At 60.0% G+C, this 95,982-nt stretch carries 89 protein-coding genes, 1 other RNA gene, 1 pseudogene and 1 riboswitch; of the genes and pseudogenes, 34 read left to right on the top strand and 57 right to left on the bottom strand.

Annotation, left to right across the window (positions count from 1 at the left end):
* Positions 1 to 153 precede the first annotated feature (153 nt).
* Positions 154 to 903, bottom strand: coding sequence for a hypothetical protein (locus J5M66_RS19630; RefSeq protein WP_207809309.1), 750 nt, complete (start codon positions 901 to 903; stop codon positions 154 to 156).
* A gap of 115 nt (positions 904 to 1,018) precedes the next feature.
* Between J5M66_RS19630 and J5M66_RS19625 the strand changes: the two genes are divergently transcribed.
* From J5M66_RS19625 to J5M66_RS19610, 4 genes are all read left to right on the top strand, one after another.
* Positions 1,019 to 1,384: a hypothetical protein gene (locus J5M66_RS19625; RefSeq protein ID WP_207809311.1), complete on the top strand. Its 366-nt coding sequence runs from the start codon at positions 1,019 to 1,021 to the stop codon at positions 1,382 to 1,384.
* Positions 1,385 to 1,484: 100 nt separating this feature from the next.
* Complete coding sequence (locus tag J5M66_RS19620; protein WP_071173532.1) at positions 1,485 to 2,219, top strand: hypothetical protein; 735 nt, start codon at positions 1,485 to 1,487, stop codon at positions 2,217 to 2,219.
* 71 nt (positions 2,220 to 2,290) lie between these two features.
* A complete protein-coding gene (locus J5M66_RS19615) occupies positions 2,291 to 4,210 on the top strand; it encodes an alkaline phosphatase D family protein (protein ID WP_207809314.1) in 1,920 nt (639 codons plus the stop codon).
* Between the two features lie 169 nt (positions 4,211 to 4,379).
* The gene (locus J5M66_RS19610; protein WP_016770565.1) at positions 4,380 to 4,571 is read left to right on the top strand and encodes a type II toxin-antitoxin system Phd/YefM family antitoxin; all 192 of its coding nucleotides are present in this window, start codon (positions 4,380 to 4,382) and stop codon (positions 4,569 to 4,571) included.
* On the opposite strand, the gene J5M66_RS19605 is transcribed toward J5M66_RS19610, so the two are convergent.
* A complete protein-coding gene (locus J5M66_RS19605; protein ID WP_207809317.1) occupies positions 4,572 to 5,753 on the bottom strand; it encodes an aspartate aminotransferase family protein in 1,182 nt (393 codons plus the stop codon).
* A 102-nt stretch (positions 5,754 to 5,855) separates the two neighbouring features.
* Between J5M66_RS19605 and J5M66_RS19600 the strand changes: the two genes are divergently transcribed.
* The 3 genes from J5M66_RS19600 to J5M66_RS19590 all read left to right on the top strand — a co-directional run bounded on the left by J5M66_RS19600 (position 5,856) and on the right by J5M66_RS19590 (position 8,037).
* Positions 5,856 to 6,782 (top strand): LysR family transcriptional regulator, encoded by a 927-nt coding sequence (locus J5M66_RS19600; protein WP_207809319.1) that lies wholly within the window; start codon positions 5,856 to 5,858, stop codon positions 6,780 to 6,782.
* Positions 6,783 to 6,797: 15 nt separating this feature from the next.
* Complete coding sequence (locus J5M66_RS19595; RefSeq protein WP_197892117.1) at positions 6,798 to 7,202, top strand: GNAT family N-acetyltransferase; 405 nt, start codon at positions 6,798 to 6,800, stop codon at positions 7,200 to 7,202.
* A gap of 133 nt (positions 7,203 to 7,335) precedes the next feature.
* Positions 7,336 to 8,037: a hypothetical protein gene (locus tag J5M66_RS19590; protein WP_016773307.1), complete on the top strand. Its 702-nt coding sequence runs from the start codon at positions 7,336 to 7,338 to the stop codon at positions 8,035 to 8,037.
* 73 nt (positions 8,038 to 8,110) lie between these two features.
* Here J5M66_RS19590 and J5M66_RS19585 read toward each other — a convergent pair whose 3' ends face one another.
* The 10 genes from J5M66_RS19585 to hmpA form a co-directional block, all read right to left on the bottom strand.
* Complete coding sequence (locus J5M66_RS19585) at positions 8,111 to 8,602, bottom strand: RidA family protein (protein WP_016773306.1); 492 nt, start codon at positions 8,600 to 8,602, stop codon at positions 8,111 to 8,113.
* 186 nt (positions 8,603 to 8,788) lie between these two features.
* Positions 8,789 to 9,103 (bottom strand): helix-turn-helix domain-containing protein, encoded by a 315-nt coding sequence (locus tag J5M66_RS19580; protein ID WP_122611835.1) that lies wholly within the window; start codon positions 9,101 to 9,103, stop codon positions 8,789 to 8,791.
* Entirely contained in the window at positions 9,100 to 9,444 is a 345-nt protein-coding gene (locus J5M66_RS19575; RefSeq protein WP_041479945.1) for a hypothetical protein, read from the bottom strand. Before J5M66_RS19575 ends, J5M66_RS19580 begins: the two co-directional genes overlap by 4 nt.
* 115 nt (positions 9,445 to 9,559) lie before the next feature.
* Positions 9,560 to 10,447 (bottom strand): heme o synthase, encoded by an 888-nt coding sequence (cyoE, locus tag J5M66_RS19570; RefSeq protein ID WP_016773305.1) that lies wholly within the window; start codon positions 10,445 to 10,447, stop codon positions 9,560 to 9,562.
* A 10-nt stretch (positions 10,448 to 10,457) separates the two neighbouring features.
* Positions 10,458 to 10,793 carry a cytochrome o ubiquinol oxidase subunit IV gene (gene cyoD, locus J5M66_RS19565; protein ID WP_011335842.1) on the bottom strand — a complete coding sequence of 112 codons (336 nt, stop codon included), beginning with the start codon at positions 10,791 to 10,793 and terminating at the stop codon, positions 10,458 to 10,460.
* Positions 10,793 to 11,416 (bottom strand): cytochrome o ubiquinol oxidase subunit III, encoded by a 624-nt coding sequence (gene cyoC / locus J5M66_RS19560; protein ID WP_024014230.1) that lies wholly within the window; start codon positions 11,414 to 11,416, stop codon positions 10,793 to 10,795. The genes cyoD and cyoC overlap by 1 nt, the downstream gene beginning before the upstream one ends.
* Before the next feature lie 3 nt (positions 11,417 to 11,419).
* Complete coding sequence (gene cyoB, locus J5M66_RS19555; protein ID WP_016773302.1) at positions 11,420 to 13,450, bottom strand: cytochrome o ubiquinol oxidase subunit I; 2,031 nt, start codon at positions 13,448 to 13,450, stop codon at positions 11,420 to 11,422.
* A gap of 3 nt (positions 13,451 to 13,453) precedes the next feature.
* On the bottom strand, positions 13,454 to 14,395 hold the full coding sequence (cyoA, locus tag J5M66_RS19550) for a ubiquinol oxidase subunit II (protein WP_024014231.1): 942 nt from the start codon (positions 14,393 to 14,395) through the stop codon (positions 13,454 to 13,456).
* A gap of 827 nt (positions 14,396 to 15,222) precedes the next feature.
* Positions 15,223 to 15,732 (bottom strand): disulfide bond formation protein B, encoded by a 510-nt coding sequence (locus J5M66_RS19545; RefSeq protein ID WP_122507825.1) that lies wholly within the window; start codon positions 15,730 to 15,732, stop codon positions 15,223 to 15,225.
* Positions 15,733 to 15,955: 223 nt separating this feature from the next.
* Positions 15,956 to 17,137, bottom strand: coding sequence for an NO-inducible flavohemoprotein (hmpA, locus tag J5M66_RS19540; RefSeq protein ID WP_207809321.1), 1,182 nt, complete (start codon positions 17,135 to 17,137; stop codon positions 15,956 to 15,958).
* Positions 17,138 to 17,300: 163 nt separating this feature from the next.
* Between hmpA and norR the strand changes: the two genes are divergently transcribed.
* The 5 genes from norR to J5M66_RS19515 all read left to right on the top strand — a co-directional run bounded on the left by norR (position 17,301) and on the right by J5M66_RS19515 (position 21,794).
* Complete coding sequence (gene norR, locus J5M66_RS19535; protein ID WP_207809323.1) at positions 17,301 to 18,860, top strand: nitric oxide reductase transcriptional regulator NorR; 1,560 nt, start codon at positions 17,301 to 17,303, stop codon at positions 18,858 to 18,860.
* A gap of 232 nt (positions 18,861 to 19,092) precedes the next feature.
* Entirely contained in the window at positions 19,093 to 19,995 is a 903-nt protein-coding gene (locus tag J5M66_RS19530; protein ID WP_016773296.1) for a chemotaxis protein, read from the top strand.
* A 3-nt stretch (positions 19,996 to 19,998) separates the two neighbouring features.
* Complete coding sequence (locus tag J5M66_RS19525; protein ID WP_123444191.1) at positions 19,999 to 20,481, top strand: GNAT family N-acetyltransferase; 483 nt, start codon at positions 19,999 to 20,001, stop codon at positions 20,479 to 20,481.
* Between the two features lie 153 nt (positions 20,482 to 20,634).
* On the top strand, positions 20,635 to 20,961 hold the full coding sequence (locus J5M66_RS19520; RefSeq protein ID WP_123444190.1) for a hypothetical protein: 327 nt from the start codon (positions 20,635 to 20,637) through the stop codon (positions 20,959 to 20,961).
* An 83-nt stretch (positions 20,962 to 21,044) separates the two neighbouring features.
* Positions 21,045 to 21,794, top strand: a complete 750-nt coding sequence (locus J5M66_RS19515; RefSeq protein ID WP_122693149.1) for a YkgJ family cysteine cluster protein — start codon at positions 21,045 to 21,047, stop codon at positions 21,792 to 21,794.
* Between the two features lie 134 nt (positions 21,795 to 21,928).
* Here the strand turns inward: J5M66_RS19515 and J5M66_RS19510 are convergent, their stop codons facing one another.
* The 3 genes and pseudogenes from J5M66_RS19510 to J5M66_RS19500 all read right to left on the bottom strand — a co-directional run bounded on the left by J5M66_RS19510 (position 21,929) and on the right by J5M66_RS19500 (position 23,319).
* Positions 21,929 to 22,168 carry a hypothetical protein gene (locus J5M66_RS19510; protein ID WP_016773292.1) on the bottom strand — a complete coding sequence of 80 codons (240 nt, stop codon included), beginning with the start codon at positions 22,166 to 22,168 and terminating at the stop codon, positions 21,929 to 21,931.
* A gap of 142 nt (positions 22,169 to 22,310) precedes the next feature.
* Positions 22,311 to 22,727 (bottom strand): annotated as a pseudogene (locus J5M66_RS19505) (hypothetical protein); the annotation flags it as partial.
* Positions 22,690 to 23,319, bottom strand: a complete 630-nt coding sequence (locus J5M66_RS19500; protein WP_123444188.1) for a nucleotidyltransferase domain-containing protein — start codon at positions 23,317 to 23,319, stop codon at positions 22,690 to 22,692. The gene J5M66_RS19500 and the pseudogene J5M66_RS19505, both read right to left, overlap by 38 nt.
* Before the next feature lie 191 nt (positions 23,320 to 23,510).
* Between J5M66_RS19500 and J5M66_RS19495 the strand changes: the two genes are divergently transcribed.
* The 7 genes from J5M66_RS19495 to J5M66_RS19465 all read left to right on the top strand — a co-directional run bounded on the left by J5M66_RS19495 (position 23,511) and on the right by J5M66_RS19465 (position 33,497).
* On the top strand, positions 23,511 to 24,671 hold the full coding sequence (locus J5M66_RS19495; RefSeq protein ID WP_024014238.1) for an efflux RND transporter periplasmic adaptor subunit: 1,161 nt from the start codon (positions 23,511 to 23,513) through the stop codon (positions 24,669 to 24,671).
* Positions 24,668 to 27,781: a multidrug efflux RND transporter permease subunit gene (locus tag J5M66_RS19490; protein WP_130902229.1), complete on the top strand. Its 3,114-nt coding sequence runs from the start codon at positions 24,668 to 24,670 to the stop codon at positions 27,779 to 27,781. Before J5M66_RS19495 ends, J5M66_RS19490 begins: the two co-directional genes overlap by 4 nt.
* Before the next feature lie 7 nt (positions 27,782 to 27,788).
* The gene (locus tag J5M66_RS19485; RefSeq protein ID WP_016773287.1) at positions 27,789 to 28,466 is read left to right on the top strand and encodes a heavy metal response regulator transcription factor; all 678 of its coding nucleotides are present in this window, start codon (positions 27,789 to 27,791) and stop codon (positions 28,464 to 28,466) included.
* The gene (locus J5M66_RS19480; protein WP_207809325.1) at positions 28,456 to 29,820 is read left to right on the top strand and encodes a heavy metal sensor histidine kinase; all 1,365 of its coding nucleotides are present in this window, start codon (positions 28,456 to 28,458) and stop codon (positions 29,818 to 29,820) included. The genes J5M66_RS19485 and J5M66_RS19480 overlap by 11 nt, the downstream gene beginning before the upstream one ends.
* Before the next feature lie 250 nt (positions 29,821 to 30,070).
* Entirely contained in the window at positions 30,071 to 30,292 is a 222-nt protein-coding gene (locus tag J5M66_RS19475; RefSeq protein WP_016773285.1) for a hypothetical protein, read from the top strand.
* A gap of 194 nt (positions 30,293 to 30,486) precedes the next feature.
* A complete protein-coding gene (locus J5M66_RS19470; RefSeq protein ID WP_206421591.1) occupies positions 30,487 to 31,803 on the top strand; it encodes an OprD family porin in 1,317 nt (438 codons plus the stop codon).
* 185 nt (positions 31,804 to 31,988) lie between these two features.
* The gene (locus tag J5M66_RS19465; RefSeq protein ID WP_016773284.1) at positions 31,989 to 33,497 is read left to right on the top strand and encodes a sensor domain-containing diguanylate cyclase; all 1,509 of its coding nucleotides are present in this window, start codon (positions 31,989 to 31,991) and stop codon (positions 33,495 to 33,497) included.
* A gap of 179 nt (positions 33,498 to 33,676) precedes the next feature.
* Here the strand turns inward: J5M66_RS19465 and lpxC are convergent, their stop codons facing one another.
* The 18 genes from lpxC to rsmI all read right to left on the bottom strand — a co-directional run bounded on the left by lpxC (position 33,677) and on the right by rsmI (position 53,267).
* Positions 33,677 to 34,588 carry a UDP-3-O-acyl-N-acetylglucosamine deacetylase gene (gene lpxC, locus J5M66_RS19460; RefSeq protein WP_007916984.1) on the bottom strand — a complete coding sequence of 304 codons (912 nt, stop codon included), beginning with the start codon at positions 34,586 to 34,588 and terminating at the stop codon, positions 33,677 to 33,679.
* Between the two features lie 112 nt (positions 34,589 to 34,700).
* A complete protein-coding gene (gene ftsZ, locus J5M66_RS19455) occupies positions 34,701 to 35,897 on the bottom strand; it encodes a cell division protein FtsZ (RefSeq protein ID WP_016773283.1) in 1,197 nt (398 codons plus the stop codon).
* A 105-nt stretch (positions 35,898 to 36,002) separates the two neighbouring features.
* Complete coding sequence (ftsA, locus tag J5M66_RS19450) at positions 36,003 to 37,262, bottom strand: cell division protein FtsA (RefSeq protein WP_016773282.1); 1,260 nt, start codon at positions 37,260 to 37,262, stop codon at positions 36,003 to 36,005.
* A gap of 15 nt (positions 37,263 to 37,277) precedes the next feature.
* The gene (locus J5M66_RS19445; protein ID WP_207809327.1) at positions 37,278 to 38,144 is read right to left on the bottom strand and encodes a cell division protein FtsQ/DivIB; all 867 of its coding nucleotides are present in this window, start codon (positions 38,142 to 38,144) and stop codon (positions 37,278 to 37,280) included.
* 4 nt (positions 38,145 to 38,148) lie between these two features.
* Positions 38,149 to 39,123 carry a D-alanine--D-alanine ligase gene (locus J5M66_RS19440; protein ID WP_016773280.1) on the bottom strand — a complete coding sequence of 325 codons (975 nt, stop codon included), beginning with the start codon at positions 39,121 to 39,123 and terminating at the stop codon, positions 38,149 to 38,151.
* Positions 39,120 to 40,580, bottom strand: coding sequence for a UDP-N-acetylmuramate--L-alanine ligase (gene murC, locus J5M66_RS19435; RefSeq protein WP_039761387.1), 1,461 nt, complete (start codon positions 40,578 to 40,580; stop codon positions 39,120 to 39,122). Before murC ends, J5M66_RS19440 begins: the two co-directional genes overlap by 4 nt.
* Positions 40,573 to 41,643, bottom strand: coding sequence for an undecaprenyldiphospho-muramoylpentapeptide beta-N-acetylglucosaminyltransferase (gene murG, locus J5M66_RS19430; RefSeq protein WP_207809329.1), 1,071 nt, complete (start codon positions 41,641 to 41,643; stop codon positions 40,573 to 40,575). The genes murC and murG overlap by 8 nt, the downstream gene beginning before the upstream one ends.
* Complete coding sequence (gene ftsW / locus J5M66_RS19425; RefSeq protein WP_172667897.1) at positions 41,633 to 42,844, bottom strand: putative lipid II flippase FtsW; 1,212 nt, start codon at positions 42,842 to 42,844, stop codon at positions 41,633 to 41,635. The genes murG and ftsW overlap by 11 nt, the downstream gene beginning before the upstream one ends.
* 2 nt (positions 42,845 to 42,846) lie before the next feature.
* Positions 42,847 to 44,193 carry a UDP-N-acetylmuramoyl-L-alanine--D-glutamate ligase gene (gene murD, locus J5M66_RS19420; RefSeq protein WP_123444183.1) on the bottom strand — a complete coding sequence of 449 codons (1,347 nt, stop codon included), beginning with the start codon at positions 44,191 to 44,193 and terminating at the stop codon, positions 42,847 to 42,849.
* Between the two features lie 5 nt (positions 44,194 to 44,198).
* A complete protein-coding gene (mraY, locus tag J5M66_RS19415) occupies positions 44,199 to 45,281 on the bottom strand; it encodes a phospho-N-acetylmuramoyl-pentapeptide-transferase (protein ID WP_016773275.1) in 1,083 nt (360 codons plus the stop codon).
* Positions 45,281 to 46,648, bottom strand: a complete 1,368-nt coding sequence (gene murF, locus J5M66_RS19410) for a UDP-N-acetylmuramoyl-tripeptide--D-alanyl-D-alanine ligase (protein ID WP_110603062.1) — start codon at positions 46,646 to 46,648, stop codon at positions 45,281 to 45,283. Before murF ends, mraY begins: the two co-directional genes overlap by 1 nt.
* Positions 46,641 to 48,104 (bottom strand): UDP-N-acetylmuramoyl-L-alanyl-D-glutamate--2,6-diaminopimelate ligase, encoded by a 1,464-nt coding sequence (locus J5M66_RS19405; RefSeq protein WP_016773271.1) that lies wholly within the window; start codon positions 48,102 to 48,104, stop codon positions 46,641 to 46,643. The genes murF and J5M66_RS19405 overlap by 8 nt, the downstream gene beginning before the upstream one ends.
* Positions 48,104 to 49,843, bottom strand: a complete 1,740-nt coding sequence (locus J5M66_RS19400; protein WP_174823877.1) for a penicillin-binding protein 2 — start codon at positions 49,841 to 49,843, stop codon at positions 48,104 to 48,106. The genes J5M66_RS19405 and J5M66_RS19400 overlap by 1 nt, the downstream gene beginning before the upstream one ends.
* On the bottom strand, positions 49,843 to 50,136 hold the full coding sequence (ftsL, locus tag J5M66_RS19395; RefSeq protein WP_016773269.1) for a cell division protein FtsL: 294 nt from the start codon (positions 50,134 to 50,136) through the stop codon (positions 49,843 to 49,845). The genes J5M66_RS19400 and ftsL overlap by 1 nt, the downstream gene beginning before the upstream one ends.
* Positions 50,133 to 51,074: a 16S rRNA (cytosine(1402)-N(4))-methyltransferase RsmH gene (rsmH, locus tag J5M66_RS19390; protein ID WP_110603100.1), complete on the bottom strand. Its 942-nt coding sequence runs from the start codon at positions 51,072 to 51,074 to the stop codon at positions 50,133 to 50,135. The genes ftsL and rsmH overlap by 4 nt, the downstream gene beginning before the upstream one ends.
* 2 nt (positions 51,075 to 51,076) lie before the next feature.
* Positions 51,077 to 51,532 carry a division/cell wall cluster transcriptional repressor MraZ gene (mraZ, locus tag J5M66_RS19385; RefSeq protein WP_007917012.1) on the bottom strand — a complete coding sequence of 152 codons (456 nt, stop codon included), beginning with the start codon at positions 51,530 to 51,532 and terminating at the stop codon, positions 51,077 to 51,079.
* 402 nt (positions 51,533 to 51,934) lie between these two features.
* An RNA gene (rnpB, locus tag J5M66_RS19380) (RNase P RNA component class A) lies at positions 51,935 to 52,288 on the bottom strand.
* Positions 52,289 to 52,361: 73 nt separating this feature from the next.
* Positions 52,362 to 53,267: a 16S rRNA (cytidine(1402)-2'-O)-methyltransferase gene (gene rsmI, locus J5M66_RS19375; protein WP_207809331.1), complete on the bottom strand. Its 906-nt coding sequence runs from the start codon at positions 53,265 to 53,267 to the stop codon at positions 52,362 to 52,364.
* Positions 53,268 to 53,444: 177 nt separating this feature from the next.
* Between rsmI and J5M66_RS19370 the strand changes: the two genes are divergently transcribed.
* The 4 genes from J5M66_RS19370 to J5M66_RS19355 all read left to right on the top strand — a co-directional run bounded on the left by J5M66_RS19370 (position 53,445) and on the right by J5M66_RS19355 (position 56,888).
* Entirely contained in the window at positions 53,445 to 55,256 is a 1,812-nt protein-coding gene (locus J5M66_RS19370) for a penicillin-binding protein activator (RefSeq protein ID WP_110603059.1), read from the top strand.
* A complete protein-coding gene (locus J5M66_RS19365; RefSeq protein ID WP_016773265.1) occupies positions 55,256 to 55,618 on the top strand; it encodes a YraN family protein in 363 nt (120 codons plus the stop codon). Before J5M66_RS19370 ends, J5M66_RS19365 begins: the two co-directional genes overlap by 1 nt.
* Positions 55,619 to 55,719: 101 nt before the next feature.
* Positions 55,720 to 56,313, top strand: a complete 594-nt coding sequence (locus tag J5M66_RS19360; protein WP_008082788.1) for a phosphoheptose isomerase — start codon at positions 55,720 to 55,722, stop codon at positions 56,311 to 56,313.
* On the top strand, positions 56,310 to 56,888 hold the full coding sequence (locus tag J5M66_RS19355; RefSeq protein WP_024014250.1) for a BON domain-containing protein: 579 nt from the start codon (positions 56,310 to 56,312) through the stop codon (positions 56,886 to 56,888). The genes J5M66_RS19360 and J5M66_RS19355 overlap by 4 nt, the downstream gene beginning before the upstream one ends.
* Before the next feature lie 48 nt (positions 56,889 to 56,936).
* Here J5M66_RS19355 and J5M66_RS19350 read toward each other — a convergent pair whose 3' ends face one another.
* The 7 genes from J5M66_RS19350 to rplM all read right to left on the bottom strand — a co-directional run bounded on the left by J5M66_RS19350 (position 56,937) and on the right by rplM (position 61,826).
* Entirely contained in the window at positions 56,937 to 57,350 is a 414-nt protein-coding gene (locus tag J5M66_RS19350; RefSeq protein WP_016773263.1) for a ClpXP protease specificity-enhancing factor, read from the bottom strand.
* Between the two features lie 16 nt (positions 57,351 to 57,366).
* Positions 57,367 to 57,984 carry a glutathione S-transferase N-terminal domain-containing protein gene (locus tag J5M66_RS19345; protein ID WP_007961620.1) on the bottom strand — a complete coding sequence of 206 codons (618 nt, stop codon included), beginning with the start codon at positions 57,982 to 57,984 and terminating at the stop codon, positions 57,367 to 57,369.
* A gap of 146 nt (positions 57,985 to 58,130) precedes the next feature.
* Positions 58,131 to 58,913 (bottom strand): cytochrome c1, encoded by a 783-nt coding sequence (locus J5M66_RS19340; RefSeq protein ID WP_024014251.1) that lies wholly within the window; start codon positions 58,911 to 58,913, stop codon positions 58,131 to 58,133.
* The gene (locus tag J5M66_RS19335) at positions 58,913 to 60,124 is read right to left on the bottom strand and encodes a cytochrome bc complex cytochrome b subunit (RefSeq protein WP_024014252.1); all 1,212 of its coding nucleotides are present in this window, start codon (positions 60,122 to 60,124) and stop codon (positions 58,913 to 58,915) included. The genes J5M66_RS19340 and J5M66_RS19335 overlap by 1 nt, the downstream gene beginning before the upstream one ends.
* Positions 60,124 to 60,717, bottom strand: coding sequence for a ubiquinol-cytochrome c reductase iron-sulfur subunit (gene petA / locus J5M66_RS19330; protein ID WP_007917031.1), 594 nt, complete (start codon positions 60,715 to 60,717; stop codon positions 60,124 to 60,126). Before petA ends, J5M66_RS19335 begins: the two co-directional genes overlap by 1 nt.
* A gap of 273 nt (positions 60,718 to 60,990) precedes the next feature.
* Positions 60,991 to 61,383 (bottom strand): 30S ribosomal protein S9, encoded by a 393-nt coding sequence (gene rpsI, locus J5M66_RS19325; RefSeq protein WP_003228056.1) that lies wholly within the window; start codon positions 61,381 to 61,383, stop codon positions 60,991 to 60,993.
* A 14-nt stretch (positions 61,384 to 61,397) separates the two neighbouring features.
* On the bottom strand, positions 61,398 to 61,826 hold the full coding sequence (gene rplM / locus J5M66_RS19320; protein WP_003228062.1) for a 50S ribosomal protein L13: 429 nt from the start codon (positions 61,824 to 61,826) through the stop codon (positions 61,398 to 61,400).
* Between the two features lie 244 nt (positions 61,827 to 62,070).
* Between rplM and J5M66_RS19315 the strand changes: the two genes are divergently transcribed.
* Entirely contained in the window at positions 62,071 to 63,111 is a 1,041-nt protein-coding gene (locus J5M66_RS19315) for an NADP(H)-dependent aldo-keto reductase (protein ID WP_024014253.1), read from the top strand.
* Between the two features lie 156 nt (positions 63,112 to 63,267).
* On the opposite strand, the gene J5M66_RS19310 is transcribed toward J5M66_RS19315, so the two are convergent.
* Positions 63,268 to 64,404, bottom strand: coding sequence for an acyl-CoA dehydrogenase family protein (locus J5M66_RS19310; protein WP_024014254.1), 1,137 nt, complete (start codon positions 64,402 to 64,404; stop codon positions 63,268 to 63,270).
* 250 nt (positions 64,405 to 64,654) lie between these two features.
* On the opposite strand from J5M66_RS19310, the gene J5M66_RS19305 reads away from it, so the two are divergent.
* Positions 64,655 to 65,551, top strand: coding sequence for a GlxA family transcriptional regulator (locus J5M66_RS19305; RefSeq protein WP_162999820.1), 897 nt, complete (start codon positions 64,655 to 64,657; stop codon positions 65,549 to 65,551).
* 223 nt (positions 65,552 to 65,774) lie between these two features.
* Here the strand turns inward: J5M66_RS19305 and zapE are convergent, their stop codons facing one another.
* The 3 genes from zapE to J5M66_RS19290 all read right to left on the bottom strand — a co-directional run bounded on the left by zapE (position 65,775) and on the right by J5M66_RS19290 (position 68,969).
* A complete protein-coding gene (gene zapE, locus J5M66_RS19300; protein WP_016773254.1) occupies positions 65,775 to 66,869 on the bottom strand; it encodes a cell division protein ZapE in 1,095 nt (364 codons plus the stop codon).
* Between the two features lie 90 nt (positions 66,870 to 66,959).
* The gene (locus J5M66_RS19295; protein ID WP_207809333.1) at positions 66,960 to 68,315 is read right to left on the bottom strand and encodes a tryptophan--tRNA ligase; all 1,356 of its coding nucleotides are present in this window, start codon (positions 68,313 to 68,315) and stop codon (positions 66,960 to 66,962) included.
* A 24-nt stretch (positions 68,316 to 68,339) separates the two neighbouring features.
* A complete protein-coding gene (locus J5M66_RS19290) occupies positions 68,340 to 68,969 on the bottom strand; it encodes an alpha/beta fold hydrolase (protein WP_207809343.1) in 630 nt (209 codons plus the stop codon).
* Positions 68,970 to 69,113: 144 nt separating this feature from the next.
* Here J5M66_RS19290 and J5M66_RS19285 point away from each other — a divergent pair, with 144 nt between their 5' ends.
* Positions 69,114 to 69,548, top strand: a complete 435-nt coding sequence (locus tag J5M66_RS19285; RefSeq protein ID WP_016773251.1) for a DUF1043 family protein — start codon at positions 69,114 to 69,116, stop codon at positions 69,546 to 69,548.
* A gap of 226 nt (positions 69,549 to 69,774) precedes the next feature.
* Here J5M66_RS19285 and J5M66_RS19280 read toward each other — a convergent pair whose 3' ends face one another.
* Together J5M66_RS19280 and J5M66_RS19275 are read right to left on the bottom strand one after the other, a co-directional pair.
* Positions 69,775 to 70,509, bottom strand: coding sequence for an OmpA family protein (locus J5M66_RS19280; protein WP_123444181.1), 735 nt, complete (start codon positions 70,507 to 70,509; stop codon positions 69,775 to 69,777).
* Between the two features lie 117 nt (positions 70,510 to 70,626).
* A complete protein-coding gene (locus J5M66_RS19275; RefSeq protein ID WP_207809336.1) occupies positions 70,627 to 71,271 on the bottom strand; it encodes an MBL fold metallo-hydrolase in 645 nt (214 codons plus the stop codon).
* Positions 71,272 to 71,470: 199 nt separating this feature from the next.
* On the opposite strand from J5M66_RS19275, the gene J5M66_RS19270 reads away from it, so the two are divergent.
* Positions 71,471 to 75,322 (top strand): M10 family metallopeptidase, encoded by a 3,852-nt coding sequence (locus tag J5M66_RS19270; protein WP_207817496.1) that lies wholly within the window; start codon positions 71,471 to 71,473, stop codon positions 75,320 to 75,322.
* A gap of 86 nt (positions 75,323 to 75,408) precedes the next feature.
* Here J5M66_RS19270 and J5M66_RS19265 read toward each other — a convergent pair whose 3' ends face one another.
* The 5 genes from J5M66_RS19265 to J5M66_RS19245 form a co-directional block, all read right to left on the bottom strand.
* Positions 75,409 to 78,144 (bottom strand): LuxR C-terminal-related transcriptional regulator, encoded by a 2,736-nt coding sequence (locus J5M66_RS19265; protein WP_207809706.1) that lies wholly within the window; start codon positions 78,142 to 78,144, stop codon positions 75,409 to 75,411.
* A gap of 176 nt (positions 78,145 to 78,320) precedes the next feature.
* Positions 78,321 to 79,685, bottom strand: coding sequence for a DUF1329 domain-containing protein (locus J5M66_RS19260; RefSeq protein WP_024014265.1), 1,365 nt, complete (start codon positions 79,683 to 79,685; stop codon positions 78,321 to 78,323).
* Between the two features lie 27 nt (positions 79,686 to 79,712).
* A complete protein-coding gene (locus J5M66_RS19255; RefSeq protein WP_207809703.1) occupies positions 79,713 to 81,602 on the bottom strand; it encodes a DUF1302 domain-containing protein in 1,890 nt (629 codons plus the stop codon).
* A 337-nt stretch (positions 81,603 to 81,939) separates the two neighbouring features.
* A complete protein-coding gene (locus tag J5M66_RS19250) occupies positions 81,940 to 83,622 on the bottom strand; it encodes a fatty acid--CoA ligase (protein WP_073473480.1) in 1,683 nt (560 codons plus the stop codon).
* Between the two features lie 266 nt (positions 83,623 to 83,888).
* The gene (locus tag J5M66_RS19245; RefSeq protein WP_207809700.1) at positions 83,889 to 84,518 is read right to left on the bottom strand and encodes a LysE family transporter; all 630 of its coding nucleotides are present in this window, start codon (positions 84,516 to 84,518) and stop codon (positions 83,889 to 83,891) included.
* 286 nt (positions 84,519 to 84,804) lie between these two features.
* Here J5M66_RS19245 and J5M66_RS19240 point away from each other — a divergent pair, with 286 nt between their 5' ends.
* From J5M66_RS19240 to J5M66_RS19230, 3 genes are all read left to right on the top strand, one after another.
* A complete protein-coding gene (locus J5M66_RS19240; protein ID WP_207809698.1) occupies positions 84,805 to 85,770 on the top strand; it encodes a 2-hydroxyacid dehydrogenase in 966 nt (321 codons plus the stop codon).
* Positions 85,771 to 85,802: 32 nt separating this feature from the next.
* A complete protein-coding gene (locus J5M66_RS19235; protein WP_016773244.1) occupies positions 85,803 to 86,801 on the top strand; it encodes a class I SAM-dependent methyltransferase in 999 nt (332 codons plus the stop codon).
* 40 nt (positions 86,802 to 86,841) lie between these two features.
* Positions 86,842 to 86,964: riboswitch (yybP-ykoY riboswitch) on the top strand.
* An 89-nt stretch (positions 86,965 to 87,053) separates the two neighbouring features.
* On the top strand, positions 87,054 to 87,638 hold the full coding sequence (locus J5M66_RS19230; RefSeq protein WP_041479980.1) for a TMEM165/GDT1 family protein: 585 nt from the start codon (positions 87,054 to 87,056) through the stop codon (positions 87,636 to 87,638).
* Between the two features lie 133 nt (positions 87,639 to 87,771).
* Here the strand turns inward: J5M66_RS19230 and J5M66_RS19225 are convergent, their stop codons facing one another.
* Positions 87,772 to 88,590, bottom strand: a complete 819-nt coding sequence (locus J5M66_RS19225; protein ID WP_016773242.1) for a M48 family metallopeptidase — start codon at positions 88,588 to 88,590, stop codon at positions 87,772 to 87,774.
* Between the two features lie 251 nt (positions 88,591 to 88,841).
* Here J5M66_RS19225 and J5M66_RS19220 point away from each other — a divergent pair, with 251 nt between their 5' ends.
* Complete coding sequence (locus tag J5M66_RS19220) at positions 88,842 to 90,983, top strand: methyl-accepting chemotaxis protein (RefSeq protein ID WP_207809696.1); 2,142 nt, start codon at positions 88,842 to 88,844, stop codon at positions 90,981 to 90,983.
* 99 nt (positions 90,984 to 91,082) lie between these two features.
* Here the strand turns inward: J5M66_RS19220 and J5M66_RS19215 are convergent, their stop codons facing one another.
* From J5M66_RS19215 to J5M66_RS19205, 3 genes are read right to left on the bottom strand one after another with little or no spacing between them, the layout of a single operon-like run.
* Complete coding sequence (locus J5M66_RS19215; protein ID WP_016773240.1) at positions 91,083 to 91,706, bottom strand: SOS response-associated peptidase; 624 nt, start codon at positions 91,704 to 91,706, stop codon at positions 91,083 to 91,085.
* A gap of 35 nt (positions 91,707 to 91,741) precedes the next feature.
* The gene (locus J5M66_RS19210; RefSeq protein WP_024014272.1) at positions 91,742 to 92,002 is read right to left on the bottom strand and encodes a DUF2007 domain-containing protein; all 261 of its coding nucleotides are present in this window, start codon (positions 92,000 to 92,002) and stop codon (positions 91,742 to 91,744) included.
* Between the two features lie 9 nt (positions 92,003 to 92,011).
* Positions 92,012 to 92,194 (bottom strand): CPXCG motif-containing cysteine-rich protein, encoded by a 183-nt coding sequence (locus J5M66_RS19205; protein WP_024014273.1) that lies wholly within the window; start codon positions 92,192 to 92,194, stop codon positions 92,012 to 92,014.
* Positions 92,195 to 92,332: 138 nt separating this feature from the next.
* Between J5M66_RS19205 and J5M66_RS19200 the strand changes: the two genes are divergently transcribed.
* A complete protein-coding gene (locus J5M66_RS19200) occupies positions 92,333 to 93,499 on the top strand; it encodes a 1-acyl-sn-glycerol-3-phosphate acyltransferase (protein ID WP_041479984.1) in 1,167 nt (388 codons plus the stop codon).
* Between the two features lie 52 nt (positions 93,500 to 93,551).
* On the opposite strand, the gene J5M66_RS19195 is transcribed toward J5M66_RS19200, so the two are convergent.
* On the bottom strand, positions 93,552 to 93,830 hold the full coding sequence (locus tag J5M66_RS19195; protein ID WP_016770663.1) for a hypothetical protein: 279 nt from the start codon (positions 93,828 to 93,830) through the stop codon (positions 93,552 to 93,554).
* Positions 93,831 to 94,023: 193 nt separating this feature from the next.
* Here J5M66_RS19195 and J5M66_RS19190 point away from each other — a divergent pair, with 193 nt between their 5' ends.
* The gene (locus tag J5M66_RS19190) at positions 94,024 to 94,230 is read left to right on the top strand and encodes a hypothetical protein (protein WP_016770662.1); all 207 of its coding nucleotides are present in this window, start codon (positions 94,024 to 94,026) and stop codon (positions 94,228 to 94,230) included.
* A 190-nt stretch (positions 94,231 to 94,420) separates the two neighbouring features.
* Here J5M66_RS19190 and J5M66_RS19185 read toward each other — a convergent pair whose 3' ends face one another.
* The gene (locus J5M66_RS19185; RefSeq protein WP_024014276.1) at positions 94,421 to 95,005 is read right to left on the bottom strand and encodes a YajG family lipoprotein; all 585 of its coding nucleotides are present in this window, start codon (positions 95,003 to 95,005) and stop codon (positions 94,421 to 94,423) included.
* A 205-nt stretch (positions 95,006 to 95,210) separates the two neighbouring features.
* On the opposite strand from J5M66_RS19185, the gene J5M66_RS19180 reads away from it, so the two are divergent.
* Entirely contained in the window at positions 95,211 to 95,444 is a 234-nt protein-coding gene (locus tag J5M66_RS19180) for a hypothetical protein (RefSeq protein WP_016773235.1), read from the top strand.
* The last annotated feature ends 538 nt before the right edge of the window (positions 95,445 to 95,982 follow it).

The following is a 95,982-nucleotide window of genomic DNA, read 5'->3' as shown; positions in this document are numbered from 1 at the left end:
CGAGAAGCCGTTGGGGCGGGAGTTGCGCAAGTTGTCGGCGGAGTTGGCTCAGGCGCGGTCGGTGGAGCAGCTGGGTCAGCCGCTGCTCGCGCTGAAGGGGTATCTGCGCGACATTCTTTGAGTGCCGCGCTAGAGCCAGGCCGGTATCTCTTGTCAGCGACGCGCCTTCAGCACCCGAATATCCGTTGGGAAGCCGTCAACGCCAACCAGTTTTTTCCAGCCCATGTATTGAAATTCGCCATTGGGATCAATGTAGTCCCCCTTCTCTGGTTGCCCTCCGCCAACTATCGCCACACGCTTCACTTCGCCGCAGCCGCCATCCGATGGTCGAACCGTGTAGATCACATAGGGCTTCACGTATTGCGTGGCGCGGAAGTATTGGCCGCAGATTTCGTCGACAGTAATCAGCATGGTTTTCAGGCGGGCTTCGCCGTCGGTGTCTTCGTGCAGTTTCAAGAAAGAGATGTCGCCGACGTCGCTGTAGCCGAGGGAACGGGCGCGTTGGTAGGCGGGGGAGTTCTGGTGCGCAATACGGCCCTCCTCCACACCCCGTTGCATTTGCGCGGCGAACTCGGCTTTGCCTTGGGCCAGGGTTGCCTCGGCGTGGGCGGCGACGTTTTCGCAGTGGGCGTACTCGCTGGAGTCGAGGTGTTGCGGTAGCAGGTTGAGGCGGCGCTCGTTCATGGAGGCGAGGCTGTCTTGCAGGCCCGACGTGGCTGCATAGGCAGCAGAGACGCGACCGCTCTGGACGTCGGCGATTGTCTCCTGCATCCGCTGGCAATTGGCGAGGTAGTAATTCCAGCTGGCTTGCGGGTGTTCTTTCGCGAAGCAGAAGGCTGGGGTGATGGAGACGGCAAGGGTGAGAGCGCTGAGCAGTTGCAGCAAACGGGTTGTGGAAAACATGGGTAGTCCATTACAGAGAAGGCATGGCGGGACGCTACTATTTTGCTATCGTGCCGTCCACTCTCTACAGGCGAGCAAGTTGCCGCCTCTGTCTCGTAGCCAGGAAAGAAATCCGATGGATGCTGTGTTGTGTTTGGTAGTCATGGCTGCAATGTGGTTCTGGGTGGTGCGACAGCGCGAGCATTGGAATCTGTTGTTGGCAAACCTTGCCGGAGCGGGCAGCGCTGTGGTCGCGGGCATTGTCTTCACGCTGCTTTACGACGGGCTGTTCGGCACCACCATGGCAGCGCCGGGACTGCATAACAGCCTGGTGGTGTTCATGACCAGCGCGGGCGTTCTGGCGGGTGTGTGGTTGTGGATCGCCAAGCGTCGTCAGCCAGCGCATCCGGTTGCACGTCAACTGCTCGCGGGCGCCTGTGGCGTTGCCGCAGGCATGGTCACGTTGATTTTTCTGGCGGCGAATTATTTTCCGCAGCCGTAGCCGGACGGCGCGTCTATTTTGCTATCTTGCCGCGCATCGTCGGGGCTTGCTGATCGTCTCGCGCCGCGCTTGGATTGTTGAAAGGTAAGGAAAGGATCAAATGGAGTTTCTGCGTTTTCTGGCGTTCGTCGCTGTCTGGGGTTTCATGTGGCGCTGGGTGGTGAAGAACCGCGGCAGCTGGAATATTTTCTACGGCAACATCGTTGGCGCGGCGGGTGGGTTCATTGTCGGGCTGGTGATGTTGTCGATCACCTTTTCGCTGTTTCCTTCGTCGTTCGATCACGAGGCGCAGGCGCAAAACACGCCAGTCGTCGAGTCGACCTCTGTACTGCCTGAAGCCGAGGCAGTCACGCCCGCCACCGAGCTGAAAGATGCGCCGGTTTTTGCTGCCATCGAAGCGGATGACAAGCCTTCCCCGCCGGACTCCGCACTGTTGCCGAATAACGTCAGCCGAGCGCCGAAATCAATGGCGGTACAAACGGTGCTGAATCAGAGCGACTACGAGGGTCGCATGGCCCTGGCCGCGCTGAACAAGAAGTTGCGCGGCGACGCACAGGCCGACAAGTCGATGATCGCGTATGTCATGTGCAGCCCGTTTGTCACCAGCACCCTGCGTTATCCCGCTTCGGCGCGTTTTGCCGACAGCAAAGCGCTGGTCAGCCATCGCTACAAGGATCAGGTCTACAGCTTCAGCAACAGCGTCACTGCGCGCAACATGAATGGCGACGATGTCACCTACCGTTTCGATTGCTCCGTGCAGGAATTGCCACGGGTTGATGCGACGGCTGGGGAATGGCGTTTGCTGGCGCTGAAACTGCAAAAAGCCGACTCTTAAGGCTGATTTAAGGGATCAAGGCGCCGGCTGCGCTATCATCGCCGGCCTGTGCGCCTTGAACTTTATCCTCAATGTTTCCAACACCCGATAACCTGATCTCGCTGCCTCCTGTACTGGCCGGCCCGCTGCTGCGGCGGCTGGAGCCGACGCGCGTGGTGCTGTGGCTGGTGGGCTCGCGTGAACTGTCGCTGACCTTGCGCCTGCAGGGTGTAGGAGATATTCCGCTCGACTCGGAGAAATGCACGGTCATTGCCGTAGGCCGTCATGCGTTCGTGCATCTGATAGACGTTCAGCTTGAAGGCGCCCTGCCCTGCGACACGTTTATCGATTACGACCTGCTGATCGATGACGCCATCGGTATGGCTGAGTGGGCGCCTCACCTGCTCTACCCCGGCGCTACCTGCGCGAACCTCGTCGTGCGCTCGCGAATCGATCAATTACTCCACGGTTCCTGCCGCAAGCCGCATCATCCGGCAACCGATGGTTTGCTCTGCGTCGATCAATTGCTGGCCGACGAAGCCGATGCGCAACGGCGCCCGGCGTTGCTGATGATGAGCGGTGATCAGGTCTATGCCGACGACGTCGCCGGTCCTATGCTGCGGGCGATTCACGCCTTGATCGAGCGTCTGGGTCTGTTCGATGAGCACCTTGACGGTGCCGTGGTCAGCGACAGCGCCAAGCTCTATGAGCACCCGGCCAGCTACTACCACCGTGCGGATTTGTTACCGGCGCTGGAGAGCAACGAGACCTTGCGCGAGCGATTTTTCGGTGGCGCGCGTAAGCCGATTTTCACCAGCAGCAGTGCCGACAATCACTTGGTGACGTTCGCCGAAGTCATGGCCATGTACATGCTGGTGTGGTCGCCGACGCCGTGGTCGTTGATCAATCCGAGCGCGCCGACGCTGACGCCTGAACGCCGCAAGCGCTACAACCTCGAGCAGACGCGCATCGATGCTTTCAAGGCGGGCCTGGGCAACGTCGCGCGGGCGCTGGCCCATCTGCCGAGCCTGATGATTTTCGATGATCACGACATCACCGATGACTGGAATCTTTCTGCGCAATGGGAGGAAACCGCCTACGGCCATCCGTTTTCCAAGCGCATTATCGGCAACGCGCTGATTGCTTATCTGTTGTGTCAGGGCTGGGGCAACAATCCGGATGCCTTCAAGGACGTGCTGGAACAGACCGCGCAACTGAGCGCCAGCGGTGATGACGGCTATCTGGACATGCCGGTGCAGGACGATCTGATTGATCAGTTGCTGCGTTTTCAGCAGTGGCATTTTGTGTTGCCGAGCAGTCCGGCACTGGTGGTGATCGACACGCGCACCCGGCGCTGGCGCAGCGAGATGGCCCTCAAGCAACCGTCGGGCCTGCTCGATTGGGAAGCCTTGAGCGAACTGCAACAGGAACTGCTCGATCACCCGTCGGCAATCATCGTGTCGCCGGCGCCGATCTTCGGCGTGAAGCTGATTGAAACCGTGCAAAAGGTGTTCAGCTGGTGCGGTTACCCGCTGCTGGTCGACGCGGAAAACTGGATGGCCCATCGCGGCGCGGCGCAGGTGATCCTGAACATTTTCCGACACTCGCGCACACCGGGGAACTACGTGGTGCTGTCCGGCGATGTGCATTATTCCTTCGTCTACGAAGTCCTGATCCGCCACCGCAAGGCCGGCCCCCGGATCTGGCAGATCACCAGCAGCGGCATCAAGAACGAATTCCCACCGACCCTGCTGGAATGGTTCGACCGCCTCAACCGCTGGCTCTACTCACCGCGCTCGCCATTGAACTGGTTCACCAAACGCCGCTTGATGCGCATCGTCCCGTATACGCCGGAACATGCCGAGGCCGGGGAACGGCTGTGGAATTCGGCGGGGATCGGACAGGTGTTTTTCAATGAACAGGGGCAGCCGAGCGAGATTGTTCAGCACAACTCGAATGGGGCGGAGAAGACGAGGATGCTGGCGCCGGAGTTGGGGGACGGACTGGATTGAGGCCAGACTCTGAGCATTGGTGGAGTACCTGCAATGGGCACTCCACCTGCTGACAATTACCGCTGATAAGGATTACAAGCCTCTCGGAAACGTCTCCGAAGTGCTTGAGTGATACTGGGCGCAATAACAGTCGACCTCACTGTGTACCGACCACTCGCAGGGCTACATCATGCAAACCATCACCTTCAGCAAAACCACAGCTCACCTGGCCTTGTCGATGGACCAAGCAACCAATGATCGCGAACCGTTGCTGATTACCAGGCGCGGTGCCGAACCGGTTGTGATGATAGGTCTGACTGACTATGAGTCACTTTTGCGGACAGTCAATTCGCTGTCCTTACCAGACACTCCGCAGCAGTGATTATGCAGATAGGGCTGACGACAACGCCCGCCCAACCCCTCTGACAATCATCCCCACCTCGCGCTCATCAATCGTCAGCGGCGGCAGCAACCTGATGGTCTTGCCACGAGTCACGTTGATCAACAAGCCGTGATCCCGCGCGGCGATCAGCGTCAGGTCGCGCACCGGTTGTTTCAGCTCGATGCCGATCATCAGTCCCTGCCCCCGGATTGCCAGCACGTTCGGGTTGTCTGCCAATTCGGCGCGCAAGCGTTCCAGCAGCCGTGCGCCCTGCACCCGCGCATTCTCCAGCAGGCCTTGCTCTTCGATGATGTCCAGCACCGTGCAGCCGACCCGGCAGGCCAGTGGATTGCCGCCGAAGGTGCTGCCGTGGCTGCCTGGGGTAAACAGGTCCGCCGCGCGGCCACGGGCCAGGCAGGCGCCGATCGGCACGCCATTGCCGAGGCCTTTGGCCAAGGTCATGACATCGGGCACGATGCCTTCGTGCTGAAAGGCGAACCACTGCCCGGTGCGGCCGATGCCGGTCTGGATTTCATCGAGCATCAGCAGCCACGCGTGGCGATTGCACAGTTCGCGCAGCGCTTTGAGATAACCCGACGGTGCGATTTGTACGCCGCTTTCGCCCTGGATCGGTTCGACCAGAATCGCCACGATGCGCGCGCCGTGTTTGCGCTGTATTTGCTCCAGCGCCGGGAGATCGCCGAACGGCACTTTGACGAAGTCCCCTGGCAGTTCGTTGAATCCCAGGCGCACTGCCGGGCCATCGCTGGCGGACAAGGTGCCAAGGGTGCGGCCATGAAACGCGTTGACCATGACCACCACCAGCGGCTGCTCGATGCCTTTGCGCCAGCCGTACAGACGCGCCAGTTTCAGTGCGGTCTCGTTCGCTTCGGCGCCGGAGTTGTTGAAGAACGCGCGCTCCATCCCCGACAACGCCGTCAGCCGTTTGGCCAGTTGTTGCTGCCAGTCGATGCTGTACAGGTTTGAGGTGTGCAGCAGCAGCCCCGCTTGCTCGCTGATCGCCGCGACGATGCGCGGATGCGAGTGGCCGACATTGGTCACTGCCACACCGGCAACGGCATCCAGATATTCGCGCCCCGCCTGATCCCACAGGCGCGTGCCCAGGCCCTTGGTGAAACTCAGGGCCAGGGGTTGGTAGGTGTTCATCAGGGCGGCGGTCATGACGTGAAACTCCATTGCAGGTCGGTGTTTTTGCAGTATGGTTAGCCACCTGAGCTGGATAAACCCGGAAAAACTTCAATCATTTAAAAGCCGAGCTTGATAATGGATTTGTTTCAGTCGATGGGCGTGTACGTCAAAGTGGTGGAAACCGGCAGCATGACGGCCGCCGCTGCGAAGTGCGAAATGTCGACGACGATGGTGGGCAATCATCTGCGCGCGCTGGAGCAACGGCTCGGCGTGCAACTGCTGCAACGCACCACGCGCCGCCAGCGCCTGACCGAATTCGGCAGCGTCTATTATCAGCGCTGCCTGGAAGTGCTCGGCCTGGTGGCCGACTCCGAACGCCTTGCTGAACAAGCGTCGGACGAGCCGCGCGGCTTGCTGCGTATCACCGCGCCGCTGACCTTCGGCGTCGAACGACTGACCCCGGCTCTCAGCGAATACTCCTTGCTCTATCCGCAAGTGAAGCTCGACGTGGTGCTGACCAACAGCCGTCCGGATCTGCTGGAGAACGGCCTCGATGTCGCATTCCGCCTGGGCAATTTCGACCAATCCAACCTGATCGCCCGGCCCTTGATCGACTACACCCTGACGGTCTGCGCTTCCCCTGATTACATCGCGCGGCGCGGCATGCCGCACACGCCACAGGATTTGCAGCAACACGATTGCCTGTCCTTCGCCTACCCGGCTGGCGATGACTGGCAATCGGTGGAAAAACGCTGGCGTCTGAGCGGCCCGGAAGGCGAAGTCCTCGTCGACGTCAGCGGACCGATGCTGATCAACAGCTCCGCCGGTTTGCACCAGGCAGCGCGCAACGGCATGGGCATCATGATGCTGCCCGACGCGCTGGTGGAACAGGATCTGCGCGACGGCAAACTGGTCAGGGTAATGACGGACTACCAACCGCCGAGCAGGCCGATGCATCTGTTGTATGCGCAGGATCGCTATCGATTGCCGAAGCTGAGACGGTTTGTCGAGTTTGCGATGCGTACGTGGGGCAAATCTGACCCTGGGCGTTCAACAATCTGAAAAGGAGTTCAATCCATGCGAAGCACTCTCAACGTACGTAACCTGCGTCCCGATGAAACAGAGTTGGCACGGCTGTTTCTCGGCAAGCATGGCTGGAGTCATCGCACTGGCGATGCAGAATCGTTCGCTCGCCTGATTCAAAACTCACAGCGCACGGCTGTGGCCATTCAGGGCAAGCAGATTGTCGGTTTCGCCCGTGGCATCACCGACGAATTGTCCAATGGTTACCTGTCGATGGTAGTGGTCGATGATCGCCATCGGCGCAAAGGAATCGGGCGGGCACTGGTGGAGTACGTCATGGGTGACAACCCGGACATCACCTGGGTGCTGCGCGCTGGACGCGAAGGCGCTGAAGCTTTTTTCGCCGGCCTGGGCTTCGAGAAGTCCGTGATTGCCATGGAACGTCAGCGCCGCAAATAGCGCACGGTGGAAAAATCCCGACCACCAGACCGTTGCTCCGTGACAACGCCGCCCCGCTCCCCTAAATTAGTCGGCCTGAAAAAGACCTCGTGCTTTCTCGCCTCAACTCAAGTTAAAAAGTAGTGAAATTTCAATGTCCGATTTCAACACCGCTGAATCCGTAGTCACCCAGTCGTCCAAAGCGGAATACGAAAACTCCATCAATCTTTCACAACACCTGCCTCAAGCCAAAATCATCAGCGAGATGGTCCTGGACGCGTTCCAGTCGACCCGCGAAAGCGACCAGATCCGCGAATTGCGTGCGGCGATCCGTCAGGCGCATGACAGCTTTGATGACGACAAGGCGTACGAGCTGATGGGCGAACTCAAGCGCCTGAAAGACGCCGAGGCAGCCGATATTGCCGCGCTGGAAGACCTGAGCAGCAAGTTCTCGATCGGGCGCATTCTGTCCAGCTTCAAGGACGATCCGGCGTTTCAGGAAATCGTTTATGGTCTGGCGCTGAAAGTGCTGAATCAGACCCATCAGGCGATCAGCAATCCGAGCGGCGGCAAGAGCAAAGCTGCGAAGAAGAAAGAAGTGGAAATCTTCACCATCAGCAAGGACGGCGCCAGCGTGACCCTGCCAATGCGCACGCCGCGTTCGCGTCTGAACGTAGATCGTGAGGCACTGGAGTTCCTCGGTTTCACCTTCGTGGGTGAAGGCGATGAAGCCGAGCTGGAAAGCGAAACCTTCGTCGATAACGCCGGTACGGAACAGGCGGTGAACCGCAAGAACATCATCACCGCGCTGCAGCAGCAGACTGCGTTTGATGGGTACAGCATCGCGGCGCAGTAATCTGCCAAGCGCTTGCCAAAAAGCCCCGCGCTGAGTGATCAGGCGGGGCTTTTTGTTTGAGGCGGGGATAACCTCAAGCCGAAGGATGCAGCGCCGCAATCATGTCCACTTCAATCGCCGCATTCTTCGGCAACTGATACACGCCGATGGTCGTGCGCGTATGCCGTCCGGCATCGCCCAGCACATGGCTGAACACATCCGAAGCGCCGTTGGCCACTTCGCTCAGGTCGACAAAATCAGCGGTCGACTTCACATACACCGTGACCCGCAACAACGCGCGAATCTTGTCCAGCGAACCGACCGCATCGACGATCAGCGCCAGGCAACGCATGGCGCTGATGCTCGCCGCGGCTTGCGCATCCTTGAGGTTCAATTCCAGCCCCACGCGACCGGGATACAGGATCTTGCCATTGACCCGCGGCACCATGCCGCTGATGTAGAGCTCGTCGTGATGACGGATCAGCGGCGCGTAATTGCCACCAGCGGTGTTCTCGCCATAGATGTCGTAGTTGAGTTCTTCAGCCAGGGCGATAAAGCGCTCATCGCAGGTCATCCGTTCGGTCATTGCGCCCAGCCTTTTGATCAATGCACGGGTTAAGACAGTCGACTACCGGAGATGGCTTGGAGCTACTACTGTCGGGGTTGGATCCAAATCTATGGCGTTTGCCTAAGTTGTGCAACCAGCGTAGATGGAACAAAAAGCCCTAAACCTTTCGGATGCCCCGGACCACAAGCTGGTCTTCAGCGGCGCTCAAACAGCGTTCAAGCGCTCAACCATATCTGGAAATTTTTCAACCAGTCGTATCAATAAGGCTGCTTGAGCATTGGGCTTCGACTTTTCCTGCTCCCAATTTCGAAGGGTGTTTGGACTTGTCCTGATTCGACTGGCAAAAACAGCTTGAGACATATGCAGTTTTTCTCGAAGAGCAACAATTTCCTGTGCGCCCACTTCAGGTACAGGCTTGTCCTCAAGCACTGTATTGCGCAGTGTGATCTTGCCCTCGCGTTGAGCCGCCATCTCATCAACGCCCTGCATTAACTCTGCAAACAGGTCGCGTTTTTTCATGGGGTACCTCGTTTTTTCAACTCTTTATCAATGGCTGTCCTGAGTGCCCTCTCTTGCTCGGCAGTCAGCTTCTCAAGCTCATCTTTGTCGTAAATGGCGAACATCCAGAACTGACCATCATTCATAAGCCAATAGTAGAGAACCCGCAAGCCGCCCCGTCTTCCCTTGCCACGGCGAGAATCAGCCCAGCGCAGCTTACGGAAGCCACCCGTTCGAGGCATTACATCGCCCGCAAGCGGATTGCTCTGAAGGTAGTTCTGCAATGTTCGATATTCGTCGTCCGTCAGATAGCGGCCAACGCTTTTGGTAAATATCGTTGTTTCAAAAAAGATTGTTCGCATAGCCAAACTATAAGCAGCTTGACTATAGACAGCCTATCAACAAATCGCTGCTCGAATAAACAAAAAACCCCGCACATCTCTCAACGTGCGGGGTTTTTTCTGAAGCTTGCAAACCTTACGGCGCGTACGTCAGCAACAGCTCTGTCGGCACCTTGAAGTCCAGGGACATCATGACGCTCAACGCAGTGATGGTGAAGATCGAGAACACGAACAGCTTGCGTGCCCAGACCGTGTCATCGACTGCCTTGTAGCCGGTCCAGGCCATGTACAGCCAGTACATGCCCATGGCGGCGGCGACGGCGAGGTAGCTCATGCCGGCGTAGCCGCTGAAGGTCAGCATCAAGGTCGCCACGAGGAACGCCAGGATGTAGAGCAGGATGTGCTTCTTCGCCACTTGAATGCCGCGTTTCACTGGCAGCACCGGAATCGATGCGGCCAGGTAATCGTTGAAACGGAAAATCGCGATGGCGTATGAATGCGGCATCTGCCACAGGCTGAACATCACCAGCAGGGTCAGTGCGGCCATGTCGAAGCTGTTGGTCACGGCAACGTAACCGATCACTGGCGGCATGGCCCCCGACAGACTGCCCACCAGCGTGCCGTGAACCGACTTGCGCTTGAGGTACAGGCTGTAGAAGCCGACGTAGATGATGAAGCCGATTACTGCGAACAAGGCAGCCAACGGGTTGGCCACCTTGTACAACAAGGCAACGCCGAGAACACCCAGAATGGTCGCGTAAACCAGGGCCAGTTTCAGGGAGATGAGGCCCTGGACCAGCACACGGTTCTTGGTGCGTTCCATCTTCAGGTCGATGTCGCGGTCGATGCAGTTGTTGAACACGCAACCGGAGGCCACGACCAGGGAAGTACCGATCATGGCGGCCAGAAACACCGCCAGATCGACATGCCCTTTCGAGGCCAGGAAGAACCCGCCTGCCACAGAAAGCACGTTACCGAAAATGATCCCCGGTTTGGTGATTTGGATAAAGTGCTTGAGCGACATCGGGTCTACCTCACTTCGCCATCATGTACGTGTGGATGCTGAACATGATCCACAGCGACAGGCCAACCAGCAGCACGATCACGATCGCCGTAAAGACGAATGCGATCACGTTGTTACGCTGTGCAATGGAACGGTCCAGGTGCAGGAAGTAATACAGGTGAACGATCACCTGGATCACTGCGAACAGCAGAACGATTGCCAGCGTCGTCGACTTCGGCAGGGTCGGGTACATCACCAGACCGAACGGAATGACGGTCAGGATTACCGACAGGATGAAGCCGATGGCGTACGACTTGACGCTGCCGTGGCCAGCATCGTGGCTGTCATGGGAGTGTGCGTTAGCCATTACAGAGTCCCCATCAGGTAAACAACGGTGAAGACGCAAATCCAGACCACGTCCAGGAAGTGCCAGAACAGGCTCAGGCAGCTCAGACGGGTCTTGTTGGTCGACGTCAGGCCATGCTTGTTGACCTGATACATCATGATGCCCATCCAGATCAGACCGGCCGAAACGTGCAGACCGTGGGTACCGACCAGGGTGAAGAACGCCGACAGGAAGCCCGAACGGCTAGGACCGAAGCCCTCGGAGATCAGCAGGTGGAACTCGTTGATCTCCATGGCGATAAAGCCCGCGCCGAGCAGGAAGGTCATGAACAACCAGCCCAGAACCGCCTGCTTCTTGCCCTTGTACAACGCCAGCATGGCGAAGCCGTAGGTGATCGAACTGAACAACAGCAGAGCGGTTTCGCCCAGCACGTAAGGCAGTTCGAAGATCTCGTGGCCCGACGGGCCACCGGCTACGTTGTTTACCAGTACTGCGTACACCGCGAAGATCGACGCAAACAGAATGCAGTCGGTCATCAGGTAGAGCCAGAAACCGTATACGGTCATCTCGCCCGAGTCGTGGTGATGGTCATCGTGCCCATGGTCACCATGGGCGTGTCCAACATTGGTCACTAAGTTCGACATGGTTTAAGCCTGTTCCAACGAGGTTTCAACACGGGTGGCATTGGCCGGGATTTTCCCTGCCGCGACCAGACGCTTGTGCTGCTCGGCTTCGATACGCTCGATCGTTTCAACCGGAACCATATAGCCCTGGTCGTCACGTGCAGCGTGGATCACGAAGTAAACGACGGTGCCCACCAGGCTCGCGATCGCCAGCCACCAGATGTGCCAGATCATCGCGAAACCGAAGACGGTCAACAGCGCGCCCATCACCACGCCAGTGGCGGTGTTGTTCGGCATGTGGATCGGCTCGTACTTGGCCGGACGCTGGTACGCAGTACCATTTTCCTTGGCTTCGGTGAACGGGTCGATGCAGTCAGCCTTAGGCAGCACAGCGAAGTTGTAGAACGGTGGTGGCGACGAGGTCGACCATTCCAGGGTGTGTGCATTCCACGGGTCACCGTGATCGCAAACGTTCTCTGGCTTGTTGCGGTCACGCACACTGACGTACAGCTGGATCAGTTGGCAGGCGATACCTACAGCAATCATCACCGCACCGAACATGGCAACGTACAGGTACGGTACCCACTCAGGGTTGGTGGTGGCGTTCAGACGACGGGTCATGCCCATGAAGCCCAGTGCATAGAGCGGCATGAACGCGACGAAGAAGCCCGAGATCCAGAACCAGAACGCTGCTTTACCCCAGCCTTCGTGCAGCTTGAAGCCGAACGCTTTCGGGAAGTAGAACGCGAAGCCAGCGATGTAACCGAATACCGCACCGCCGATGATCACGTTGTGGAAGTGCGCGATCACGAACAGGCTGTTGTGCAGCACGAAGTCAGCACCCGGGATGGCCAGCAGTACGCCGGTCATGCCGCCGATGGCGAAGGTCACCATGAAGCCCAGAGTCCACATTACCTGGCTGGTGAAGCGCAGACGGCCCTGGTAGATGGTGAACAGCCAGTTGAACAGCTTCACACCCGTCGGGATGGAAATCAGCATCGTCGCCAGACCGAAGAAGGCGTTGACGCTTGCACCCGAACCCATGGTGAAGAAGTGGTGCAGCCAGACCATGAAGCCCAGTACCGAGATCGCGCCCGAGGCGTAGATCATCGAGTGGTGGCCGAACAGTTTCTTGCCGGTGAAGGCCGAGATCACTTCCGAGAAGATGCCGAAGGCCGGCAGGATCAGGATGTAAACCTCAGGGTGGCCCCACGCCCAGAACAGGTTGACGTACATCATCGGATTGCCACCAAGTTCATTGGTGAAAATGTGGAAATCCATGTAACGGTCAAGGGTCAGCAGTGCCAGGGTAGCGGTCAGGATCGGGAACGAAGCCACGATCAGAACGTTTGCCCAGGTGCAGGTCCAGGTGAAGATCGGCATGTCCATCAGTTTCATGCCAGGGGTACGCATTTTCAGTACGGTCGCGAGGAAGTTGACCCCGGTTAACGTCGTACCCAATCCGGATAGCTGTAGCGCCCAGATGTAGTAATCCATACCCACGCCAGGGCTGTATTGCAGACCCGACAGCGGCGGATACGCAACCCAACCGGTCTTGGCGAATTCACCGATACCCAGCGACAGGTTGATCAGCACAACGCCGGACACCAGCAGCCAGAAGCTCAGGGAGTTCAGGAACGGGAACGCAACGTCACGCGCGCCGATCTGCAGCGGCACTGCAAGGTTCATCAGGCCGGTGAAGAATGGCATCGCCATGAAGATGATCATGATCACACCGTGAGCGGTGAAGATCTGGTCATAGTGTTCAGGTGGCAGGTAGCCAGGCGAACCCTCGGTGGCCATGGCCAGCTGGGTACGCATCATGATCGCATCGGCAAAGCCGCGCAGCAGCATGACCATGGCGACGATGATGTACATCACGCCGATTTTCTTGTGGTCGACCGAAGTCAGCCACTCGGTCCACAGGTACGTCCACTTCTTGAAGTAAGTGATCGCAGCGAACAGCGCCAGACCACCGAGGGCGATCATGGCGATGGTCACCATCACGATCGGCTCGTGGAATGGGACTGCTTCCCAACTTAATTTACCAAACATCGTTTACTCCTCTGCCCCGGCAGCTGAATGCGAACCCGCGTCAATATCCGTGGCCGCCACTTCTTTCTCTTTCTTCTCGTGCTTCAGCGGCTTGCCCGGCTTCATACCTTCGTACTTGTCGACGATGATCTGGAACTGGTTCGGCGTGACCGACGAGTAGAGTTCGACTGGGTTGTTCTGGCTCGGTTTGGCCAGGGCCGCGTATTCAGCCTGATCAAGCTGTTTAGGCGACTTCTTGACTTCACTTACCCAGGCGTCGAAATCTTCCTGAGTGGTGGAGATAGCCTTGAATTTCATACCGGTGAAACCGGCACCGCTGTAGTTGGCGGAGATACCGTCCATTTCAGCGTTGCGGTCAGCGATCAGGTGCAGCTTGGTCTGCATGCCCGCCATCGCGTAGATCTGGCCGCCCAGGCCCGGGATGAAGAACGAGTTCATCACGGCGTCGGAGGTGATCTTGAAGTTGATTGGCGTGTGCGCCGGGAACACGATCTTGTTGACCGTGGCAATGCCTTGTTCCGGGTAGATGAACAGCCACTTCCAGTCCAGCGCGACGACTTCGATGGTCACCGGCTTGACGTCAGACTCGATCGGACGATACGGGTCCAGCTCGTGAGTCGAGATGTAAGTGATGTAGCCCAGGGCGATGATGATCAGCACCGGGATGGTCCATACGGCCACTTCGATCTTGGTCGAGTGCGACCACTTCGGCGTGTAGACCGCGTTCTTGTTCGAAGCGCGGTACTTCCAGGCAAACAGGAAGGTCATGACGATGACCGGCACGACGACCAACAGCATCAGCAGCGTGGCGGTGATGATCAGGTTGCGCTGTTCCAGGCCGACCTGGCCCGTTGGATTGAGCAAGGTCATGTTGCAGCCTCCCAGCAACAACGTGCCGAGCAGCGGCACTAGGCCTAGTAATCTGGGGTACCTGTTTTTACTCATCTCACGACCTCTAAAGCAGCTTGCGCAATGCAGTTGGGTTTTGATCGCCAACACTTCACCCTGCCAAGGGTTGGCATTTTCTTTGGATTGAATAAGGGCCGCCCGTCGCGCGTCTCACGCTCGACAAAACCTTGGGACAGCGTTCAGTTCTTATTCGAATTCGTGGTCAAAGGCCTTGTTACAGACCAATTCCATTTGGTGCGGAAAATTGGAAAGGCACCGACACCAGGGTGTCTCGAAAACCTCGCGGCTCGCTCGACACCCGACCTCCTGATCAGTTCCTTGATAAAGGCTGAACAGCGTCGGGAATTCAGTGCGGGCGATTGTAGATAGGTAGCGCCCTATACACCATGTCTTATCCCGAAATAATTTTTATCACTCAGAGCAACAATCCATCGCCATTTTTGCAAAAGTTGCGCAAGTTATCGAAAGCGTTTCTCAATAAAAGCGGCAAAATCTGCCAGCGTAACCGCCTCAAATCAGACAGCTCTGCACCCGATCTACAAACGCTGGAGCGGCGCAAAGCCTGATGTTCCAAGGGCTTCGCCCATCTGCCGGCGCCTGTTAAAACTGCCTGCTCTGGTACGTCCGTGCTCAAGCCCGAAAACACTAAAACTGGCCAATGTTTTTATGTAACAGGCGGCCAATCCGCCGCATCCCGAGTCCCTGCGACAGCCCCTGTGTGACAACATGTCGCACATTTGCCGCACGCTTCATTGCCGTTCGTCACGGTGTTTTCACAAACGCTCTGAAATGCAAAACGCCCCGATTTTCAGCAGCGAAAATCGGGGCGTTTTGTTTATCGGCAGCTCTGCCGAGAAGTTGACTCAGTGCAGCGCTTTTCGATTACGCGAAGTCAGCAGAGGCACCAGAATGACCACCAGCACGAAGGCCACCAGCGCCCATTGCGCCAGCGACAGACCGAGGATCGGCGGATACGGCGTCGAGCAGAAACCGTCGACCTGGAAGCCCAGCGGGAAGATCTTCGCCAGCGGCAGATCATCGACAATCGGCTGCAGCACATCGACGCCACAGCTCACCGCCGGATAGAACTGCGTATAGACGTGATGCCCGGCCACACCGGCCCCGGCGATCGCACAGATCACCACCAGCGTCTCGAACACGGTGATGCTGCGACGGCTGCGCATGCCCGCACCGATAAAGGCGAACAGTGCAATCAGCAACAATGCATAGCGCTGCAGAATGCACAGTGGGCAAGGTGCTTCGCCGAGCACGACCTGCATGTAAAGTGCGCCGCCGATCAACGCCAGGCAGATGATCCCCAGCAACACCAGATAGCGCCGCTCACGCCCCAACCGCATCGTTTCCTCGCTCATTGCCTTTCCTTTGTAAGTCCATGGTCCAGCCGGCCGGCGGCTGAAATTGTCGCAAGTCTACACCGGGGCAATAAACGATAGAGCGGTTAAGGAATGATTAACCAACATGGCTTTTGCGGCGCGCAGAAGATTCGCGAGCAGGCTCGCTCCCACAATGGATGTGCGTCGAACGCAAATCCGGTGGGAGCGAGCCTGCTCGCGAACGAGACAAGGCGGTCTCGGATCACTCCAGAGCAGCAGCCGGGCCGAAGAACTCGTAACGGCTCTGTTTCTCCGGCACGCCCAACGCTTTCAGATGCCGTTTGATCGCGCCCATGAACCCCTTCGGTCCCAAGAAGTAAGCATCGACATCACGCTGCGCCGGCAGCCACTGGCCGAGCAGTTCTTCGCTGAGCAGGCCAACCTTGTCCGCCGCCGGGCTGACCCCATCTTCTTCGGCGTAGCAATAGAAGCGCTTGAGTTGCGGATGACGCGCCGCCAGCCCATCGACCCAGTCACGGAATGCGTGGACGCTGCCGTTACGCGCGCAGTGGATAAAGTGCACCGGACGTTCGGTGGCCAGCGCTGCTTCCAGCATCGCCAGCGTCGGGGTGATGCCGACGCCGCCACTGATCAGCACCAGTGGTTTGTCGCTGGCCGCCAGGGTGAATTCGCCCGACGGCGGGAACAGTTGAATGCTCGAGCCGACGTGCAGTTGATCATGCAGATAGTTGGACGCGCGACCATTCGGTTCCCGCTTGACGCTGATGCGGTACTGACCGTTATTGGCCAGTGCCGAGAGCGAATAGTTGCGACGGATTTCTTCGCCGTCTAGCATCAGCTTCATGCCGATGTACTGACCCGGTTCGGCCGCAAGAATCGGCCCTTTGTCTGCCGGTTCGAAGTAGAACGAGGTGATTTCGGCGCTCTCTTGCACCTTCGCCGCAACGATGAATTCCCGCGCACCGCGCCAGCCGCCGACGGCTTGTTCCTTCTGGTCGTAGATCGCGGCTTCGGCGCCGATCAGGATGTCGGCCAGTTGCCCGTACGCAGCGCCCCAGGCACTCATCACCTCAGGCGTGGCGATCTCTTCGCCGAGCACTTCGGAAATGGCGCGCAGCAGGCAGCTGCCGACGATCGGGTAATGCTCCGGCAGAATCTGCAGGGCGACGTGTTTGTTGATGATCTTCGCCACCAGATCGCCCAACTGGTCGAGCTGATCGATGTGCCGGGCGTACATCAGCACGCCGTTGGCCAACGCACGCGGCTGATCGCCACTGGCTTGATGCGCCTGGTTGAACAGCGGGCGCACTTGCGGGTATTCGGAGAGCATCATGCGGTAGAAATGTGTGATCAACGCCTCGCCGCCGCTTTCCAGCAGAGGCACGGTGGATTTGATGATGGCACGATCCTGGACGCTAAGCATAAGGTGACTCCTGCGCTTTCTTGAAAGATTGCATTAGGGATATCAGCTTTCGTGCCAACTAATTAATCCTTTGAATTCAACAGCTTGAAAACTTCATAGTCATTTCGACACAAATGAACGTATAGTCATCGCGACTACACCTTGTCTCTTTGACTACATAACCATGACCGCTAAATCCCTGCTTACCGCCCTGCTGCCTCTGGTCGCCGACCTCTCCCGCGAACTGCCCGAAGGTGAGCGCTACCGGCGTTTGCTCGAGGCCATGCGCGCCTTGTTGCCCTGCGATGCCGCCGCGTTGTTGCGTCTGGATGGCGAATCATTGGTGCCGCTGGCGGTGGATGGCTTGAGTACCGACACCCTCGGCCGGCGCTTCAAGGTCAGCGAGCATCCGCGTTTTGAAATCCTGCTGGCCGGCGCCGGGCCGACGCGCTTCGCTGCCGACAGCGACCTGCCCGATCCTTATGACGGATTGGTCGATGGCCTCGACGATCATCTTGAAGTTCACGACTGCCTCGGCTGTCCTTTATTCGTCGATGAAAAACTCTGGGGCCTGATCACCCTCGACGCGCTGGACCCGGAGCGTTTCGAGCCGATCGAACTCGACGCCCTGCAAGCCTTCGCCAGCCTCGCCTCGGCCACGGTCAACGCCGCCGAACGCATCGAACGTCTGGCCACCCGCGCCGAAGACGAGCATCAGCGCGCCGAGGTCTACCGTCAGGCCAGCGGTCAGCAGCACCGCGAAATGATCGGCCAGAGCAAGGCGCATAAACGTTTGGTGGAAGAAATCAATCTGGTCGGCGGCAGTGATCTGACTGTTCTGATCACCGGCGAAACCGGGGTCGGCAAAGAGCTGGTAGCCCAAGCGATCCACGCCGCCTCCGCGCGCGCCGACAAACCGATCATCAGTCTCAACTGCGCCGCCCTCCCCGACACGCTGGTGGAAAGCGAACTGTTCGGCCACGTGCGTGGCGCCTTCACCGGCGCCACCAGCGACCGGCGTGGCAAGTTCGAACTGGCCAATGGCGGCACGCTGTTTCTTGATGAAGTCGGCGAGCTGTCGCTGACGGTCCAGGCCAAGTTGCTGCGCGTATTGCAGAGCGGCCAGTTGCAGCGCCTGGGTTCGGACAAGGAGCACCAGGTCGACGTGCGTCTGATTGCCGCGACCAATCGTGATCTGGCCGAAGAAGTGCGCAGCGGTCACTACCGTGCCGACTTTTATCACCGCTTGAGCGTGTACCCGCTGCGGGTGCCGGCGCTGCGCGATCGCGGGCGCGACGTGTTGCTGCTCAGTGGCTTCTTTCTCGAGCAGAACCGCTCGCGCATGGGCCTCAACAGCCTGCGTTTGAACAGTGATGCTCAGGAAGCGCTGCTCGCCTATACCTGGCCGGGCAATGTCCGGGAGCTGGAGCATTTGATCGGACGCAGTGCGCTGAAGGCGCTGGGTAACTGCAAAGTGCGGCCGAAGATTCTGAGTCTGAGCGCGGCGGATCTGGATTTGCCCCGAGAGGTTGTGGATAACGTGGTTGCGCCTGCCAATGCTGACTTGGTCAACGTGATGCCGATGATCGGTGGTGATTTGCGCAGTGCCACCGATGAGTTTCAGCGGCGCCTGATCAGTGCAGCGCTGGAGCGTCATCAGGATAACTGGGCGAGTGCGGCGCGGGAGTTGGGGGTGGATCGGGCGAATCTGGGGCGGATGGCCAAGCGCTTGGGCATGAAATAACCACGCCATGTAGCTTGCTTGATGACCTGTGGCGAGGGGATTTATCCCCGTTGGACGGCGCAGCAGTCCCGTCTTTTGTGCCCGCTACGCGACCCAACGGGGATAAACCCCCTCGCCACAGATGTTTTTTGTCCAGACGACAACTGAGCTAAAGCCCCACCTTCTGACGCCGATAACACGGCATCAAAGGTTTCTGGCGATTTTCACTCTCGCCCATCCACAGAAGGTTCTTATGTCCTCCACCAAAGCCCGCGCAGATTCACTTTCGCTTCTGCTGTTTACCTTGCGCAGCGGCAAGCTGATGGCGATCAACCTGCTGAAAGTCAGTGAAATCATCCCCTGCCCGCCGCTGACCAAGCTGCCGGAGTCGCACCCGCACGTCAAAGGCATCGCCTCGCTGCGCGGTGCATCGCTGTCGGTGATCGATCTCAGCCGCGCGATCGGCGAGCGGCCTCTGGAAGATCCCAACGGTGGCTGCCTGATCGTCACCGATGTCAGCCGTTCCAAGCAGGGTCTGCATGTGCAGGCGGTGAGCAAGATCGTCCATTGCCTGACCACCGACATCAAGCCGCCACCGTTCGGCTCTGGCGGCTCGCGTGCCTACATCACCGGCGTGACCTCAGTGGACGGCACGCTGGTGCAGGTGCTGGATATCGAAAAAGTCATCCACAGCATCGCCCCGGCGCAGATCGAAATGGCGCCGACCGACCTGACCATGGAAGACGCCGAAGTGCTCGGCAACGCGCGCATTCTGGTGGTCGATGACAGCCAGGTGGCGCTGCAGCAATCGGTGCACACCCTGCGCAACCTCGGCCTGCAATGCCACACCGCGCGCAGTGCCAAGGAAGCCATCGACTGCCTGCTCGACCTGCAAGGCACCGCGCAGCAGATCAATCTGATCGTCTCCGACATCGAAATGTCGGAAATGGACGGCTATGCCTTTACCCGCACCCTGCGTGAAACCCCGGACTTTGCCCACTTGTACGTCTTGCTGCACACCTCCCTCGACAGCGCGATGAACAGTGAAAAGGCGCGACTGGCCGGTGCCAATGCGGTGCTGACCAAGTTCTCCTCGCCGGAGCTGACCCAACGTCTGATCGAAGCGGCCAAGCACGTCGCGGCCAACGGGCACTGAGTCTTGGCCGAGACGTTTTGCTTTCTGCTGCGGCGCGACTTGAGTGAAGCGGTGCCGGATGCGCAGTGGCCGGACGGGATTGAGCTGTCCGTCTACCGCGAGGAGCTGGCGCCGGCGTTGCATCAGTTGATGCAGCTTGGACATCTGGAAGGTGGCGGTCGAGTGCCGTCACTGCACGACTGGCGTCAGCGCTTTGCCAGCGACCCTGAATACGATCCAGCATTGTGTTTCGTGGCCTGCGATGCCGAGGGCGTGGTGGGCGTGGCGCAGTGCTGGACCAGTGCGTATATCAAGAATCTGGTGGTGCACCCGCGAATGCAGGGCCGGGGGCTTGGACGCGCGTTGTTGCTGCATGCCTTCAGCGTCTTTCAACAGCGGCGCGAGGGGTTTGTCGATTTGCGGGTTCTGGAGGACAACCTGCGGGCGCGGCGGTTGTATGAAAGTGTCGGGATGTATGTGGTCCGCCGGGAATTGGTGCCGGACTGATCAAAGTCAAAAGATCGCAGCCTCCGGCAGCTCCTACAGGAAACCGCATATCCATGTAGGAGCTGCCGAAGGCTGCGATCTTTTAGCGGTGCCCCAGGCAACAAAACTCTTCAGGCAGACTCAAACCTTGGCCATAACCAAGGATGCCCAACCATGAAAGCCTTCACCCTGGCCCTGCTCAGCCTCACCGCCCTGGCCTCCCAGGCCCACGCCTCCAGCCCCGACGCCTGGGCCGCTTACGACAAGACCGTGCTCGCCAGTTGCACCAAGGCCAGCGGTCTGAAAAACGTCAAACCTGTCGGCACGCCCGCGCAATTCGACGACCGCGTCGGTTACACCGCCGTTCTGCTGCAAGGCCAATACCCGCAAAAACACATGAAAGGCCAGCAAGGCAGCGAGCTGTGCCTGTACAACAAACAGTCGAAAACCGCGTTCGTCACCGAGTGGGATTCGATTCGCCCGGCCACGAACACCCACTGAGTGGCGCAGTCCTTGCTTCGATCCGGTTCTGTGCGATGGTTTTCCGCCGTCGTTTCACACCCTGATTGAAGAAAGATCGCTCAATGAATACGACGTTTTCCTGCGTAGGCTGCGGCAAATGCTGCACCGACCACCATGTCCCGCTGACGCTCGCCGAAGCCCGCATGTGGGCGGCCGATGGCGGTCAGGTGATCGTGCTGGTCGAGGCATTTCTCGGCAATGGCCTGGGCCTGCCGGCGCAGCAGCGCGAACATGCCGAGCGCCGTTCGGCGGTGGTCCGCAGTGGCACTACTGATGCTCATGTGGCGATCACCTTTGCCGCCTACAACGTCGGCCCCTGCCGGAATCTTGACGACGACAAGCGCTGCCGGATCTACGAGCGGCGCCCGCTGGTGTGCCGGATTTACCCGGCGGAAATCAATCCGCACATTCCGCTCAATCCAGCTGCCAAGGATTGCCCGCCAGAGTCCTGGGAGCAGGGGCCGGAGCTGATCGTGGGCGGTGAGTTGGTTGATCGGGAACTGGTTGAGCTGATCCAGCGTTCGCGTCAGGCGGATCGGGATGACATCAAACTCAAGGATGCGATATGCGCAACGTTGGGGATTCGCACCACGGCGCTCAAGGGCGACGGGTTCACCGCGTACTTGCCGAACATGGATGCGTTTGCAGCGGTGATCGACCAGGTGAGCGCGCAACCACTGGCGGCGCGAACCAGTGAATGGCTGTTTCATTTGTCCGGCGATGATGTCGCCGGGCAAGTGCTGGCTGCGGGCGGGCAAGTGGTGACGGAACCGGCGCAGACTTATGCGTTTATTTCATTGCGCGCGGCTTGATCTGATATTTGTGCTGTAGCGGATGTCGCTTTCGCGAGCAGGCTCGCTCCCACAGGTTTGGGTTCTACACAGATCCAATGTGGGAGCGAGCCTGCTCGCGAAGAGGCCAGCACAAGCTCCATTACTTTCCGATGTCAGCGCTTTCCCATCGACCGACGCGTCCCCGGCGGCGCCATGCCCGGGGTTTTGGTGTGGCCATTCTTCGCGCCATTCTTGTACCAAGGCTGATTCGAGCCTTTCGCCGAAGCCAGCTCGCCCGGCTTGAACGGGAACTTGAACGCCGGGATCTCGGCCTTGGTTTCGCTGGCGTCAGCCACTTCAGCCGGGACGTCGCTCACAGCGTCGTCAACCGGCGGTTGGGTCGGGGAAGTCATAAAAGCTCCGGGAACAAAAAGTCGGCCCGATCAGTGAGCCGCAAAGGCGCGCAGTATACCTGTGCGCTCTGGCTCGGCATCTGAAGATTTGCACCGTGCGCTGAATGGCTGCCTGGCACTGACACTGCGTGATGATATTTCCGTTCATGCGTTGTTGAACGTCACCCAACAATTGCGACGTGCTCTCCAGCAATTGCTCAAGAAGCGCGTCATCTTCATCCATATAGCCTTCGTATTCGGCGAGATTGCGCCGCTCATGGCACAGCGCAAACAATCGCACCTGAACCTTGCTGCTTTGCGTGGTATGGATCAGGCACTGGAATACCAGATAGCGCTTGTCCGATCGATAGCCACTCAGGCGAAGAGCTGTCAGCGCCAGCGCGTGAGCGGCGTTGTAGGCCAAATCGAACCGGCTGGAAAACGACAGTGTGCAAGTGTGCGCATCCTTGAGCCTGTCCAAAGCCGAGCGCATCAGACCTTCACACTCCTTGCGGTCAGGTGGCTCCGCTTTCAGTACACCGCTACGTAGAAGATTCTCCAGACTCTCGTTGCTGCCCATCCTTGGACTCCAAAGGGTTTGCCCCTGACAGATCGATTTTTTCCTGCTGCATCACTCGCATGACAAAACTGTTCTGTGCCGCCAGCTTCCTGGCCCAGTCTTGCGGGGTGTATAGCGTCGGGTTGATGGGACGCCCCAATTGCTCCTCCAACGGCATGAGTCGCTCCATCAACTCACTGTAGTGCAGGCTTTCGCCAATCAGCATGAGATCTATGTCACTGAGTGTGTTCGCCGAGTTTTTGGCGATGGAGCCATACACGAACGCCCACGTGATCTGTTCGGCAAACGGTTCTAATGCCTGACGAAGAGGCTCGGCAAAACCGAATGTCTTGCGCGTGATGCCCAGAAGCTCCGCGTAGATAGGACATGCGGGGTTGGCCTGGTAATGGGTCTGGTTACCCACTCGAGTCATGCTGAGAATCCCGGCTCGTTGCAATCGATCGAGTTCACGCATCAGGCCGCCTTTGCCAACCCGTGCCCAGCGCACAATTTCGTTGGCGTAGAACGTCTGGTCAGGCTTGCCGAACAACAATCCCAACACTTTTTGCTGGGTGGCGGTGAACAGGGCTTCGCTTAAAGAAAGGTTTTCCACTGGCGCAAACCGAAGAGTCCCAAAACAGGAACGATAGGTCCCTTTTAGGGACTTATCAACTCAACGGTAATCGCAGCCAGAGCAATTAACGTCGGAAACTGACAATCCTGACAGCCAGCCGTCACCCTGCCGACCGCCTGACCGGTTTATAACTGGTCAATCTGCCCAAACTCCAGACTTCGGCGCCGCGCATGTCCATCCAGAAAAACAAAATCCTGCTGGCCACTCTCCTGATTCTGCTGGCAGCCGCCGGCCTGTGGTTCGCGCTGAAACCGGCGCCGGCCAAACTGGCTACACCGACTGCCATTCCGGTGCGGGTGGTGACGGTCAGCGCCAAAGACGTGCCGCGCTATACCAGCGGCATCGGCTCGGTGCTGTCGCTGCACAGCGTGGTGGTGCGTCCGCAGATCGACGGAATCCTGACGAAAATTCTGGTCAAGGAAGGTCAGCTGGTCAAAGCAGGCGACCTGCTCGCCACCATCGATGACCGCTCGATCCGCGCCAGCCTCGACCAGGCCCGGGCGCAGTTGGGCGAGAGTCAGGCGCAGTTGCAGGTCGCGCTGGTCAATCTCAAGCGCTACAAACTGCTCAGCGTCGACGACGGCGTATCGAAACAGACCTTCGACCAGCAACAGGCCTTGGTCAATCAGCTCAAGGCCACGGCACAAGGCAATCAGGCCTCGATCGATGCGGCGCAGGTGCAACTGTCCTACACGCAGATTCGCTCTCCGGTTACTGGGCGCGTCGGTATTCGTACGGTCGATGAAGGCAACTTCCTGCGCATGACCGACACCCAAGGCCTGTTCACCGTCACGCAGATCGACCCGATCGCCGTCGAGTTCTCCCTGCCGCAGCAGATGCTGCCGACCCTGCAGAGTCTGATCAGCGATCCGCAACGCGCCCCGGTCAAGGCGTACATCGGAGCCGATACTGATGGCGAAACCGGCAATCTGCTCGGCGAAGGTCAGCTGACCCTGATCGACAATCAGATCAACGCCAACACCGGCACCATCCGCGCCAAGGCCGAATTCGCCAATGCCAGCCAGAAGCTCTGGCCGGGTTTGCTGGTGACGGTAAAAATTCAGACGGCTGTGGATAAAGATGCGCTGGTGGTTCCGCCCACCGTCGTACAGCGTGGCCTCGAACAACACTTTGTTTACCGCGTGAAGGACGACAAGGTCGAGGCGGTGCCGGTGCAAATGGTTTATCAGGGCAGCGGCCAGGACATCATCAAAGGTGTCAACGCTGGTGACGTGCTGGTGACCGACGGCCAGTCGCGACTCAAACCGGGCTCGAGCGTGCAAGTCATGAGCGAGCCAGCGCAAGTGGTGCAGGCGGAGCCCAAGCCATGAACTCGCACAAGGGCATCTCGACCTGGTGCATCGATCACCCGGTGGCGACGATTTTGCTGACCTTCGCTCTGGTACTGGTCGGCGTAATTGCCTTCCCGCGTTTGCCGATTGCGCCACTGCCGGAAGCGGAATTTCCTACGATCCAGGTCTCGGCACAGTTGCCCGGCGCCAGCCCCGACACCATGGCTTCCTCAGTGGCCACGCCGCTGGAGGTGCAATTCAGCGCCATCCCCGGCATGACCCAGATGACCTCCAGCAGTGCGCTGGGCTCAACTCTGCTGACCTTGCAGTTCACCCTCGAGAAAAGCATCGACACCGCCGCCCAGGAAGTACAGGCGGCGATCAACACCGCCGCCGGCAAGTTGCCCAAAGACATGCCGACGCTGCCAACATGGAAGAAGGTCAACCCGGCCGACAGCCCGGTGCTGATCCTCAGTGTCAGCTCGACACAGATGCCCGGCACTGAACTCAGCGACCTGGTGGAAACCCTGCTCTCGCGTCAGATCAGTCAGGTCGACGGCGTCGGCCAGATCAACATCACCGGCCAGCAACGCCCGGCGATTCGCGTACAAGCCTCGGCGGACAAACTCGCGGCCATCGGCCTGACGCTGGCCGACATTCGGCTGGCGATCCAGCAAACCAGTCTTAATCTGGCCAAAGGTGCGCTGTACGGCGAATCGAGCATCTCGACGCTGTCGACCAACGACCAGTTGTTCCACCCCGAGGACTACAGCGAGCTCATCGTTTCTTACAAGGATGGCGCCCCGGTTCACCTGCGCGATGTCGCCAAAGTCGTCAACGGTGCGGAAGATGCCTACGTGCAGGCCTGGGCCGGAGATCGCCCCGGTGTGAATCTGGTGATTTTCCGCCAGCCCGGCGCCAACATCGTTGAAACCGTCGACCGCATTCAAGCCGCCCTGCCCGGCCTCGAAGCGATGCTGCCGGCCTCGGTGCAGGTGAAAACCCTGATCGACCGCACGCAGACCATCCGCGCCTCACTGCATGAAGTCGAAATCACCTTGCTCATCGCGATTCTGCTGGTCGTCGCGGTGATGGCGCTGTTCCTGCGCCAGTTGTCGGCGACGCTGATTGTCTCGGCGGTGCTCGGCGTCTCGCTGATTGCCAGTTTCGCCCTGATGTACATCCTCGGCTTCAGCCTGAACAACCTGACGCTGGTGGCGATCGTCGTCGCGGTCGGCTTCGTCGTGGACGATGCGATCGTGGTGGTGGAAAACATCCATCGCCATCTCGAGGCCGGCGATGACATGCGCGAGGCGGCGATCAAGGGGGCCGGCGAGATTGGCTTCACCGTCGTTTCGATCAGTTTCTCACTGGTGGCGGCGTTCATTCCGCTGCTGTTCATGGGCGGTGTGGTCGGGCGCCTTTTCAAGGAATTCGCCCTGACCGCGACTTCGACGATCATGATTTCCGTGGTGGTGTCGCTGACGCTGGCGCCAACCCTTGCCGCGCTGTTTATGCGTAAGCCGGTACATCACGCCAACGCCCAACCCGGTTTCAGCGAACGCCTGCTCGGCTGGTACGAAAAGGGCCTGCGCCGCGCCCTCGATCATCAGAAATTGATGATCGGCGTATTCGGTCTCTCGCTGGCGTTGGCGGTCGCCGGCTACATTTTCATTCCCAAGGGGTTCTTCCCGGTGCAGGACACCGGTTTTGTCCTCGGCACCACTGAAGCCGCTGCGGATATCTCCTACGGCGACATGGTGAAAAAACACTTGGCGATGGCCGAAATCGTCGCGGCCGATCCGGCGGTGCAGGCCTTCTCGCACTCGGTCGGGGTGTCCGGCAGCAACCAGACCATCGCCAACGGGCGCTTCTGGATCGCCCTGAAAAAACGTGGCGACCGCGATGTCAGCGCCAGCCAGTTCATCGACCGCATCCGCCCGCAACTGATGAAAGTGCCCGGCATCGTCCTTTATTTGCGCGCCGGGCAGGACATCAACCTAAGCTCCGGCCCCAGCCGTGCGCAGTACCAATACGTACTCAAGAGCAACGACGGCGCGACCCTCGCCACCTGGACCCAGCGCCTGACCGAGAAACTGCGCAGCAATCCGGCGTTTCGCGACATTTCCAACGATCTGCAACTGGGCGGCAGCATCACCCACATCAGCATCGACCGCAGCGCCGCTGCGCGTTTCGGCCTGACCGCCAGCGATGTCGACGAGGCGCTGTACGATGCATTCGGCCAACGGCAGATCAATGAATTCCAGACCCAGGTCAACCAGTACAACGTGATTCTCGAGCTGGACACCAAACAGCGCGGCAAGGCCGAAAGCCTCAACTATTTCTACCTGCGCTCGCCACTGAGCGGCGAGATGGTGCCGCTGTCGGCGCTGGCAAGGTTTGACGCGCCAACCATCGGCCCGCTGTCGATTGCTCACGACGGCATGTTCCCCGCCGCCAATATGTCATTCAACCTCGCCCCCGGCGTGGCATTGGGCGATGCGGTGATTCAGCTCAACCAGGCCAAGGCCGAGATCGGCATGCCCACCGCGATCAGCGGCAATTTCCAGGGTGCGGCGCAGGCGTTCCAGAGTTCGCTGGCCAGCCAGCCGTGGCTGATTCTGGCGGCGCTGGTGGCGGTGTACATCATTCTCGGCGTGCTTTATGAAAGCTTCGTGCATCCACTGACAATCATTTCGACCCTGCCGGCGGCAGGTCTGGGCGCGGTGATCATGCTGTGGATCTGCGGCCAGGACTTTTCGATCATGGCGTTGATCGGTCTGGTGCTGCTGATCGGCATCGTCAAAAAGAACGGCATCCTGATGATCGACTTCGCGCTCGAGGCGCAGCGCCAGCGCGGTCTGCCGCCGCAGGAGGCGATTTTCGAAGCGTGCATCACCCGGTTCCGGCCAATCATCATGACCACCCTCGCCGCCCTGCTCGGCGCATTGCCGCTGATGCTCGGCTACGGCACCGGCGCCGAACTGCGCCAGCCGTTGGGGATTGCCGTGGTCGGCGGTTTGCTGGTCAGCCAGATGCTGACGCTGTTCACCACGCCGGTCATATACTTATGGCTCGAGCGGCTGTTTCACCGGCACTCACACCCACCAGCCCCAACGCCCGCAACGGCACTGGCGACCACAGACTGAGGCGGTCATGCGCGTTCTGATCATCGAAGACGAAGAAAAAACCGCGGATTATCTGCACCGTGGCCTGACCGAACAGGGCTACACCGTCGACCTTGCCCGCGACGGTGTCGAAGGCCTGCATCTGGCGCTGGAATGCGACTACGCCGTGATCGTCCTCGACGTCATGCTGCCGGGGCTCGATGGCTTCGGCGTACTGCGCGCATTACGTGCGCGCAAGCAGACCCCGGTGATCATGCTCACCGCCCGCGAGCGCGTCGAAGATCGGATAAAGGGCCTGCGCGACGGCGCCGACGATTACCTCGGCAAACCGTTTTCCTTTCTCGAACTGGTCGCCCGCCTGCAAGCGCTGACCCGCCGCAGCGGCGGCCATGAGCCGGTGCAAGTAACCATCGCCGACCTGTGGATCGATTTGATCAGCCGCAAGGCCACCCGCGCCGGCACGCGCCTGGATCTGACCGCGAAAGAATTCTCCCTGCTCAGCGTGCTCGCCCGTCGCCAGGGCGAAATCCTTTCAAAGACCGCAATCGCCGAAATGGTCTGGGACATCAATTTCGACAGTGACGCCAACGTCGTCGAAGTCGCGATCAAACGCCTGCGCGCCAAGCTCGACGGGCCGTTCAACGAAAAGCTGCTGCACACGATCCGCGGCATGGGTTATGTGCTGGAGAGCCGTGGTGTCCAGTAACTCGATTGCCTTGCGCCTGAGCGGCATGTTCACGCTGGTGGCGCTGGTGGTGTTTCTGTTGATTGGCGGCGCGCTGTATCAGCAGGTCGACAAAGGTCTGGATTTGTTGCCCGAAGCCGAGCTGGACGCGCGTTACAGCGTGCTCGAATCCACCGTCGGCCGTTACGGCACGCCGGAGCATTGGGTGAAGATCAACAACAAGCTCAAACTGCTCGGTGAGGAAGACAAGCGCATCAGCTTCTGGATCAGCAGCGGTGATCCGCGCTACGAATACGGCAACCTTACGCCGCAGATTCGTGCCGCCATCAATGGCCCGTTGGGCATGCACGATCTGCAACTGCCCGATCAGCCCTACCCGCTGAAAGTGCTGGTCAGTCAGTTCCCCGCCAAGGATCAGCGCCCGCCGTTGCGTTTCATGATCGGCATCGACACCGAGACGCTGCATCAGACCCAGCATCACTTGCTCATCGCCCTGATCAGTCTGGCGATTGTCGGGGTGCTGCTGGCCTCGGCATTGGGCTATTGGGTCGCAAGAATCGGTCTGAAGCCGTTGATCAAACTGTCGCAGGAAGCCCAGCGTCTGGCACCACCGCTGCGCGCCGGACGCTTGCGCCTGTCGCCGCTGCCGCCGGAACTGGAACAGTTTGTCGAGTCGTTCAACTCGACCCTGGAACGGGTCGAACTGGCCTATTCACGGCTGGAATCATTCAACGCCGACGTCGCCCATGAACTGCGCTCGCCGCTGACCAACCTGATCGGCCAGACCCAGGTCGCACTGACTCGCGGGCGCTCCGCCGAACACTATTTCGAAGTGCTGCAATCGAACCTCGAAGAGCTGGAGCGGCTGCGTTCGATCATCAACGACATGCTGTTTCTGGCCAGCGCCGATCAGGGCAACAAAGCGACCAAACTGACCTCGACGTCATTGGCTGATGAGGTGGCGACGACGCTGGACTATCTGGATTTCATCCTTGAAGACGCGCAGGTTGAAGTGCAGGTCAGCGGCGATGCGCAAGTGCAGATCGAGGTCGCGCATCTGCGCCGGGCGCTGATCAATTTGCTCAGCAACGCGGTGCAGCACACCGAACCGGGTCAAGTGATCGAGGTGCGCATCGAGGTTGAAGAACATCAGGTGAGCATTGGCGTGGCCAATCCCGGGTCGCCGATTGCCAGCGAGCATCTGCCGAGGTTGTTCGAGCGGTTTTATCGGGTTGATGCCTCGCGTAGCAACAGCGGCAACAACCACGGCCTGGGGCTGGCCATCGTCAAGGCGATTGCGCTGATGCATGGCGGGGATGTGTTTGTGCGCAGTGATCGGGGCATGAACACCTTCGGCATCAACCTCCCGGTCTGATTTTTTGTCGAGCGATCGTTCCCACGCTCCGCGTGGGAATGCAGCCCGGGACGCTCTGCGTCCCTTCCAAACCGAACGCGGAGCGTCCGTGGAGACATTCCCACGCGGAGCGTGGGAACGATCAACTCGACGGGATGATCTTTGCTTTTGCTGTAACAGTCATTTATGAAAATCACGCTGTTTCCCAAACCCCGGCAACCTTATCTTTGCCCGCACCAAACAGCACTCGCTAAGCGAGAAGGTTTTCAAGATGTCCAACAGTATGGGTATTGCCAGCGCATTCGTTTTGTCCTCATTGATCCTGTCGCCGATGGCGATGGCTGAAGAATCGCAAGCGTTCGTGGCGCACAACGTCGCTCGCGCGCAGGCATTCGATCAGCATCAGGCCGAAGTGATGGCCAAGGCTCAAGACGCGACGCAATCCCCGCAGGCCGCTACTTCCCAGGCTCAAGCGCTCGAGAAAGACAGCTGAGTCTCACCGCGAAAGGTTTCCCTCGACGCGGTTGTTTGGCTCTTCCCGTTCAACCGTCGTCACTCCAGGCCGCTGCCATTCAGCGGCCTTTTTTCGTTGTGGTCTGAAAGCCGTCTGCTGCGTCTGTAACAACAAGAAACATCAAGCCGCTCAAGAAACAGAGCGGCCCGCTGACCCAAGGAGCCCCACCGCACGTGTTTTACCCTGTCCGCCTCACCCCGCTGTTCATTGCAATTGCCGCAACGATTGCCCCCGCTGTCCACGCCGATGAGCGTGCCCAACAGGGCTTCGTCGCAGGCTCGAGCCTCAACCTCAACGCCCGCAACTACTACATGAATCGCAACCGCTTGCAGAAGGCGGACGACAATATCGAGTGGGGTCAGGGTTTTCTCGGCGTATTCCAGTCTGGCTACACCGAAGGCACGGTCGGCTTCGGCGTCGATGCCCATGCCATGCTCGGCTTGAAACTCGATGGCGGAGGCGGGACCGACGGTTCGAGCATCCTGCCGGTCAGCGATGGCAACGGCAAAGCGCCGGGCTCGTTCTCCACCGCAGGCGGGACTTTGAAGATGCGCGCCTTCGATACCGAGTTGAAGGCCGGTGATCTGTTCCTCTCCAACCCGGTCATCGCCGGCGGCGACACGCGGATGCTGCCGCAGACCTTTCGTGGCATCAGCCTGAGTAACCACAGCTTCGACGGCTGGCTGATCGAAGGTGGCCAGGCCAGTTTCACCAAACCGTATAACCAGAGTGGTCATACCCGCATCGGGACGTCATACGGCACCCTCGCCGACGGCGACGAAAGCCAGCACCTGAACTGGGCCGGTGTGGCCTGGAGCGGCGTTGAGGGCCTGACCAGCAGCCTTTACGCGTCCGAGCTCAAGGACATCTGGAACCAGTACTACTACGACCTCGACTACACCTGGCAACTGAACGATCTGGTCAGCCTCAACCCGGGCGTGCACTTCTATCACACGCAAGACACCGGCGATGCGCTGCTCGGCGATATCGACAACAACACCTGGAGCACGCATCTCACCGTCGGCATCGGCAACCACAGCGTCACTGCCGCCTATCAGCGGGTCAACGGCAATACGCCGTTCGACTACATCAGCCAGGGCGACAGCGTGTACCTGGACAACTCGCAGCAGTATTCGGACTTCAACGGCCCGAACGAACGTTCCTGGAAGCTCAAGTACGCCTACGACTTCACCGGTGCCGGCATGCCCGGCCTGACTTCGGCGCTGTCTTATTCACGCGGCACGGTGGATCTGACCAAAGCCGACCCGGACAGCGCAGGCTACTCCAGCTGGTACAGCGCCGATGGCCGCAACGCCAAGCATTGGGAACGCGACATCGATTTACAGTACGTCGTACAAAGCGGCCACGCCAAGGACCTCGCGGTGCGCCTGCAATGGGCGACCAACCGTGGCGGCAACGGCTACGGCGCGATTGATTCGGATACAGATGAATACCGCGTGATCATCGACTACCCGGTCAACGTCTTCTAAGATCGGCGCTGCGTTTTTCAGATCCTGTGATCTACCCTGTGGGAGCGAGCCTGCTCGCGAAAGCGGTGTGTCATTCAACACAGATGTTGACTGACAATCAGCTTTCGCGAGCAGGCTCGCTCCCACAGGTTCGTCCGGCGTCAGCCCAACTAAGCTTATGAAACCACTTCAACCGGCTCCCCATCATGATCACCAGCCGCACGCCTTCCATCACAGGCCTTACCGGTCGCCCCGAGCGCCTGCTGATCCTCGGCAGCCTGCTGACCGTGATTGCGATGGTGTGCATCGTCACCTTCCTGCTGATCCGCGAGTACGCCAGTGCGCAGGAAGTCGCCACGCGCCGCGCCACGACCATCGCGCAATTGATCGATGCCGATGTGCTGCGCACCGTCGAGCTGTACGACCTGACGCTGCAAGGGCTGATCGCCGCCGCCCAGCGTGACGACCTGCAGAACGTCTCGCCGCAGATCCGTCATCTGGCGCTGTTCGATCGCTCTGCCACCGCGCGCTTCAAGGGCGACATCCTGCTGCTCGACAAGCATGGCGAGGTGATCGCCGACTCCTCGCGCATCGAAGCGAAACCGGGCAATTTCGCCGACCGCGATTATTTTCTCGCCCACGCCTTCAACCGCGACATTGGCATGTTCATCAGCCGACCGTTCAAGACCCGTTGCGATTGTGAAGAAGCCGATCAGTGGCGCATCAGCTTCAGCCGACGCATCTCCTCGCAGACCGGTGAATTCCTCGGCGTGGCGGTGGCGTCGCTGAAACTCGACTATTTCGACGACCTGTTCAAAAGCCTCGACATCGGCACCGACAGTACGTTGAACATCATCAACAGCGATGGCGTGCTGCTTGCGCAGAAGCCGTATCTGCAGAGCGATTCGGTCGGCAAGAGTTTCGGCAACCGGCCCAACGTCGTGCGGATTCTCAACGATCGCGATGGCAGCGGCAGTTTCACCAGCACTTCGAGCATGGATGACCAGCGGCGGCTCTATACCTACTCGCGGGTCGGCAATCTGCCGTTGACCGTGATGGTCGCGCTGTCCAGCGAGGAAGTGTTCGGCACCTGGCGGCGCACGGCGATCCTGATCAGCGGCGCCACCGGCGTGTTGTGCCTGGGGCTGTTGTGGCTAACGTGGCTGCTCGCCCGGGAACTGCGTTTGCGCCATCGCGCCGAACGCGAACTGGCGCAACTGGCTGCCACCGATGACCTGACCGGAGTAGCCAACCGGCGCATGCTCGATCAGACTCTGCGCCACGAATGGTTCCGCGCCCAGCGCTCGGGCCAGCCGCTGTCGGTGATGATGATCGATGCCGACCACTTCAAGGCCTTCAATGATCGCCATGGCCATCAGGCTGGGGATCAGGTCTTGCGTGAACTGGCCAAGGTAATCACCGCGAACGTGCGACGCCCGGCGGATCTGGTCGCGCGGTATGGTGGTGAAGAGTTTTCGGTGATTCTCGCCGAGACCGACAGCGCCGGGGCGCAGCAGATCGCCCAGCAGATTCGCCAGGCTGTGGAAAACTTGCCATGGGTCGAAGGCGCTGAGCGGGCGATGACCGTGAGTATCGGCATTGCTACGTGGACATCGGCGAGCGAGATGACACTGGAGCAATTACTGTTTGCGGCGGACAAGGCGCTGTATCAAGCCAAGGAAGGCGGGCGCAATCGCGTTGTAGTGTCAGTCTGATGTTTCCAGGGTGATGGCGCCGCCGCCTTCGCGAGCAGGCTCGCTCCCACAGTTGGAATGCATTTCAAAGGTGGGAGCGAGCCTGCTCGCGAAGAAGCCTGATCAGGCACTAGAGAAACCACAGGCATAAAAAAAGGCCATCCGAGGATGGCCTTCAAAAAACTAGAGAGGTTTTTTACTTACACCGCCGCAACCGGGCGCATGTAAGAGATTGGTGCGGTGCTGGCGTCTTCGAACGTCACCACTTCCCAAGCGTCTGTCTGCTCAATCAATTTGCGCAGCAGCTGGTTGTTCAGTGCATGACCGGACTTGAAGCCTTTGAACTCACCAATCAGGCTGTTGCCCAGCAGGTACAGGTCGCCAATCGCATCGAGGATCTTGTGTTTGACGAATTCGTCTTCATAACGAAGACCGTCTTCGTTCAACACGCCATCAGCGTCGACCACGATCGCGTTTTCCACGCTGCCGCCGAGTGCGAGGTTGTGCTTGCGCAGGTACTCGATGTCACTCATGAAACCAAAGGTACGGGCGCGGCTGACTTCTTTTACGAACGAAGTGCTGGAAAAATCCACGCTTGCACTCTGGGTGCGGTCCCGGAATACCGGGTGATCGAAATCGATCTCGAAGCTCACCTTGAAACCTTCGAAAGGGACGAAAGTGGCGCGCTTGTCGCCGTCTTCCACTGTCACTTCACGCAGGATGCGGATGAATTTCTTGGCGGCGTCCTGTTCTTCCAGGCCTGCCGATTGAATCAGGAATACGAAGGGTCCAGCGCTGCCATCCATGATCGGGACTTCGGACGCGGAGAGCTCGACGTAGGCGTTATCGATGCCCAGGCCAGCCATGGCCGAGAGCAAGTGCTCTACCGTGTCCACTTTGACGTCGCCATTGATCAGCGTCGTCGACATAGTGGTTTCACCGACGTTTTCCGCGCGGGCAGGAATCTGCACCACAGGGTCGAGGTCAGCGCGACAAAACACAATGCCAGTGTCGACAGGCGCAGGCTTGAGGGTCAGATAGACCTTCTCACCGGAGTGCAGGCCTACACCTGTGGCACGGATAATATTTTTCAGTGTGCGTTGTTTAATCATGGCTTGGGCCGCTTCAGCGCAAATTGCGAACTGGTATCAACAAAGGCTGGCGATGATAGCAGACCATGCCTTTGCTGAACACCAATCACCTTCATAGCCCTGATACATTCCATCAATCGGCCTGACGACGCAGGAATGCCGGAATGTCCAGGTAATCCAGGTCATCCTGCGGATTCATCTTCGCGGCAGCCGCAGCACCGGCCTGAGCCTGGTTGCGCATGACGGTCGGACGGTCCAGATCACGGTAGTTCACCGCTGGCTGCTCCTGACGGGCCGGAGCCGGTTGCTGCACCTGCGCCGAAGCCATCGAGGTGTGAACGGTGTTGTCGATAACCTTTACAGGCTTCTCGATTTTCGCGCCCAGACCGGTGGCAACCACAGTCACGTGCAGCTCGTCGCGCATGTCCGGATCGATAACGGTACCGACCTTGACCATCGCGTGCTCGGAAGCGAAGGCTTCGATGATCGAACCCACGTCGGAGTACTCACCCAGGGACAGGTCAGGACCGGCGGTGATGTTCACCAGAATGCCGCGCGCGCCTTGCAGGTTGACGTCTTCCAGCAGCGGGTTGCGGATTGCCGCTTCGGTAGCTTCACGTGCACGGTTCGGACCGCTGGCGCAGCCAGTGCCCATCATCGCCATGCCCATTTCGCTCATCACGGTGCGTACGTCGGCGAAGTCGACGTTGATCATGCCCGGACGCTTGATGATGTCGGAGATACCGCGAACGGCACCGGCCAGTACATCGTCAGCCTTGGCGAAAGCCGACAAGAGGCTTGCGTCTTTGCCGAGGATGGTCAGCAGTTTTTCGTTCGGAATGGTGATCAGCGAGTCGACGCTTTCCGAAAGCATGCGAATGCCTTCGTCGGCGATCTGCATACGCTTGCGGCCTTCGAACGGGAACGGACGAGTCACGACCGCAACGGTCAGAATGCCCATTTCCTTGGCCACTTCAGCGATGATCGGCGCTGCACCGGTACCGGTACCGCCGCCCATGCCGGTGGTGATGAACACCATGTTGGTGCCGGCCAGCACTTCAGCGATGCGCTCGCGGTCTTCCAGAGCGGCTTGACGGCCGACCTCAGGATTGGCGCCGGCGCCCAGGCCTTTGGTCACGCCGGTGCCCAGTTGCAGGATGGTCCGCGCGCCGATGTTTTTCAGCGCTTGAGCATCGGTGTTGGCGCAGATGAACTCAACGCCTTCGATGTTGCTCTTGACCATGTGATTGACAGCGTTGCCGCCGCCACCGCCGACACCGATAACTTTGATTACCGGGCTTGCGGGGATGTTGTCTACGAGTTCGAACATTTTCCCTCTCCTTACATTCTCTAGTTTTTTCGCCTACTGCTGTTTGTAGCGGTGTATCTACTGCAGTTGCTTGCCGCTTGAAGCTTGTCGCTCCAGGCTGCTTTTTTAAAAATTGCCCTGAACCCACTTTTTCAGTCGGTCCAGCAGCGGCGCCTGAGGCTCTTCGCTGCTGTAGCTGTCGCGGCTGCCGATGCCGGAGAACGAAACTCCGTCGGACTGCTTCTGCAGCCCGTACATCAACAAGCCGACGCCAGTGGAGTAAATCGGGTTGCGCACCACGTCATCCAGACCTTTCACGCCATGCGGCACACCGAGGCGCACCGGCATGTGGAAGATCTCTTCGGCCAGTTCAGTGGCGCCTTCCATTTTCGACGTACCACCGGTGAGCACGATGCCCGCCGGGATCAGGTCTTCGTAGCCGCTGCGACGCAGCTCGGCCTGGATCAGGGTGAACAGTTCGTCGTAACGCGGCTCGACCACTTCGGCCAGGGCCTGACGCGACAGTTCGCGCGGTGGACGGTCGCCAACGCTCGGCACCTTGATGGTTTCGCCGGCACCGGCCAGTTTGGCCAGGGCGCAGGCGTAACGGATCTTGATCTCTTCGGCGTACTGGGTCGGGGTACGCAACGCCATGGCGATGTCGTTGGTCACCTGATCACCGGCAATCGGGATCACCGCGGTGTGACGGATCGCGCCTTCGGTGAAGATCGCGATGTCGGTGGTGCCGCCGCCGATGTCGACCAGGCACACGCCCAGTTCTTTTTCGTCGTCGGTCAGCACCGAGTAGGCCGAGGCCAGTTGCTCGAGGATGATGTCGTCGATTTCCAGACCGCAGCGACGCACGCATTTTTCAATGTTCTGAGCAGCGTTGACGGCGCAGGTGACCACGTGAACCTTGGCTTCCAGACGCACGCCGGACATGCCCAGCGGCTCGCGCACGCCTTCCTGGTTATCGATCACGTAATCCTGCGGCAGGGTGTGCAGCACGCGCTGGTCAGCCGGGATCGCCACGGCCTGGGCGGCGTCGAGTACACGCTCAAGGTCCGCCGAGCTGACTTCGCGATCACGGATCGCGACGATGCCGTGGGAGTTCAGGCTGCGGATGTGATTGCCGGCCACGCCGACGAACGCCGAGTGAATGCGGCAGCCGGCCATCAGTTGGGCTTCTTCGATCGCGCGCTGGATCGACTGCACGGTGGATTCGATGTTGACCACCACGCCCTTCTTCAGGCCGCGGGACGGATGCGTGCCGATCCCGACGATTTCCAGCTGGCCGTCGTCCGCGACCTCGCCTACCAGCGCCACCACTTTGGAGGTGCCGATATCCAGACCGACGATCATTTTGCCGCTTTGCACGTTTGCCATGGGTCCTGCCTCTTCTTAATTCTTTGCGACAGCGGGTTGGGCTGTCGTCGGCGCTACGGGTTCCCGCCAGCCAACAGCGAGGCCGTTGGCGTAGCGCAGATCGATGCGCGCAATGTTCGTAATCTGCTCTTTCAGCGTCTTGTCATAGATGGCGATGAAGCGGCGCATCTTTTCCACCAGGTTGCCGCGTCCCAGCAGCAACTCGATGCCGGGGCCGGAACTGCCGGCACCGGTGGTCAGGAACCAGCTGCCGCGTTCACGCAATTCCAGGCGTGCAATCGAAAAACCCAGCGGCCGCAACATCTGGCTCAGCACCTGATACTGCTGCATCACCTGCTGCTGAGCCCGTTGTGGGCCGAACAGCTGCGGCAGGTGTTCGTAGTTCGCCAGCTCTCTGGGGGTAAATGCCTGACCCTGATTGTTCAGCAGCGACTCGTCGCCCCATCGGGCCACCGGCAATTGCTCTTCGAGGCGGATCACCACTTGATCCGGCCACACCCGGCGCACTTCGGCATGAGCGATCCATGGCATCTGTTCCAGCTCTTTGCGCATGCCGGCGAGGTCGATGGTGAAGAAGCTCGACGCCACGAACGGCGCGATTCGCTGCTGCACCGCCTGCTGGCTGATGTAACTCAGGTCGCCCTGCACCGCGACCTTGCTGATCGGCCGGTCGGCGTACGGCAGCAGACGCTGCGCGCCTTCGTAGGTGCCAAAGCCCAGCGCCACCAGCAGCACTGGCCAGAACAGGCTTTTCAGAAAGCTGAAATTGGCTTTCGGCAGGCGCGCGGACATCGGCTCTTTCGCCACCATTCGGCTGGCACCCCGCGGCACCGGCTTGCGGCCGGGTGCGGGTGGCTGATGTCTGAGATGAGCGCCTTGCATGGTCTTAACCTCGCGCCTCTGTTGCGCCTGCGTCTTCAACGCTGGCGGCCAGAATGGCCAGAACCAGTTGCTGGAAATCCAGACCGGCAGCCCGCGCCGCCATCGGCACCAGGCTGTGATCGGTCATGCCCGGTGCGGTATTGACTTCGAGGAACCAGAACTGCCCGTCGGCGTCCTGCATCACGTCCGCCCGGCCCCAACCGGCGATACCCAGCGCCTCACAGGCCTTGGCCGTGAGTTCCATGAGTTCCTGTTCCTTGGCCGCGTCAAGCCCGCACGGAATGCGGTACTGGGTATCGTTGGCGATGTACTTGGCGTCGTAGTCGTAGAACGTGTGCGGTGTACCCAGGGCGATAGGAGGCAACACCTGGTCACGCAGGGTGGCGATGGTGAACTCCGGACCTTGAATCCATTGCTCGACCAACACTTGCGAATCGTAGGTACTGGCCGCTTTCCATGCGTCGATCAACTCGGACGCAGAATTCACTTTGGCCATCCCGATACTTGAACCTTCATGCGCCGGTTTGACGATCAAAGGCAGGCCCAGTTCCGTCGCTGCGGAAATACAATCGGCTTCGCTGCACAGTACGGCGTGACGCGGCGTCGGAATCCCGAGACTGTGCCAGACCTGCTTGGTGCGCAGCTTGTCCATCGCCAGTGCCGAGGCGAGGATGCCGCTGCCGGTGTAAGGGATGCCGGCGCACTCGAGCAGGCCCTGCATGCTGCCGTCTTCACCGCCGCGACCGTGGAGAATGATGAACGCGCGGTCGATCTTTTCGCTGAGCAGACGCTGCAGGAAGTCTTCGCCCACATCGATGCCGAACGCGTCGACGCCAGCGCTTTGCAGCGCCTCGAGCACGGCGTTGCCGGATTTCAGCGAAACCTCACGCTCGGCACTCAGGCCGCCGAAGAGCACGGCGACGCGGCCGAAGTCTTTCGGCGCGATGGTGGAGAACAGCTTGGCGTAGGCAGCAGTCATTTCAACTTCCCCTCGACCGGCGCCGCCACGGCGCCGGCGAACAATTCACTTTTCAACAGCTTCGGCGCGAGACCACCGATATCACCAGCGCCCTGGCACAGCAGAATGTCTCCGGCGCGCAGCAGCGGCTTGACCAGCGGTGCCAAGTCAACGCCACGCTCGATGTAGATCGGGTCGAGCTGACCGCGCTGACGGATGCTGTTGCACAGCTTGCGGCTGTCGGCGCCCGGGATCGGCTCTTCGCCGGCCGGATAGACTTCCATCAGCAGCAGCACGTTGGCGTCGGCCAGTACATTGACGAAGTCGTCGTACAGATCACGGGTGCGGCTGTAGCGATGCGGCTGGTAGACCATCACCAGACGACGCTCCGGCCAGCCACCGCGCACGGCTTTGATCACCGCAGCGACTTCGGTCGGGTGGTGACCGTAGTCGTCGACCAGCATCACGTTGCCGCCATCTACCGGCAGTTCGCCGTAGACCTGGAAGCGTCGGCCAACACCCTGGAAGCCCGACAGGCCCTGAACGATGGCTTCATCGCTGACGCCTTCGTCGGTGGCGATGCAGATGGTCGCCAGCGAGTTGAGCACGTTGTGGTTGCCGGGCATGTTCACCGACACGTCCAGCGGCTCGCGATCCGGGCGCAGCACGGTAAAGAAGGTCTGCATGCCCTGCTGGCGCACATTGATTGCGCGTACGTCGGCGTCTTCGCTGAAGCCGTAGGTCACGGTCGGACGTTTCACCAGCGGCAGGATTTCGCGCACCACCGGATCGTCCAGGCACATCACCGCCAAACCGTAGAACGGCAGGTTGTGCAGAAATTCGACGAAGGTTTTCTTCAGTTTGTTGAAGTCACCGTCGTAGGTCGCCATGTGGTCGGCGTCGATGTTGGTGACCACGGCCACCAGCGGCTGCAGATGCAGGAAGCTCGCATCGCTTTCGTCGGCTTCGGCGATCAGGTAACGGCTGGTGCCGAGCTGGGCATTGGTGCCCGCCGCATTCAGGCGACCACCAATCACGAATGTCGGGTCCAGACCACCGGCCGCGAACACCGAAGCGATCAGGCTGGTGGTGGTGGTTTTGCCATGGGTACCGGCGACGGCGATGCCGTGGCGATAGCGCATCAGCTCGGCGAGCATTTCTGCGCGCGGCACCACTGGAATGCGGCGCTCAAGGGCAGTCGCCACTTCCGGGTTGGACGTGTTCACTGCGCTCGACACCACCAGCACGTCGGCGGTAGCGGCGTTCTCGGCACGGTGACCGATGAAGATCTGCGCGCCAAACGATTCTAGGCGCTCGGTGACCGGCGACGCTTTCAAGTCGGAACCGGAGACTTGATAGCCCAGGTTCAACAACACTTCAGCGATGCCGCACATGCCCACGCCGCCGATGCCGACGAAGTGGATGCGACGGATGCGGCGCATTTCCGGTTGTGGCATGGCTTTCTGATTCTCAACCATGGGCCACCTCCAGACAGGTATCGACCACGCTACGGGTGGCATCGGGTTTGGCCAGTCGGCGGGCCGCTTGGGCCATTGCTTCGAGTCGTTGCGGTTGCATCAAGACCTCTGTCAGGCGCGCGGCAAGATCCGCGGCACCAGTCGTTCTTTGCGGCATCAGGAAGGCAGCGCCTTCGCGGGCCAAATAATCGGCGTTGCGGGTCTGGTGATCGTCGATCGCGTGGGGCAAAGGCACCAGCATCGAGGGCAGACCGGCGGCCGCCAGCTCACTGATGGTCAACGCGCCAGCGCGGCACACCACCAGGTCAGCCCAGCCATAGGCCTGGGCCATGTCTTTGATGAACGGCTGCACCTGCGCTTCCACACCCACGGCGCGGTAACGCTCGGCAGTCACTTCATCGTGATTTTTGCCGGCCTGATGAAACACTTCCGGGCGCAGGTCGGCAGCGACTTGAGCCAGGGCTTCAGGCAGCAATTTGTTCAACGGTTCTGCGCCCAGGCTGCCGCCAAGGATCAGCAAACGCGCTTTGCGCCCGGCCAGTGCCGGTCGCGATGTGTCGAGGAACAGCTCGCTGCGCACCGGATTTCCGGTGGTACGGCGGCTTTCCGATAGAGTAAAGGTGTCGGGGAACGCTTCACACACTCGGGCGGCGAACGGCACCAGCAACCGATTGGCGGTGCCGGCGACAGCGTTCTGCTCGTGAACGATCACTGGCACGCCAGCCAGTTTCGCAGCAAGGCCACCAGGGCCGGTCACATAACCGCCGAAGCCAACCACGCACACCGGCTTCAGACGGCGCATGATCGCCCGCGCCTGCCACACCGATTTCAGCAGCATCAGCGGCGCCTTGAGCAGCGACAGCTTGCCCTTGCCGCGCAGACCGCTGGCATTGATCCGGTGCAGTTCAAGCCCAGCCGCCGGGACCAGTTCGTTTTCGATCCCGCGTGGCGTGCCGAGCCAGTGCACGGTGTAGCCGCGCGCCTGAAACTCGCGGGCACAGGCCAGCGCCGGGAACACGTGGCCGCCGGTACCGCCGGCCATGATCAATACGTTAGCGCCCATGAGTCGGCTCCTCGGCGAAGTCGCTCTCCTGGAATTCCATCTCTTCGCTGCCCAGGTGGGTTCGACTCTCCCACTCGATGCGCAGCAACAGGCCCAGACAGGCGCAGCAGATCACCAGCGAGCTGCCGCCGTAACTGAGGAACGGCAAGGTCAGACCCTTGGTTGGCAGCAGGCCGACGTTCACACCGATGTTGATCAGGAACTGACCAATCCACAGGAACGACAAGCCGTAAGCCACGTAAGCGGCAAAGAACTGCTTGGCCTTCTCCGCCCACAGGCCGATGTACATGCCGCGAATACACACGAACACGAACAGCGCGACGGTGCACAGCGAACCGACCGCACCGAGTTCTTCGGCGAGTACCGAGAACACGAAGTCGGTATGCGCTTCCGGCAGGTAGAACTGCTTCTGCACGCTGTTGCCCAAGCCGACGCCCAGCCACTCGCCGCGACCAAACGCGATCAAGGCCTGCGACAACTGATAACCGGCGCCGAACTGGTCGGCCCACGGGTCGGCGAAGTTGGTCAGACGCGCCATTCGATAGGGCTGCATCTGGATCAACAGAACCACCGCGCCAACCGCCAGCACCACCATCAGCGAGAAACGGAACAGCCCGACCCCGCCAAGAAACAGCATCGCTGCCGCCGCGCCCATCATGACTACGGTGGCACCGAAGTCCGGTTCCATCAGCAACAGACCGGCCATCGGCAGCAGGACGATGAACGGCTTGAAGAAGCCCATCCAGCTCTCGCGTACTTCTTTCTGCCGGCGCACCAGATAACCGGCGAGGTAGATCACCACGAACACCTTGGCGATTTCCGACGGCTGCACGTTGAAGAAGCTGAAACCGATCCAGCGCATCGAACCGTTCACTTCGCGGCCGATGCCGGGGATGATCACCATCACCAGCAGGCCGAACGCACCGATCAGCATCATCCAGCCGAGGCGCTGCCAGGTGGCGATCGGGATCATCATGGTGACGATGCACGCGCCCAGGCCCAGCACCACATAGATAAGGTGGCGAATCATGTAATACAGCGGACTGCCCGACTGCGCCGCCGCCACTTCGGTGGACGCCGAGGCGATCATGATCAGCCCCAGACCCAGCAGCGCCAGGCAACCGGCGAGCATCGGGAAATCGAGGTCGATGCCACGCCCGGTGATCAGCGGCGACGGGTACGGCTTGATGATGTTTCTCAGGTTCATGCCAGTTCCTCCACAGCGCGGACGAACTGGTGACCACGGTCTTCGTAATTCTTGAACATGTCGAAACTGGCGCAGGCCGGCGACAGCAGCACCACATCGCCCGACTGGGCAGCGGCGCGGCACTGCGCGACGGCGTCGACCAGCGAGGTCGAGCGGATCAGCGGCACGGCATCACCGATGGCTGCGCCGATCTTGTCGGAGTCGCGGCCCATCAGGATCACGGCGCGGCAGTTGGCCGCGACCGGATCGCGCAAATCATTGAATTCGGCGCCTTTGCCGTCACCGCCGGCGATCAGAATGACCTTGCCGTCGATGTCTGCGCCCAAACCTTCGATGGCGGCCAGAGCGGCGCCAACGTTGGTGGCTTTGGAATCGTTGTAATAGGCCACGCCGTCGAGATCGCGCACCCACTGGCAGCGATGCTCGAGGCCGGCAAACGTACGCAATGCAGAGAGCATGGCGTCGAACGGCAGGCCCACCGCGTGACCCAGTGCCAATGCGGCGAGGGCGTTGGACTGGTTGTGCGCGCCGCGAATCTTCAGCTCACGCACCGGCATCAAGTTCTGGAATTCGAAGGCCAGATACTTCTCGCCGTCTTCTTCGCGAATGCCGAACGCTTTGAAATCCGGTTTGCTCAGGCCAAAGGTCCAGCATGGCTGGCCTTCGCCGATCAATGGACGGCTCAGGGCGTCCTGACGGTTGACCACAAACTGCTTCGCGCCCCGGAAGATCCGGTGCTTGGCCAGGTGATAGGCCGGCAGACCGCTGTAGCGATCCATGTGGTCTTCGCTGATGTTCAGTACGGTGGCGACTTCGGCGTTGAGCTGGTCGGTGGTTTCCAGCTGGAAACTCGACAACTCCATGACGTACAGCTCGACGTCATCGCTGAGCAGATCCAGCGCCGGGGTGCCGAGGTTGCCGCCAACGGCGACGCGCTTGCCGGCAGCAGCCGCCATCTCGCCGACCAGAGTAGTGACGGTGCTTTTCGCGTTGGAACCGGTGATCGCGACGATCGGCGCCCGCGCATTACGCGCGAAGAGTTCGATGTCGCCGGACATTTTCACGCCACGGGCAGCGGCGGCTTGCAGGGCCGGGGTCGCCAGCGCCAGGCCGGGGCTCACGTAGAGCTCGTCGGCACGGCAGAGGAATTCGACGTCCAGCTCGCCACAACGCACTTCCACGTGCGGATAGTCACGCTTGAGCGTGGCCAGTTCCGGTGGATTTTCCCGCGTGTCGGCCACAGCAAACGACGTGCCCCGGTTCGCCAGGAAGCGAACCAGGGACATGCCGCTCTTGCCGAGGCCGACAACGATGCGGAAGTGGTCAGAAGCGATCAGAGACACTCGTTCTACCTCAGCTTCAGGGTGGCAAGGCCGACCAGGACGAGAATCACGGTGATGATCCAGAAACGGACGATCACGCGCGGCTCGGGCCAGCCCTTGAGTTCAAAGTGGTGGTGAATCGGCGCCATGCGGAACACACGGCGACCGGTCAGCTTAAAGGAGGCAACCTGAATGACCACTGACAGGGTTTCCATCACGAACACGCCGCCCATGATGAACAGGACGATTTCCTGACGGACGATCACCGCGATGGTGCCCAGTGCCGCGCCAAGTGCCAGGGCACCGACGTCGCCCATGAATACTTGCGCTGGATAGGTGTTGAACCAGAGGAAACCGAGGCCGGCACCGATCAGCGCACCGCAGAACACGATCAATTCGCCCGCGCCCGGCACGTAAGGAATCAGCAGGTACTCGGCGAATTTCACGTTACCCGACAGATAGCAGAAAATCCCCAGGCCGCCGCCGACCATCACGGTTGGCATGATCGCCAGGCCGTCGAGGCCGTCAGTCAGGTTGACCGCGTTGCTCGAACCGACAATCACGAAGTAGGTCAGCACGATGAAACCGGCGCCCAGCGGAATGCTGTAGTCCTTGAGCATCGGCAGGATCAGCGTGGTTTCCACCGGCGTCGCGGCAGTCATATAAAGGAAGATCGCTGCGCCGAGGCCGAACACCGACTGCCAGAAATACTTCCAGCGGCTCGGCAGGCCACGGGAGTTTTTCTCGATGACTTTGCGGTAATCGTCGACCCAGCCGATGGCGCCGAACAGCAGGGTCACCAGCAGCACTACCCAGACGTAGCGGTTGCTCAGGTCAGCCCAGAGCAGAGTGCTGACGCCGATCGACGACAGAATCAGCGCGCCACCCATGGTCGGCGTACCGGATTTGGACAGGTGCGATTGCGGGCCGTCGTTACGTACCGATTGGCCAATCTGACGGTTCTGCAGAGTACGGATCATCCACGGGCCATAGCACAGCGACAAGACCAGCGCGGTCAGCACACCGAGAATCCCGCGCAGGGTCAGGTACTGGAAGACCGCGAAGCCTTTGTAGAACTGTTGCAGATACTCCGCTAGCAGCAGCAGCATTAATGTTTCTCCAGACTGGACCCGCACAGAGCCGCAACGATGTTTTCCATCGCTGCGCTGCGCGAACCCTTGATCAAAATGGTGGTGTTTGTGTCCTGCTCGGCGGCGAGGGCCTGGATCAGCTCGGCCTGGGTGCCGAAGTGCTGCGCCTGCTCACCGAAAGCGTTTACGGCGTGGACCATGTTCGGCCCGACCGCGTAAAGCGCGGAAACCTTGCCTCGGGCGTACTCGCCCACGTCGCGGTGCCCCTGCTCCGCCCAGTCGCCCAACTCGCCGATATCGCCGAGCACCAGGACGGTGCGGCCGGAAAAGCCGGCGAGTATATCAACGGCCGCGCACATCGAGGTGGGGTTTGCGTTGTAGGTGTCATCGATCACGCGCATGCCGTTTTTCGCCAGTTGCGCGACGGTGCGCCCCTTGACCGGTTGCACCGCGCCGAGGCCGGTGGCGATGCCGAACAGCGAAACACCCAAGGCGTGGGCAGCAGCGGCGGCAGCCAGGGCATTGGCGACGTTATGAGTACCGAGCAGGTTCAGTTGCACGCGCTCGCTACCTTCTGGCGTGTGCAGGTTGAACGCCGGGCAACCACGGGCATCAGTGGCCAGATCGCTGGCGTGGAAATTCGCCTCGCTGTTGCTGAGAGCGAAGGTCAGCACCTGACGACCGGCAGCGCGGGTCTTCCAGATAGCGAAAGCCTTGTCATCGAGGTTGAGCACGGCGATGCCATCGGCGGCCAGGCCTTCGATGATTTCACCTTTGGCTTCGACGATTTTTTCCGGACCGCCGAACTCACCGACGTGAGCGGTGCCGGCGTTGTTCAGGATCGCCACATGCGGCTTGGTCAGGCCGACGGTGTAGGCGATTTCACCGAGACGCGAAGCGCCCAGTTCGATCACGGCGGAGGTGTGTTCCGGCGCCAGTTCGATCAGGGTCAGCGGGACGCCGAGGTCGTTGTTCAGGTTGCCACGGGTCGCCAGCACCGGACCGCGGGTGCGCAGGATGCTCGCGAGCATTTCCTTGACCGTGGTCTTGCCACTGGAACCGGTCACCGCCGCTACTGGCTGGGTGAACGCAGCACGGTTCAACGCGCCGAGTTGGCCGAGGGCCTGACGGGTGTCCTTGACCAGCAATTGCGGCAACGCGCTGTCGGCGACTTCGCGCTCGACCAGTGCCGCCACGGCGCCTTTGCCGGCAACGTCGTTCAGATAATCATGACCGTCGAAACGCGGACCGGTCAGGGCGATGAACAGCTGGCCGGGCTGGATCGCACGGCTGTCGATGCTCACGCCGTCGAAACTCGCGTCGGCGCCGATCAAACGGGCCTCGAGCGCGTTGGTCAATTCGCTGAGTGTCAGGGCCTTAAGCATGGGCCACCTCCCACGCGGTCAGGGCGTGATCAGCCTCGACCAGATCGGAAAACGCATGGCGCACGCCGTTGATTTCCTGATAGTCCTCGTGACCTTTGCCGGCGAGCACAATCACGTCATCAGCGGTTGCGCCAGCAATCAATTGCGCAATGGCCTGGCCGCGACCGGCGACGAAGGTGACTTTATCCACAGCGGTAAAACCGGCACGGATGTCGTCGAAAATCACCGCAGGATCTTCGGTGCGCGGGTTGTCATCGGTGACCAGCACCTGGTCGGCCAGACGTTCGACCACTTCGGCCATCAACGGACGTTTGCCACGATCGCGATCCCCGCCGCAGCCGAACAGGCACAGCAGTTGGCCTTTGACGTGCGGGCGCAGTGCGGTGAGAACTTTTTCCAGCGCATCCGGGGTATGGGCGTAATCGACCACCACCAGCGGCTGCGTGCCGCCACCCAGACGCTGCATGCGCCCGGCCGGGCCTTCGAGCTTGGGCAGCACTTTGAGAATTTCGTCGAGGGCGTAATCCAGGCCAAGCAAGGCGCCGACTGCGGCCAGCACGTTGCTCAGGTTGAAACGGCCGAGCAATGTGCTGCGCAGGTGATGCTCGCCCTGCGGCGTGACCAGCGTGGCGCGTACGCCGTGGTCGTCGAACTGCGCTTCGCGGCAGAACAGGTAGGCACTGCTGTCGAGCAGGCTGTAGGTGATCAAACGCGACTCGCGCTTTTCCGCCGCCAGTTGCCGGCCGAAATCGTCGTCGAGGTTGACCACGCGGCATTTCAGGTCATTCCAGGCGAACAGCCGGGCCTTGGCCTCGGCATACGCCTGCATGGTGCCGTGGTAATCCAGATGATCACGGGACAGGTTGGTCATCACCGCCACATCGAACGCCAGCGCGGTGACCCGGCCCTGATCCAGACCGTGGGACGACACTTCCATGGCCACGGCTTTCGCGCCGGCCTTTTTCAGATCACCCAGGGTCGCTTGCACCGCAATCGGATTCGGCGTGGTGTGCAGGCCGCTTTCCAGCGCGCCGTAGAAACCGGAACCCAGCGTACCGACGATGCCGCAATGCTGGCCGAGCAGATCCAGCGCCTGCGCGACCAGTTGGGTCACGCTGGTCTTGCCATTGGTGCCAGTGACGCCGATCAGGTTCAGGTGGTGGCTCGGCTCACCGTAAAAACGCCCGGCGATGTCCGACAGCTGCGCCGCCAGACCCTTGACGGGAATCAGCGGCACGTCAGTGATCGGCAGCACGGTGGCGCCTTCGACTTCATAAGCCACGGCAGCCGCGCCGCGTTGCAAGGCATCGGCGATGTGCGCACGGCCATCGAAGCGGCCACCGGGCACGGCGAGAAACAGATCGCCGGCACGCACATTGCGGCTGTCCAGCGCCAATTCACGGATCAATAGATCGTGGCCGGCGTGGGGGAATATCTTGTTCAGACTTAATGACATCAGCCGCGCCCTCCATTGGCTTTCAGCGGAACGACCGGGGTAGCGTTGGCCTGTTGCGTAGTCGGCAGGTTGTCCGGGGTCACGTTCATCAGGCGCAGGGTGCCGGACATCACACGGCTGAACACCGGCGCAGACACCAGACCACCGAAGTAACCGGCCTTGGTCGGTTCATCGATCACCACAACGATGGCATAACGCGGATCGCTCATCGGACCGAAGCCGGCGAACAGCGAGCGGTAGGAATTTTCTGCGTAGCCCTTGGTGCCGACCGAGGTCTTGCGCGCGGTACCCGACTTGCCGCCAACGTGGTAGGCCGGCACTTGCGCACGGAACACGCCGCGCGGCGCCTCGATCACTTGCTGCAACATGCCCTGCATGGTTTTCGCCACGGCTTCCGGCAGCACTTGGGTGGTCTGCGGCATCTTGTCGGTTTTGATCAGCGTCAGTGGCGCGAGACGACCGTTGTTGGCCAGCGCCGAGAACGCGTGCACCAACTGGATAGCGGTCACGGAAATACCGTAGCCGTAAGACAAGGTTGCAGTTTCAGCCTTGCGCCATTCGCGGTAGTTCGGCAGATTGCCGACACGTTCGCCGGGGAAGCCCAGGCCGGTGTCCTGACCAAGGCCGACTTTCTGCGCGAGACGGAAAATGGTTTCGCCGCCGATATCGAAGGCGACTTTACTCATGCCGACGTTACTGGAATTGATCAGGATGCCGGTCAGATCGAGCACCGGCCCTTCGGTCTTCGACACGTCTTTGATGGTGTACTTGCCGATCTGCAACGAGCCCGGATACACCTCGACGGTGTCGCTCGGTTTCCAGCGGCCGGTTTCGATCGCCGCGCTCATGGAAATGGCTTTCATGGTCGAACCCGGCTCGAACACGTCGATCATGGCGCGGTTGCGCATCATCGCCGGTTGCAGGTTGCGACGGTTGTTCGGGTTGTAGGTCGGCTGGTTGACCATGGCCAGGATCTCACCGGTCTTCACATCCATGATCACCAGACTGCCGGCCTTGGCACCGTTCTCGATGATCGCGTTGCGCAGTTCGCGGTTGGCCAGGTATTGCAGACGCAGATCAATCGACAACGCCAAGGGCTTGCCGGCCTTGGCGTTTTTGGTGACCTGAACATCCTTGATCAGCCGGCCACGGCGATCCTTGATGACTTGTCGTTTGCCCGGCACCCCGGCCAGCCATTCGTCATAGGCGAGCTCGACGCCTTCGCGACCGTGATCGTCGATGTCGGTAAAGCCGACCATGTGCGCGGTGACTTCACCGGCCGGATAGAAACGACGAAATTCTTCGATGCCATAGACGCCCGGCACTTTCAGATCGAGCACAGCCTGGCCCTGCTCGGGAGTCAACCCGCGCACCAGATAAATGAATTCTTTGTTGGCCTGGGCTTCGAGGCGTTCGCTCAGGGCTTTCGGGTTCTGGCCCAACGCGGCGGCAAGTGCCGGCCACTTCTCTTTGGCCGACTGCATTTCCTTGGCGTTGGCCCACAGCGTGGTCACCGGCGTACTGACCGCCAGAGGCTCGCCGTTACGGTCGGTGATCAGGCCACGGTGCGCCGGAATCGGAATGTGCCGCAGGCTGCGCGCGTCGCCCTGGCCTTTGAGGAAGTCACGGTCGACCACTTGCAGGTCGATGATGCGCCAGCAGATCGCCGCGACCATCAGACCGAGCAGCGCCACCATGAGGCGGAAGCGCCATGGGAACAGTGCGCCTTCGAGTTTCATCATGGCGCCACCATCTTCACGTCAGCCGCGCCAGGGATGTGCATTTTCAGTTGTTCAGTGGCCAGCACTTCGATGCGACTGTGCGCGGTCCAGGTGCTCTGCTCGAGAATCAGCCGCCCCCACTCGGCCTGCGCCTTGTCGCGCACGCTGAGTTCGTTATAAAGGGTGTTGAGCAACTGCCGGTTCCAGTGCGCGCTGTACGACACGGCAATGGCCGAAAACAGCACGCCGATAAACAGCAGCAGCATCAGAAAGCTGCCGCCGGGCAGTGGTTTGGCGAAAAGCTTGCTCACCGCAACTTCTCCGCGACACGCATGACGGCGCTACGGGAACGTGGGTTGGCTTTGAGTTCGGCGTCGGAGGCCGTCTGCGCTTTGCCGTGGATTTTGATTTTCGGTTCGAAGGCGACGTGGCGAACCGGCAGGTTGCGCGGCAGGTTGTCGGCCTCGCCTTTCACCAGCTTGCGCATGAACAGTTTGACGATGCGGTCTTCCAGCGAGTGGAAGCTGATGACCACCAGACGGCCGCCAACTTCCAGCGCTTCCAGCGCGGCGTCGAGGCCGGCTTCCAGATCGCCGAGTTCGTTATTGACGTGAATGCGCAAACCCTGGAATGCGCGGGTGGCCGGGTTCTTGCCCTTTTCCCACGCCGGGTTGGCGACTTTCAGCACTTCGGCCAGATCGGCGGTGCGCTCGAACGGCTTGATGTCACGGCGCTCGGCAACGGCACGGGCCATACGCCCGGAGAAACGTTCTTCGCCGTATTCCTTGAACACCCGGGCGATTTCTTCCACCGGCGCGGTGTTGACGAATTCGGCAGCGCTGATGCCACGGGACGGGTCCATGCGCATGTCCAGCGGCCCGTCATTGAGGAAACTGAAGCCGCGCTCGGCGTCATCGAGCTGCGGCGACGACACGCCGAGGTCGAGCAGAATGCCGCTGACCTTGCCGGTCAGGCCTTGCTCGGCAACCACCGAACCGAGCTCGGCAAAGCTACGCTGCACAACGACAAAGCGGCCGTCTTCGGCCGCTAGCGTTTGCCCGGTGGCAATCGCTTGAGGATCCTTGTCGAATCCGATGAGTCGACCGTCCGGCCCGAGCTGGCTGAGGATCAACCGACTGTGCCCGCCGCGCCCGAACGTGCCATCCAGATAGCAGCCATCAGGACGTACGGCGAGAGCCTCGACGGCTTCGTCAAGCAGTACGGTGATGTGGTTAAAGCCGCTATCAATAGTCACAGGATCAAATCACGCAGTTCATCAGGCATCGCGCCCGGTTGTTGAATAGCAGCAAGGTCAGCGGCAGATACCGCGTTCCATGCATCCTCGTCCCACAATTGGAACTTGTTCAGTTGGCCGACCAGCATCGCGCGCTTATCGAGCTTGGCGTATTCGCGCAAACGCGGCGGAACCAGGAAACGACCACTGCCATCGAGTTCGAGGTCGACGGCATTACCAATCAATAAACGTTGCAGGCGACGGTTCTCTTCGCGAAGCGAAGGGAGTGCGCGCAACTTGGTTTCAATAATTTCCCACTCATCGAGCGGATAGACACACAGGCATGGATCAACGGCATCAATGGTCACGATCAATTGGCCGGAACTGCGCGAATCGAGCTCGTCACGGTACCGGCTCGGCATGGCGAGACGGCCCTTTGCATCGAGACTGATAGCGTTAGCTCCGCGAAACACGTCAGCGTTTCTCCAATTTTTATCGTTTTGAGCTCAAAAAACCCACTTCATGCCACTTTCCGCCACTTGCGCACACTATAGGAATGCGCCCACCACACCGTCAAGGCGCGGATTAAAGGAAAAGCCTTACAGAACGGAGATTTAGCGACGTAAAAGGAGGCGCAACGAGAATCTGACGTGAAGTTTCGACCAATAACTTGATGCAGCACTGAAAGCTGCGCTCGAAAGTTAAAGTAGTTTGTTAAGAGTAAGATTTTTTCGGTATTACAAAGGCGCTTCGGCTGTTGATTGAAGCAGGGTGGGAAAAGGCTATTACCGCGTTTGCCGCTGCCGGAGTTTCAGACCAGGCCGGCTGATATTACACAGCCGCGTCTTCTTTGTTTCAAGCAGGGAAAGAAAAAGGTGGAGAGTCGATCTGTAAGCCGGGTTCTGTCTTGAACAGTCATTCGTCTACGATGGCCATCACTGGACATCTTTAGCAACCTACCCGGTCCCAGCGCGGGCCACGCCTTGGGACCCTATTTGGTCTTGCTCCAAGTGGGGTTTACCTAGCCACGAACTGTTGCCAGACGTGCGGTGCGCTCTTACCGCACCTTTTCACCCTTACCGGCGCTTGCGCGCTTAGGCGGTTATTTTCTGTGGCACTTTCCGTAGGCTCACGCCTCCCAGGCATTACCTGGCACTTCGCCCTATGGAGCCCGGACTTTCCTCCCCCCTCTAATTTTCATAGAGGGCAGCGACTGTCCGATCGACTCTCCGCCGCGAAGGTTAACGGCAGAGCGCCGGAAGAACAAGCGCTAAAACCCTCAAGAACGCCATGGGCGACGGCTTACACGCCTTTCTGTTTATCCAGCGCCACCTGATACAGCACGTTTTTGCGCTCGCCAGTGATTTGCGCTGCCAGTGCGGCAGCGCGCTTGAGCGGCATTTCCTCCAGAAGCAGATCGAGGATGCGCATGGCTTCGCTGCTGACCGCGTCCTCCGACTCCGGCGCCGTCCAGCCGGCCACCAGCACTACGCATTCGCCGCGCTGCTGATTGGTGTCGGACTCGACGAACGCACGCAGTTCGCTGAGCGGCAGGCCTTTGAGGGTTTCGAAGGTTTTGGTGATTTCCCGCGCCAGCAGAGCCTGACGCTCGCCCCCAAACACTGCTTCCATATCCTGCAGGCATTCGAGAATGCGATGCGGCGCTTCATAGAAAATCAATGTGCGCGGCTCTTCTTTAACCGCTTCCAGACGCGCCTTGCGTCCGACCGACTTGGCCGGCAGAAAGCCTTCGAAGATAAAACGGTCGGACGGCAATCCCGCCGCCGACAGCGCCGCGATCAACGCGCAGGCACCCGGCACCGGCACCACGTTGATGCCGGCCGCACGGGCCTGACGCACCAGGTGATAACCCGGATCGGAAATCAGCGGCGTGCCGGCATCGGAGATCAGCGCGACGTTGTCGCCCGCCAGCAACCGGGTAATAAAGCGGCTACCCTCATCCCGTTCGTTGTGTTCATGACAGGCGGCCAGCGGCGTGCCGATGCCGAAGTGCTGCATCAGGCGCGCCGAATGCCGGGTATCTTCCGCTGCAATCAGGGCCACTTCACGAAGGATCTTCAAGGCCCGGGCGCTGATGTCGTCCAGGTTGCCGATGGGCGTCGCCACCACATAAAGCGAGCCAGCAGCGGAATTCAAAGGACCTGGAGCAGTCAAAGCGCACACCTCGTGATCGGTAAAAGCGGCCATTGTAGCGCGTCATGAGGCTTGCGATGCGCTCCGGCCGAGTGCGGTTTTTCGCGCGGTTGTGCGCTGCCGCAACATTTACTCCAGCTAAATTGACCGATTCACGCCAGTAACATCGCGCCCCGGCCAGTGCTTGGGTACAATTCCACGCTAATTTGATCGAGTATCAGGAACACTTACATGATCGCTTGCCTGCGGCTGTTCACTGCCCTCTGCCTCGCTGCCTTGTTGGCCGCGTGTGCCAGCTCCCCTTCCTCCAGCCTTGGCGAACTTCCACGGACTCCGGACGCCAGCATCGAGCAACTGCTCGAACAGGCTGCCCAGGCTAAAACCCCGGAACAAGCCGCCCTGCTGCGCCTGAGCGCGGCGGACCAGGCTTACCGCCAAGGCAATGCCGGCCAGTCCGCGCAAATCCTGCAACAAGTGCCGGTGGAGCAACTCAAGCCAGGCCAGCAGATTTTCGCCAATACGCTGTCCGCCGAACTGGCCATGACGCGCAATCAGCCGAAAGCTGCGCTGACCGCCCTGAGCCATCCAAGCTTCCAGAAGCTCGGGGAAATGCCGGAAGAGCAGCAAGTGCGCACTGGCACTGTTCACGCCCGCGCCCTTGAAGCCGACGGCCAGACACTGGCCGCTGCCCGTGAGCGTGTGTTCATCGCACCGATGCTGGAAGGCGAAGCGGCGAGCAAGAATCACGAAGCGATCTGGATCCTGATCGCTTCGCTGCCAACCGATCAATTGCAACCGAACAACACCGACGATCTCGGCGGTTGGATGGCGCTGGCGCAAGCGGTGAAAACCGCAGGCACGCTGGAACAGCAACAAGCCGCGATCGACAACTGGCGTGCGCAGAATCCAAAGCACCCGGCGGCTGTCAACCTGCCGCTGCCATTGACCAAACTCAAGGAACTGGCCAGCCAGCCACTGAGCAAAATCGCCCTGCTGCTGCCACAGGACGGCCAATTGGCGTCGGTCGGCAAAGCGCTGCGTGAAGGCTTCATGGCCGCGCATTATCAGGCGCAACAGGCCGGCCAGAACCCACCTGCCATCGAGTTCTACGACAGTTCCAAGCTGACCTCGATGGACGAGTTCTATCGCAAGGCCCAGGCTGACGGCGTTCAACTGGTAGTCGGCCCGCTGGAAAAACCACTGGTCAAGCAACTGAGCACTCGCCCGCAACTGCCAATCACCACCCTGGCGCTGAACTACAGCGAAGGCGAGCAAGGCCCGGCGCAGTTGTTCCAGTTCGGTCTGGCGGCTGAAGACGAAGCTCGCGAAGTTTCCCGTCGCGCTCGTGCCGACGGCCTGCATCGCGCCGCGATCATGGTGCCGAAGGGCGAATGGGGCGATCGCGTCCTGCGTGCCTTCAGCCAGGACTGGCAAGCCAATGGCGGCAGTATCGTTGCCACCGAGCGTGTCGATCAGCCGGTGCAACTGGCCCAGCAGATCGCCGACATGTTCCAGCTGCGCCAGAGCGAAGCCCGCGCCAAGAGCCTGCAGAATGTTGCCGGCACCAATGTCGCCGCCCAGCCTTCGCGTCGCCAGGACATCGAATTCATCTTCTTGGCCGCCACGCCGCAACAGGCCCAGCAGATCAAGCCGACCCTGAATTTCCAGTACGCCGGTGACGTGCCGGTCTACGCGACCTCCCACGTCTACAGCGCCAGCGGCGACGTCAATCAGTACAACGACATGAACGGCATTCGCTTCTGCGAAACCCCATGGCTGCTCGAAACCAGCGATCCGCTGCGCCAGCAAGTAGCTGCGCAATGGCCGCAAGCCAATGGCAGCCTCGGTCGCCTGTACGCCATGGGCGCCGACGCCTATCGCCTGGCACCGCGCCTTGGCCAACTCAAGGCCCTGCCGGACAGCCGCATCGAAGGTCAGTCGGGCAGCCTCGGCATGACCCAGACCCAGCGCGTTGTGCGCCAGTTGCCGTGGGCACAGTTCGTCAGCGGTCAGGTGCAGCGCCTGCCGGACACCCCGCGCTGATGCCCGACAGGTCACGCTCGCAAAGCGGCAAGGATGCCGAGCGCCAGGCGCTCGAACATCTGCAACAACAAGGGCTGCGCCTGCTGGCGCAGAACTGGTTATGCAAACGCGGCGAGCTTGATCTGGTCATGCTTGATGGCGATACAGTAGTATTCGTTGAAGTTCGCTACAGAAAAAACACTCAATGGGGTGGCGCGCTCGCCAGTATCGACGAGCGCAAGCAGCAGAAACTGATCTTTGCAGCACAGTATTTTCTTCAGCGCGAGTCGCGTTGGGCCAATTCCCCCTGCCGCTTCGATGTGGTGGCGATCGACAGCCACCCGAATCAGCTGAACTGGTTGCAGAATGCTTTCGACAGTTGATCGCCTGCACCCTGCCCTGTTTTCGTCCGACACATTTTGCTCTTTGCTTTGCCGGCTGCACATTCACGTGCCGAACAGCCGCGCCACTTAAGGTCACACAGATGGACATGCAATCCCGAATTCGCCAGCTTTTCCAGGCCAGTATCGACACCAAGCAACAGGCGATGGACGTACTTGCACCGCACATCGAGCAAGCCAGCCAGATCATGGTTAACGCCCTGCTCAACGAAGGCAAAATGCTCTCGTGCGGCAACGGTGGCTCGGCCGGCGATGCCCAGCATTTTTCTTCGGAGCTGCTCAACCGCTTCGAGCGCGAGCGTCCGAGCCTGCCGGCGATTGCGCTGACCACCGACACTTCGACGATCACCTCGATCGCCAACGATTACAGCTACAACGAAGTGTTCTCCAAGCAGATCCGCGCGCTCGGCCAGCCGGGCGATGTGTTGCTGGCGATTTCGACCAGCGGCAACTCGGCGAACATTATTCAAGCGATCCAGGCCGCACATGATCGCGAAATGATTGTCGTAGCTTTGACCGGACGCGATGGCGGCGGCATGGCGTCGCTGCTGTTGCCCGAGGACGTCGAGATTCGCGTACCGGCCAACGTCACTGCACGTATTCAGGAAGTCCACTTGCTGGCGATCCATTGCCTTTGCGATCTGATCGACAGCCAACTGTTCGGGAGTGAAGAATGACCCCTAATCGCCTTGGCCTTCTGGCCTTGACCCTGTGCCTCGGCATCAGCGGCTGCACCTCGGTGGTGAACGCCAGCCGTGAAGCGCCGATCGAAGACGACCGTGGCACGCGCACCTTCGGCAGCAAGATCGACGACTCGCTGATCGAAACCAAAGCAGGCGTGAACATCGCCAAGGCCGATCCGGCACTGGACAACGACTCGCACATCGTCATCACCAGCTTCAACGGCGTCGTCCTGCTCGCCGGCCAGACTCCGCGCGAAGACCTCAAGGCCAAAGCCGAACAGGCCGCCGCCAACGTCCAGCGCGTGAAGAAGGTGCACAACGAACTGCAAGTGCTGCAACCGTCCTCCCTGCTCGCGCGCCAGAACGACGCGTGGCTGACCACCAAGATCAAGACCCAGATGCTCACCGACGCCAGCATTCCTGGCTCGCGCATCAAGGTCGTGACCGAGAACGGCATCGTCTACCTGCTGGGCCTGCTGACCAAACAGGAAGCCACTCAGGCAACCAATCTGGTTCAGGGTGTGTCTGGTGTGCAGAAGATTGTGAAGCTGTTCGAATACATCGACTGACCGTAAAAGGCAGACACAAAAAAGGCGATCCATCCGGATCGCCTTTTTTTATTTCACAACCTTCAAGCTTGGCCGGCCACTCGGGCGTGGCGGCTCGCTGCCCGGTGGCGGCGAGTCGTCATCCGGATCGATGTCTTCCTCGTCGTCCATCGGCAACTCGAGGTCAAACACCATGCCCTGGCCGTTCTCACGCGCATAAATGCCCAGGATCGCGCTGATTGGCACGTAGAGACTGTGCGGAACACCGCCGAAGCGGCCTTCGAACGTCACCACGTCGTTATCCATGTGCAGATGACGCACGGCACTCGGCGAGATGTTCAGGACGATCTGGCCGTCACTGGCAAAACCCTGTGGCACCTGCACCGCCGGATACTCGGAGTTGACCAGCATGTGCGGGGTGCAATCGTTATCCACAATCCACTCGTAGAGCGCGCGGACCAGATAAGGTCGACTGGAGTTCATAGCGGCTCCTTAAGCCTTAGCGCATATCGCGTTCGACACCAGACAGACTCGCCTGGAAAGCCTCACGCGCAAACTGGCGCTCCATATAATCAAGCAGCGGCTTGGCCGGCCGCGGCAGTTCAATACCCAGAATCGGCAAACGCCAGAGTATGGGTAATAGGCAGCAATCCACCAGACTTTGTTCCTCACTGAGGAAGAACGGTTTGTCGGCGAACAGCGGCGAAACGCCGGTCAGGCTTTCGCGCAATTCCTTGCGCGCCACGACCCGTGCGGCCTCTTTGCTCTTGGGATCCAGAATCAGATCCACCAGCCCGCACCAGTCACGCTGAATCCTGTGGATCAGCAGACGGCTGTTGGCCCGCGCCACCGGATAAACCGGCATCAGCGGCGGGTGCGGGTAACGCTCATCCAGATACTCCATCACCACGGTCGACTCCCACAACGCCAGGTCACGATCGACCAGCGTCGGCAGACTGCCGTAAGGGTTCACCTCAATCAGTTTAGGCGGCTGGCGGCCCGCTTCCACGTAAATGATTTCGGCGCTGACACCCTTCTCTGCAAGCACGATGCGCACTCGGTGGGAATAGTGGTCGGCGGGGTCGGAGTAACAGGCCAACCGATTGGTCACGCCCATGGCGATCCTCCTCGCTTGTTGAATTTGTCGGAACCGGAAAAACGCGCGCGCCCAGAGGGCACCTCCCGCAGGGTCTGACTGAGCAGATCCTGCTTTAGCGGAGGCGCCCTTGGGCGCGCGCGATTAACAGCAATGCTTGAAGCGTATCAGTGCACGTCTTTCCAGTATTCACGCTTGAGCAGGTAGGCGAACACAAAGAAGAACGCCAGGTACAGCAAGACATAAGTACCGATGCGCTGATGTTGCAGCTTAACCGGGTTAGCCGAGTAAGCCAGGAAGGTTACCAGATTCTTGACCTTCTCATCGAACTGCTCTTCGTTCAGAGCACCGGACTTCGGCACGATGGTCAACTGATCGCACGCTTCATGGGTCAGCGGCGTGCCGGTCAGCGGATCGTATTGCTTCTTGCCGTCCTCGACGATCTGCACCTGTTTGCAGCCGACAACCTGACGACCTTGCAGGCCGACCAGCACGTTAGGCATGCCGACGTTCGGGAAGACCTTGTTGTTCACGCCCCATGGACGCGCCGGATCTTCGTAAAACGACTTCAGGTAACCGTAGAGCCAGTCGGTGCCGCGTACTCGCGCTACCAGAGTCAGGTCCGGCGGCGCTGCGCCGAACCAGGTCTTGGCGTCGGCAGGCTGCATGCCGATGTTCATGTGGTCGCCAATCTTGGCACCGGTGAACACCAGCTTCTCCAGCATCAACTCGTGCGGGATGCCGAGGTCATCGGCGACGCGCTCGTAACGCTGGAACTTGGCACTGTGGCAACCCATGCAATAGTTGGCAAAGGTCCGCGCACCATCCTGCAGAGCGGCTTTGTCGGAGACGTCGATATCGACACTTTCCAGTTCCGGACCATGACCCTCGGCAGCAAAAACCAGGGAAGGCAGCGCAGCAAAAATCAGAGCAAGAAATAACTTTTTCATCAGCCAGTCACCCTTTCCGGAACCGGTTTGGTCTTCTCGAGCCGGGTGTAGAACGGCATCAGAATGAAGTAGGCGAAATACAGGAAGGTGCAGACCTGCGACAGCAACGTGCGCCCCGGCGTCGGCGCCAGAACGCCAAGAATGCCGAGAATCACGAAGGAGATGCAGAACACCACCAGCCAGATTTTGCTCAGCCAGCCCTTGTAGCGCATCGATCTCACCGGACTGCGATCCAGCCAAGGCAGCACGAACAGCACCGCAATCGCCGCACCCATGGCGATAACGCCCAGGAGTTTGTCCGGCACCGCACGCAGGATTGCGTAGAACGGAGTGAAGTACCAGACCGGAGCAATATGCTCAGGCGTCTTGAACGGGTTGGCCGGCTCGAAGTTTGGTTTTTCGAGGAAGTAGCCGCCCATTTCCGGGAAGAAGAACACAATGAAGCAGAAGATGAACAGGAACACCACGACGCCGACAATGTCCTTCACCGTGTAGTACGGGTGGAACGCGATGCCATCCAGAGGGATGCCGTTTTCGTCTTTGTGCTTCTTGATATCGACGCCATCAGGGTTGTTCGAGCCCACTTCGTGCAGCGCCAGAATGTGCAACACCACCAGACCGAGAATCACGATCGGCAACGCGACCACGTGCAAGGCGAAGAAGCGGTTCAGGGTAATTCCGGAGATCAGGTAGTCACCACGAATCCACTGGGTCAGGTCATCGCCGATCAGCGGAATCGCGCCGAACAGCGAGATGATCACCTGGGCGCCCCAGTACGACATCTGGCCCCACGGCAGCAGGTAACCCATGAACGCTTCGGCCATCAGCGCCAGGTAGATCAGCATGCCGAACACCCAGACCAGCTCGCGCGGTTTTTGGTACGAACCGTATAGCAGGCCGCGGAACATGTGCAGATAGACGACGATGAAAAACGCCGAGGCGCCGGTCGAGTGCAGCAGACGCAGGATCGAACCGTACTCGACGTCGCGCATGATGTATTCAACGGAAGCAAAGGCTTCTTCTGCCGACGGCGTATAGCTCATCGTCAGCCAGACGCCGGTGACGATCTGGTTGACCAGCACCAGCAGCGCCAGCGAGCCGAAGAAATAGAAGAAGTTGAAGTTTTTTGGTGCGTAATATTTGCTGAGATGGTCTTCCCACATTTTGGTCGCGGGAAAGCGCGCATCAACCCAATCCATGAACTTGCTCATCACGCTTTCTCCGTATCGACGCCAATGACAATCAGGTCATCGGTCTCATAGGAATGCGGGGGAACTGGCAGGTTCAAAGGCGCAGGTTGCGACTTGTAGACGCGGCCAGCCAGATCGTAGTGGGAACCGTGGCACGGGCAGAAATAGCCGCCTACCCAGTCCTTGCCCAGATCCGCAGGTGCCACTTCGGGACGGAAGGTCGGTGAGCAACCCAGGTGCGTACAGATCCCGATCAGCAGGAGAATCTCCGGCTTGATCGAGCGTACTTCAGGGTCGACATAAGTGGGTTGCGTGGAGTTTTTGGAGGTCGGATCGGAGAGCTGACCCTCGATCTTCTTGAGATTCCCCAGGATTTCCTCGGTACGGCGGACAATGAACACCGGCTGGCCGCGCCATTCAGCAATCATCTGCTGGCCTGGCTCGATTTTGCTGACATTCACTTTCACCGGTGCACCGGCAGCTTTCGCCTTGGCACTGGGAAACCATGACCCCACGAACGGGACCGCAGCCCCCACCGCTCCTGCAGCACCCACCACGGATGTGGCTGCCACCAGGAAGCGACGCCGGCCTGCATTCACGCCGTCATTGCTCATTCAGTCCTCTCCCATCAGCTTTTTTGGCCTGTTAAATCAGGCGTCTACTAAATAAATCAAATGTTACTTATAAAAATTTTGCCCGAATGGTAATGAAAACCCCCAATTCTGACAAGGTTAATTCCCCGGGGCTCAGCCCCTTAAGCCTTGGAGTATAGGGGGTCTACGGCTGTGGCAAGTTGTCACAACGCAATTCTTTGATAAATCGCAGGCATAAAAAAACGCCCGCTTCCGTGAGGAGGCGGGCGTTCTTTTTTGAACGTGGAAGCGGAATTAACGCTTCGAGTACTGCGGACGCTTACGCGCTTTACGCAGACCAACTTTCTTACGTTCAACTTCACGGGCGTCGCGGGTAACGAAGCCAGCTTTGCGCAGAGCGCTACGCAGGGTTTCGTCGTAGTCCATCAGAGCGCGAGTGATGCCGTGGCGGATTGCGCCAGCCTGACCACTTACACCACCGCCGATCACGGTGACGTAGATGTCGAACTTCTCGACAGTCTCGGTCAGCTCCAGCGGCTGACGAACTACCATGCGGGCAGTTTCGCGGCCGAAGAAGTTATCCAGCGAACGGTTGTTGATGGAGATGTTACCAGTACCCGGACGCAGGAAAACGCGTGCGGTTGCGGTCTTGCGACGGCCAGTGCCGTAATTTTGAGTCGCCGACATAATGAACTATTCCGTTAAATCTTCAGTTCTTGGGGCTGCTGAGCAGTATGAGGGTGTGCAGCGCCCGCATAGACTTTCAGCTTACGGTACATGTCGCGACCCAGTGGGTTTTTAGGCAGCATGCCTTTAACCGCGGTCTCGATCACGCGCTCAGGGGCTTTGGCGATCAGCTTTTCAAAGTTGATCGACTTGATGCCGCCCGGGAAACCGGAGTGGGAGTAGTACATTTTGTCAGTGGTTTTAGCGCCGGTAACACGGATCTGCTCGGCGTTGATGACGACGATGTAGTCGCCGGTGTCAACGTGAGGAGTGTACTCAGGCTTGTGCTTGCCACGCAGACGGCTCGCGATTTCGGTGGCCAGACGACCCAGGGTCTGACCAGCAGCGTCGACGACAAACCAGTCGCGCTTTACTGTTTCCGGTTTAGCAGTAAAAGTTTTCATTCTTTATAGCCTCAGGGGCCGCCTGTAAATAAGACGGCGGATCTTACTGAATAGTGCGTACTTTGACAAGTCAAAGGCAGCCGGATACAGACGCTTTCGGGGGCTCGGGTCGGCGCGTCCGTTCAACGGCAAGATTCTTCGGCGGCGGCGCATCACTTCCACTGCAGAAAGAGGTCGGCAATTATGCAGATTGCGAAAAATTTTTCAACCTGCTTTTATGATTGTTTTGCCCAAGGAGCACCCGATGGACTATCGCCAGCTAGGCCGTACCGACCTGAACGTGAGTGCAATCTGCCTCGGCACCATGACCTGGGGCGAGCAAAACACTGAGGCTGAAGCCTTCGCCCAGATTGAACGGGCCAAAGAGGCGGGGATCAATTTCCTCGACACCGCCGAAATGTATCCGGTGCCGCCCAAAGCCGAAACCTACGCCACCACCGAGCGCTACATCGGCAATTACTTCAAGAGTCGCGGTGACCGTTCCGACTGGATCCTCGCCAGCAAGATCGCCGGCCCTGGCAACACCATCGACTACATCCGCGACAAGAACCTGCGCCACAACCGCCAGCACATCACCGAAGCACTGGACGGCAGTCTCAAGCGCCTGCAGACCGATTACATCGATCTGTATCAATTGCACTGGCCGGAGCGCAGCACCAACTTTTTCGGACAGCTGGGCTACAAGCACAAGATCGAAGCCAACCTGACGCCGCTGGAAGACACCCTCGAAGCCCTCGACGAACAGGTGAAGGCCGGCAAGATCCGCCACATCGGTCTGTCCAACGAGACGCCGTGGGGCACGATGCGCTTTCTGGCTCTGGCCGAAGCCCGTGGCTGGCCGCGTGCAGTGTCGATCCAGAACCCGTACAACCTGCTCAACCGCAGCTTCGAAGTCGGCCTGGCCGAGATCGCCATCCGCGAACAGTGCGGCCTGCTCGCCTACTCGCCACTGGCGTTCGGCTTCCTCTCCGGCAAGTACGAAGGCGGCGCCCGACCACCGAAAGGCCGCCTGAGCCTCTACAGTCGCTTCAGCCGCTATTTCAACCCGCAATCGGAGGCGGCGTGCAGCCGTTACGTTGCGCTGGCCCGTGAACACGGTCTGGACCCGGCACAAATGGCCCTGGCCTTCGTGACCCAGCAACCGTTCGTCACCAGCAACATCATTGGCGCGACGACGCTTGAGCAACTGGACAGCAACATTGCCAGTTTTGATCTGAAACTGTCCGATGAAGTGCTGGCCGGGATTGAGGCGATTCACAAGGATCATCCGAATCCCGCGCCGTAACTGACCGCCAAAAGCTTCGCGAGCAGGCTCGCTCCCACAGGTACGGTGATCCCCTGTGGGAACGAGCCTGCTCGCGAAGAGGCCAGTCGGATTACCTCAACAGCGGAACGCGGAGCGTCCCCGGCGGCGTTCCCACGCACAGCGTGGGAACGATCATCAAAGCGACCGCGCAATAATCTCCTTCATGATTTCATTGGTGCCGGCATAAATCCGCTGCACCCGCGCATCCGCCCACGCCCGGGCCACCGGGTATTCCCACATGAAGCCGTAGCCGCCATGCAGTTGCACGCACTCGTCGAGCACTTTGCATTGCAGGTCGGTGCCCCAATATTTGGCCATTGCCGCCGTCGGCACATCGAGTTTGCCCTGCAAATGCAGCTCCAGGCAGCGGTCGACAAAAACCCGGCCGATCTGAATCTCGGTAGCCATTTCGGCCAGTTTGAAGCGGGTGTTCTGAAAATCGGCAATCGCCTTGCCGAACGCCTTGCGATCACGGGTGTAATCCAGCGTCCATTGCAGCGCTGCCTCGGCCGAGGCCAGGCCGCCGATAGCCACGGTCAGACGTTCCTGCGGCAACTCCTGCATCAGATAGGCAAACCCGGCACCCGCCTGGCCGAGAAGGTTTTCCTTCGGCACGCGCACGTCCTGGAAGAACAGTTCCGAGGTGTCCTGCGCCTTCATGCCGACCTTCTCCAGGCGCTTGCCCTTCTCGAAGCCCGGCGTATTCGCCTCCACCAGAAACAGACTGGTGCCCTTGGCGCCAGCCTTGGGATCGGTCTTGGCCACCACGATCACCAGATCAGCCAGAAAGCCGTTGGTGATAAAGGTTTTCGAACCGTTGATCACATATTCGTCACCGTCGAGCACCGCCGTGGTTTTCACCCCTTGCAGGTCGGAACCGGCGCCAGGCTCGGTCATGGCGATCGCCGTAACCATTTCGCCCGAGACCAGTTTCGGCAGGTATTTGTGTTTCAGCGCCTCGCTGCCGTAATGCAGGATGTACGGTGCGACGATGTCCGAGTGCAGCGAAAAGCCGATGCCGGTCAGTCCCAGACGCCCGACTTCTTCAATCACCACGGTGCTGTAGAGGAAATCCGCGCCGAGCCCGCCGTACTCTTCCGGCAGATGCGAACAGAGCATCCCCGCCTCCCCCGCCTTGTTCCACAGCGCGCGATCAATGTGTCCCTGCTTCTCCCACTGCGCGTGATACGGCACGGCCTCTTTTTCGAGGAAAGTTCGCACGCTGTCGCGGAACAATTCGTGCTCGGAGCTGAACAGGGTTCTGGGGATCATGCGGCACCTTTCTTTGTTGTTGGAGGGATACGGCTCTCAGAGACTAAGCCCGACTCCTGCTACGGGACACTGGACACATCCGACAAAAAATAAGACGATCCAGCCGTCTGGTGACCACTTTCCCTTATAAAAACAAAACAAAAGTTGAATTATGTCTAAGCACGTCTCCCCGCCCTTGCGGCGCGTCAGCATCCTGGCCATCGACCGGGTTTTCGCTTACACCCTCATGCAGGCCAAGGATTTTTTCCATGTGGCCAGCCTGCGTTACGGCAAACAACTGGGCCACGGCCTGACACCGGCGTTCGAAACTCGCCTGGTCAGCCCCGATGGCAAACCGGTAAAAAGCTTCAGCGACGTGGTCATGCCGGTCGACGGTGGCCTGGAAAACGCCGACGTGATCATCCTCCCGGCGTTCTGGGACGATTTCGACACGCTGTGCAGCCGTTACCCGCAAATCCTGCCGTGGCTGCGCGAACAGCATGCGCGCGGCGCGGTGTTATGCGGCGAAGCCACCGGAGTGTTCTGGCTCGCCGAAGCCGGGCTGCTCAACGGCAAGGAAGCGACCACCTACTGGCGCTTCTTCAATGCCTTCGCCGAACGCTTTCCCAAGGTCTATCTGAATCAGGACAAGCACCTGACCGACGCCGACAATCTCTATTGCGCCGGCGGCACGACCTCGGCCTGCGATCTCTACATTTATCTGATCGAACGCTTCTGCGGCGCGAACGTGGCACAAGCCGTGGCCCGTGACATTCTCTACGAAGTGCAGCGCAGCTACTCACCGGGACGTATCGGCTTCGGCGGGCAGAAGCTGCATCAGGACGTGATCATCCTGCAGATCCAGCAGTGGCTCGAAGAACATTTCGCCGACAAGTTCCGCTTCGAAGACGTCGCCCGCGAGCATGGCATGAGCATCCGCAACTTCATGCGCCGCTTCCAGACCGCCACCGGCGACAAACCGCTGCACTACTTGCAGCGCCTGCGCATCGAGACGGCCAAGGGCCTGCTTTCTGGCACGCGCAAGAGCATCAAGACCATCAGTTATGAGGTCGGTTACGACGATGCGAGCTTCTTCGCGCGACTGTTCCGCCAGCACACCGAGTTGTCGCCGAATCAGTATAGGCAGCAGTTTCAGCAGGCTGCGTAACCCGGCCTGATGATCGTTCCCACGCTCTGCGTGGGAATGCCGCCACTGGACGCTCTGCGTCCGCCTCGCAAGTGACGCGGAGCGTCACGGGATGCATTCCCACGCGGAGCGTGGGAACGATCAGTTACTGCGCTTTCGCGAGCAGGCTCGCTCCCACACGGAAAAACTTCAGCGCATAAAAAAGGCCTGCAATCGCAGGCCTTTTTCGTTGCCGAAACTCCGTTTAAGGCTTGTGCGCCCGCGACAGGAATTCGTGGGATTGCATTTCCAGCAATCGGCTCAGGGTGCGCTGGAACTCGAAGGTCAGGCGTCCGCCGGTGTACAGATCCTTCAGCTCGACTTCGGCAGAAATGATCAGTTTGACGTTGCGGTCGTAGAATTCGTCGACCATGTTGATGAAGCGCCGGGCGATGTCGTCGGTGGTGACGCTCATCTGCTCGACGCCGCTGAGCAGCACGGCGTGGAAGATCTTGCCCAGTTCGATGTAATCGTTCTGGCTGCGCGGGCCGTCGCACAGTTCGCGGAAGTCGAACCAGGCCACGTCGTCGCAGGTGCGCAGAGCGCGGATTTCGCGGTTCTCGATGATCAGCACATCGTTTTCCACCGCTGCCGTGCACTCCGGCGTCAGTGCCTTGAAGCTCTTGCGCAGGCTTTCGTGGGCGGCTTCGTCGAGCGGATAGTGGAACAGCTCGGCTTGCTCGAGGTGACGCAGACGATAGTCAACACCGCTGTCGACGTTGACGATCTCGGTGTTCTGCTTGATCAACGCGATCGCCGGGAGGAAGCGCGCACGTTGCAGGCCATCCTTGTACAGGCCGTCCGGAACGATGTTCGACGTCGCGACCAGGGTCACGCCGTTCTTGAACAGCTCTTCCATCAGCGTGCCGAGGATCATCGCGTCGGTGATGTCGGAGACGAAGAATTCATCGAAGCAGATCACCCGCGACTCGGCCGCGAAGCGCTTGGCGATGATGGTCAGCGGGTTCTTCTCGCCGCCCAGGGTCTTCATTTCTTCGTGCACACGCTTCATGAAGCGGTGGAAGTGCGTGCGGGTCTTTTCCTTGAACGGCAGCGCTTCGAAGAAGGTGTCGACCAGGTATGTCTTGCCGCGACCGACGCCGCCCCAGAAATACAGGCCCTTGACCGGTGCCTGATCCTTTTTGCCAAACAGCTTGCCGAGCAAGCCCGGCTTGTTCTGGTCAGCGGCGATCAAGTCGTCGTACAGACGCTGCAAGTGACGCACAGCAGTTTCCTGCGCGGCGTCATGGAAGAAATCCGGGCGTTTCAGATCAGCTTGATATCGTTCTAGGGGCGTCATAATTCGTTAGCAAGGCAACAAAAACGGGCCGTCACTGTAGCGACGGCCTGTGGGAATGGCAATCGGCCCTTGGTCGGGTCGTGCCGCCGATCAGTCTTGAGCTGGAGTCAGTGCGACGCGCAACGCCTCGATGGCGGCGTCTCGCGCGGCAGCGTCGGCGAAGGCCGGGCTGTCGCCCACGCACTCACCGGTCAGCCAGACGCTGAAGCTCAGGTCATCAGTACGCACATCCAGCGACTCGCCGGACTGCAACTGTTTGGTCACCTGGCCGGCAGTTTTGCCGTCGGCGAAGTTGCGCGACAGCAGCAATTGCTCGCCATCGGCCGCCAGCAGACGGAAACGGAAGCTGCCGTCGTCCTCGCGGAAGCTGACGAAACGTGCGGTTTTCGCAGCTTTCTTTTTGGTGGTCGCGGCGACCTGAACCTGATTGACAAAAGAACGCAGGCCAACGGCTTCGCGCAATTCATTGAGGAACGGCGTGGCCACGGCGCGGGCCTTCTTCGCACCGATCTGCAGAATGTCTTCCAGATCCGCAGGACGCTCGATCAACTGGTGATACTTCTCGCGCGCCTCGCCCAGCTCGTCGTCGAGCAACTGGAACAGGCGATTCTTCGCCTCACCCCAGCCCAGACCACCGAGCAGTTCGCTGCGGAACTCGTCAGCCTGCGCCGGAGTGGCGAAGGCCTGGAACAGGGTGAACAGGTGCGAGTTGTCCGGATCTTTCGCTTCGCCCGGGGCCTTGGAGTCGGTGACGATCCGCGAGATCGCGTCCTTCATCTCTTTGGCGCTGGAGAACAGCGGAATGGTGTTGTCGTAGCTCTTCGACATCTTGCGACCGTCGAGGCCCGGCAAGGTGGCCACGCTTTCTTCGATCAGCGCTTCGGGCATGGTGAAGAACTCTTTGCCCTGGCCGAACAGATGGTTGAAACGCTGGCCGATATCGCGAGCCATTTCCACGTGCTGAATCTGATCGCGACCGACCGGCACCTTGTGCGCGTTGAACATCAGGATGTCCGCGGCCATCAGCACCGGGTAGCTGTACAGGCCCATGGTGATACCGGCGTCCGGGTCTTCACCCGTCTCAACGTTCTTGTCCACCGAGGCCTTGTAGGCGTGCGCGCGGTTGAGCAGGCCCTTGGCAGCGACGCAAGTCAGCAGCCAGGTCAGCTCGGGGATTTCCGGGATGTCGGACTGGCGGTAGAAGGTCACCCGATCGACATCGAGGCCACCGGCCAGCCAGGTCGCGGCGATTTCCAGACGCGAGCGCTGGATGCGCAGCGGGTCATCGCATTTGATCAGGGCGTGGTAGTCGGCCAGGAAATAGAACGAATCGGCCTGGCTGTCGCGGCTGGCGAGGATTGCCGGGCGAATCGCGCCGGCGTAGTTGCCCAAGTGCGGCGTGCCAGTGGTGGTGATGCCGGTGAGAATGCGGGTACGGTTGGTCATGGGTAATCGCTTGTCAGACTGCAATCAATTCGAAAGACGCGGCAGCAGCAGATCCTTGAGATCGGTCAGCTTGCCGTGAAAAAAGTGTCCGCATTCTGCCACTTTCAGCAGCTCATGGGGGCGCTGGAGTTGTTCCGACCACTGGTAGACCAGTTGCGGATCAATGACTTCATCGGTTTCCGGCTGGATCACGGTCAACCCGCCGTGCTGCGGCAGTTGATCCTGCTCGCCCAGACGCATCACCGCCGGGGCAACCATGAACAGGTGCTCAAGCTGCACGCCTTGGGCTTCGAGACGGCCGCCGAGACTTGCTGCAACAAATCCGCCGAAGGAGAAACCGAACAGGGTCAGCGGCAGATCCGGGTGTTTTTCCCGCAGCCATGCAGCGGCGGCCTGGGCGTCGTCGACTTCACCGGTGCCCATATCGTGCTCGCCCTGGCTGGCGCCGACGCCGCGATAGTTGAAACGCAAGGTGATCAGGCCTGCGTCACGCGCGGTGCGTTGCAGGGTCGAGACGACCTTGTTGAGCATGGTGCCGCCCTGTACCGGGTTCGGATGGCAGATCAGCGCGATGCCGCGCGGCTGCTCGTTATCCAGATACAAAGCTTCAATTTGGCCGACAGGGCCGTCAATCACTACAGGGGTTTCACGCATCAGCAAGGGAGGAACTCCGTGACCTCGAATCGGGTCGACTCGTCTAGCAAATTGTCTGTGCCAATCTATTGCGAGTGAATCGCGGTATACAGCGCAGGTTCGAGCCGTTAACGTAAAGCAAAGCCGTTTATAGAGGAAGGACTCGTGGAACACTCGCTCTTAGTTTGGTTGTTACCGACTCTTGCCCTGGTTGTGGGTGTCGCCATTGGATTCCTGATCGCGCGCGTTGCGCCGAACGCCGCACCGAGCCGCACGCAGCGTCAACTGGATGATATCCAGGAGCGTTTCGACAGTTATCAGAACGAAGTGGTCACCCACTTCAACAGCACCGCGATGCTGGTCAAGAAGCTGACCCAGAGCTATCAGGAAGTGCAGGATCACCTCGCCGAGGGCGCCAATCGTCTGGCCCTGGACGAGCAGACCCGCCAGCGCCTGATCGCCGCCCTGCACGCCGACGCAGCGCAGGCACCACGTGAACGCCTGACGCCACCGCGCGATCAGGAACCACCGCGTGACTATGCGCCGAAATCGCCAAATTCCCCTGGCATGCTCGATGAGCATTATGGTTTGAAGAAGTAGGCAGTTTTCGCTGCGAACAAAAAGCCCCCGGACAGTGATGTGTCCGGGGGCTTTTTTGTATCTGCAATCTTCGCTGCGCTTGCCGGCCTCTTCGCGAGCAGGCTCGCTCCCACAAGGGGAATGCATTTCAAATGTGGGAGCGAGCCTGCTCGCGAAAGGGCCGCTACATGCGACACAAAAAAATGCCCGATCACAAGACCGGGCATTTCTTCATCCAGGCAATCGCTTATGGATACTGCTGCACCGTGCCCGGCTGTTGCTGCTGAACACCGTACTGCTGGCCCGGAATCGCCTTCAGGTTGACTTCGACCCGGCGGTTCTGTGCGCGGCCATTGGCGTCACCATTGCTGGCAATCGGGTTATCCGGGCCGGCGCCACGGGCCGACAGGTTGGCACCGCTGACACCTTGCGAGGTCAGGTAGGTCGCCACGCTCTGCGCACGACGTTGGGACAGGTCCATGTTGTGCTGGCGGCTGCCGGTGCTGTCGGTGTAGCCGACGATTTCGATCTGGTTCTGGTTGAACTCTTTCAGCGAGTTGGCCAGGTTGTTCAGCGGTTGATAGAAGCTGGAAGCGATGTTCGCCGAATCGGTGGCGAAAGTGATGTTGCCCGGCATGATCAGCTTGATCTGATCGCCCTGACGCTGCACTTCAACGCCAGTGTTGGCCATGCTCGCGCGCAGTTTCTTTTCCTGCTGGTCGGCGTAGTAGCCGTAGCCTGCTGCGGAAGCACCGACCACGGCGGCGCCGATCAAGGCGCCCTTGCCACGGTTGTCGTGGCCGATGGCGGCACCGGCAAGTGCACCGGCCAGCGCACCGAGGCCACCGTATTTGGCGGTTTTGCTCATGCCTTGCGAGCCACCGTCGGCCTGACCCTGATTGTCATACGGATTGGGCGAGGCGCAGCCGGACAGCACGGCCACGGCAGTAGCGACAATAATCAAACGACGCGTGGTGAACATGGAGAGCTCCTACATTTTTTGCATTCTATGGTGCAGCGGCCATCGATGAATGGACCCGTGCGGGCGTTGGATCATGACAATGCCTAAAAATTCCGCCAGGCACCCGTGACAAAAAATTCAAGCGCGCACAAACGGGTTTTCACGCATCTCGTCGCCCAAGCGGGTGTCCGGCCCATGACCGGTTACCACGGTCGCGTCTTCATCCAGCGTATACAGCCGCTGCTTGATCGAGCGCACGATGGTCGCCTGATCGCCACCCCACAAATCCGTGCGCCCTACCCCGCGACGAAACAGCGTGTCGCCGGCTATCAACAGCTTAGCCTCGGAAAACCAGAAGCTCATGGAACCGGGTGTATGTCCCGGCGTGTGCAGTGCCACGCCGCAACCGCAGGCCAGTTCTTCGTCATCGCTCAACCAGCGATCCGGCGACGGCACCGGGGTGTAAGGCACGCCGAACATCTGGCATTGCATCTCGAGGTTGTCCCAGAGGAACTGGTCGTCCTTGTGCAGATGCAGGGTCGCACCAGTTTTCTCCTTCATCTGCCCGGAAGCGAGAAAGTGATCGAGATGCGCATGGGTATGGATGATGCTCACGACTTTCAGGCCATGGGCGTCGAGGCGCGCCATGATCAGGTCAGGGTTACCACCCGGGTCGACGACGATGGCTTTTTTGGTCAATGGGTCGCCGATGATGGTGCAGTTGCACTGGAGCGGGCCGACGGGGAAGGTTTCGCGGATGAGTTCGGGTCTTGGAATGGACATTGAAGTCTCGACGTGCGGCTGAACAAGTTGTTCAGCATTCTACTTTACCAGCCGATACAAACGGTTCCAGCCAGAAATCTGGCGTCATACATCAGAAAGTAGTGGCGCAATGATGTCAAACAGCAAATTCTGGTGCAAAATCGATTTCTTTTTGTAGCGGTCGCATTCAGGAAGGGCCGCATAGTCATCAGGAACCTACATGCCTACGCCCAAGACTTATTCCTTCAGTTTGCCATCCACGTTGACCGGCAATGCCATCGTCGACAGCCTCATTTCAGGTACCTATTGGCTGGGCGCCAACTGGACCCCAACCGGACCGACCAACCTCAGTTACAGCTTCATGGCGCCGGGCACGTCTTATTTTGTTATCGACTATAGCCCTGACAACGAATACAACGCTTTGTATGAGCTCACGACGGGGCAAAAAAATGCTGTCACCAGCGCCCTCGGAGCGTGGAGCGCTGTTGCCAATCTGAATTTCACCCTGACCACCGACACGATCAGCAACGTGGGTGACATGCGGTTTGGCGGCTATCGACTGATGGACGACAAGACCGCTGCGTGGGCTTATTTTCCGTCAAACACACCGGTAGCCGGCGATGTCTGGATCGGTCCGCAAACCAACGATGCGAATCCGGGCAAGGGAAGTTACGACTACCTGACATTTGTTCATGAGATCGGCCACGCGCTGGGCCTCAAACATCCTTTCGATACCAGTTCAACCAACAACACTCTGCTGGACCCGACGCTGGACGATGTTCACTTCACCGTGATGAGTTACAACAGCAACTATTCGTACCAGGCAACCACACCGATGGTGCTGGACATCATTGCGATTCAGAGTCTGTATGGCGCCAACATGGCCTGGCAGGCCGGGGACACCGTTTACAAGTGGGCCGCCAACCAGTCGATTTTCGAAACCATCTGGGACGGCGGTGGCAACGACACCATCGACGGCAGCAATCAGCTCGCCGCAGTCAGCATCAACCTGAATGAGGGTGCCTACAGCCAGATCGGTAAGGCATTCGTCGATTACAACAACCTGACGGCCATCAATGACGGCCTAGCGATTGCCTACGGTGCCAAGATCGAGAACGCCGTTGGTTCAGAATTCAACGACATCCTGACCGGTAATGCACTGAACAATACGCTTGATGGCGGCGCGGGTGCTGACACCATGTCCGGCGGCGATGGTGTGGACACTTACTACGTCGACAACGTCGGTGATGTGGTCATCGAAACCGACGCCTCGCTGACCGCGCTTGACCGGGTGTTCTCTTCCATCGACTACATCCTCGGCGCCAATGTCGAGAACCTGATCCTGACCGGCACAGCCAACCTCAACGGCACCGGTAACTCGGTCAACAACCGCATGACCGGCAACGACGGCAACAACGTCCTTGACGGAGGTCTGGGTGCAGACACCCTGATCGGCGGTCTGGGTAACGACACTTACATCGTCGATAACCTCGGCGATACCGTGACCGAAACCAGCACCCTGATCAGCGAAATCGACACCGTGCAGGCATCGGTTGACTTTACGCTGGGCGCCAACCTGGAAAACCTCGTGTTGACCGGCAACGCCGTCAACGGCACCGGCAACGCGTTGAACAACACCCTGACCGGTAACGCGGCCGCCAACACCCTCGATGGCGGCGCAGGCGCCGACACCATGATCGGCGGCGATGGCGTTGATACGTACTATGTCGACAACGTCGGCGATGTGGTCATTGAATCCGATGCATCGCTCACTGCACTTGACCGTGTGTTCTCGTCCATCGACTACACCCTCGGCGCCAACGTCGAGAACCTGATCCTGACCGGCACAACCAACCTCAACGGCACAGGCAACTCAGTCAGCAACCGCATGACCGGCAACGACGCCAACAATGTCCTGGATGGAGGTCTTGGCACCGACACCCTGATCGGCGGTTTGGGCAACGACACCTACATCGTCGACAACCTCGGCGATACCGTGAACGAAACCAGCACTCTGATCAGCGAAATCGACACCGTAAGGGCGTCGGTTGACTGGACGCTGGGCGCCAACCTGGAAAACCTGCTGCTGACTGGCAGCGCGATCAATGGCACCGGCAACAGCCTGAACAACGTGCTTACGGGTAATAGCGCAAACAACACCCTTAATGGCGGAGCCGGTGACGACACCCTTGATGGCGGCCTCGGTGCCGACACCATGATCGGTGGCGACGGTGTGGACACTTACTATGTCGACAATGTCGGCGACCAGGTCATCGAAACCGACGCCTCGCTGACCGCGCTTGACCGGGTGTTCTCTTCCATCGACTACATCCTCGGCGCCAATGTCGAGAACCTGATCCTGACCGGCACAGCCAACCTCAACGGCACCGGTAACTCGGTCAACAACCGCATGACCGGCAACGACGGCAACAACGTCCTTGACGGCGGTCTGGGTGCCGACACCCTGATCGGCGGTCTGGGCAATGACACTTACATCGTCGACAACCTCGGCGATACCGTGACCGAAACCAGCACCCTGATCAGCGAAATCGACACCGTGCGCTCTTCGGTGGATTTTACGCTGGGCGCCAACCTGGAAAACCTCGTGCTGACCGGCAACGCCGTCAACGGCACCGGCAACGCGCTGAACAACACCCTGACCGGTAACGCGGCCGCCAACACCCTTGATGGCGGCGTCGGCGCTGACACCATGATCGGTGGCGACGGTGTCGATACCTACTACGTCGACAACGTCGGCGACGTGGTCATCGAAACCGACGCCTCGCTCACCGCGCTTGACCGTGTGTTCTCATCCATCGACTACACCCTCGGCGCCAACGTCGAGAACCTGATCCTGACCGGCACAGCCAACCTCAACGGCACCGGCAACTCGGTCAACAACCGCATGACCGGTAACATCGGCAACAACATCCTCGATGGAGGCATGGGCGTCGACACCATGATCGGCGGCGCCGGCAATGACACCTACGTTGTGGATAACATCAACGATGTCGTGATTGAGCAGGTCGGCGAAGGGCATGATCTGATCAGAACCAGTTCCAGCTATACCCTCGGCGCCAATGTCGAAGATTTGACAATGACTGGCAGTGCCGACGGATCGCTTACAGGCAACGCACTGGAGAACGTCATCACCGGTAATGCTGGTACCAATTATATCGATGGCGGGCTTGGCGCTGACACCTTGATCGGTGGCGGCGGCGGCGATGTCTACCTCGTGGATAACATCAACGATGTTGTCATTGAACTTGCCGATGGCGGCAATGATAGCGTCTGGACGAGTGTGGACTACACACTCTCGGACAATGTCGAAGACGGCATGATGATTGGCAACAACAATCTGAACCTGACCGGTAATGCGCTGAACAACAACCTGAATGGTAACGAGGGCGACAACATCCTGTCGGGTGGACTCGGTGCCGACCGGATGTTCGGCGCGGGAGGCGACGATACGTACATCGTAGATAACGTCAATGACGTCGTGTTAGAAGCTCCGGATAAAGGTCACGACCTTGTCCGCACCTCGGTCGACTACACGCTCGGAGATAACGTCGAAGACGGCACCCTGCTCGGTAGCGCCGACCTGTCGCTATGGGGTAACAACCTCGATAACATCCTGACGGGGAACTCCGGCAACAACGTCATCTGGGGTTATGACGGTATCGACAAACTGTACGGTGGCGCCGGTAACGACACGCTGTACGGCGGATTGGGCAACACCACGCTTAACGGTGGCACTGGCGCGGACTCCTTTGCCTTTACCAATCTGTTCCTCATGAATGCTGGAGTGCCTGGGGGCGGTCCGCATAACGTCATTGCCGATTTCAACGCACTTGAAGGGGACAAGATCGATTTCTCCGACTTTGACAGTTCGCCTAATACCCTCGGCCTCCAACACATGACGTTCATTGGCTCTAATGAATTCACCGGGTTCGGCCAGCTGCGTTTCGTGGATCAAGTTCTCTCGGGGAATATGAGCCCAAACGAAGGTGGGTACTTCGAAGTGCAACTGGTGGGTGTCCACTCGTTCAGTGCGAACGACGTTATCGTCTGATCCCATCGCTGTCTGAAACAAACGAAGCTGAAAAATGAAAACACCCCGCCAAGGCGGGGTGTTTTTTTGGTCGCGTTTTTTATCCGCTAGGCCAGCAAGCCAAGCTCTTTGGCCCGCGCGACTGCCTGCGTGCGCCGCTCCACCCCCAACTTGCTGTTGATGTGACTGGCATGGGTTTTCACCGTATGCAGCGAAATGAACAACTGCTCGCTGATTTCCTGATTGGAACAGCCCTGAGCGATCAGGCGCAGCACCGCCAGTTCGCGGCTGCTGAGTTGTTCGGTAGCGGAGCTTTCCACGGCCGGGCGTGGCGCGGCTGTTGGGAAATGTGTGAGCAATTGCTGGCCGACCGCGTTGCAAGTGAGCGCCTGCAATTGCCCGCGCAACCAGTCGGCATGGTTTTTCAGCAGCGCATCAAAAGGTTGGTAAACGCCGCCGGCCGCAGCTTCCAGCGCCTGACTCAACACCTTGCGCGCATCGGGCTCGCGTCCACTGCACAGCAACAGCGCCACCTTCTGCGTCAACGCCATCACACTGAGCAACTGCCGGCCGGTCCGCTGGCCGTTTTCATGCAACACGTTCAGCCGTCCTTCGGCGAGCATCGGCTGCCCCTGAATCACATCAAGCAGCGCCTGTTGCAGTTCCACGTGCAGTGGCAGCTGTGGATGAAACTCCGGTGGTGCCGCAGCGTGTTCGCCGGTGTAGGTCTGGCCCAATCGTGCGAGCCAAGCCTCGGCCAGATCGATGCGGCCTTGGGCCAGCCACAGTTCGCATTTGACCAGGGTGATCATCGCCAGATAGTAGATCGGCGGTACGTCCCAGATGTGCATCAGACGTTCGGCTTCGGCGAGTTCGGCGAAGGCCTTGGCGAACTCGCCGCTGGCGCCGTCGAGGCGGGCAATCACGCAGTGGCCGATCAGTACGCTGATGTCGCGACAAGCCCGCGCCTCGCCAATCCCGGCCAGCAGACGCACGCGTGCGGCTTGCGGCTGCAAACGCATCGCCAGCAGGAAACCTTCGTACAACGTCAGCCGTGCGCGTACGGCGTACAGCCGTTGCGGCGACAAGCCGCGCAAGCGTTCCAGGCCCTGATGCACTTCGTCCAGCGCACGGAGGATTTCGCCACGCGATTGCAGCACCCGCGCCCGGTCGTAATGCGCCAACGCCTCGAACAGCGGATTGCCGACGCGTTGCGCCAGCTCAAGTGATTCACGGTTGAGGCCGCGCGCGCGCCACAGGTCACCATCGGCAATCGCTAGATTGGACAGGGTCGACAAACACATCAGCCGTTGCCCATAACGCTTGGCCGGCAGGCTCTCCAGCGCTTCACTGCAATAGCGCAGAGTCAGTTCGCGATGGCCGCGTCCGCGAGCGATGATCCCGCTCAATGCCAGCCACTGCGCCAGCATGGATTTCTGCGCCGTGGCCGAAGGCGCCGGCAGGAAACGGCTCAAATGGCTGGCCAGCTCTTCGGCGGCATCGAGTTGGCAGGCCAGCCCCAGTGCCCAGCTGTACAGAACGATCAGCCGCGGCGTGCTGATCAGCAGGCTGTCGGGCAAGTCCATTTTCCAGCGCAGCAGCATGCCGACATTCTGCTCGGCGAGCAGCTGCTCTTCGGACAGGTTCTGCACCAGATTCGCCGCCACATCAAGGTGTCCGGCGCGCAGTGCCTGCTCCACGGCCTCATCAAGCAAACCCTGCGCGTTGAACCAGCGACAGGCGCGCAAGTGCAACGTGGCAGTCGGCACCAGCGCCTGAGCCGGAGGACGGCTGCGCAACAAATCAGAAAACAGATGGTGATAGCGATACCAGTGCCCGTGTTCATCGAGCGGCACCAGAAACACCTGATGGGCCAGCAGAAAACGCAAAATCTCGGCGCTGTCATGGGCTTCGCGCACCGCGTCACACAACTCGCTGCAGAAACGCTCCTGCGGCGCGGTGTCATACAAAAAGGCTTGCACCTCGGCCGGCAGGCAATCGATGACTTCTTCGAGCAGATAATCGCGGATCAGCCCTTCCCCGCCGTTCAACGCGTGCGGCAATACCGCCTCGCTGCCGGCCTCGGACACAGCCAGCAACCAGAAGCGCAACCCGGCGACCCAGCCTTCGCTGCGCTGGATCAGGTTCTCCAGCGCTTCGCCGCGCAATGAAGTGCTGTGGCGATCGAGCAGCGTCAGCGCTTCGTCGTGAGTCAGGCGCAGATCCTGTTCATGCAGTTCGAGCAGCTGCCGCGACAGGCGCAGGCGCGCCAGATGCCAGTCCGGGCGCTGGCGGCTGGTGACCATGACCAGCAGGCCATCGGGCAGGTGATTGAGGAAAAACTGCAGGCAACGGTCGAGCACCGGGCCTTGGGCGAGATGGTAATCATCGAGCACCAGCAATAACGGTGCGGCGGGATCGAGGTGCAGCGCCAGATCGTCGAGCAGGCCGTCGAGCCATTCTTCGAACGCGAACGGCTGATGGCGCTGACGCATTTTCAGCAGCCCGAGGGCACCGGCACCCAACGCTGGAAAGTAATCTTGCAAACCTGCGAGCAGACGCTCGAGAAAGCGTCCGGGATCACTGTCGCGAGCGCTCAATCCGAGCCACAGGCTTTGCCAGTGCGCCGGCAGACTCTGACAGAACTCCACCGCCAGCGAACTCTTGCCGAACCCCGCCGGAGCACTGACCAGCAGCAGGCGCCCGCCGAGCCCGGCTTGCAGGCGCTCGCAAAGACGCGGTCGCAACACATAGCCGTCGGGCAGCGGCGGGCGGAAAAAACGCCCCTCCAATGCCGCGATGGCAGCACTTGCAGGACCCGGAAGCGGGGACAGATCAGTCATGGCCGGCTCTTGTTCGAATGGCGGTTGGCGGCGTTGCAGATGTCCGCAGCCTAGCCTTAATCGAACCGGTTATGAAGGTTGCTGCTACAAATGGCTACAAAAAGACTACAGACACAAAAACGCCCCGAACCAGTCGGGGCGTTTTCACGAGGATGCGGCCTCGGGTTTACGCAGGTTTAGCGAACACCATCCTGACGCAGAGCGGCCGGGGTGAAGTCGCTGGTGGTGGCGGTGAAGCCGAAGTCATACGCCTGCTTCTCTTCGTTCTTCATGCCTAGTGCCAGATAACGGCCGGACTGCAGGTCGTAGAGGGTTTCGAGGGCGTACCACGGCACTTGCTTGTCGTAGTAGTTCTCGGCATGTGCCTCGGCTACACGCCACAGTTGGCCGCGACCGTCATAGTGGTCGATGACCGCTGCCTGCCAGGTGTCCTCGTCGATGTAAAAGTCACGCTTGGCATAGATGTGGCGCTGGCCTTCCTTCAGGGTCGCGACCACGTGCCAGACGCGGCGCAGCTCGTAGCGAGCTAGGTCCTGGTTGATGTGACCGGCCTTGATGATGTCCGAGTACTTCAGTTTCGGATCGTCGAGCTTGTAGCTGTCGGAGGCGATGTACATCTCTTTCTTGCCTTCGAGCTTCCAGTCGTAACGATCCGGCGCACCGTTGTACATGTCGAGGTTGTCCGAGGTACGCAGGCCGTCGGCGGCGGTACCCGGGCCGTCATACGACACTTGTGGTGCACGGCGCACACGACGCTGACCGGCGTTGTAGACCCACGCCGAACGCGGCTCCTTGACCTGATCGAGCGTCTCGTGCACCAGCAATACGCCACCGGCCAGACGCGCCGGCGCAGTCACTTTCTGCTTGAAGTAGAACAGGATGTTGCCCGGGTTCGCCGGATCGTAGTCCTTCATCTTGTCGCGGAACACGAACTGATCCTGGAAGTACACCAGGCTGTACGAGCCGTTCGGTTGCGGCGTGGCCTGGGTCACCAGACGGGTCACGCTGCCGCCGCGATAGCGGGTGATGTGGTTCCAGATCACTTCCACACCGGTTTTCGGGATCGGGAACGGCACGGCGGTATCGAAGTTTTCCAGACCGTTGCCGCCGGACACCAGGTTGGTGCTGGTGGCGTTCTTCTTGATCGCAGCGAACACGTCATCCGGCACGGTGGCGCCGCGATGGGACGGATAGACCGGCATCTTGAAGGTTTCCGGGTAGCGCTTGAACATCGCGTACTGGCCCGGGGCAAGCTTGTCCTTGTACTTGTCGACATCCTTGGCAGTGATGGTGAACAGCGGCTGCTCACTGGCGTAAGGGTTGGACAGGAAGCCCTTGCTGTCGACGCTGCCGGCATTCTTCGGTAGCGGTTTCCAGGCCGGAATCGAACCGTCGGCATTACCGGCCATTTCCGCGCCCATTGGCGTCAGGCTCTTGCCCAGTTTATCCGCTTCGGCAGCAGGCACCGCCGCCATGACACTGGTCGCCAGCAGCGACAGGCCCAGAACACCGGCGTGGAACAGACTCTTTGTTATTTTCATAAATTCGTTCGTCCTGAAATGCAGTGCTTAGAAGTTCACGCCGAAGCTGAGCGCCACGAAGTCGCGGTCATCCACGGTGGTGTACTTGCCGTCGAAGAAATTGGTGTAAGCCAGGCTCGCGGTGTAGGTGTTCTGGTACTCGGCATCGACGCCCAGGCTGACCGCTTTGCGACCTTCCTCGAAGTTGCCGCCAGGGCCTGGCGAGTAACCGCTGACGTCGTGGGACCAGGCCACGTTCGGCTTGAGGTTCACACCGGCAAACACGTCGTTGTATTCCCAGATCGCCCGACCACGGTAGCCCCACGACATCGACGTGGTGAAACCGTCGTTTTCGCAATTGCGGCTGCGGTTGTTCTGCGGCGAACCCGGGCCTGCGCCGTTGATGGTGCTGTTGTTGAGGATGTTGGCGCAGGTATCGATACCGCCAGTGGCCGGCAACTCACCCGGACCGTAGACCGGGTCACGGCCATAGCGCTTGTCGGAACGGCTTTCCAGGCCACCGACGTAGGTCGCGCCGACTTCACCAACGAGGGTCAGACGGCTGGCGCCCATGACCTGATCGAAGAAGTGCGTGAACGTCGTTTGCAGTTGGGTGATTTCCTTGCGCTCATAGCCATGCAGATCCTGACCCGGCACGCCGGTCAGCAGCGAAGCGTTGGTCAGCGCGCCGCCCAGTGGACGCACACCGGCAAACAGGATGTCGGTGGAGTTCAGTTGTACCGGCGCGTTCGGACGGTAGCTGATCTCACCGCTCCACGCCGTACCGGTAGGCAGGGTGGTGGAGAAGCTCAGACCGTAGAGACGAATGTCTTCCGGGTATTCGATGAAGTAATTGGAGTTGCCCGCAACCAGCAGCGGTGCGAGCGCGGCAAACGGCCCCGGCAGACCGGCGGCGGTGTTGTAGACCGATTGCGGTGCGCCAGTGGCGCTGAAAATCGGCGCACGGCTGTGGTAGTTCATGAAGTAGGCGCCGAACTCGGTGTCGAGTGGCTCGAACATGTATTTGAGGGACGCGCCCCACTGACCGCTATCGCGCGCGTCACGGTCCGGCCCACGGCGCACCAGCACGCCTTCTTCGTCGACGTTCACACCGTTGGCGGCCAACGGCCCCAAAGCGATCGCCGGAATCTGCGAACGCTTGTTCAGTACGCGCAGATTGCTGTCGCAACCGTCGGCAACGATGTCTGGCTGGGAGAAGAAGGTGCCGCAGTTGTCGACGACGGTCTGATCCCATTCCAGTTGGTAGAACGCTTCGGCCGAGAGGTTATCGGTGAGGCTCTGCGACACGTAGAACATGTTGACCGGAATCAGGCCTTCCTTGATCTCGGCGCCCGGACGACGGAACGCGGAGACGTCGATCGGGTTGATCGAGTTGATGCCGCCGCCGATGAAGGTACTTTCACCCCAGCTCACGACCTGCTTGCCCAGACGCACGGAACCCGGCTGATCGGCAATCGCGTAGTTGTGATAGACGAAGGCGTCGAGGATCTGCCCGCCGGAGGACTTGGCGCCCTCTTTGCGGTTGCTGTCGCTGATGTCCTTGAATTCGCGGCTCTCGTCCTTCAGTTCGAAGTCGTACCAGTATTTGCCACGGACGAACACGCCGGTGTCGCCGTATTTCAATTCAAGGTCATGGATGCCCTTGAAGATCTTCGAGAAGGTCTCGCCGCTCTTGAAGTTGGCGTGACCGTCATCGGAAGTCTGCGACAGGCCGCGGCCGCCGTTGTTGACGCCGATGAGGTTCTTGTTCGGGCTCTGAGTAGACCAACTGGCACCGATCGACAGGGACGAGTCGAACTGGCCTTCGATTTCACCGACGTTGAAACTGACGCCGAATGCAGGCCCGGCGAGCGAGGAGGCAAGACTGACCGCCAGAGGCAGTTTCGCCCGGCGCCAGAACTGGTTTACTGAGGTCATCGACGCTACTCCATGTGCATTATTGTTATGGCAGTGAGTACTTTTAAAAACGCTGTGGAGGACCGGGCGCCAGGGCTGCCCGAAATCGCTCCAGAGTTGCTCGCCCCGTTCAGTGCGTGTGCTCCGTTTTCAAAAAGTCCTTGAGCGGACTATAGCCAGCGGGTGGTAGTGCTTGATCCCTCTAAAGTGTGATTTGCAGCCGCCAACCACTCTGGAACAGTCCTTTCGCCAGTCCGACACACGTCGGCACGGCAAGGATGGCTGATTTTTTCGATTTCACAAGCCAAGCGCTTGCTTGGTGGGTCTGGCGCGCCGGTTTCGGCGCGCCAGCAGGCACTTAAAGTGTCGAAAGGAAGGTGCTGTTGTTGGCCTGCCATTCAGTGATGTCGAGGCGGATGCGCTTCTTGTCGAGCTTGCCGACACTGGTCTTGGGAATTTCGGTAACAAGGGCGATCTGACTGGGAATCGCCCACTTGCTCAGGTGCCCCAGCTCGACGAACGGCTTGAGGTGTTCCTTCAGTTCCCGTGCGCCGATCACCTGCCCTTCGCGGACCACCAGCAAGGCAAACGGGCGCTCGCCCCACTGGGGATCGGCGATGCCCACCACTGCTACTTCGCGTACCGCCGCATGCCGGCTGATGAGGTCTTCGAGGTCGAGTGAGGAGATCCACTCGCCGCCGGTCTTGATCACGTCCTTGATGCGATCACGAATATCGATCACGCCCATACTGTCGAGCGTGGCGACGTCACCGGTGTGCAACCAGCCACCGGCCCAGAGCTCGGCGCCCTTCTGCGGCTCATTGAAATAACCTTCGGTCAGCCATGGCGCGCGCAGCACCAGTTCGCCCTGGGTTTCGCCGTCGGCCGGAAGGAAATTGCCCTCGCCGTCGACAATCGCCGCTTCGACCAGTGGCCCCGGCACGCCGGCCTTGATCCGGTAAGTGGTGCGCTCGTCTTCGCTGCCGGCCATCAATTCGTCGTTGAGGTGCGCGCAGGACACCAGCGGCCCGGTTTCCGACATGCCGTACGCGGCCGTCAGTTGAATGCCTCGGGCCTTGGCGTTTTCATAGAGGCTGCGATTGAGCGCGCTGCCGCCGATGACGATTTTCCAGCCGCCAAAGTCGGCACCCTGCGCGGCCTTGGCGTTGAGCAGCATCTGCAGGATGGTCGGCACGCAATGGGAAAAGGTGACCTTCTCCTTGCGCCACAACTCCACCAGATACTCCGGGTCGTAGCGCCCCGGATAAACCTGCTTGAGCCCGAGCATGGTCGCCACGTACGGCAGACCCCAGGCGTGAACGTGGAACATCGGCGTGATCGGCATGTACACATCGTTGGTACCGAGCAGCCGTACGCTGTCGATCGAACCCATGATCGTCGCCACGCCGATGGTGTGCAGCACCAGTTGCCGGTGGGTGAAATACACGCCTTTCGGGTTGCCGGTGGTACCGGTGGTGTAGAACGTGGTGGCGACCGAGTTTTCGTCGAAGTCCTGGAAATCGTATTGCGCACTCGCGGCGGCCAGCAGTTGTTCGTATTCGCCGACGAGGTTCGGCAGCTCTGCGGTTTTCTCCGGGAGATCGGTCAGCAGCAGGGTTTTCTCCACCGTGGTCAGCTGCGGCGCGATGGCCTGATACAGCCCGACGAACTCGCTGTTGACCAGCACGAAGCGGTCCTCGGCGTGGTTCATGGTGTAGAGGATCTGCTCGGGCGACAGACGCACGTTGATGGTGTGAATCACCGCGCCGATCATCGGAATGGCGAACATGCATTCCAGGTAACGGTGGCTGTCCCAGTCCATCACCGCCACGGTGTCACCGGCCTTCACGCCAGCAGCCGTCAGCACGTTGGCCAGCCGCGCAACCCGCTCGATCAGGGTCGGATAGCTGTAGCGCAACTGGTCGCGGTAGATGATTTCGCGGGTTTTCTCGTAACGGGCGCCGGACATCAGCAGCCGTTTGATCAGCAATGGATACTGGTAGGCCCCATCGGCCGGCGGAATGACCCGAGTCTGCAACATAAGAATCCCTTTTCTGACTGCACGGTGTTGGCGGAGAGATTCGTACTCTAGTGCGCCTGCATGACAGTCAAATCAGCCAAAGGAATGATTTGCAGAGCCGTACAAATGCTAGCTTTGCGCCAGCATTTCGGGCCGAAGTTGAAGAAAACACGACCGGTGGGCGCGAGCCTGCTCGCGAAGGCGTCGGGTCAGTCGACATTTTTGGTGACTGTACTGGCGCTTTCGCGAGCAGGCTCGCTCCCACAGGGATTGATGTGTTCCAGTTCTCAATGCATCTCGGTGAACGCGATTTTCACGCCGAGAGCAATCAGCACGGCACCCATGGTGCGGTCGAACCAATGGCCCATGCGGGCGAAGCCGGCGCGCACGCGTTGCTGGCTGAACAGCATCGCCACCAGACAGAACCAGATCGCCGTCGCCACCGCCAGGTAAACGCCGTAACCGGCCTGCACCGCCAGCGGCGTGTGCGGGTTGATCACCACGGTGAACAGCGAGAGGAAAAACAGCGTGGCTTTCGGGTTCAGGCCGTTGGTGACGAAGCCTGAGGTGAACGCGCCCCGCGCGGGGCGTACGCCGGTTTCCCGGTGCAAGTCATCAGTGTCGGTTTTCGCCGGTTGCGCGCGCAAGGCCTTGAAGCCGATGTACAGCAGGTAAGCCGCCGCCGCCCACTTCAGCGCGTTGAACAGCACGATCGACTGCGACACGATCAGACCGATGCCGAGCAACGAATAGCCGACATGCAGGAAAATCGCCGAGCCCACGCCCAGTGCGGTCCAGGTGCCGGCGCGACGCCCATGGGTCACGCTCTCGCGCACGACCACGGCAAAGTCCGGTCCGGGGCTGGCCACGGCGAGCAGATGGATCAGGGCAACGGTCAAGAACTCGGTCCAGTACATGGGGGCTCCTTTGGGGCAGCTTGGTCAATAAAAAATCTGTAAAGAACACAGTCCTGTGGCGAGGGGATTTATCCCCGTTGGGTTGCGAAGCAGCCCCAAAAACTTCTGTCTGGCCCGCAGGCAATGATTTTGCGACGGCTGCGCAGCCGATCGGGGCGGTGCGACGTTTCGCTAAATCCCCTCGCCACAGGGTTATGTGTCCGCTGCGGGATCAGCGTAACGATTTGTTTCATCTGGTAGGCTCGGCAGAGTACGCCCTCCGCTCACAGCACAAAAGGTACAGTTGATGACGAACACGCGCCGCGCGGTATTCCTTGATCACCCTTCGCTGGATCTCGGCGATCTGGACCTCGGTCCGTTGCGCGAATGCTTCAGCGACTTGCAGCTGTTCGCCCAGACTCTGCCGGAACAGGTCAGCGAACGCCTGCACGGCGCCAGTGTGGCGATCACCAACAAAGTCGTGATCGACGCCGCTGCAATGGCTGCCAACCCGCAACTGAAACTGATCCTGATCAGCGCCACCGGCACCAACAACGTCGACCTCGCTGCCGCCCGCGCTCACGGCATCACCGTGTGCAATTGCCAGGCTTACGGCACGCCGTCGGTGGCGCAACACACGATCATGCTGTTGCTCAACCTCGCCACACGCCTGGCCGACTATCAGCAAGCAGTGGGCGAAGGCCGCTGGCAACAGGCGAAACAGTTCTGTCTGCTCGACTACCCGATCGTCGAACTGCAAGGCAAAACCCTCGGCCTGCTCGGCCATGGCGAACTCGGTGGTGCCGTGGCGCGATTGGCCGAGGCGTTCGGCATGCGCGTGTTGCTCGGGCAGATTCCCGGGCGCCCGGCTCGGCCGGATCGCCTGCCGCTGAAAGAACTGCTGCCGCAGATCGACGCCCTGACCCTGCACTGCCCGCTCAATGAGCACACCCGGAACTTCATCGGCGCCGGCGAGCTGGCCGCGATGAAGCCCGGCGCATTCGTGGTCAATACCGCTCGTGGCGGCTTGATCGACGAGCAAGCGCTGGCCGACGCTTTGCGTAGCGGCCACCTCGGCGGTGCGGCGACCGATGTGTTGAGTGTCGAGCCACCGACCCAGGGCAATCCGCTGCTCGCCGCCGATATCCCGCGCCTGATCGTCACCCCGCATAACGCTTGGGGCAGTCGCGAGGCGCGCCAGCGTATCGTCGGGCAACTGAGCGAAAACGCCCATGCGTTCTTCAGCGGTGAGGCGCTGCGGGTCGTCAGTTGATAAACTGCGGCACTTTTTTTCAAGGAGCAGTTATGGATCCGCGCAGTGAAGTACTGCTTCGTCAGGCCGAGTTATTCCAGGGTTCGCTGCTGTTGGCCGGCCTGCCCGCCGATGATTTGCTCGGGCGCTTGCCCAACGCGTTCGGCTGGTGCTGGCACGCTGGCGATCAAGCCGCGCTGGATGCACGTTTCGAGGGCCGCAGCCAGTTCGGCGTAAACGTGCCCGAGCGTGAGTTCGACAGCGCTGTGGTGTTCCTGCCCAAATCCAAGGACCTCACCGATTACATTCTTAACGCCGTGGCGTCGCGTCTGGCCGGGCGTGAGGTGTTTCTGGTCGGGGAAAAACGCAGCGGCATCGAAGGCGCGTCCAAACAGCTCAACCCGTTCGGCAAGCCACGCAAACTCGACAGCGCTCGCCACTGCCAGCTCTGGCAAGTCACCGTGGCCAATGCGCCTGAAGCGAAACCGCTGGAAAGCCTGGCGCAGACTTACGAACTGCCGCTGGCCGAAGGGCCGTTGAAAGTCATCAGCCTGCCGGGCGTGTTCAGCCATGGGCGCCTGGATCGCGGCAGCGCCCTGCTGCTGGAGCATCTGGACAAACTGCCGAGCGGCCATCTGCTCGATTTCGGTTGCGGCGCCGGCGTGCTCGGGGCTGCGGTGAAACGTCGCTATCCGCACAATCAGGTGACGTTGCTGGATGTTGACGCATTCGCCGCCGCCAGCAGCCGTCTGACCCTGGCTGCCAATGGCCTGGAAGCCGAAGTGCTGACCGGCGACGGCATCGACGCCGCGCCGATGGGTTTGAGCGCGATTCTGAGCAATCCGCCATTCCATGTCGGCGTGCACACCGATTATTTCGCTACGGAGAACCTGCTGCGAAAAGCGGCGAAACATCTGAAAAACGGTGGCGAACTGCGCCTTGTGGCGAACAGCTTCCTCAAGTATCAGCCGTTGATCGAGGAGCACCTGGGCGTGTGTGCGATCAAGGCTGAAGGCAATGGTTTCCGGATCTACCGGGCCAAGCGCGGCTGAAAATTTGTTCTTGCCCAATCGTATTTGCCTAGGCAGAATCCGCTCCGTCCTAGGGGAGTAGTCTCCCACGAGCGCCAAGCTCGTCCGGCATACGTCAACATACTTGATCCTCAGATCATGGCGTATGCGACCCAAGCGTCCGCACCAGACGGATCGCAGGGTTTGACAAGACCTATGACACGCACACCTTACCCGGGGCGGGAAGGCTGTACGTGTCATAGCCGTGTCGACCCGCCCCTTAGGAAATCCCTGATGCTGGACTCGTTACTCGTTCCCACCGCAATCGTTGCCTTGGCCGAAATCGGCGACAAGACGCAACTGCTCGCGCTGATTCTCGCCGCTCGCTTCCGCAAACCCTGGCCGATCATCGCCGGGATTGTCGCCGCGACCCTGGCCAACCACGCAGCAGCCGGTGCGGTAGGTGCCTGGGTCGGCAGTTTCTTCTCCGACGCCGTCCTGCACTGGATCCTCGCCGCCAGCTTCGCCGCCACGGCGCTGTGGACGCTGGTCCCGGACAAAATGGATGACGACGAAGCCAGCACGGCGCGCAAGTTCGGCCCGTTCCTGACCACGCTGATCGCGTTCTTCCTCGCGGAAATCGGCGACAAGACGCAGATCGCCACGGTGATGCTCGCCGCGCAATATCCGGAACTGTGGCTGGTGATTATCGGCACCACCGTGGGCATGCTGATTGCCAACGTGCCGGTGGTCCTGGCGGGTAACTTTGCTGCAGAGAAACTGCCGCTGACCCTGATCCGCCGCCTCGCGGCTTCGGCGTTCATGATTCTGGCGATTGTTGCGGTTTATAAAGCGATGCAGAGCAGCGGCTGGGTTTAACCCCGAGAGAAGGATCGTTCCCACGCTCCGCGTGGGAATGCAGCCGGGGACGCTCTGCGTCCCGCTTGGAACGCGGAGCGTCCCTTGCGGCATTCCCACGCAGAGCGTGGGAACGATCATGACCCCGTCAATCTCAGGACTTCGGGGCTTTTTCGTACAACGGCATCACTTTCGGAATGGCTGCCTGCAACGCAGCAATGCGGCTGCTCGAGGCCGGGTGAGTGCTCATGAATTCCGGTGGCGCGCCTTCGGAAGCCTTGCTCATCTTGTCCCACAGGGTGATTGCCGCGTTCGGGTTGTAGCCGGCGCGGGCGGCCAGTTCCAGGCCGATCAGGTCGGCTTCGTTTTCGTTGGCGCGGCTGTTGGGCAAGGTCATGCCGTAGTTGGCCACGGTGTCGGCCAGCGCCAGGCTGTCCTGGCCCAGACCGAACAAGGCACCGGCGCCCTGCTTGGCCATTTCCATGCCATAGGCTTTGGACATCGCCTCACGGCCGTGCTCGCGCAGGGCGTGGGCGATTTCATGGCCCATGACCGCAGCGATTTCATCGTCGGTGAGTTTCAGACTGTCGATCAGCCCGGTGTAGAAAATGATCTTGCCGCCGGGACCGCAGTTGGCGTTGAGCTCATCGCTCTTGATCAGATTGACTTCCCATTGCCACTGCGCCGCGTCCGGGCGGAAGGTCGGCGCCTGGGCGATCAAGCGGTTGGCGATGGTCTGCACGCGTTTGGCTTCCGGGCTGGTCTTGTCCAGCACACCTTTGCTCGACGCCTCGCCGACGGTCTTCTGATAAGACTGCGCGTACATCTGGTCGACCTCTTGCGAGGACAGCATGCTGAACATGTACTGCTTGCGCTCCACGCCCACGGCGCCGCCGCTGGTGGTGTTGACCGACTGACAACCGGCCAGCAACAGCGCTGCGCTCAAAGCACTTACCACTAATGTCTTGTTCATTCAAAAGCTCCCTGAAAACCTGAGGCGTATCCTAGGCGGCTAATTGTATCGGCGCCAGATACAACGGACGCATTGCGCGTACATCCACCTAAGGCCGCAAGTCTGGCTGGAAATTCCTCAACGCGCATTGAATCCGCCGTGCACCGATCCATCAGCGACATCGCGCGGCGATTCCGACCAACGTCTCTCATGGCCCTGCACACCCCGCCGATAAATCCCTCGCAGATTGTCCTCTTGCGTGCGGAGCTCCCATGAAGTTCAAGTCGATCCAGTTTTCCGTCGCCGCTCTGGCCGGCGCCATCGTTCTCAGCGTGGTCGCGGCGCTGGTGCTGTACGCGCTGTTCTCCGGCGCTCGCACTCAAGAAATGGTGCAACAGCGCACCCAGGCGCAGTTCGAGCAAGTCATCGAACAGCGCCTGACCTCGCTGGCGCAGACCCAGGTCAGCCAGATCCAGCGCGAACTCGAAGCGCCGCTGCTGATTGCCGGCGGTCTGGTACGGGTCAACGCCCTGCTCGGCACAATCGGCACCGATGGCCAGCCGCGCCTGAGCGTCAGCCGCGAACAACTGATCAGCCTGATCAAGGAAAACGTCGAAAAGAACCCGAAGATTCTCGGCACCTACATCGGCTGGGAAAAAAACGCACTGGACCACAATGACGCGGCCTACATCGGCAGCGCCGTGGTCGGTATCGATCCGGCCACCGGGCGCTTTTTGCCGTGGTGGTTCCGCAATACCGACGGCAGCCTGGGCGTGGACAAACTGGCCGATGTCGACGACCAGAAAACCTTGTCCACCGGCATACGCGCCAGCGAGTATTACCTGTGCTCGAAAGAGACAAAGAAACCCTGCGTGATCGACCCGGCACCGTACAAGGTCGGTGACAAGATCGTCATGCTCGCCTCGTTCATCGAACCGATCATGGTCAACGGCGCGTTCCAGGGCATCGTCGGCGCCGACCTCTCGGTGAACTTCATTCAGGACATGCTGCTCGCCGCCAACCAGAAGCTTTACAGCGGCGCCGGTGAAATGGCCCTGGTCGGCGGCAACGGGCGGATCGTTGCCTACACCAAGGACTCGAGCAAATTCGGTGAAAAAGTCAGCGACATCCTCGACGCCGAACAGGCCAGCAATCTCGCCAACCTCAAGCGCGACGAGGTCACCTATTCGGTGAATCAGGCCAAGGGCCGTATCGAGCTGTACCTGCCGTTCGGCATCGGCCAGACCGACGCACGCTGGACACTGATGCTGCAATTGCCGCTCAACGCAGTCATGGCCGATCTGCAAAACCTCCAGGCCGACCTTGATGCCCAGCGCAAATCCGACACCTTCGGCATGGCCATGGTCGGCCTGATCATCGCCGGCATCGGCCTGCTGGTGATCTGGTTGGTGGGTCACGGCATTGCGCGGCCACTCAAGCAAATGGTCGCCATGCTCGATGACATCGCTCAGGGCGAAGGCGATCTGACCCGGCGCTTGAGCAGCGACCGCAGCGATGAACTGGGCTCGATTGCCAAAGGCTTCAACACCTTCCTCGCCAAGTTGCAGGCGATGATTACGCAAGTGGTGACCTCGGTGCAGAGCGTCAGCGATTCTTCGGAACACACCGCCGACATCGCCATTCGCACCAACATCGGCGTGCAGAAACAAATGGCCGAAATCGATCAGGTGGCGACTGCGGTGCAGGAAATGACCGCCACCGCCCAGGACGTGGCGCGCAACGCCACCCAGGCCGCACAAGCGGCAAGCCACGCCGACCAGGCCGCCAGCCAGGGCATGCAGATCGTCCGCGACACCTCGAATTCGATTGGCGTACTGGCGGTGGAAATCGGCAAGGCTGTCGAGGTGGTGCAGACGCTGGCCAAGGACAGCGAAAACATCAACGCTATCCTCACCGCCATTCGCGGCATCGCCGAACAGACCAACCTGCTGGCACTGAACGCGGCAATCGAAGCCGCGCGCGCCGGCGAGCAGGGTCGCGGTTTCGCCGTGGTTGCGGATGAAGTGCGCAATCTGGCGCAGAAAACCCAGAAGGCCACCGAAGAAATCCAGAGCATGATCCAGCAGTTGCAACAGGGCACGCGCGATGTCGTGCGCGTGATGGAAGACAGCCAGAACCGCACCGACGAAAGCGTGCAGCACGCGGCGAAAGCGGCCGAAGCGCTGGAGACGATCACCCAGGCGGTGTCGGTGATCAACGACATGAACACGCAGATCGCCAGTGCGGCAGAAGAGCAAAGCGCAGTGGCCGACGACATCAACCGCAATGTGATCAACATCGGTCAGGTGGCGAATGAAGTGGCCGGCGGTGCGGATGAATCGAGCTCGGCGAGCGCCGGGTTGACCAAACTGGCGGAACAGCAGCGGCGGTTGATCAATCAGTTCAAGGTTTGATCTTTAGATCCTCATCGCGAGCAGGCTCGCTCTCACAGTTGGATTGCATTCCCCTGTGGGAGCGAGCCTGCTCGCGAATATGCCGGCACAGATCACTCATCAAGCCGGGGTCAGGCACTCCGGCCCGTTCAACTTCGGATCATTCACCAGATTCGCCAAAACCCGCTCACGCAGCGCTGCCGGCTCACTGGCGAGCAAACCCTGCAACACATGCAGCGGCGTTTCGGGATCAAGCCAGGCAGCCTGCCCCGCTTCATCAAGAATCAACGGCCGGCGCTGACTCGCCGCCGACTGAGTAATCACCGCAGTACTCAGCCAGACCTGTTCCTGCACCGGATACGCTTCCCAGATCGCCGCGAAAAACAAAGACGAGCCCTCCCCCGGCGTCAACCAGTAAGGCCGTTTGCGCTGGGTGCCGCGCCATTCGTAGAAGCCGTTGGCCGGCAGCAGGCAGCGACGCAAGCGCAAGGCCTCACGAAACATTGGCTGTTCTGCGACAGTTTCAGCGCGGGCGTGTGCAGGGGTTTTCGACAGATCGGTCAGCCACGGCGGCGTCAGCCCCCAGCGTGCACGGGCCAGCGTGCGCTGGCCATCTTCTTCGGCACGCAGCATCAACACCGAATCATTCGGGGAAATGTTCCACTGCGCCTGCTGATCGGCGGGAAAACCTGGCAGGGCCGCGAAGTCGCGGTTCCAGCGAAACAGGGCATAACGTCCACACATGGGGCAACATAACTCTGAATAAAACCAGCGCCAGCCTAACAGACCAGCGTGCCGGGAAAGCTTTCCGGTTCGTCGCCGGGCAACGGCAGCGCGGCATTGTACGCGGTGATCAGCTCGCGGGCGTATTCGGCCTGATCGTTATCAACCGACAGCCAGAGCAGGCCGAAGATCGGCAATTCACCCGCACCGCCCACCAGATCACGGCCGATCAGATGCGCCTCGATCCCCTCACTGGCAAGCATGCCCTTGAGCATTTCGCCCTCCATCAGGTTCGCCGGTTCGTAGATGCGCTGCATACGCGGCCCTCACTCGTTTTCGCTGAAGACTTCCAGATGCCACTCTTCTTCATGTACCTGCAGGACAAAGGTGATCGGACGACAGCACACCTGGCAGTCTTCGATATACGTCTGATCCCCACCGGATAAATCCAGAGTGGTCTCGACTTCCTCACCGCAATACGGACATTCATACAGTGCATTTTCCAGCATCGCGGTCTCCCCAGTGACTTGTGCGTATAATCGCCGGTCTATTTGCAGGGCTATTTTTGTCTGGCTACTTTTCAGACCGTGCCCCGCGGGTTTTCGATCAAACCCTTTACTTACCCTAGCCGTTTCCAACAAGAGAGCATGATGGGCGAATTCGATGCCATCCGACCTTACGACGACAGCGAAGTACCTGCGGTACTGGCAAGGCTGCTCGGCGACAAGGCGTTTCTAGATATCCTCACCCACTTCCGCTTCCCGCGTTTTGCCGGTGCCTTCGGCTGGATGCTCAAACCTCTTATAGCCCATCGGCTGCGTCGTGAGTTTGCCGACGTGAATTCCGTGGCTACCTTACAGGACAAAGTCGAGTTCTACGTCGACCACACCATCGAGCGCGCCACCGACGGCGTGACGTATACCGGTGTCGAGCAATTCAAGTCCGGCAGCGCCTACCTGTTCATCGCCAACCACCGCGATATCGTCATGGACCCGGCCTTCGTCAACTACGCCGTGTACCACGCCGGCCTGCCGACGCCGCGCATCGCGATTGGCGACAACCTGCTGCAAAAGCCGTTTGTCAGTGACCTGATGCGCTTGAACAAGAGCTTTATCGTCCACCGTTCGATCACCGGCCGTCGCGAGAAAATGGCTGCGTATCAATTGCTGTCGGCGTACATCAATCACTCGATCCGCAACGATTGCGCGTCGATCTGGATTGCTCAGGCTGAAGGTCGGGCGAAGGACGGCGACGACCGCACCGAGTCGGCGATCCTCAAGATGTTCCACATGAGCCGCAAGGACGAGCCGTTCGGCGAAGTGATCCGCTCGCTCAACGTGACGCCGGTGTCGATCAGCTATGAGTACGACCCGTGCGATCAGGCCAAGGCCCGCGAGCTGTACATCCGCGCCACCACCGGCACCTACGCCAAGGCGCCGGGCGAGGATGACGTGAGCATCGCCAAGGGCATCACCGGCTACAAGGGCCGGGTACACGTGAACTTTGCCGCGCCGATCACCGAGGTGTTCGAAGACACCAAGCAATTGGCGATCGAAATGGACAAGCAGATTCTCGGCGGCTACCGGTTGTTCCCGGTGCATTACCTGGCGTACGCGCAGTGGGCGGATGCCGATCCGCAACTGAATGTGCCGACGGCGGCCGAGGTGTTCCCGGCTGACGAACTGGCCAAGGCGCAGGATGAATGGCAAAGCCGTCTGGACGCCTGCCCCGCTGAGCATCGGCCGTACCTGGTGCTGCAATATGCGACGCCGGTGCGCAATCAATACCGGGTCAAGGCTGGATTGCCGCTGTAGGCAACAGCTGTGGCGAGGGGATTTATCCCCTCGCCACAGGTTTGCTATTGCTTCAGAAGCGGGTGCTGATCCAGGAGACGATCAAAGCAAGCCCCAGGCAAGCAAAACCAAAACGATAGAAAAATCGGTTCATGCGCAGCGTCGCCCAATCGAGCATCGGCTCGGCATTCGGCTGCGCCTGGCGCTGGGCGGCGAGGCTGGCCTGGGCGCGTTGCTCACGGCGGCGGGTCGCGTGCAGCAGCCAGCTGCCCGGAAAGGCCAGGAGCAAGGCCAGCAGGTTGATCAACTTGGCGGGATGGGCGGTAAACAGCGTCATCAAGTGCAGCGACATCACAGACCTCGAACTTAACCGGTGTGGCAGACGCCAGACCGACGACCGCGGCGCGGATTCTACCCAAACCCTGACGCCCTGCCCCAGCCTTTGCGACAAATAACCTGACAATCGACCGATGGCTGTCCTGTGTCATGGCATCGTCACGTGGATGCTTCACCCTGCGCGCCTCGAAACCCGAATGGAATGCGACATGCTGCACGCGGAAAACCAGGATCGCCTGTACCTCATCACTCCTTACGACGACCAGCAAAGCCTGGTCGGCAGCCTCGCCTTCAACGTGCAGGACCGGCACTGGCTGGTGTATTGCGCGCTGGGCGGGCATCAGCATGCGGACTTGCCCGAAACCGATTTGCTGACCGGCGTGAGCGTGCTCGATTTTTATTCTCAGGCTGCTTGAAGCACCGCAAATCCCCCTGTGGGAGCGAGCCTGCTCGCGAATGCATTGGGTCAGTCAACATTGCTTCGACTGAGCCAGCGCTTTCGCGAGCAGGCTCGCTCCCACAGGTTTATGCGGTATTCAAAACATGCGGCCACAAAAAAGCCCGGAACCATCACTGGCCCCGGGCTTTTTCACATTCGCTGCAAACTTACTCGGCGAGCACCTGACCCACGGTCGGGTCCTTGAACAGACGCGTCAGCGCATCACTCAATACATCGCTGACCAGTTTGGTATTGGTCTCCTGATTCGGCGCCATGCCGAAGCGCTGGTCCAGCGACGCACCGTAACGGCCGCTGTAACGGCGGTTGGCGTTCTGCACGTCGGAGCGGAAGGTCGCGCCGATGGTGGCTTCGGTCACGTACATGCCTTCTTTCGGCGACTGGTATTTCAGCTCGGCCAGGGTCACGGTCAGCTGTGGCGCGTTGGGTGCGTTGGTGGTCGGGGTGAAGCCGAGCAGGCGTACGGCGGCTTCGGCCTGGGCCTGCAGCTTGGGCAGGATCTGCTCGCGCTGTACGGTGATGGCGCTGGTTTCCGGGTACAGACCGCCACGGGTGCCGAGGGTTGGCGACGGACGACCGTCGACCACACGCACGATGACAGGCTGGCCGCGACCGACCGCTGGCAGTTGCGTGGTCAGCTTCGGCTCCGGATTCAGTTGTTGCGGGCTGTGGGCGCAGCCGGCGAGGGTCAAACCGGCGACAGTGATCAAACCGAACAACAGGCGTTGCAACATGCTCTTCTCTCCAGAATCAGGCACAAACAGGCCGGCAGTATAGCGGTGGGCCACTGCGCGTAACCAGCGCCGCACAGTGAATACTGAAATGTCTGACAAACCCCGCCGAAAGCGGTTCCTGTCACACATTCTTCACCGTCCATACACCGCGACGTCACGGCCCACCGGCAAGCTTCACAGCAGTCCTCCTTCAAGGAACTCTGCCATGCGTTATCTGATCTCGCTGTTCGCCCCTCGCCCACTGCATCGCAGCTTCGCCCTGCTCGACCGCAACGGCCGTTGCCAGGCTTTCAAGCAGTGCAGCCTGCAACCGATGGGCGATGGCTGGGTGGAAATCGAAGAAATCCGCCTGACCTGGTTGAACCAGCCGCTGCCCGCCAGCGCCCGAGTCGTACCGCGACAAATGCGCGCACGGGGTCAGGTGCAGTTGAGCATCTGACCGGATGCCTAATAAAAGTCATTAAACACGAGCAACTGCGCGCATTTCTTCGCTACAATCTCCCCCCGATTATAAGGACGTCTCCTGATCGGGCCCCGCAACAGCGTCAATGCGCATGCATCGACATCAAAATCGCCCACAGAGAGCCGCCCACACAGATCGAGTGAAGTTGGCGCGCTTGCCTGTTCTTCCGGCAAAAACCCGCTTTTCGCGAATCTGCAGAGCTGTCATTCGCTCGGCCACCGCGTTGTTTTGCCCTAGCGGGCAGGTGCCAGGCCAAGGCAGCCCTTTTTTGAGGTTCACGTCTTCAAAAGAGCGTGAAAAAAACGGGTTTTCACAACTTCACAAGAGTGTGGCGAGCAAATGAATAGTTTTGCGTCTGAACATGCACCATTAGCGTCTGAAACAGCCCAACGACACAGGACCGGGTATACCTCGAACATCGGAGCCTGAAGCCTGTCCGCTACGGATTTGGTTGCACGAAAACGGATGACTCGACCATAAGTCGAATTGCCAGCCCTGCGTCAAAATGCGTTCA

Origin of the sequence: Pseudomonas sp. 67(2021) (assembly GCF_017491835.1) — a bacterium.
GTDB classification, from domain to species: Bacteria; Pseudomonadota; Gammaproteobacteria; order Pseudomonadales; family Pseudomonadaceae; genus Aquipseudomonas; species Aquipseudomonas atacamensis.
The sequence above is the reverse complement of the archived record's forward strand: the minus strand, read 5'-3'. Positions and strand labels throughout refer to the sequence as shown.

What these genes read in the sequence shown, in the direction of transcription:
- J5M66_RS19230 (WP_041479980.1), top strand. Translation starts at nt 87,054, where the DNA reads ATGCTGGACTCGTTACTCGTTCCCACCGCAATCGTTGCCTTGGCCGAA.
- J5M66_RS19340 (WP_024014251.1), bottom strand. Translation starts at nt 58,913, where the DNA reads ATGAAAAAGTTATTTCTTGCTCTGATTTTTGCTGCGCTGCCTTCCCTG.
- petA (WP_007917031.1), bottom strand. Translation starts at nt 60,717, where the DNA reads ATGAGCAATGACGGCGTGAATGCAGGCCGGCGTCGCTTCCTGGTGGCA.
- J5M66_RS19225 (WP_016773242.1), bottom strand. Translation starts at nt 88,590, where the DNA reads ATGAACAAGACATTAGTGGTAAGTGCTTTGAGCGCAGCGCTGTTGCTG.
- J5M66_RS19465 (WP_016773284.1), top strand. Translation starts at nt 31,989, where the DNA reads ATGATCACCAGCCGCACGCCTTCCATCACAGGCCTTACCGGTCGCCCC.
- J5M66_RS19265 (WP_207809706.1), bottom strand. Translation starts at nt 78,144, where the DNA reads ATGACTGATCTGTCCCCGCTTCCGGGTCCTGCAAGTGCTGCCATCGCG.
- J5M66_RS19475 (WP_016773285.1), top strand. Translation starts at nt 30,071, where the DNA reads ATGTCCAACAGTATGGGTATTGCCAGCGCATTCGTTTTGTCCTCATTG.
- J5M66_RS19310 (WP_024014254.1), bottom strand. Translation starts at nt 64,404, where the DNA reads ATGATCCCCAGAACCCTGTTCAGCTCCGAGCACGAATTGTTCCGCGAC.
- J5M66_RS19515 (WP_122693149.1), top strand. Translation starts at nt 21,045, where the DNA reads ATGAATACGACGTTTTCCTGCGTAGGCTGCGGCAAATGCTGCACCGAC.
- cyoB (WP_016773302.1), bottom strand. Translation starts at nt 13,450, where the DNA reads ATGTTTGGTAAATTAAGTTGGGAAGCAGTCCCATTCCACGAGCCGATC.
- J5M66_RS19510 (WP_016773292.1), bottom strand. Translation starts at nt 22,168, where the DNA reads ATGACTTCCCCGACCCAACCGCCGGTTGACGACGCTGTGAGCGACGTC.
- J5M66_RS19290 (WP_207809343.1), bottom strand. Translation starts at nt 68,969, where the DNA reads ATGCGTGAAACCCCTGTAGTGATTGACGGCCCTGTCGGCCAAATTGAA.
- J5M66_RS19270 (WP_207817496.1), top strand. Translation starts at nt 71,471, where the DNA reads ATGCCTACGCCCAAGACTTATTCCTTCAGTTTGCCATCCACGTTGACC.
- J5M66_RS19600 (WP_207809319.1), top strand. Translation starts at nt 5,856, where the DNA reads ATGGATTTGTTTCAGTCGATGGGCGTGTACGTCAAAGTGGTGGAAACC.
- J5M66_RS19405 (WP_016773271.1), bottom strand. Translation starts at nt 48,104, where the DNA reads ATGTCATTAAGTCTGAACAAGATATTCCCCCACGCCGGCCACGATCTA.
- J5M66_RS19545 (WP_122507825.1), bottom strand. Translation starts at nt 15,732, where the DNA reads ATGAGCGAGGAAACGATGCGGTTGGGGCGTGAGCGGCGCTATCTGGTG.
- ftsA (WP_016773282.1), bottom strand. Translation starts at nt 37,262, where the DNA reads ATGGCAAACGTGCAAAGCGGCAAAATGATCGTCGGTCTGGATATCGGC.
- J5M66_RS19345 (WP_007961620.1), bottom strand. Translation starts at nt 57,984, where the DNA reads ATGGGCGTGACCAATCGGTTGGCCTGTTACTCCGACCCCGCCGACCAC.
- J5M66_RS19215 (WP_016773240.1), bottom strand. Translation starts at nt 91,706, where the DNA reads ATGTGTGGACGTTATGCCCTGTTTCGCTGGAACCGCGACTTCGCGGCC.
- murC (WP_039761387.1), bottom strand. Translation starts at nt 40,580, where the DNA reads ATGGTTGAGAATCAGAAAGCCATGCCACAACCGGAAATGCGCCGCATC.
- J5M66_RS19445 (WP_207809327.1), bottom strand. Translation starts at nt 38,144, where the DNA reads ATGCAAGGCGCTCATCTCAGACATCAGCCACCCGCACCCGGCCGCAAG.
- J5M66_RS19350 (WP_016773263.1), bottom strand. Translation starts at nt 57,350, where the DNA reads ATGAACTCCAGTCGACCTTATCTGGTCCGCGCGCTCTACGAGTGGATT.
- rsmI (WP_207809331.1), bottom strand. Translation starts at nt 53,267, where the DNA reads ATGGCCGCTTTTACCGATCACGAGGTGTGCGCTTTGACTGCTCCAGGT.
- J5M66_RS19355 (WP_024014250.1), top strand. Translation starts at nt 56,310, where the DNA reads ATGACCCCTAATCGCCTTGGCCTTCTGGCCTTGACCCTGTGCCTCGGC.
- lpxC (WP_007916984.1), bottom strand. Translation starts at nt 34,588, where the DNA reads ATGATTAAACAACGCACACTGAAAAATATTATCCGTGCCACAGGTGTA.
- J5M66_RS19200 (WP_041479984.1), top strand. Translation starts at nt 92,333, where the DNA reads ATGATGGGCGAATTCGATGCCATCCGACCTTACGACGACAGCGAAGTA.
- J5M66_RS19280 (WP_123444181.1), bottom strand. Translation starts at nt 70,509, where the DNA reads ATGTTCACCACGCGTCGTTTGATTATTGTCGCTACTGCCGTGGCCGTG.
- J5M66_RS19490 (WP_130902229.1), top strand. Translation starts at nt 24,668, where the DNA reads ATGAACTCGCACAAGGGCATCTCGACCTGGTGCATCGATCACCCGGTG.
- J5M66_RS19210 (WP_024014272.1), bottom strand. Translation starts at nt 92,002, where the DNA reads ATGCAGCGCATCTACGAACCGGCGAACCTGATGGAGGGCGAAATGCTC.
- cyoD (WP_011335842.1), bottom strand. Translation starts at nt 10,793, where the DNA reads ATGGCTAACGCACACTCCCATGACAGCCACGATGCTGGCCACGGCAGC.
- J5M66_RS19185 (WP_024014276.1), bottom strand. Translation starts at nt 95,005, where the DNA reads ATGTTGCAACGCCTGTTGTTCGGTTTGATCACTGTCGCCGGTTTGACC.
- J5M66_RS19400 (WP_174823877.1), bottom strand. Translation starts at nt 49,843, where the DNA reads ATGAAACTCGAAGGCGCACTGTTCCCATGGCGCTTCCGCCTCATGGTG.
- J5M66_RS19295 (WP_207809333.1), bottom strand. Translation starts at nt 68,315, where the DNA reads ATGACCAACCGTACCCGCATTCTCACCGGCATCACCACCACTGGCACG.
- mraY (WP_016773275.1), bottom strand. Translation starts at nt 45,281, where the DNA reads ATGCTGCTGCTGCTAGCGGAGTATCTGCAACAGTTCTACAAAGGCTTC.
- ftsZ (WP_016773283.1), bottom strand. Translation starts at nt 35,897, where the DNA reads ATGTTCGAACTCGTAGACAACATCCCCGCAAGCCCGGTAATCAAAGTT.
- cyoA (WP_024014231.1), bottom strand. Translation starts at nt 14,395, where the DNA reads ATGAGTAAAAACAGGTACCCCAGATTACTAGGCCTAGTGCCGCTGCTC.
- J5M66_RS19520 (WP_123444190.1), top strand. Translation starts at nt 20,635, where the DNA reads ATGAAAGCCTTCACCCTGGCCCTGCTCAGCCTCACCGCCCTGGCCTCC.
- J5M66_RS19335 (WP_024014252.1), bottom strand. Translation starts at nt 60,124, where the DNA reads ATGAGCAAGTTCATGGATTGGGTTGATGCGCGCTTTCCCGCGACCAAA.
- J5M66_RS19235 (WP_016773244.1), top strand. Translation starts at nt 85,803, where the DNA reads ATGGATCCGCGCAGTGAAGTACTGCTTCGTCAGGCCGAGTTATTCCAG.
- J5M66_RS19220 (WP_207809696.1), top strand. Translation starts at nt 88,842, where the DNA reads ATGAAGTTCAAGTCGATCCAGTTTTCCGTCGCCGCTCTGGCCGGCGCC.
- J5M66_RS19590 (WP_016773307.1), top strand. Translation starts at nt 7,336, where the DNA reads ATGTCCGATTTCAACACCGCTGAATCCGTAGTCACCCAGTCGTCCAAA.
- J5M66_RS19495 (WP_024014238.1), top strand. Translation starts at nt 23,511, where the DNA reads ATGTCCATCCAGAAAAACAAAATCCTGCTGGCCACTCTCCTGATTCTG.
- zapE (WP_016773254.1), bottom strand. Translation starts at nt 66,869, where the DNA reads ATGACGCCCCTAGAACGATATCAAGCTGATCTGAAACGCCCGGATTTC.
- J5M66_RS19255 (WP_207809703.1), bottom strand. Translation starts at nt 81,602, where the DNA reads ATGACCTCAGTAAACCAGTTCTGGCGCCGGGCGAAACTGCCTCTGGCG.
- J5M66_RS19620 (WP_071173532.1), top strand. Translation starts at nt 1,485, where the DNA reads ATGGAGTTTCTGCGTTTTCTGGCGTTCGTCGCTGTCTGGGGTTTCATG.
- J5M66_RS19630 (WP_207809309.1), bottom strand. Translation starts at nt 903, where the DNA reads ATGTTTTCCACAACCCGTTTGCTGCAACTGCTCAGCGCTCTCACCCTT.
- J5M66_RS19360 (WP_008082788.1), top strand. Translation starts at nt 55,720, where the DNA reads ATGGACATGCAATCCCGAATTCGCCAGCTTTTCCAGGCCAGTATCGAC.
- J5M66_RS19315 (WP_024014253.1), top strand. Translation starts at nt 62,071, where the DNA reads ATGGACTATCGCCAGCTAGGCCGTACCGACCTGAACGTGAGTGCAATC.
- rpsI (WP_003228056.1), bottom strand. Translation starts at nt 61,383, where the DNA reads ATGTCGGCGACTCAAAATTACGGCACTGGCCGTCGCAAGACCGCAACC.
- J5M66_RS19190 (WP_016770662.1), top strand. Translation starts at nt 94,024, where the DNA reads ATGCTGCACGCGGAAAACCAGGATCGCCTGTACCTCATCACTCCTTAC.
- hmpA (WP_207809321.1), bottom strand. Translation starts at nt 17,137, where the DNA reads ATGCTTAGCGTCCAGGATCGTGCCATCATCAAATCCACCGTGCCTCTG.
- J5M66_RS19615 (WP_207809314.1), top strand. Translation starts at nt 2,291, where the DNA reads ATGTTTCCAACACCCGATAACCTGATCTCGCTGCCTCCTGTACTGGCC.
- J5M66_RS19180 (WP_016773235.1), top strand. Translation starts at nt 95,211, where the DNA reads ATGCGTTATCTGATCTCGCTGTTCGCCCCTCGCCCACTGCATCGCAGC.
- rplM (WP_003228062.1), bottom strand. Translation starts at nt 61,826, where the DNA reads ATGAAAACTTTTACTGCTAAACCGGAAACAGTAAAGCGCGACTGGTTT.
- J5M66_RS19260 (WP_024014265.1), bottom strand. Translation starts at nt 79,685, where the DNA reads ATGAAAATAACAAAGAGTCTGTTCCACGCCGGTGTTCTGGGCCTGTCG.
- J5M66_RS19625 (WP_207809311.1), top strand. Translation starts at nt 1,019, where the DNA reads ATGGATGCTGTGTTGTGTTTGGTAGTCATGGCTGCAATGTGGTTCTGG.
- cyoC (WP_024014230.1), bottom strand. Translation starts at nt 11,416, where the DNA reads ATGTCGAACTTAGTGACCAATGTTGGACACGCCCATGGTGACCATGGG.
- J5M66_RS19365 (WP_016773265.1), top strand. Translation starts at nt 55,256, where the DNA reads ATGCCCGACAGGTCACGCTCGCAAAGCGGCAAGGATGCCGAGCGCCAG.
- cyoE (WP_016773305.1), bottom strand. Translation starts at nt 10,447, where the DNA reads ATGTCGCTCAAGCACTTTATCCAAATCACCAAACCGGGGATCATTTTC.
- J5M66_RS19605 (WP_207809317.1), bottom strand. Translation starts at nt 5,753, where the DNA reads ATGACCGCCGCCCTGATGAACACCTACCAACCCCTGGCCCTGAGTTTC.
- J5M66_RS19240 (WP_207809698.1), top strand. Translation starts at nt 84,805, where the DNA reads ATGACGAACACGCGCCGCGCGGTATTCCTTGATCACCCTTCGCTGGAT.
- J5M66_RS19485 (WP_016773287.1), top strand. Translation starts at nt 27,789, where the DNA reads ATGCGCGTTCTGATCATCGAAGACGAAGAAAAAACCGCGGATTATCTG.
- murG (WP_207809329.1), bottom strand. Translation starts at nt 41,643, where the DNA reads ATGGGCGCTAACGTATTGATCATGGCCGGCGGTACCGGCGGCCACGTG.
- J5M66_RS19205 (WP_024014273.1), bottom strand. Translation starts at nt 92,194, where the DNA reads ATGCTGGAAAATGCACTGTATGAATGTCCGTATTGCGGTGAGGAAGTC.
- J5M66_RS19250 (WP_073473480.1), bottom strand. Translation starts at nt 83,622, where the DNA reads ATGTTGCAGACTCGGGTCATTCCGCCGGCCGATGGGGCCTACCAGTAT.
- J5M66_RS19575 (WP_041479945.1), bottom strand. Translation starts at nt 9,444, where the DNA reads ATGCGAACAATCTTTTTTGAAACAACGATATTTACCAAAAGCGTTGGC.
- J5M66_RS19275 (WP_207809336.1), bottom strand. Translation starts at nt 71,271, where the DNA reads ATGTCCATTCCAAGACCCGAACTCATCCGCGAAACCTTCCCCGTCGGC.
- J5M66_RS19530 (WP_016773296.1), top strand. Translation starts at nt 19,093, where the DNA reads ATGTCCTCCACCAAAGCCCGCGCAGATTCACTTTCGCTTCTGCTGTTT.
- murF (WP_110603062.1), bottom strand. Translation starts at nt 46,648, where the DNA reads ATGCTTAAGGCCCTGACACTCAGCGAATTGACCAACGCGCTCGAGGCC.
- norR (WP_207809323.1), top strand. Translation starts at nt 17,301, where the DNA reads ATGACCGCTAAATCCCTGCTTACCGCCCTGCTGCCTCTGGTCGCCGAC.
- J5M66_RS19610 (WP_016770565.1), top strand. Translation starts at nt 4,380, where the DNA reads ATGCAAACCATCACCTTCAGCAAAACCACAGCTCACCTGGCCTTGTCG.
- J5M66_RS19245 (WP_207809700.1), bottom strand. Translation starts at nt 84,518, where the DNA reads ATGTACTGGACCGAGTTCTTGACCGTTGCCCTGATCCATCTGCTCGCC.
- J5M66_RS19195 (WP_016770663.1), bottom strand. Translation starts at nt 93,830, where the DNA reads ATGTCGCTGCACTTGATGACGCTGTTTACCGCCCATCCCGCCAAGTTG.
- J5M66_RS19440 (WP_016773280.1), bottom strand. Translation starts at nt 39,123, where the DNA reads ATGACTGCTGCCTACGCCAAGCTGTTCTCCACCATCGCGCCGAAAGAC.
- J5M66_RS19370 (WP_110603059.1), top strand. Translation starts at nt 53,445, where the DNA reads ATGATCGCTTGCCTGCGGCTGTTCACTGCCCTCTGCCTCGCTGCCTTG.
- J5M66_RS19595 (WP_197892117.1), top strand. Translation starts at nt 6,798, where the DNA reads ATGCGAAGCACTCTCAACGTACGTAACCTGCGTCCCGATGAAACAGAG.
- J5M66_RS19585 (WP_016773306.1), bottom strand. Translation starts at nt 8,602, where the DNA reads ATGACCGAACGGATGACCTGCGATGAGCGCTTTATCGCCCTGGCTGAA.
- J5M66_RS19580 (WP_122611835.1), bottom strand. Translation starts at nt 9,103, where the DNA reads ATGAAAAAACGCGACCTGTTTGCAGAGTTAATGCAGGGCGTTGATGAG.